The organism is Aeromonas australiensis (assembly GCF_000819725.1).
Taxonomy (GTDB): Bacteria; Pseudomonadota; Gammaproteobacteria; order Enterobacterales; family Aeromonadaceae; genus Aeromonas; species Aeromonas australiensis.
In genome coordinates this window covers 1-114,042 of record NZ_CDDH01000045.1, presented here as the reverse complement: position 1 = coordinate 114,042, position 114,042 = coordinate 1, and the positions used below count along the sequence as shown (strand labels likewise).

General features: G+C 59.4%; 99 protein-coding genes, 5 tRNA genes and 2 riboswitches. Of the genes, 50 read left to right on the top strand and 54 right to left on the bottom strand.

Annotated features, from left to right (window positions below; all coding sequences use genetic code 11):
- The first annotated feature begins 82 nt into the window (after window positions 1-82).
- Window positions 83-484 carry a VOC family protein gene (locus BN1117_RS06100; protein ID WP_040095723.1) on the top strand — a complete coding sequence of 134 codons (402 nt, stop codon included), beginning with the start codon at window positions 83-85 and terminating at the stop codon, window positions 482-484.
- 668 nt (window positions 485-1,152) lie between these two features.
- Here BN1117_RS06100 and BN1117_RS06095 read toward each other — a convergent pair.
- Window positions 1,153-2,010, bottom strand: coding sequence for a Tim44 domain-containing protein (locus tag BN1117_RS06095; protein WP_040095722.1), 858 nt, complete (start codon window positions 2,008-2,010; stop codon window positions 1,153-1,155).
- A gap of 136 nt (window positions 2,011-2,146) precedes the next feature.
- On the opposite strand from BN1117_RS06095, the gene BN1117_RS19380 reads away from it, so the two are divergent.
- The 4 genes from BN1117_RS19380 to BN1117_RS06075 all read left to right on the top strand — a co-directional run bounded on the left by BN1117_RS19380 (window position 2,147) and on the right by BN1117_RS06075 (window position 5,452).
- Complete coding sequence (locus BN1117_RS19380; protein ID WP_156129892.1) at window positions 2,147-2,296, top strand: hypothetical protein; 150 nt, start codon at window positions 2,147-2,149, stop codon at window positions 2,294-2,296.
- 77 nt (window positions 2,297-2,373) lie between these two features.
- The gene (gene dnaB / locus BN1117_RS06085; protein ID WP_040095718.1) at window positions 2,374-3,768 is read left to right on the top strand and encodes a replicative DNA helicase; all 1,395 of its coding nucleotides are present in this window, start codon (window positions 2,374-2,376) and stop codon (window positions 3,766-3,768) included.
- Between the two features lie 191 nt (window positions 3,769-3,959).
- The gene (alr, locus tag BN1117_RS06080; protein ID WP_040095716.1) at window positions 3,960-5,033 is read left to right on the top strand and encodes an alanine racemase; all 1,074 of its coding nucleotides are present in this window, start codon (window positions 3,960-3,962) and stop codon (window positions 5,031-5,033) included.
- Window positions 5,033-5,452 (top strand): secondary thiamine-phosphate synthase enzyme YjbQ, encoded by a 420-nt coding sequence (locus BN1117_RS06075; protein ID WP_005335267.1) that lies wholly within the window; start codon window positions 5,033-5,035, stop codon window positions 5,450-5,452. The genes alr and BN1117_RS06075 overlap by 1 nt, the downstream gene beginning before the upstream one ends.
- Before the next feature lie 120 nt (window positions 5,453-5,572).
- Here the strand turns inward: BN1117_RS06075 and pepE are convergent, their stop codons facing one another.
- From pepE to BN1117_RS06050, 5 genes are all read right to left on the bottom strand, one after another.
- On the bottom strand, window positions 5,573-6,310 hold the full coding sequence (gene pepE / locus BN1117_RS06070) for a dipeptidase PepE (RefSeq protein WP_040095714.1): 738 nt from the start codon (window positions 6,308-6,310) through the stop codon (window positions 5,573-5,575).
- 462 nt (window positions 6,311-6,772) lie between these two features.
- Window positions 6,773-8,134 carry an endonuclease/exonuclease/phosphatase family protein gene (locus BN1117_RS06065; protein ID WP_040095713.1) on the bottom strand — a complete coding sequence of 454 codons (1,362 nt, stop codon included), beginning with the start codon at window positions 8,132-8,134 and terminating at the stop codon, window positions 6,773-6,775.
- 204 nt (window positions 8,135-8,338) lie between these two features.
- A complete protein-coding gene (locus tag BN1117_RS06060) occupies window positions 8,339-9,163 on the bottom strand; it encodes a heme ABC transporter ATP-binding protein (protein WP_040095711.1) in 825 nt (274 codons plus the stop codon).
- Window positions 9,164-9,174: 11 nt separating this feature from the next.
- Window positions 9,175-10,206, bottom strand: a complete 1,032-nt coding sequence (locus tag BN1117_RS06055) for a FecCD family ABC transporter permease (RefSeq protein ID WP_040095709.1) — start codon at window positions 10,204-10,206, stop codon at window positions 9,175-9,177.
- On the bottom strand, window positions 10,203-11,054 hold the full coding sequence (locus tag BN1117_RS06050) for a heme/hemin ABC transporter substrate-binding protein (RefSeq protein ID WP_040095707.1): 852 nt from the start codon (window positions 11,052-11,054) through the stop codon (window positions 10,203-10,205). The genes BN1117_RS06055 and BN1117_RS06050 overlap by 4 nt, the downstream gene beginning before the upstream one ends.
- A gap of 170 nt (window positions 11,055-11,224) precedes the next feature.
- Here BN1117_RS06050 and hutX point away from each other — a divergent pair, with 170 nt between their 5' ends.
- Both hutX and hutZ read left to right on the top strand, forming a co-directional pair.
- Entirely contained in the window at window positions 11,225-11,737 is a 513-nt protein-coding gene (gene hutX, locus BN1117_RS06045) for a heme utilization cystosolic carrier protein HutX (protein ID WP_040095705.1), read from the top strand.
- Window positions 11,734-12,291, top strand: coding sequence for a heme utilization protein HutZ (gene hutZ / locus BN1117_RS06040; RefSeq protein ID WP_040095703.1), 558 nt, complete (start codon window positions 11,734-11,736; stop codon window positions 12,289-12,291). Before hutX ends, hutZ begins: the two co-directional genes overlap by 4 nt.
- An 87-nt stretch (window positions 12,292-12,378) precedes the next feature.
- Here hutZ and BN1117_RS06035 read toward each other — a convergent pair whose 3' ends face one another.
- The 3 genes from BN1117_RS06035 to BN1117_RS06025 are packed head-to-tail and all read right to left on the bottom strand — an operon-like array spanning window position 12,379 to window position 14,351.
- Window positions 12,379-12,762, bottom strand: coding sequence for a hypothetical protein (locus BN1117_RS06035; RefSeq protein WP_040095702.1), 384 nt, complete (start codon window positions 12,760-12,762; stop codon window positions 12,379-12,381).
- A gap of 37 nt (window positions 12,763-12,799) precedes the next feature.
- Window positions 12,800-13,354, bottom strand: coding sequence for a cysteine hydrolase family protein (locus tag BN1117_RS06030; protein WP_040095700.1), 555 nt, complete (start codon window positions 13,352-13,354; stop codon window positions 12,800-12,802).
- Between the two features lie 25 nt (window positions 13,355-13,379).
- Window positions 13,380-14,351 carry a ChaN family lipoprotein gene (locus BN1117_RS06025; protein WP_040095698.1) on the bottom strand — a complete coding sequence of 324 codons (972 nt, stop codon included), beginning with the start codon at window positions 14,349-14,351 and terminating at the stop codon, window positions 13,380-13,382.
- A 193-nt stretch (window positions 14,352-14,544) separates the two neighbouring features.
- Here BN1117_RS06025 and BN1117_RS06020 point away from each other — a divergent pair, with 193 nt between their 5' ends.
- The 9 genes from BN1117_RS06020 (at window position 14,545) to BN1117_RS05980 (ending at window position 26,182) form a co-directional block, all read left to right on the top strand.
- The gene (locus BN1117_RS06020) at window positions 14,545-16,650 is read left to right on the top strand and encodes a TonB-dependent hemoglobin/transferrin/lactoferrin family receptor (protein ID WP_040095696.1); all 2,106 of its coding nucleotides are present in this window, start codon (window positions 14,545-14,547) and stop codon (window positions 16,648-16,650) included.
- Window positions 16,651-16,939: 289 nt separating this feature from the next.
- Window positions 16,940-18,076, top strand: coding sequence for a 3-phenylpropionate MFS transporter (locus BN1117_RS06015; RefSeq protein ID WP_040095694.1), 1,137 nt, complete (start codon window positions 16,940-16,942; stop codon window positions 18,074-18,076).
- Window positions 18,077-18,198: 122 nt separating this feature from the next.
- On the top strand, window positions 18,199-21,654 hold the full coding sequence (locus tag BN1117_RS06010) for a hybrid sensor histidine kinase/response regulator (RefSeq protein WP_040095692.1): 3,456 nt from the start codon (window positions 18,199-18,201) through the stop codon (window positions 21,652-21,654).
- Between the two features lie 234 nt (window positions 21,655-21,888).
- Window positions 21,889-21,976, top strand: a riboswitch (cyclic di-GMP riboswitch).
- Between the two features lie 102 nt (window positions 21,977-22,078).
- The gene (locus tag BN1117_RS06005; RefSeq protein WP_040095690.1) at window positions 22,079-24,682 is read left to right on the top strand and encodes a glycosyl hydrolase family 18 protein; all 2,604 of its coding nucleotides are present in this window, start codon (window positions 22,079-22,081) and stop codon (window positions 24,680-24,682) included.
- A gap of 931 nt (window positions 24,683-25,613) precedes the next feature.
- Window positions 25,614-25,689 (top strand) — tRNA-Ala (locus BN1117_RS06000).
- 28 nt (window positions 25,690-25,717) lie between these two features.
- Window positions 25,718-25,793 (top strand) — tRNA-Ala (locus BN1117_RS05995).
- A 65-nt stretch (window positions 25,794-25,858) separates the two neighbouring features.
- Window positions 25,859-25,934: transfer RNA gene (locus BN1117_RS05990), tRNA-Ala, on the top strand.
- Window positions 25,935-25,982: 48 nt separating this feature from the next.
- Window positions 25,983-26,058: transfer RNA gene (locus BN1117_RS05985), tRNA-Ala, on the top strand.
- A 48-nt stretch (window positions 26,059-26,106) separates the two neighbouring features.
- Window positions 26,107-26,182: transfer RNA gene (locus BN1117_RS05980), tRNA-Ala, on the top strand.
- A 166-nt stretch (window positions 26,183-26,348) separates the two neighbouring features.
- Here the strand turns inward: BN1117_RS05980 and BN1117_RS05975 are convergent.
- Window positions 26,349-28,535, bottom strand: a complete 2,187-nt coding sequence (locus BN1117_RS05975) for an ExeM/NucH family extracellular endonuclease (RefSeq protein WP_040095688.1) — start codon at window positions 28,533-28,535, stop codon at window positions 26,349-26,351.
- Window positions 28,536-28,829: 294 nt separating this feature from the next.
- Window positions 28,830-28,915, top strand: a riboswitch (cyclic di-GMP riboswitch).
- Between the two features lie 115 nt (window positions 28,916-29,030).
- Here BN1117_RS05975 and BN1117_RS05970 point away from each other — a divergent pair.
- Complete coding sequence (locus BN1117_RS05970) at window positions 29,031-32,081, top strand: glycosyl hydrolase family 18 protein (protein ID WP_052441436.1); 3,051 nt, start codon at window positions 29,031-29,033, stop codon at window positions 32,079-32,081.
- A gap of 139 nt (window positions 32,082-32,220) precedes the next feature.
- Window positions 32,221-33,165, top strand: coding sequence for a chemotaxis protein CheV (locus tag BN1117_RS05965; protein ID WP_040095687.1), 945 nt, complete (start codon window positions 32,221-32,223; stop codon window positions 33,163-33,165).
- Between the two features lie 196 nt (window positions 33,166-33,361).
- Here BN1117_RS05965 and BN1117_RS05960 read toward each other — a convergent pair whose 3' ends face one another.
- Window positions 33,362-33,973: an arylesterase gene (locus tag BN1117_RS05960; RefSeq protein WP_040095685.1), complete on the bottom strand. Its 612-nt coding sequence runs from the start codon at window positions 33,971-33,973 to the stop codon at window positions 33,362-33,364.
- Between the two features lie 56 nt (window positions 33,974-34,029).
- Between BN1117_RS05960 and BN1117_RS05955 the strand changes: the two genes are divergently transcribed.
- Together BN1117_RS05955 and BN1117_RS05950 are read left to right on the top strand one after the other, a co-directional pair.
- Window positions 34,030-34,725 (top strand): ABC transporter ATP-binding protein, encoded by a 696-nt coding sequence (locus tag BN1117_RS05955; protein WP_040095683.1) that lies wholly within the window; start codon window positions 34,030-34,032, stop codon window positions 34,723-34,725.
- Window positions 34,726-34,761: 36 nt separating this feature from the next.
- The gene (locus tag BN1117_RS05950) at window positions 34,762-37,209 is read left to right on the top strand and encodes an ABC transporter permease (RefSeq protein ID WP_040095681.1); all 2,448 of its coding nucleotides are present in this window, start codon (window positions 34,762-34,764) and stop codon (window positions 37,207-37,209) included.
- 128 nt (window positions 37,210-37,337) lie between these two features.
- Here the strand turns inward: BN1117_RS05950 and BN1117_RS05945 are convergent, their stop codons facing one another.
- A complete protein-coding gene (locus BN1117_RS05945; RefSeq protein WP_040095680.1) occupies window positions 37,338-38,243 on the bottom strand; it encodes a TIGR01777 family oxidoreductase in 906 nt (301 codons plus the stop codon).
- Window positions 38,244-38,495: 252 nt separating this feature from the next.
- On the opposite strand from BN1117_RS05945, the gene BN1117_RS05940 reads away from it, so the two are divergent.
- Entirely contained in the window at window positions 38,496-40,025 is a 1,530-nt protein-coding gene (locus BN1117_RS05940) for an EAL domain-containing protein (protein WP_040095678.1), read from the top strand.
- 74 nt (window positions 40,026-40,099) lie between these two features.
- Here BN1117_RS05940 and BN1117_RS05935 read toward each other — a convergent pair whose 3' ends face one another.
- Window positions 40,100-41,281 (bottom strand): aminotransferase-like domain-containing protein, encoded by a 1,182-nt coding sequence (locus BN1117_RS05935; protein WP_040095676.1) that lies wholly within the window; start codon window positions 41,279-41,281, stop codon window positions 40,100-40,102.
- 349 nt (window positions 41,282-41,630) lie between these two features.
- On the opposite strand from BN1117_RS05935, the gene trmB reads away from it, so the two are divergent.
- The 7 genes from trmB to BN1117_RS05900 all read left to right on the top strand — a co-directional run bounded on the left by trmB (window position 41,631) and on the right by BN1117_RS05900 (window position 47,296).
- On the top strand, window positions 41,631-42,344 hold the full coding sequence (gene trmB, locus BN1117_RS05930) for a tRNA (guanosine(46)-N7)-methyltransferase TrmB (RefSeq protein ID WP_040095674.1): 714 nt from the start codon (window positions 41,631-41,633) through the stop codon (window positions 42,342-42,344).
- Between the two features lie 48 nt (window positions 42,345-42,392).
- Window positions 42,393-42,725 carry a YggL family protein gene (locus BN1117_RS05925; protein ID WP_040095673.1) on the top strand — a complete coding sequence of 111 codons (333 nt, stop codon included), beginning with the start codon at window positions 42,393-42,395 and terminating at the stop codon, window positions 42,723-42,725.
- A 122-nt stretch (window positions 42,726-42,847) separates the two neighbouring features.
- On the top strand, window positions 42,848-43,768 hold the full coding sequence (gene glsB, locus BN1117_RS05920) for a glutaminase B (RefSeq protein WP_040095671.1): 921 nt from the start codon (window positions 42,848-42,850) through the stop codon (window positions 43,766-43,768).
- A 29-nt stretch (window positions 43,769-43,797) separates the two neighbouring features.
- On the top strand, window positions 43,798-45,093 hold the full coding sequence (locus BN1117_RS05915; RefSeq protein WP_040095669.1) for a sulfurtransferase: 1,296 nt from the start codon (window positions 43,798-43,800) through the stop codon (window positions 45,091-45,093).
- A gap of 126 nt (window positions 45,094-45,219) precedes the next feature.
- A complete protein-coding gene (locus BN1117_RS05910; RefSeq protein ID WP_040095667.1) occupies window positions 45,220-46,398 on the top strand; it encodes a S8 family peptidase in 1,179 nt (392 codons plus the stop codon).
- A gap of 114 nt (window positions 46,399-46,512) precedes the next feature.
- Window positions 46,513-46,722 carry a YgdI/YgdR family lipoprotein gene (locus BN1117_RS05905; protein ID WP_040095665.1) on the top strand — a complete coding sequence of 70 codons (210 nt, stop codon included), beginning with the start codon at window positions 46,513-46,515 and terminating at the stop codon, window positions 46,720-46,722.
- Window positions 46,723-46,894: 172 nt separating this feature from the next.
- Window positions 46,895-47,296, top strand: coding sequence for a DUF2541 family protein (locus BN1117_RS05900; RefSeq protein ID WP_040095663.1), 402 nt, complete (start codon window positions 46,895-46,897; stop codon window positions 47,294-47,296).
- Between the two features lie 82 nt (window positions 47,297-47,378).
- Here the strand turns inward: BN1117_RS05900 and mog are convergent, their stop codons facing one another.
- The gene (gene mog, locus BN1117_RS05895; RefSeq protein WP_040095662.1) at window positions 47,379-47,909 is read right to left on the bottom strand and encodes a molybdopterin adenylyltransferase; all 531 of its coding nucleotides are present in this window, start codon (window positions 47,907-47,909) and stop codon (window positions 47,379-47,381) included.
- Between the two features lie 393 nt (window positions 47,910-48,302).
- On the opposite strand from mog, the gene BN1117_RS05890 reads away from it, so the two are divergent.
- The 4 genes from BN1117_RS05890 (at window position 48,303) to folA (ending at window position 50,644) form a co-directional block, all read left to right on the top strand.
- Window positions 48,303-48,638, top strand: coding sequence for a DUF3135 domain-containing protein (locus tag BN1117_RS05890; protein WP_040095660.1), 336 nt, complete (start codon window positions 48,303-48,305; stop codon window positions 48,636-48,638).
- A gap of 234 nt (window positions 48,639-48,872) precedes the next feature.
- Window positions 48,873-49,670 (top strand): threonine/serine exporter family protein, encoded by a 798-nt coding sequence (locus BN1117_RS05885; RefSeq protein WP_052441434.1) that lies wholly within the window; start codon window positions 48,873-48,875, stop codon window positions 49,668-49,670.
- Window positions 49,667-50,134, top strand: coding sequence for a threonine/serine exporter family protein (locus BN1117_RS05880; RefSeq protein WP_040095656.1), 468 nt, complete (start codon window positions 49,667-49,669; stop codon window positions 50,132-50,134). The genes BN1117_RS05885 and BN1117_RS05880 overlap by 4 nt, the downstream gene beginning before the upstream one ends.
- An 18-nt stretch (window positions 50,135-50,152) precedes the next feature.
- The gene (folA, locus tag BN1117_RS05875; protein ID WP_040095654.1) at window positions 50,153-50,644 is read left to right on the top strand and encodes a type 3 dihydrofolate reductase; all 492 of its coding nucleotides are present in this window, start codon (window positions 50,153-50,155) and stop codon (window positions 50,642-50,644) included.
- Between the two features lie 79 nt (window positions 50,645-50,723).
- Here folA and BN1117_RS05870 read toward each other — a convergent pair whose 3' ends face one another.
- The 5 genes from BN1117_RS05870 to prfB form a co-directional block, all read right to left on the bottom strand.
- Window positions 50,724-51,506 (bottom strand): phosphoadenylyl-sulfate reductase, encoded by a 783-nt coding sequence (locus BN1117_RS05870; RefSeq protein WP_040095653.1) that lies wholly within the window; start codon window positions 51,504-51,506, stop codon window positions 50,724-50,726.
- Entirely contained in the window at window positions 51,496-53,220 is a 1,725-nt protein-coding gene (gene cysI, locus BN1117_RS05865) for an assimilatory sulfite reductase (NADPH) hemoprotein subunit (protein WP_040095651.1), read from the bottom strand. The genes BN1117_RS05870 and cysI overlap by 11 nt, the downstream gene beginning before the upstream one ends.
- Window positions 53,220-55,010 (bottom strand): assimilatory sulfite reductase (NADPH) flavoprotein subunit, encoded by a 1,791-nt coding sequence (locus tag BN1117_RS05860; RefSeq protein ID WP_040095650.1) that lies wholly within the window; start codon window positions 55,008-55,010, stop codon window positions 53,220-53,222. The genes cysI and BN1117_RS05860 overlap by 1 nt, the downstream gene beginning before the upstream one ends.
- 226 nt (window positions 55,011-55,236) lie before the next feature.
- Window positions 55,237-56,772, bottom strand: coding sequence for a lysine--tRNA ligase (gene lysS, locus BN1117_RS05855; protein ID WP_040095648.1), 1,536 nt, complete (start codon window positions 56,770-56,772; stop codon window positions 55,237-55,239).
- Between the two features lie 16 nt (window positions 56,773-56,788).
- Window positions 56,789-57,887 (bottom strand): peptide chain release factor 2 gene (gene prfB, locus BN1117_RS05850; protein WP_156129890.1). Its coding sequence is split into 2 segments (ribosomal slippage): window positions 56,789-57,811 and window positions 57,813-57,887, totalling 1,098 coding nucleotides; the frame shifts between segments, so codons are not numbered across the junction.
- A 256-nt stretch (window positions 57,888-58,143) separates the two neighbouring features.
- On the opposite strand from prfB, the gene BN1117_RS05845 reads away from it, so the two are divergent.
- Window positions 58,144-60,015, top strand: a complete 1,872-nt coding sequence (locus BN1117_RS05845; protein WP_040095646.1) for a methyl-accepting chemotaxis protein — start codon at window positions 58,144-58,146, stop codon at window positions 60,013-60,015.
- 237 nt (window positions 60,016-60,252) lie between these two features.
- Here the strand turns inward: BN1117_RS05845 and gltS are convergent, their stop codons facing one another.
- On the bottom strand, window positions 60,253-61,452 hold the full coding sequence (gltS, locus tag BN1117_RS05840) for a sodium/glutamate symporter (RefSeq protein ID WP_040095644.1): 1,200 nt from the start codon (window positions 61,450-61,452) through the stop codon (window positions 60,253-60,255).
- Between the two features lie 447 nt (window positions 61,453-61,899).
- Between gltS and ansA the strand changes: the two genes are divergently transcribed.
- Window positions 61,900-62,907, top strand: coding sequence for an asparaginase (ansA, locus tag BN1117_RS05835; RefSeq protein WP_005297986.1), 1,008 nt, complete (start codon window positions 61,900-61,902; stop codon window positions 62,905-62,907).
- A gap of 283 nt (window positions 62,908-63,190) precedes the next feature.
- Here ansA and BN1117_RS05830 read toward each other — a convergent pair whose 3' ends face one another.
- Together BN1117_RS05830 and BN1117_RS05825 are read right to left on the bottom strand one after the other, a co-directional pair.
- A complete protein-coding gene (locus BN1117_RS05830) occupies window positions 63,191-63,499 on the bottom strand; it encodes a YeaC family protein (protein ID WP_040095642.1) in 309 nt (102 codons plus the stop codon).
- A gap of 40 nt (window positions 63,500-63,539) precedes the next feature.
- On the bottom strand, window positions 63,540-64,973 hold the full coding sequence (locus BN1117_RS05825; RefSeq protein ID WP_040095641.1) for a glyceraldehyde-3-phosphate dehydrogenase: 1,434 nt from the start codon (window positions 64,971-64,973) through the stop codon (window positions 63,540-63,542).
- Window positions 64,974-65,172: 199 nt separating this feature from the next.
- Between BN1117_RS05825 and BN1117_RS05820 the strand changes: the two genes are divergently transcribed.
- The gene (locus BN1117_RS05820; protein WP_040095639.1) at window positions 65,173-65,973 is read left to right on the top strand and encodes a DUF2989 domain-containing protein; all 801 of its coding nucleotides are present in this window, start codon (window positions 65,173-65,175) and stop codon (window positions 65,971-65,973) included.
- A gap of 7 nt (window positions 65,974-65,980) precedes the next feature.
- Window positions 65,981-66,544, top strand: coding sequence for an NUDIX domain-containing protein (locus BN1117_RS05815; protein ID WP_040095638.1), 564 nt, complete (start codon window positions 65,981-65,983; stop codon window positions 66,542-66,544).
- Between the two features lie 105 nt (window positions 66,545-66,649).
- Here the strand turns inward: BN1117_RS05815 and lipA are convergent, their stop codons facing one another.
- The 14 genes from lipA to leuS form a co-directional block, all read right to left on the bottom strand.
- Complete coding sequence (gene lipA / locus BN1117_RS05810; RefSeq protein ID WP_040095636.1) at window positions 66,650-67,615, bottom strand: lipoyl synthase; 966 nt, start codon at window positions 67,613-67,615, stop codon at window positions 66,650-66,652.
- An 85-nt stretch (window positions 67,616-67,700) separates the two neighbouring features.
- Window positions 67,701-68,378 (bottom strand): lipoyl(octanoyl) transferase LipB, encoded by a 678-nt coding sequence (lipB, locus tag BN1117_RS05805; protein ID WP_040095634.1) that lies wholly within the window; start codon window positions 68,376-68,378, stop codon window positions 67,701-67,703.
- 62 nt (window positions 68,379-68,440) lie between these two features.
- On the bottom strand, window positions 68,441-68,704 hold the full coding sequence (ybeD, locus tag BN1117_RS05800) for a DUF493 family protein YbeD (RefSeq protein WP_005335178.1): 264 nt from the start codon (window positions 68,702-68,704) through the stop codon (window positions 68,441-68,443).
- A 292-nt stretch (window positions 68,705-68,996) separates the two neighbouring features.
- A complete protein-coding gene (locus tag BN1117_RS05795) occupies window positions 68,997-70,187 on the bottom strand; it encodes a D-alanyl-D-alanine carboxypeptidase family protein (protein WP_040095632.1) in 1,191 nt (396 codons plus the stop codon).
- Window positions 70,188-70,373: 186 nt separating this feature from the next.
- Window positions 70,374-71,336, bottom strand: coding sequence for a septal ring lytic transglycosylase RlpA family protein (locus BN1117_RS05790; RefSeq protein WP_040095630.1), 963 nt, complete (start codon window positions 71,334-71,336; stop codon window positions 70,374-70,376).
- Window positions 71,278-72,276 (bottom strand): lytic murein transglycosylase B, encoded by a 999-nt coding sequence (gene mltB, locus BN1117_RS05785; RefSeq protein WP_040095628.1) that lies wholly within the window; start codon window positions 72,274-72,276, stop codon window positions 71,278-71,280. The genes BN1117_RS05790 and mltB overlap by 59 nt, the downstream gene beginning before the upstream one ends.
- A complete protein-coding gene (gene rodA / locus BN1117_RS05780; protein WP_040095625.1) occupies window positions 72,276-73,379 on the bottom strand; it encodes a rod shape-determining protein RodA in 1,104 nt (367 codons plus the stop codon). Before rodA ends, mltB begins: the two co-directional genes overlap by 1 nt.
- A complete protein-coding gene (gene mrdA, locus BN1117_RS05775; protein WP_040095624.1) occupies window positions 73,372-75,288 on the bottom strand; it encodes a penicillin-binding protein 2 in 1,917 nt (638 codons plus the stop codon). The genes rodA and mrdA overlap by 8 nt, the downstream gene beginning before the upstream one ends.
- Window positions 75,289-75,341: 53 nt before the next feature.
- A complete protein-coding gene (gene rlmH, locus BN1117_RS05770; protein WP_005335166.1) occupies window positions 75,342-75,809 on the bottom strand; it encodes a 23S rRNA (pseudouridine(1915)-N(3))-methyltransferase RlmH in 468 nt (155 codons plus the stop codon).
- A 19-nt stretch (window positions 75,810-75,828) separates the two neighbouring features.
- Window positions 75,829-76,170: a ribosome silencing factor gene (gene rsfS / locus BN1117_RS05765; RefSeq protein ID WP_040095622.1), complete on the bottom strand. Its 342-nt coding sequence runs from the start codon at window positions 76,168-76,170 to the stop codon at window positions 75,829-75,831.
- Window positions 76,171-76,274: 104 nt separating this feature from the next.
- Entirely contained in the window at window positions 76,275-76,943 is a 669-nt protein-coding gene (gene nadD / locus BN1117_RS05760; RefSeq protein WP_425283254.1) for a nicotinate-nucleotide adenylyltransferase, read from the bottom strand.
- Window positions 76,940-77,977 carry a DNA polymerase III subunit delta gene (gene holA, locus BN1117_RS05755; RefSeq protein ID WP_040095618.1) on the bottom strand — a complete coding sequence of 346 codons (1,038 nt, stop codon included), beginning with the start codon at window positions 77,975-77,977 and terminating at the stop codon, window positions 76,940-76,942. The genes nadD and holA overlap by 4 nt, the downstream gene beginning before the upstream one ends.
- Before the next feature lie 13 nt (window positions 77,978-77,990).
- Window positions 77,991-78,473: an LPS-assembly lipoprotein LptE gene (locus BN1117_RS05750; protein ID WP_040095616.1), complete on the bottom strand. Its 483-nt coding sequence runs from the start codon at window positions 78,471-78,473 to the stop codon at window positions 77,991-77,993.
- 205 nt (window positions 78,474-78,678) lie between these two features.
- The gene (gene leuS / locus BN1117_RS05745) at window positions 78,679-81,255 is read right to left on the bottom strand and encodes a leucine--tRNA ligase (protein ID WP_040095614.1); all 2,577 of its coding nucleotides are present in this window, start codon (window positions 81,253-81,255) and stop codon (window positions 78,679-78,681) included.
- 145 nt (window positions 81,256-81,400) lie between these two features.
- Here leuS and BN1117_RS05740 point away from each other — a divergent pair, with 145 nt between their 5' ends.
- Window positions 81,401-81,889 (top strand): zinc ribbon-containing protein, encoded by a 489-nt coding sequence (locus tag BN1117_RS05740; RefSeq protein ID WP_040095612.1) that lies wholly within the window; start codon window positions 81,401-81,403, stop codon window positions 81,887-81,889.
- An 84-nt stretch (window positions 81,890-81,973) separates the two neighbouring features.
- Here the strand turns inward: BN1117_RS05740 and BN1117_RS05735 are convergent, their stop codons facing one another.
- The 3 genes from BN1117_RS05735 to fldB all read right to left on the bottom strand — a co-directional run bounded on the left by BN1117_RS05735 (window position 81,974) and on the right by fldB (window position 85,435).
- On the bottom strand, window positions 81,974-83,314 hold the full coding sequence (locus tag BN1117_RS05735; RefSeq protein WP_040095611.1) for a TldD/PmbA family protein: 1,341 nt from the start codon (window positions 83,312-83,314) through the stop codon (window positions 81,974-81,976).
- The gene (locus BN1117_RS05730; RefSeq protein WP_040095609.1) at window positions 83,314-84,714 is read right to left on the bottom strand and encodes a TldD/PmbA family protein; all 1,401 of its coding nucleotides are present in this window, start codon (window positions 84,712-84,714) and stop codon (window positions 83,314-83,316) included. The genes BN1117_RS05735 and BN1117_RS05730 overlap by 1 nt, the downstream gene beginning before the upstream one ends.
- Before the next feature lie 202 nt (window positions 84,715-84,916).
- Complete coding sequence (gene fldB / locus BN1117_RS05725) at window positions 84,917-85,435, bottom strand: flavodoxin FldB (protein ID WP_040095607.1); 519 nt, start codon at window positions 85,433-85,435, stop codon at window positions 84,917-84,919.
- A 159-nt stretch (window positions 85,436-85,594) separates the two neighbouring features.
- On the opposite strand from fldB, the gene xerD reads away from it, so the two are divergent.
- Window positions 85,595-86,494, top strand: coding sequence for a site-specific tyrosine recombinase XerD (gene xerD / locus BN1117_RS05720; RefSeq protein ID WP_040095605.1), 900 nt, complete (start codon window positions 85,595-85,597; stop codon window positions 86,492-86,494).
- A 72-nt stretch (window positions 86,495-86,566) separates the two neighbouring features.
- Here xerD and mscL read toward each other — a convergent pair whose 3' ends face one another.
- Window positions 86,567-86,977, bottom strand: a complete 411-nt coding sequence (gene mscL / locus BN1117_RS05715; RefSeq protein ID WP_040095603.1) for a large-conductance mechanosensitive channel protein MscL — start codon at window positions 86,975-86,977, stop codon at window positions 86,567-86,569.
- 318 nt (window positions 86,978-87,295) lie between these two features.
- Here mscL and BN1117_RS05710 point away from each other — a divergent pair, with 318 nt between their 5' ends.
- Together BN1117_RS05710 and recJ are read left to right on the top strand one after the other, a co-directional pair.
- Window positions 87,296-87,943, top strand: a complete 648-nt coding sequence (locus BN1117_RS05710; protein WP_052441432.1) for a disulfide isomerase DsbC N-terminal domain-containing protein — start codon at window positions 87,296-87,298, stop codon at window positions 87,941-87,943.
- Window positions 87,909-89,639: a single-stranded-DNA-specific exonuclease RecJ gene (gene recJ, locus BN1117_RS05705; RefSeq protein ID WP_040095598.1), complete on the top strand. Its 1,731-nt coding sequence runs from the start codon at window positions 87,909-87,911 to the stop codon at window positions 89,637-89,639. The genes BN1117_RS05710 and recJ overlap by 35 nt, the downstream gene beginning before the upstream one ends.
- Before the next feature lie 75 nt (window positions 89,640-89,714).
- On the opposite strand, the gene lnt is transcribed toward recJ, so the two are convergent.
- From lnt to miaB, 5 genes are all read right to left on the bottom strand, one after another.
- Window positions 89,715-91,259 (bottom strand): apolipoprotein N-acyltransferase, encoded by a 1,545-nt coding sequence (lnt, locus tag BN1117_RS05700; RefSeq protein WP_040095597.1) that lies wholly within the window; start codon window positions 91,257-91,259, stop codon window positions 89,715-89,717.
- 148 nt (window positions 91,260-91,407) lie between these two features.
- The gene (corC, locus tag BN1117_RS05695; RefSeq protein ID WP_040095595.1) at window positions 91,408-92,292 is read right to left on the bottom strand and encodes a CNNM family magnesium/cobalt transport protein CorC; all 885 of its coding nucleotides are present in this window, start codon (window positions 92,290-92,292) and stop codon (window positions 91,408-91,410) included.
- A gap of 93 nt (window positions 92,293-92,385) precedes the next feature.
- Window positions 92,386-92,850 carry an rRNA maturation RNase YbeY gene (ybeY, locus tag BN1117_RS05690; protein ID WP_040095594.1) on the bottom strand — a complete coding sequence of 155 codons (465 nt, stop codon included), beginning with the start codon at window positions 92,848-92,850 and terminating at the stop codon, window positions 92,386-92,388.
- A complete protein-coding gene (locus tag BN1117_RS05685) occupies window positions 92,847-93,935 on the bottom strand; it encodes a PhoH family protein (protein ID WP_040095592.1) in 1,089 nt (362 codons plus the stop codon). The genes ybeY and BN1117_RS05685 overlap by 4 nt, the downstream gene beginning before the upstream one ends.
- Before the next feature lie 54 nt (window positions 93,936-93,989).
- Window positions 93,990-95,423, bottom strand: coding sequence for a tRNA (N6-isopentenyl adenosine(37)-C2)-methylthiotransferase MiaB (gene miaB / locus BN1117_RS05680; RefSeq protein ID WP_040095590.1), 1,434 nt, complete (start codon window positions 95,421-95,423; stop codon window positions 93,990-93,992).
- Between the two features lie 266 nt (window positions 95,424-95,689).
- Here miaB and BN1117_RS05675 point away from each other — a divergent pair, with 266 nt between their 5' ends.
- Both BN1117_RS05675 and BN1117_RS05670 read left to right on the top strand, forming a co-directional pair.
- The gene (locus BN1117_RS05675) at window positions 95,690-96,853 is read left to right on the top strand and encodes an FAD-dependent oxidoreductase (protein ID WP_040095588.1); all 1,164 of its coding nucleotides are present in this window, start codon (window positions 95,690-95,692) and stop codon (window positions 96,851-96,853) included.
- Between the two features lie 49 nt (window positions 96,854-96,902).
- Entirely contained in the window at window positions 96,903-97,469 is a 567-nt protein-coding gene (locus tag BN1117_RS05670) for a cysteine hydrolase family protein (protein WP_040095587.1), read from the top strand.
- 73 nt (window positions 97,470-97,542) lie between these two features.
- Here the strand turns inward: BN1117_RS05670 and BN1117_RS05665 are convergent, their stop codons facing one another.
- The gene (locus tag BN1117_RS05665; RefSeq protein WP_040095585.1) at window positions 97,543-98,145 is read right to left on the bottom strand and encodes a nitroreductase family protein; all 603 of its coding nucleotides are present in this window, start codon (window positions 98,143-98,145) and stop codon (window positions 97,543-97,545) included.
- Window positions 98,146-98,416: 271 nt separating this feature from the next.
- Here BN1117_RS05665 and BN1117_RS05660 point away from each other — a divergent pair, with 271 nt between their 5' ends.
- Window positions 98,417-99,943 (top strand): sensor domain-containing diguanylate cyclase, encoded by a 1,527-nt coding sequence (locus tag BN1117_RS05660; RefSeq protein ID WP_040095583.1) that lies wholly within the window; start codon window positions 98,417-98,419, stop codon window positions 99,941-99,943.
- Between the two features lie 247 nt (window positions 99,944-100,190).
- On the top strand, window positions 100,191-100,673 hold the full coding sequence (locus BN1117_RS05655) for a YMGG-like glycine zipper-containing protein (protein ID WP_040095582.1): 483 nt from the start codon (window positions 100,191-100,193) through the stop codon (window positions 100,671-100,673).
- Window positions 100,674-100,753: 80 nt separating this feature from the next.
- On the opposite strand, the gene BN1117_RS05650 is transcribed toward BN1117_RS05655, so the two are convergent.
- The 5 genes from BN1117_RS05650 to BN1117_RS05630 form a co-directional block, all read right to left on the bottom strand.
- Window positions 100,754-101,710 (bottom strand): D-2-hydroxyacid dehydrogenase, encoded by a 957-nt coding sequence (locus tag BN1117_RS05650; RefSeq protein WP_040095580.1) that lies wholly within the window; start codon window positions 101,708-101,710, stop codon window positions 100,754-100,756.
- A gap of 145 nt (window positions 101,711-101,855) precedes the next feature.
- A complete protein-coding gene (locus tag BN1117_RS05645; protein WP_040095579.1) occupies window positions 101,856-102,608 on the bottom strand; it encodes a DUF3530 family protein in 753 nt (250 codons plus the stop codon).
- 127 nt (window positions 102,609-102,735) lie between these two features.
- Complete coding sequence (locus tag BN1117_RS05640; RefSeq protein WP_040095577.1) at window positions 102,736-103,485, bottom strand: phosphotransferase; 750 nt, start codon at window positions 103,483-103,485, stop codon at window positions 102,736-102,738.
- 11 nt (window positions 103,486-103,496) lie between these two features.
- A complete protein-coding gene (locus tag BN1117_RS05635) occupies window positions 103,497-104,012 on the bottom strand; it encodes a P-loop NTPase family protein (protein WP_040095575.1) in 516 nt (171 codons plus the stop codon).
- Between the two features lie 579 nt (window positions 104,013-104,591).
- Window positions 104,592-105,629: a Mal regulon transcriptional regulator MalI gene (locus BN1117_RS05630; protein ID WP_040095574.1), complete on the bottom strand. Its 1,038-nt coding sequence runs from the start codon at window positions 105,627-105,629 to the stop codon at window positions 104,592-104,594.
- A gap of 278 nt (window positions 105,630-105,907) precedes the next feature.
- On the opposite strand from BN1117_RS05630, the gene malX reads away from it, so the two are divergent.
- Together malX and BN1117_RS05620 are read left to right on the top strand one after the other, a co-directional pair.
- On the top strand, window positions 105,908-107,479 hold the full coding sequence (gene malX, locus BN1117_RS05625) for a maltose/glucose-specific PTS transporter subunit IIBC (protein WP_040095572.1): 1,572 nt from the start codon (window positions 105,908-105,910) through the stop codon (window positions 107,477-107,479).
- 87 nt (window positions 107,480-107,566) lie between these two features.
- Window positions 107,567-108,760, top strand: a complete 1,194-nt coding sequence (locus BN1117_RS05620; RefSeq protein WP_040095570.1) for a MalY/PatB family protein — start codon at window positions 107,567-107,569, stop codon at window positions 108,758-108,760.
- Between the two features lie 72 nt (window positions 108,761-108,832).
- On the opposite strand, the gene efp is transcribed toward BN1117_RS05620, so the two are convergent.
- The 3 genes from efp to BN1117_RS05605 all read right to left on the bottom strand — a co-directional run bounded on the left by efp (window position 108,833) and on the right by BN1117_RS05605 (window position 111,809).
- Window positions 108,833-109,399, bottom strand: a complete 567-nt coding sequence (gene efp, locus BN1117_RS05615) for an elongation factor P (RefSeq protein WP_040095569.1) — start codon at window positions 109,397-109,399, stop codon at window positions 108,833-108,835.
- 45 nt (window positions 109,400-109,444) lie between these two features.
- Complete coding sequence (earP, locus tag BN1117_RS05610; RefSeq protein WP_040095567.1) at window positions 109,445-110,668, bottom strand: elongation factor P maturation arginine rhamnosyltransferase EarP; 1,224 nt, start codon at window positions 110,666-110,668, stop codon at window positions 109,445-109,447.
- Between the two features lie 97 nt (window positions 110,669-110,765).
- Window positions 110,766-111,809 carry a GMP reductase gene (locus BN1117_RS05605; protein ID WP_040095565.1) on the bottom strand — a complete coding sequence of 348 codons (1,044 nt, stop codon included), beginning with the start codon at window positions 111,807-111,809 and terminating at the stop codon, window positions 110,766-110,768.
- A 381-nt stretch (window positions 111,810-112,190) separates the two neighbouring features.
- Between BN1117_RS05605 and rloA3 the strand changes: the two genes are divergently transcribed.
- The 4 genes from rloA3 to BN1117_RS05590 all read left to right on the top strand — a co-directional run.
- On the top strand, window positions 112,191-112,685 hold the full coding sequence (gene rloA3 / locus BN1117_RS05600) for a retropepsin-like aspartic peptidase RloA3 (RefSeq protein ID WP_082032553.1): 495 nt from the start codon (window positions 112,191-112,193) through the stop codon (window positions 112,683-112,685).
- A gap of 87 nt (window positions 112,686-112,772) precedes the next feature.
- Entirely contained in the window at window positions 112,773-113,111 is a 339-nt protein-coding gene (locus BN1117_RS19825) for a CesT family type III secretion system chaperone (RefSeq protein ID WP_244463517.1), read from the top strand.
- Window positions 113,112-113,127: 16 nt separating this feature from the next.
- The gene (locus BN1117_RS19820) at window positions 113,128-113,304 is read left to right on the top strand and encodes a hypothetical protein (protein WP_244463516.1); all 177 of its coding nucleotides are present in this window, start codon (window positions 113,128-113,130) and stop codon (window positions 113,302-113,304) included.
- A gap of 346 nt (window positions 113,305-113,650) precedes the next feature.
- The coding region (locus BN1117_RS05590) for a transposase (protein ID WP_040095563.1) at window positions 113,651-114,042 on the top strand (392 nt) is incomplete at its 3' end.

Below are 114,042 nucleotides of genomic sequence, written 5' to 3'. Positions count from 1 at the left end.
TCGAACAGGGCACGCAACTGTGAGAAGGTGGGGAGCTGTCTACCCAGCCGTTCACTATTCGTTCACCATTGAGGAGTGCTCCATGCCAGGCCCCGCTCGCGCAGGTGCCCTGATCTATGCCAAGGATCTGGGCCTGCTGACCCACTTTTACCGAACCCTGCTGCAGATGGCGATCTGTAGTCAGGATGAGCAGTTGGTGGTGCTGGAAAACAGCGATATCCAGCTGCTGATCCACGCCATTCCAGAGCCCTATGTTGGGCAAGTTGTTATCAAGCGGCCGCCGGAACTGCGGGAAGAGGGGGCCATCAAGCTGTTCTTCACCGTATCCAGCCTCGCCAGGGCGGAAGCGAAGGCGGCGGATCTCGGTGGCGGCCTGCTGCCACAGCAGTGGACGGGGCCCGGTTTTGTGGTACGCAACGCCTTCGACCCTGAGGGCAATATCCTGCAACTGCGCGAGCTGCTGGGGTCACCTGACCCGCTCTGAATCCGCTATGTGGGGATTATCGCGTTAGCTACTTCACTCTGTATCAGTGACCAGAACCTTGATGGTTAAGAGCTCTTGCCTGGTTGCGTCAACGTTTGTGCTGGGAAGATGATGCGCAAGCCACCACTGAAAGCGTGACTTTTTCCCGGGATCATGTTGTTACGGTGCCGCAATTGTAGCCTTGCTCTCGCCCCATTGTTTCTTGTGTGCCATAGCAGGCCGTCAAGCCAGACGGGAAGAGGGCATCATGGTGTTCGATGGAATGTTCTTCCTCTCGTCGTTCAAGGGGGAACAGTGACTACCGTGTCTGCAATGTCATCGCGGTTTTGCCGCCACAGGTGTCACAGAGGATGCCAGTTTCAGCAAAGTGCAGGGTGGGGGCTCATTGGGCTTCAATTGTTAGTGCGAAGAGGTGGGCGCTTACCACATCCAGCATATGAGCGAGTATCGCCATCGGTTGAATGCCTGGATAGAAGCGCGGTTTCATGGCTACCTGGAGAGCGACCAGGGTTGGCGCAGGATGCAGAAGCGTTACGGAAAGGGGGCGCATGTTACATGAGGTGCTCGGGCGCCTCATGTAACAGGGTATTGGGGTATAGACAAAAATATAGCCAGACAGGTTTGACTGACTGGCTATTGTGGGGTGACAAACTGATTGGCGTAATGCCTTACAGCTGCTCGATACCAACGATATGCCAAGGGGCATTGTCTTTCGCTAGATCTCGCTCGAGGTGCCATACCTCTTGGATATCCTCTTCTACCTGCTCCTGACGGTCCATGTAGCGGCCACTGAAGCGCACGCTCACCTGGGCCCAGTCACTGCCGTAGTCGGCGCGTACCAGCTGGGTATCGACGTACATCACTTCGGTATGCTGTTCGCCAGTCAGGTCGGCGCGGTCGGCCTTGAGTTGCTCAAACAGCTCCGGGCTGACGTATTCACGGATCTTCTCCAGATCGTTCTTGTTCCACGCCTCTTGCAGGGTGCGATAGTGGTCGCGGGCTCCGGCCAGGAAACCGTTCATATCGAAGCCCGGTGGCAGGCGGAACGGCACATCGCTGTCAGCAAAGCCAGTGGCTTGCGGTGCGCTGTTGCTCTGCTCGAACTGCTGGGGGGCAGCTTGTGGCGCCTGATAGCCCGCATACGCAGTCTGCTGCTGTTGCGGCGCCGCCACCTTGCCTTTGCGCAGGGCGCGGATCAGGAATACGGCCCCCAGAGCCAACAATGCGATCAGCAGGAAGTCCATACCCTGCAGACCCTCAAAGGCACCGCTGCCCAGCAGGTAGGCAAACAGGCCACCAGCCAGCAGGCCGCCAAGCAGGCCACCCATCATGCCACTCTTTTTCGGCGGGGTTTGGGCGTTCAGGGTCGGGTTTTTGTTGTCGACCGGTTTGGCCGCAGGCTGGGCCGGCGCAGTTTTGTAACTTTTACCAAAGGATTTGCCGCCGCCCATTTTTTTGGCTTCGGCGTGAGGTGCCCCCAGGCCAATGGCCAGGATCATGGCAAACAGGGTCAGCATCTTTTTCATTTTGACTCTTTTCACTCTCGTCTGTTATTGGGGCATGCTCTGCTTTGGCAAGCTCAGCAGGGCGCATGGCAGGCTGCCAATCCCTGATTGTGTCGCAGCTTGTATTAATCAATATCACCTCTGGCATGAATTATTCATGAACGAGATTGCCGCGATGCGGCGTCAAACGAGAGGAGAAAACCAGATGAAAAGCAGAAGATTGAGTCGCAAGGAGCGCAAAATGCGAAGCAAAATCAAAATGGTCAAGGTAGAGCAGACTCTGGTATGGCCTTTTATGATGGTCTGAGCCGCCAGATAGGGCTCGCCGTGGTTGGCTTTCTTTTGTAAAATTCCCGTCCCCTTCCCGCTGCGGTTTTTATGTGTATGGCAGAGCAAGTGACGGCGAAAAAAGACGCCAAGACACAACAGCTGAAAGTTCCTCCCCACTCTTTTGAGGCCGAACAGTCCGTACTGGGCGGCCTTATGCTGGATAACGATGCCTGGGATCGGGTTGCCGAACGGGTGATCGATCAGGATTTCTACAGCCGTCCGCACCGGTTGATCTTCCAGGCCATGACCCGCCTCTCCAATGCGGGCAACCCCATCGACCTCATCACCCTGCAGGAGGAGCTGGAACGCTCCGAACAGCTGGAAGAGTCCGGTGGCTTCGCCTATCTGGTGGAGATCGCCAAGAACACCCCGAGTGCCGCCAACATCAACGCCTACGCCGAAATCGTGCGCGAGCGGGCGGTGGTACGGGAGATGATCTCGGTCGCCAACGAGATAGTCGAAGCGGGCTACGAGCCACAGGGTCGTACCTCAGGCGACTTGCTTGATCTTGCCGAGAGCAAGGTATTCAAGATTGCCGAGCAGCGCACCAGCGCCAACGAGGGGCCCCAGCCGCTTAAGCTGATCCTCGAGCAGACCGTCGACAAGATTGAAGAGCTGTTCAAGACCCCGCACAACGGGGTGACCGGGGTATCGAGCGGCTACAACGATCTGGACAAGATGACCGCCGGTCTGCAGCGTTCGGACTTGATCATCGTGGCGGCCCGTCCCTCCATGGGCAAGACCACCTTTGCCATGAACCTGTGCGAGCATGCGGCCCTCACTGCCGACAAGCCGGTGCTTATCTTCTCGCTGGAGATGCCCTCCGAGCAGATCATCATGCGTATGCTCGCCTCGGTCGGTCGCATCGACCAGACCAAGGTGCGTACCGGTCAGCTCGATGACGAGGATTGGGCCCGCCTCTCCTCCACCATGGGATTGCTGCTCGAGAAGGGCAAGATGTATATCGATGACGCCTCCGGCCTCACCCCGACCGATGTACGCTCCCGTGCCCGTCGGGTGGCACGCGAGCACGGTGGCCTATCCATGATCATGGTGGACTACCTGCAGCTGATGCGGGTGCCGGCGCTCTCTGACAACCGTACCCTGGAGATCGGCGAGATATCCCGCTCCCTCAAGGCCTTGGCGAAAGAGCTGCAGTGCCCGGTGGTGGCGCTCTCCCAGCTCAACCGAAGTCTGGAACAGCGGGCCGACAAGCGCCCGGTCAACTCGGATCTTCGTGAATCGGGCTCCATCGAGCAGGATGCGGATTTGATCATGTTTATCTATCGTGATGAGGTTTATCACGATGACAGCCCTGACAAGGGGATTGCCGAGATTATTATCGGCAAGCAGCGTAACGGCCCTATCGGAAGAGTGCGCCTCACCTTCCAGGGTCAGTTCTCCCGGTTCGATAACTATGCCGGCCCTGCGTTTGACGACGATTATTGATGTAAACCCAAGGTGATGGCGGTTTCGCCATTACCACGACTGCCCTGATCGATTGCCAGGCATTGGCTGCCGTTCAGGGCCTGTTTTCCCGGTTCGACAATTATGCCGGTCCGGCCTTCGACGACGATAAGTGAGTGGCGGTCTTCGGCCCGATGAGGGGGAGACTATTTGTGCCCTCGTAAGGGAAAACCATGAAAGCGGCTACTGCCCAAATCAACACTGCGGCTTTGCGCCATAACCTCGCCGTGGTCAAGCGCCACGCTCCTGCTTGCAAGATCATCGCCGTGGTCAAGGCCAACGCCTATGGCCATGGCCTGCTGCCGGTCGCCCGCACCCTGGTGGATGCGGATGCCTATGCGGTGGCCCGTATCGAAGAGGCGCTGATGCTGCGCTCCTGCGCCGTGGTCAAGCCCATCGTGCTGCTGGAGGGATTCTTCTGTGCCGACGATCTGCCGGTGCTGGCGGCCAACAATCTGCAAACGGCGGTTCACACCTGGGAGCAGCTCGAGGCGCTGGAGCAGGTCGAGCTGCCAGCCCCCGTGGTGGCCTGGCTCAAGCTCGACACCGGCATGCACCGGCTCGGGGTGCGTGCCGACGAGATGCCCGCCTTTATCGAGCGCCTCGCCAAGTGCAAGAACGTGGTGCAGCCGTTCAATATCATGACCCACTTCAGCCGCTCCGATGAGTTGGATCAGCCCACTACCCGCGAGCAGATCGACTTGTTCAGCAAGTTGACCGCGCCGCTCCTGGGCGAGCGGGCCATGGCCAACTCGGCGGGTATTCTGGCCTGGCCGGACTCCCACTGCGACTGGGTGCGCCCCGGCGTCATCCTCTATGGCGTGTCGCCCTTCCCCAATACAGTGGCGGCCGATTACGACCTGCAGCCGGTGATGACCTTGAAGACCCAGCTGATTGCGGTGCGGGATCACAAGGCGGGCGAGCCGGTGGGCTATGGTGCCAACTGGGTGTCAGATCGCGATACCCGACTCGGGGTGATCGCCATCGGCTACGGTGACGGCTATCCGCGCATGGCGCCCAACGGCACGCCAGTCTTGGTCAACGGCCGCATCGTGCCGCTGGTGGGGCGTGTCTCCATGGATATGAGCACGGTGGATCTGGGGCCGGGCGCCACCGACAAGCCCGGCGACGAGGCGGTGCTGTGGGGCGAGGGGCTGCCGGTGGAGCGGGTGGCTGACGAGATTGGCACCATCCCCTACGAGCTCATCACCAAGCTCACCTCTCGCGTCTTTATGGAGTACGTCTGATGTGGCAGCAGTGCCTGCTGACTCTTAAGCCCCGTTCGCGGGGCTTTCATCTGGTGACGGACGAGCTGGTGGCCAAGCTGCCGATGCTGGCGGATTACCGGGTCGGCATGGCGCATCTGCTGCTGCAACACACCTCCGCCTCGCTCACCCTCAACGAGAATTGCGACCCCAGCGTGCGCAGCGATATGGAGGCCCATCTCCACCGGCTGGCGCCGGAAGATGCCCCCTACTATCGCCACACCTATGAGGGGGCGGATGACATGCCCGCCCATATCAAATCTTCCCTGCTCGGGGTAAGCCTGTTGCTGCCCATCCGTGATGGTCAGTTGGCGCTCGGCACCTGGCAGGGGATCTGGCTCGGCGAGCATCGCGTCGATGGCGGCGCCCGCAAGGTACTGGTAACCCTGCAGGGGGAGTAGTCAGGCTACAACCGGCTAACAGGCAAGGAGAAAAAAGAGGGATGGCATTGAGCCATCCCTCTTTTGTTTCTACGTTGCTTTGAGCCATCTGCCTGCCAGTGGTTCGGCGCTCTTCGTGGCTTAGCCGACCTTGAAGGGGGTCAGCTCGGCCAGCGGGGCGGCGTCCATAAAGGCTTGCGGCTCCTGGTTATGTTTGAAGATCTTGAAGTCCTGATCGCGGGCGCTCCAGTACTCTAGATGTTCGCTGCCGTTTTCTCCGGTGATTTGCAGCAGACTTGCTTCGCGCAGGGCCACCACATATTCGCTCGGGTTGATGGCGCAGAACTCGGCCAGACGCTCGTCGCGGGTCTCGCCCATGTGGCCGCTGATGCTGGCATCCAGATAGTGCGGGTTGATCTGCAGCGGGAACAGACCCAGCGCCGGCAGCACGGCGGCGTTGCAGACCGGCATGTCGTTGGTGGTGCGGATGCTGTGGGTCGCCACGTTGCAACCGGCGCTCCAGCCTACATAGGGGACACCCCGCTCGCGCACGGCACGCTGGATCGGCACGATCAGACCGTTTTCGTGCAGCAGCTGGTTGAGGCGCCAGGTGTTGCCGCCGCTGATAAAGATGGCGTCGGCCTGATTGATGGCCTCGACCGGATCATCGAAGTGGTGAATGCTGATGGTCTCGATCCCGAGGCTCTCGGTAAGTTCGTTGGCGCGGGCATCCCAGTCGCTGCGGATCACCGCGTAGGGGATGAGCAGAATGCGCTTGACCTGTTTGCGCGCCAGCAGGCTTTGAACCCGCTCTCGGGCCCAGCCGAGCAGACCCGGACATTCGTTGGCTTTACCATTGCTAAGCAGAAGCAGTTCCATCAAATGGTTCCTCAAAAAGTGAAAGCGGAGGAGGGAGGGCCACCGGATCCGCCGTGCGGCCGGATGGCAAGAGGAGGCATGCTACCACCATTGGCGAGGAGGTTCTGTGATCGCGAGGCCCATTCAACGGCCATTGAGGAGTTATGGATTGATAACCCAATGCCAGGGCGGTGGATTAATAAGCCGAGGTCAACTCGATGCCCATCGCCAATAAAAGACCCCGCCGTAGCGGCAATGCTGTTCACTTAAGAGAATTTGAGTTCCAGTCCACGTAGTATCAGGGCTAAAAAATGAGGGAGGCATAATGCCTCCCTCTTTCTATTGCAAGCCACGCTGGATAAAGGCTGAAGGAAGAGCGACTGGAAACAGCCTTGCTCCCCCAATTCAAGTCGCATTTATGAATAATCAGTCAAAAATGTGCTTATCTGAACAGCATTGCGCCGTAGCGGGGTCATGGCAGAGTTAGTCGAGTTTGAGATCGACCCAGACCAGACGGTGATCCGAGCTGACCCCCTTGGCGATACCGAGTTTTGCATCATAGACCAGGTGATAACCGGCTTCGAAGCTGGCCGGCCAGAAGACGCCGCTCTTGACCGCGTTGAGATTGGCGGAGGGGATGAGGTGATCCAGCTGCAAACCACTGCTGCTGGTGATCCGCTCCGGATGTGGGCGAGAGTTGTTACGTTTGCAATCGGTCCCCTTGCTCAGACACTCCGGGCCCCCTTCGCTGATCGGGATCAGGGTGCCATTGGTGATGGCCTGATTCATCAGGGCGTTGTCCAACAGCGCCTGAATGGCGGTCAGATCGCCATCACCGGTGAGCGGGTCGGCGTTAAGATCCCCGGCGATCACAAACTTGGCGTTTTTGGCCAGCCCGCCTTTGGCGCCCTTGTCATCGGTCATATAGCCAAGACCCTTGACGTAGTCATTCCAGAAAGCAACCTCGGCGCGATTGTGCTTGACGTTGTGACGTGCCGCGTTGCCGAAGATGGGGGGCGTCGGGTGGGAGATCAGGAAGTGAATCACCTCCTCCCCTTTGTCGGTCTTCACGCGCACCGGCACATCGGCGTGGTTCTTGGAGGAGAGCGGGAACTGCTGCCAGGCGGCATCATCGTACCAGGCATCGCCACACTGGCGGCTGGCCGGGATCTTGGCCTTGGGATTGTTGCAGTCGTCGATGATGGGGTTCTGCTCGCCCGGCATATCCTTCCATTTGAACTTCTGGAAGGTGCGGATCTGCTGGGTGTCGATAGGATATTTTGACATTACCGCCATGGCGTATTGGCCGTGGTAGTTGCCAAAGCCCCAGGCATCGTCGGGGCCGCTGTTGACCTTGCCATCCAGATTGAGGTCATAACCGCTCATCAGGCCGGTGTTGGTGGCCAAGTTCTGCAGTACCGGATAGCTGATAGCCGTCACCTCTGCGTGCTGGGCGTGGGCCAGATAGTTGTCGTTGAAGGCTTTCAGATCGGCGGTGCTCTCGCCCTTGCCGTCGTTGTCGAACTCGTTGAGCAGGAACACATCCGGGCGGGTGCGCTGGATGATCTCCGCCACGTTGCGGATCTGCTGCACGTTCTTGGCTTTGGTTTCCGCGGCGCCGCTCAGGCTCCCTTCGGCGAGGCGAGCCAGCAGGGCATCCTGCTCGGTGCGGGTCAGCGCCAGCTCACCGGTCAGCATACCGGCGGCAGAGCGGTCAAAAGAGAGGTTGAAGGTGGCAAAACGAACCATGGGATCAGCTGCCTTTGAGTCGTTGTCGCTGTTGCAGCCAGCCAGCATCCCGAGGGAGATAGCGGCAGCCAGTAGGGTTTTGTTGATTTTTTTCATTTTAATTGTCCCGTAGCATCAATGAGTTATGCCTTCTGTGAGGCGGCGCCATTATAAGTAGGCGGCGATGCTGCTGGGATTTTGCCTAAGCGAAGTGTGAGGATATTCACACCCCATATCTGGCGATGATGAATTTTAATCCAGTTTGGCGAGGCTAACGGAGGCAAATGAAAACGTTTATGGCCATAGCTGGCCATCCCGTTGTCACACCACCATCGGCAGGCCGCTCTCGGGGTGGTGGATCACCTGGGCCGGATAGTCATAGAGACGGGCAATCAGCTCGGGGGTCAGCACCTCGGCAGGTGTGCCATCGGCCATCAGTTTGCCCCGCTCCAGCATCACCAGCCGATCGGCATAGCGCGCCGCCAGATTAAGATCGTGCAGGACCACCAGCACAGCAGTATTGCGGCTGGCCAGGGCGCGCGCCATGGCCAGCAGCTGATGCTGGTATTTCAGATCCAGCGCCGAGGTGGGCTCGTCGAGCAGCAGCAAGCGAGGTTGCTCGGCCTGCTCGGTCGGGGAGGGGGCCTGCCAGATCTGCGCCAGCACCCGGGCAAACTGCACCCGCTGCCGCTCGCCGCCGGAGAGCCCGGGATAGAGCCGCTTGGCCAGATGCTCGACTCCGGCATGGGTCATGGCCGCCGCCACAATCTCGTCACGCCGCGCCGCCGGTTCACTGTGGGGCAAGCGCCCCATGGCGACCACTTCCTCGCAGAGAAAGGGGAAGTTGAGGGAGGAGCTTTGCGGCAATACCCCGAGCCGGTGGGCCAGCTGGCTGCTGTTCCACCCTTGGCGATCCGCGCCAAACAGGGTGATGGAACCCTCATATTCCAGCTCGCCGGTCAGGCACTTGAGCAGCGAGCTCTTGCCCGCCCCGTTGGGGCCGAGCAGCGCGGTGAGGGTGCCGCTCTCGAGGTCGAGATTGAGCCCATCCAGGATCTGGCGCTGGCCACGGCGCAGGCTCAGGCGGGTGCAGCTCAACAGGGGGGAGGAGAGTGAGGATGAGAGTGCGGATGAGAGTGGTTGCATAACAGTCCGTATCACAGGGCGCGGCGCCCTTTTACCAGCAGCCAGATGAAGAAGGGGGCACCGAGCAGGGCGGTGATGATGCCTACCGGCAACTCGGCCGGGGCTAGCAGGGTGCGTGCCAGCATATCGGCCGCCAGCAGCAGGGCGGCGCCAAGCAGGGCCGAGAGCGGCAGCAACCTGACATGGTTGGGGCCCGCCAGCAGGCGTACCAGATGGGGCACTACCAGCCCGACGAAGCCGATCATTCCCGATACCGCCACCGCCACCCCGACGCCCGCGGCGGTGAGCAGAATGAGGCGACGTTTGAGGGATTGCACATTGACCCCCAGATGACGGGCCTCCCCTTCACCCAGCAGCAGGGCGTTGAGGGGATTGGCATCGCGCATAAAGAGCCACAGCAGGGCCGCCAGGGTGAGCAGGGCCAGCGCCACATCGGCCGGTTTGCCTGCCGCCAGCGTCCCCATCTGCCACAGGCTCAGGTTGCGCAGCATCTGATCGTCCGCCAGATAGGTGAGCAGGCCGATCACCGCGCCGGAGAGCGCCGTGATGGCGACCCCGGCCAGCAGCATGACAGTGACCGAGGTGCCCCCCTCACGGGTACCGAGCAGATAGACCAGAGTGGTGGTCAGCGCGCCGCCGAGAAAGGCGAGCAGTGGCAGCAGGCCAACCCCTATGGTGGCTTGCAACTGCTGGCTGAGGGGAGTGAGCAGGACAATAGCGAGCGCCGCGCCGAGCGCCGCACCGCCGGAGACCCCTATGATGCCGGGGTCAGCCAGTGGGTTGCGAAACAGCCCCTGCATCACGGCGCCACAGAGCCCGAGGATCCCCCCCACTGCGATGCAGAGCAGGGTGCGAGGCAGGCGAATTTCCTGCACGATCAGCAGCTTGTGCGACTCAATCCCGCTCTCCTGCCCGGCAAACAGCGCCCGCAGACTCTCGCCCAGAGTGAGGGTCATGGGACCGGTTGCCAGCGAACCGAGCAGCAACAGCGCCAGTGCGGCTGTGGTAAAGGCCAGCAGCCAGGAGAGGGGCAAGCGCATCATGACCCCTGCTTGATCCACTGGGCGATCTGGTTCGCCTGCTGCAGGGAGTTGAGGCTCAGGCCCCCTTGCAGGGCGTGGCCGTCGATGGCGTGAATGGCGTTACGCTTGCCAGCCGGGGTGGCGGCCAGGGCGGGCACCTCTGCCAACACCTTGGCCGGATCGGCATATTGTTGCCAGTCACGACCGCTGACCAGCACCAGGTCGGGCTGCATCTCTATGAGGGATTCGGCGGATACCGGCTTGTAGTTGCGCAATTCGGCGACCGGATTGATGCCGCCCGCCAGCGAGATCAGCGCGCTGGCGGTGGTGTCCCCCCCGGCGATGCTGGTGGGTTGCCCCTTGTGCAGCAGCAGGAAGGCGACCTTGAGTGGTTTGCTCTGTTTGGCTTGCGCCGCCAGCTGAGCGGTCTGGCTCTGGATCTCCGCCTTCAGGCGATCGCCAGCGGCTTTGTCACCCAGCAGATTGGAGAGGGTGTCGATGCGTTGGTTGAGGTTGGCCAGCGTCGGCGCGGTATCCAGCACCTCCACCTTGACCCCGGCCCGGCGTAGCTGATCCAGGGTTGGGGCCGGGCCCATCTCATCGCTGCCCACCAGTCGGGTGGGGGAGAGGCTCAGGATCCCTTCGGCGGCCAGCGCCCGGTGATAGCCCACCTTGGGCAACTCTTTTGGCAAGGGGCTGCTGACATCGGTGGCGATCAGGCTCGATTCACCACCAAGGGCCAGAATGAGCTCTGTGGTGGCGGGGCCGATGCTGACGATGCGCTCTTTCTGGCCGTCGGCGGCAACGGCAGAGAAGGGGGGCAGTGAACTGCAGAGCAGGGTGATGGCGAGGGCAAGACGACGGCCCATGCTAACCTCCGAAGGGGTGAATGAAACGGGTGTGCCGCCGAGAATATCAAGGCTTTGAAAAAAATGCACTGATAATGATAGCAATTATCAATTGCATTGATTTCGGTGCTTTATTAGAGTAGCCGCCATGATAAACAGCGGGACGATCTGGTCTCGCAAAGGGAGAAAACATGAGCATTGCACAACGCATTCACGAGATGCTGGAGCAGGATCCCAGCGCTCATCCGTCCACCCTGGCGGCCCAGCTCTCGGTCAGCGAATGGGAGGTGGTTCGCCATCTGCCCGCCGAGTTGGTGACCCTGCTGCCTGCCGAGCGTGCCCAAAGCCTGCTGGAAGATCTGGCTGACTGGGGCCCGGTGACCACCATCGTCGAATCTGAAGGCTCTATCTTTGAGGTCAAAGCCCCCTTCCCGAAAGGCAAGGATGCCCGCGGTTACTACAACCTGATGGGCCGTGACGGCGAAATGCATGGCCACCTCAAGCTCGACAACGTGGCGGGCATTGCCCTGGTCAGCAAGCTGTTTATGGGCAAGGAGGGGCACTCCTTCCAGTTCTTCGGTCACTCCGGCCGCTGCATTTTCAAGGTCTATCTGGGTCGTGACGAGAAGCGCCAGTTGCTGGCCGACCAGGTTACCCGTTTCATGGCCTTGCGCCACCCGATTCAAGAGGAAGTCAAAGCATGAGTGAACGTCAGGAACGTCTGCAAAACCGTCTGCAACCGGAGATCCGCGAGTTTCGCGATAGCTGCCGTACCCTGCAGCTTGCCACTGTCGATGGCGAAGGCAATCCCAACGCCAGCTATGCCCCGTTCGTGCTGCAGGAAGATGGCTACTACGTGCTGATCTCCGAGATCGCCCGCCATGCCCGTAACCTGCAGCAGGTGCCCAAGGTCTCCTTGATGTTGATCGAGGACGAGACCGGTGCCCGCGAGCTGTTTGCCCGCAAGCGGCTGACCTTTGATGCGACCGCTGAAGTGGTGGTCCGCGATGATGCCCGTTGGGACAAGGCCATTGTTGCGCTGGAAGGACGTTTTGGCGAGATCATCAAGGGCCTCTCCAACCTCAAGGATTTTAAACTGTTCCGCTTCAAGCCGGAGCAGGGGCTGTTCGTCAAGGGCTTCGGGCAGGCTTTTGCGGTCTCCGGCGACGAGCTGGTGGATTTCGTCCATCTGGTTGAGGGGCACAAGCGCATCGACAACGGTGCCGAGCTCACCAGCCCGGCCGATGCGCCGGTCTGATAATCCCTGTCAACTACGACAGCCGTCATAACAAAACGGGCAGCCACTGGGCTGCCCGTTTTTATTGCGTTATCTCATCCGACCGGTTCAATCCTGCCAGGAGGCCTGGTTGGGAAAAGCGCGACGATCGGCGTCGGTGGCCGTTTCGTTGCACTCTCCCCGCACCTTCCAGGAGCTCTGGCTCAGCACTATGTACCCCTGACGGCAATACTGCTTGGTCGCCAGGGTCTTGGTCAGCAGACTCTCCTGCAGCGCCTCCCGCCGTTCCAGCAGCCGCTGGCTCTGGGCGGCCGAGAGGCCGCGTGGCAAGGTGTCGTTGGGCGTAGCTTCAAAGGTGAACCGCTTGCTCCCCTCCTCGTTGATATGGGTCAGAAACAGAGGTTGTGGCCCGTCATCCTTCTGTCCGGGCAAGCTGGAGCAGGCCGACAGCAGGGGAACAATCAACAACAGGGTGGCAGACAACAGACGCACGACAGACTCCAGTGAGAAACGAGGCGAGGCTGGCAGATTAGCACGGCTGCAGGGCGGGTGTTACTGCCAGCAGCTCGTCGGTGGTGAGCAGGGTCACACTGCGCCCCTCCGGCAGGTCGAGATTGCGCCATATCCAGTTGTGATGCTCGATGATCTGGGGGGCGCCAAGGTGAGGGCGATTGGCGGTGGAGTGAGCATCGCTCAATACGAACACCTCGAAGCCATGAGAGGCTGCGCTGCGCACCGTGGTATCGACGCAGAAATCGGTGTTGCTGCCGCAGAGGATAAGCCTGTCGACCGGCTGTTCTGCCAGCAGAAACGAGAGCTCGGTGTCGAGGAAGCTGTCACAGGCTGTCTTGCGCACCCGGCTATCGCTCTTGGCTGGCTGCAGCGCACTGTGCAACTGCCAACCCGGGGTGCCGGGTTCCAGTTCGCCACCCGCCAGATCATCATGCTGGATATAGATGACTCGCCCCTGTTGTTGCCTGACATGGGCCGCAGCCCGGTTGATATTGGCCAGCACTTGCTGTTGCTGATGATGGGTCTCCTTCATGACCCCTTGCTGCACATCGATGATCAGTAACACATCCATATTGTACCCGCCGTTTCCTTGATGATTAGGGTTGCAGCCACTGGCTGCAGTCACGGCTGCGGGATTGATGCAGCGCGCCCATATCTTGCTTCATCTCGGCACTGTTTTGCCAGCGCTTAGGCAGCGGCATGATGGTTACCTGCACATCGGCTGCGGGATCTGCAACAGAGGTCTCATCTGTGCGGGGGACGACCAGCGCCACCTTGAGTGCCGGATTGCGGCTGGCGATGCGACTGGCGAGCCCAAGCCCCCCCTCGACGTGGAAATTGCCGGCGATATGCATGATCTGCTGGCCCGGGTGCTTGGCGAGATAATCCACCATGCTCTCGGCCATGGTGTCATCCCAGCTGGTCTGGGCCGCAAAGCGGCGAGTGTTGCTGTCGGCATCGCCGTGGTGCATGGAGGCCATAAATTTCTGGCGATAGGGGTCATCCCCCAGGGTCAGTTGGCGGGCCAGCTGACTGCGACGTGCGGCTGGCAGTTTGTCGAGCCACTCAGCCCCTTCCTGACCGACACAGCTCACCAGCGGTTTGGGGGCGTTGGCGGCGATCACTGGCATCTGGTGCGCCTTGGCAAACTCCACCAGCGGGCGGTAGTCGCTTGGATAGTTGGGCCAGGCGTTGCCTGCGCGGATCAAGGCCGCTTCACCAATCCGGTTCGCCAGATAGGCATCCAGCGTCTGCTGATCGGCGCGGCTGAACTGCTCCATGGAGAGGGCCAATGGCCGCCCGTGTTGCTGGCCGGCAGTGTAGAGCCCGCTCAGCAACTGCGATTGCAGCAGATGCACGGCGGGATGGCTGTGCAGCTCACCCACCAGAATGATATCGGCATCGGCAATGCGCGCGATTGCCTGCTCCAGCGTCAAGTCAGTTGTTGCTGTATCGCTCAAGCGGTAGTCATAGAGCGTTTTCAGCTGTGATGACACGCTCGGTTGGGTAGGGGTGGCACAGGCTGCCAGCAGCAGCGGCAGGGCGAGTAGGGGGAGTCGTCTCATCATGGGATCTCACGGCTGATATGTCCGGATGCTGATGCATCTCGGGGGCTAACACAGAATAGGGGCAATGTTTGGCGACAGTGTAAAAGCAATTTGGTTCAAAACAAAATGAGAATGATTTCGTTTATTGTTGATCTTTGTCGAGAGCTGGGTAATATGCGGGCTGTTTGATAACAGTTCTCAATAAGGATTCGCTGTGACCCATCATAACGCACTCTCTCTGGTTGCCCTCGCAGTGGCGGCCGGTCTCTCCTCCCAGGTCTTTGCTGCCCCTCAGAAGGCGGATGAAGTCGTGGTCGTCAGCGGCTCACGGATGGAGCAAAAGCTGGAAGATGTCTCCGGCCCTATCTCGGTGATCACCGCCAAGCAGATTGAAGAGCAGGTCGTCACCAATGTTGCCGATCTGTTCCGTTACGAGCCGGGTGTCAAGGCCCTGGGGGGGGAAGGGGATGCCCAGACCTTCGTTATCCGCGGTATGGGTGAGAACCGGGTCAAGGTGGTGCGTGACGGCGTGCGCCAGAACGATGCCTATAGCAAGGGTGGCATCGGCCAGAGCTACTTTGACACCGACATGATCAAGCAGGTGGAAGTGGCCAAGGGGCCGGCGTCTGCCGCCTACGGCTCCGATGCGTTGGGTGGCGTGATTGCCATCACCACCAAGGATGCCAGTGACTTCCTCAAGGGCAAGGATAGTTATCTGGACGTGACCAGCGGTTATGCCTCCAGCAGTCACCAGAAGATGGCGGGCTTTACCGGTGCACTGCGCACTGGCGAAGTGGAGAACCTGCTGCGCTACACCTGGCGCGATGGCGGCGTGACTCAGAATTTCGCCTCCACCAAGAACGACTTCGATATCGGTACCCATGCCCTGCTGCTCAAGAGCAAGTGGAATCTCTCTGATGAGCAGTTCCTCAAACTGACTGTTGACTACCTGACCGATGGCGAGGATCCGGATGCGGTCAAGCTCAACAAGGTGGGTAGCCGGATGGCGCAGGTCTTCGAGCAACCCATCACCGACAAGCAGACTGACAACCTCTCGCTGGTGCTGGATCACGGCATCGCGCTCAATCAAGGCTGGGCCGATCGGATGGATAGCAAGGTCTATTTCGCCCGCACCAAGCAGACGCTGGATCAATACGCATCTTCCAAATATCCGGTCAGCCCCAGCAACCCCTATGTGACCAAAAACTCGCTGGATCACAATGTGTTCGATCAAAAGAACATCGGCGCCCAGCTGCAGTTCCACAAGGCGGCGGCCAACCACCGTCTGGCCTGGGGGGCTGAGTACGAGCACACCGACAACGAACGTACCCGTTACAAGGGGCCGACAACACCCGGTGATTTTGTCGGTTACAACGAGCTGAGTTTCCCGGCTACCACCAGCGAGCGTGGCGCCCTGTGGGCCTTTGACGAGATCAAGTTTGGCGAGCGCTGGGTGCTGACCCCGGGTGCCCGTTATGACTACTACCGGATGACCCCGGACAACGATCCCGCCTACACAGGCGACAAGCTGCACAAGTTCTCCGAAGGGGAGTTGTCACCCAAGCTGGGTCTGGTGTTCAAGGCCCACGAGGCGGCTAACCTGTTCGCCCAATACAGCCACGGTTTCAAGGCCCCCATGTATGACAGCGCCTTCTCCACCCTGAACCACCAGGCTTACGGCTATCGCATAGAGCCCAACCCGAACCTCAATCCGGAGAGCAGTGACGGTATTGATGTGGGTGTACGTGGCAGCCATAACGGCTTCAGCTATGAAGTTGCCAGCTTCTACAACAAGTTCGACGACTTCATCGAGCTGGTTGAGGTGGGTAAAGAGGGGCGTACCGCCGTCTACCAGTACCAGAATCTCAGCAAGGCGACCACCAAGGGTGTCGAAGCCAAGGCTGATTACTGGCTCAACGATATCGTCAATGTCTGGGGTAACCTCGCCTACATCGAAGGCAAGGATGGGGATGGTAACTACCTCAACAGCCTGAGCCCGTTCAACGGTTCGGTCGGTGTGCGTCTGGAACAGGCCAGCTGGAACTTCAACACCGCGCTGCGCTTTGCCGACGATATGGACAAAGTCCGTAAAGACAGCAAAGGCAATGAGTATGTGAAGAGTGCCGGTTGGGGTGTGGTGGATATGTACGCCCAGTTCAATCCGATGACCGATCTGCAGCTTAACGTCGGGGTCTTCAACCTGTTTGACAAGGAGTACACCAGCTACGAGCGTATTGCCGGCCGTGATGCCAGCTCGGATAACAGCATGATGACAGAGCCGGGCCGCAACCTGAGTGCACGGGTCAAATACGTATTCTAAAAAGCAAGCAATAGACGCAGATAAACTAAGGGGCTTCGGCCCCTTTTTTGCGGCCGCTATATGGTGACAATGGCGCAGGGCGGATGTTTGCCTAAAAAAGAAACCCGCCATGGGCGGGTGGAAGGATTGCAACACTAACCAGGAGGAGGTGTTACCCGATAGACCCCACCTCTTCGGTAATAGTTCAATTTTATTGAAGTTTTTTCGTTTTCTTGGCGGGGTTTCCACCGGGATCTGTGGGGGCGGATGGGTTATCATTCTGCTCCCATCATCCGGTTGCAGAGGATCTATGCCCGCGTTCTCCTGGTTAGCGCTCTTTTTCGGCGCCTTCTATTTTGTCTACGGTGCTTATTTGCCGTTCTGGTCGCTCTGGCTGGAGGGGGTGGGCGTCAGCGCCGAGATGATAGGTCTGCTGCTGGGGGCGGGGATGGCGATCCGCTTTGCCGGCAACCTGATGGTGATGGGGCAGATCAAGGGAGCGGGCCATCTGTTGCCGGTTACCCGATTGCTCTCCCTGCTTAGTCTGCTGGCCTTTCTCGGCTTCTATCTCAGTCATAACCTCTGGTGGCTGGTGGGCTTGACCCTGCTGGCGAACTTTATCTATCCGACCCTGATGCCGGTGGGTGAGGCGCTGGCGACCCGCATGGTGGTACAGGCTCACCTCGATTACGGCAAGGTGCGGCTGTGCGGTTCGTTTGCCTTTATCGTCGCCTCGACCCTGGTGGGGGCGCTGGTGGGCAATTTCGGTAGTGAGTGGATTTTGCACACCATGGTGGCGGGGCTGGTGCTTATGCTACTGCTCAGCTGCTTGCCACTTAATCCCACGCCACAGGATGTGCAGGGGGAGCGCGCCAAGGCCTCTTTACTGGCAACCCTGCGCAGCCCATTGGTGCGCCGTTTCTTGTTGCTGACCGCGCTACTGCAGGGGAGCCATGCCGCCTATTACGGTTTCAGCGCCATCTACTGGAAGGCGCAAGGGTATAGCGGCACCATCATCGGCTATCTCTGGGCGCTCGGGGTGGTGGCGGAGATCTGTATGTTCGCCGCCGACAAACGCTTCCTGCAACGCTTTGCTGCCCAGAGCCTCTTTATCGCCGGTGCCATCGGTTGTGTGGTGCGCTGGGTATTGCTCGGGGCCTCGACCGAGTTGTGGATACTGGTGGTGGGGCAACTGCTGCACGCGGTCACGTTCGGGGTCAGCCATCTGGGGGCGGTGCGTTTTATGACCCGTCAGCTACCGGCCGAGCAGTTGATCCCGACCCAGGCGCTCTATGCGGCCCTTGGCCTCGGCATGACGGTGGCGGCCCTGATGGCTGTCTGCGGCGTGCTGTTCGAGCCCCTCGGTGGTGGCATCTTCTTCCTGATGGCATTGGTGGTGTTGCCGGTGTTCTTCCTGCGGCTGCGGCAGACGACTGTCGGGACGTGAGAAGGGGTTAAACGGTGCAAGCGGGGCAAGGAGTGCTCCTCTTGCTACATGACTTTTGCTGCCAGCCTCTCTAGACTGGCCAAACTTTCCTACAAATTATCAACACGGACAAGGGGTTGCAGATGCACCAGGGATGGTTGCTGATCGGTTTGTCGCTCGCGTATCTGGGCCTGCTGTTTCTGATTGCCTTTGTGGCTGACAAGCAGAAGCGTCCCCGTCTCAAGGGGCAGCCGCTGCTCTACAGCCTGTCGCTGGCGGTCTACTGCACCTCCTGGACCTTCTTCGGCACCGTGGGGCAGGCGAGCGAATCCCCCTGGTCGCCGGTCCCCATCTACCTTGGCCCCATGCTGGTCTTTCTGTTTGGCTGGCGGCTGCTGGCCCGCCTTATTCTGGTGGCCAAGCGGGAACACATCACCTCCATCGCCGACTTTATCGCCGCCCGTTACGGTAAATCCCAGCGCCTCGCCATGGTGATCGCCCTCATCGCCATCATGGGGATCCTCCCCTATCTGGTGTTGCAGCTTAAAGCGATTGTCACCGGACTGGACCTGCTGATGGTCAGTAGTGCCGGTGCCAGCCTGACCAGCAATACGGCGGAGCTGGCCCTCGGGGTGACCCTGCTGCTCGCGCTGTTCAGCATCTTGTTCGGCACCCGCCATCTCGATGCCACCGAGCACCACAGGGGGATGGTGGTGGCGATTGCTTTTGAATCGGTGGTGAAACTGCTGGCCTTTATCGCAGTGGGAGGCTTTGCCCTGTGGCTGATCCTCAACAGTCCCGCCGTCGCGGGTGAGCCGGTAACCCGCGACTTCTTTGCGGCCGTGGTCTCCATCACACCTGGCAATCTGCTGGAGCTGGCCATCTATACGGTGTTGGCGATGTGCGCGGTTATCTGCCTGCCGCGCCAGTTTCACGTGACTGTGGTGGAGAACAATCAGGGGCAGGATCTCCACTGGGCACGCTGGATCTTCCCGCTCTACCTGTTCGTGATGGGGCTCTTTATCTGGCCGTTGGCGCTGGCGGGCAAACTCTGGGTCGGGGCTGAGGTTCCCTCGGATACTTATGTGATCAGTCTGCCGATGGCCCTGGGGTTTGATGGCATGGCGATGCTGGCCTTCCTTGGCGGCACCTCGGCGGCGACCGGCATGGTGATTGTCTCGACCATCGCGCTGGCCATCATGGTAAGCAACGATCTGGTGCTGCCGGTGCTATTGCGCCGTTTCTGGCGCCAGGGGCGGGACGAGCGGCTGGTTCGGCTGCTGTTGCAGGTGCGTCGCAGCGCCATCGTATTGATTTTATTGGCTGCCTGGGGCTTGTATCTGTGGCTTGGCGATCTCGCCAGCTTGTCGCGCATCGGCTATCTCTCATTTGGAGCTATCGCCCAGTTTTCGCCGGCTCTACTGCTCGGCCTCTATTGGCGTCATGGTAACCGCAAGGGGGTCTATCTCGGGTTGGCGCTGGGGGTGAGCCTGTGGCTGGTCACCCTGATGGTGGAGAGTGGCCTGCTGGCCGGTTCACCGCTGGCGTCACTGCTGGCACCGCCCGACTGGCCCGCCTTTCGCGAACTCAGCCTGGGTGCCTGGTGCATATTTCTCAGCCTGCTCTTCAACTTGTTCGGTTATGTGGTGGGGTCGCTGCTGTCCCAGGCGGCAGTCAGCGAGCGATTACAGGCGGCCAGCTTTGTCGGCAAACAGAGCCGTGATACCACGGCGCTCTATCAGGCGCGGGTGTCGGTCAAGGAGCTGGAGATGCTGGCAGCCCGCTTTGTCGGCTCAAGCCGGGTCAAGCGTGCTTTTGGGCGTTTTGCTGGCGAGCATGGCGGCACCTTGGCTCCCCAGATGCAGGCCTCGGCCGAGTTGATTGCCCACACCGAACGGCTGCTGGCTGGGGTGTTTGGTACCTCATCTGCACGACTGGTGCTCGCCTCTGCCTTGCAGGGGCGCAATATGCAGCTCGAGGAGATCGCCACCATAGTGGATGAGGCCTCCGACGTATTTCGCTTCAACCGCGGCCTGCTGCAGGGGGCGATCGAGCATATCGGGCAGGGGATCTCGGTGGTGGACCGGGAGCTCAAGCTGGTGGCCTGGAACCGGCGTTACATCGAGTTGTTCAACTACCCCCGCGGGCTTATTCAGGCCGGCCGCTCCATTGAGGAGATCATCCGCTACAACGCCGAGCAGGGGCTTTGCGGTCCCGGTGATATCGAGGATCACGTTGCACGGCGGGTTGCTTTTATGAAACGGGGCAGTGCCCATATCTCGGCGCGGGAGCGCCCGGATGGGCGGGTGATCGAGATGCAGGGCAACCCCATGCCCGCCGGTGGCTTTGTTATGACCTTTACCGACATCACCCCGTTTCGCGATGCCGAACGGGTGCTGCGCGAAGCGAACGAACATCTGGAAGCGCGGGTTGCCGAGCGCACCCGCGAGCTCTCCGAGCTCAACCGCCAGCTCTTGCTGGTCAATCAGCAGGTGGAGCGGGCCAATCACTCCAAGAGCCGCTTCCTGGCGGCGGTCAGTCACGACCTGACCCAGCCCCTCAATGCCGCCAAGCTGTTTACCTCCTCCCTGCTGGAGATGCTGCCAGCAGAGGAGGAGCCTGCCCGCATCGCCCGTCATATCGACGATGCGCTGGGGGCGACCGAGGATCTGATCAGCGATCTGCTCGATATCTCCCGGCTGGAGGCGGGCAAGTTCAAGGCCAAAAAACTCGACTTTGCTCTGCATGAACTGTTCGACAACCTCAAGGCCGAGTTTGGTGTGCTGGCACAGGCGGGAGGGATCCACTTCTCGGTGGTCGAGAGCCGGCTGGCGGTGCACAGCGATGTGCGGTTGCTGCGCAGGGTGCTGCAGAACTTTCTTACCAATGCGTTTCGCTACAACCCCGGTGGTCGGGTGCTGCTTGGTTGCCGCAGGTCGGGCAACAAGATCCGCATCGAGGTGTGGGACAACGGCCCCGGTATTCCGACCGACAAGCAGGAGACCATCTTCGATGAGTTCTCTCGCCTGGACCACTCGCGCACCGCGCGCGAGCAGGGGTTGGGGCTGGGCCTTGCCATCGCCCGCGGCATCTCGCTGGTATTGGGTCATCAGCTCACGTTGCAGAGCTGGCCAGGCAAGGGGTCGGTCTTTGCGGTGACTCTCAATCTGGCGACTCAACCGGTTGCCGCTCTTCAGCAGGTGGCGCCAGTGGTACGTGACAGCCAACTGGAAGGGGTCAAGGTGCTTTGTATCGACAATGAGCAAGATATATTGGCCGCAATGCAGCTGTTGCTCGGTCGCTGGGGCTGCGAGGTGCGCGGTGCCGTTGATCTGGTCGAAGCGCAGGGGCTGGTGGCAGAAGGTTTTGTGCCAAGGTTGGTGCTCTCCGATTATCACCTTGATGATGGTAAAACCGGGTTGGCGGCGCTGGCGTCACTGCAGCTGGTGTGTGGTGCCGAGATGAAAGGCATCATCATCAGCGCCGATCGCAAGAGTGAGTTGCAGACGCAGATCCGTGAACAGGGTTATGGCTACATCAGCAAACCGGTCAAACCGCTCAAACTGCGGGCCCTGATGAACAGCCTGCTGCTGCGCTAGCCGCATCCGGGGCGGCAAGCCGTGAAGTGGTTCACAAAACCGCACAATGATCCCGTGGTACCTGCTCATGGATAAATGCCGAAAACAGGTGTTTATTGGCGAAATTCTCTTCATCTTGCTGCGTAATGGCCGCCAGTTACTGCATTGGCTTGCTACTGTCGGTGAATGCCGACAGTGGCAGACCGGATTGCCTCACTCTATAGTCGGGATGCGATTTTTTTCATCGCGAATGAAGTGACTAAAGGGCAAACCGATCGCGAGGTCGGGACGCAAAGCTTCCGGTCCAGGGATGAGCCGTACCTGAGATAGCGGGGCCACCACAGGTTGTTGTGCACCTTTGCCAAGAGGCCGCACTGCTGTCTGCGTTACCTGTCAGGGCGTAGCCCTTTTCGTTGCCAACATAACGAAATAGGGAAATATAAAAATGCTAAGTCCAAAACCTACCATGCTGGCCCTTGCGGTCGGTCTGTGCTGCGCCTCGTCCGCTTATGCTGCGGCGCCCGGCAAGCCGACCATCGGATGGGGCCCCACCAAGTTTTCCATCGTTGAAGTCGATCAGGCGGCCACTGCCTACAACAATCTGGTCAAGGTGAAGGATGCCGCCGATGTGGAGGTGAACTGGAACCTCTGGAGCGGCGATCTGGGCCAGAGCGCCAAGGTGCTGCTCGATGGCAAGGAGGTGTGGTCTGGCCCCTCGGTTGCGGCGGGCAGCGCCACATTCAAGGTGAAGAAAGGGGGGCGCTATCAGATGCAGGTGGCGCTGTGTAACGCCGATGGCTGCACCCTCTCTGATGCCAAGGAGATAGTGGTTGCCGATACCGATGGCAGCCACCTCAAGCCGCTCAAAGCGCCGCTGCAGGAGAATAACAAGCCCTACACCAACAAGTCCGGCAAGGTGGTGGGCACCTACTATGTGGAGTGGGGCGTCTATGGCCGCAAGTTTACGGTCGACAAGATCCCGGCCCAGAACCTGACCCATATCCTCTATGGTTTCACCCCCATCTGCGGCGGGGATGGTCTCAACGATAGTCTCAAAGAGATCGAGGGGAGCTTCCAGGCACTGCAGCGGGCCTGTGCCGGCCGTGCCGACTTCAAAGTGGCCATCCACGATCCCTGGGCTGCCGTCCAGATGCCACAAAGCGGCCTGACCGCTCACGATGAAGCCTATAAGGGCAACTTCGGCGCCCTGATGGCGCTCAAGCAGGCTTATCCGGACCTGAAGATCCTCCCCTCCGTCGGTGGCTGGACCCTCTCGGACCCCTTCTTCTTTATGCATGACAAGGCCAAGCGTGACGTGTTCGTCGCCTCGGTCAAGGAGTTCCTGCAGACCTGGAAGTTCTTCGACGGTGTCGATATCGACTGGGAGTACCCGGGCGGACAGGGGGCCAACCCGAAACTGGGTAGCCCGAGTGATGGTGCTACCTATGTGGCCCTGATGAAGGAGCTGCGGGCCATGCTCGACGAGCTGGAGGCCGAGACCGGTCGCCAGTATGAGCTCACCTCGGCCATTGGTGCGGGGGGCGACAAGATCCAGGATGTGGACTACAAGGCGGCCCAGCCCTACATGGACCACATCTTCGTGATGACCTACGACTACAACGGTGCCTGGAGCAACACTGAGCTGGGTCACCAGACCAACCTCTATGCGGCGAGCTGGGATCCCGCTACCAAGTACACCACCGACAAGGCGGTCAATCAGCTGCTGGCGCAGGGGGTTGACCCCGGCAAGCTGGTGGTCGGTGCCGCCATGTATGGCCGTGGCTGGACCGGGGTGAGCGGTTATCAGGGCAACAACCCCTTCACCGGCAAGGCGACCGGCAAGGTGAAAGGCACCTGGGAGGACGGGGTGGTGGATTACCGCGACATCGTCAACAACCGGATGGGGGCGGGCTGGGAGAAGGGGTATGATGAAGTGGCCGAGGCGCCCTATCTGTTCAAGGCGGCGACCGGCGATCTCATCACCTATGACAACGATCGCTCGGTCAAGGCCAAGGGGCAGTATGTGCTGGCCAACAAGCTGGGTGGTCTCTTCTCCTGGGAGATCGACGCCGACAACGGCGACATCCTCAACGCCATGCATGAAGGTCTCGGTCACGGTGAAGGGGTTACCCCGCCAGCCAACAAGCCGCCAGTGGCCAACGCGGGCAGCGATCTGAGTGTCACTGGCCCGACCGAGGTGACGCTGAACGGCTCTGCGTCACACGATCCGGAAAATGGCGCTCTCACCTATAGCTGGAGGCAAGTCTCCGGCCCGCAAGCCACCCTGCATGATGCGACTCAGGCCAAGGCCCGTGTAGTACTGGATGCCGTGGCAACCGACATCAATCTGGTGTTCGAGCTGACGGTGACCGATGACCATCAACTGACCGCCAGGGATCAGGTGGTGGTGACCAACAAGGCGCCGCAACCCAACCTGCCTCCGGTGGTCACTCTGCCCGCCAGCGTCAAGGTGGAAGCGGGCAAGCAGGTGAGCATCACCGCCAAGGCATCCGACCCCAACGACGACGAGCTGATCTATCAATGGCAAGTGCCTGCCGGTATCACGGCGACCGGTCAGAACAGTGCCACCCTGGTGGTCACCGGCCCGGCGGTGGATGTCGAAACCGGTTATGACCTCTCAGTGACTGTCTCTGATGGCGCACTCGACGCCAGCGCGGCCACCCGTCTTACCGTCACGCCAGTCAACGAAGGCGGTGAGGGGGGCTCTTGCAACACCACAGATCCGGAAGCGGCCAACGTCCCGGCATGGCAGGCCAGCAAGGTCTATAACGGCGGTGACAAGGTGAGCCATAACCAGCTGGTATGGCAGGCTAAATACTGGACCCAGGGCAACGAGCCGAGCCGCGCCGCCGATCAGTGGGCGCTGGTGAGCCAGGTTGATCTGGGCTGGAACGCGGCCGTTGCCTACAACGGCGGGGATCTCACCAACCACAACGGCCGTCAGTGGAAGGCGCAATACTGGACCAAGGGCAATGAGCCCGGCAAACACGATGTCTGGCTGGATGTGGGGGTCGCCAGCTGCCGATAAACCGAGCTCACCACTATGGTGGCGGGGTCTGATAAGACCCCGTTTTTCCTACTGACCATCTTGGTTACAGCGCAACGACAATGAATAGCATTGACGAAAAGATATCGACGCTCAGGTACAGCCAGTGCTTATGGGCCCGGTAGAGGGCAGTGGCGCTATGCTTGGACCAATATGCCTGGACCAAACAGTGTTCCGGCAATGAGCCGATGCAATAAAAGATGGGGCCTGCGGGCCCCATTGTTGTTTGGTGGAGTTCAGGTTTGGCCGTGGAACATCTGGCCCGGACAGGACAGCACCTCGAGAGGGCTGTGTGATGATGTGTGTTGTATTTTTATTACGTTTTCCGTGAAAGGCTTTCAGCAATTACTTGCCGTAGCGGAAGTAGTATTCACGGGTGGAGGGGGCATAGGCATCTTTCTCTACAATGCCGCTCTTGGTGGTTGCGCCCTTAAGGCGGAACAGGACAGCCAGATTCTCAAACATGGTTTACCTCATCGCTCTGTCATTTCTGGTTATGGTGTGTGACCTGGGTCACGATTTGATCCTATGGTCATCTGTGAGCCAGATCAACTTTTTGTGTTGTAAATTTACAAAAATCATGGAAAGGGTTTTCAAATGCAATGCCCTTTATGGAAAGGCTTTCCCGAGGTGACGGGGGAGAAGTTGATTACCAGCTAGCAAAAGAGCCCCGAGAGCAGGAGCATTGCACCGGGAAAGAGGCTTGCTAAACGGCCTCTCCTGTATAGGTACTTGAGCCGATTTTTGACATAAAACAGAGGGATAGCGTGCTCCTTGCTGGTAAAAACAGCGAACTGCTGCAATTTTGACTAAACGAATCAGTCGCGGTTATTTTAGGGTTGACAGCAAAGCGGGTGATGCCTATCATGCGCCTCCGTTGCCGGAGATAACTTCGTCAGCGCCGAGGTGAGTTGGGGTTATAGCTCAGCTGGGAGAGCGCTTGCATGGCATGCAAGAGGTCCGCGGTTCGATCCCGCGTAGCTCCACCAAATTCTCCTCGAACAATCTGGAATCCAAGGGGTTATAGCTCAGCTGGGAGAGCGCTTGCATGGCATGCAAGAGGTCCGCGGTTCGATCCCGCGTAGCTCCACCAGATTCTTGATTGTTGTATTGAATACCCAGGGCATTGTGGTGTGTATCACCCAGGCCGACCTTTGTGGGGTTATAGCTCAGCTGGGAGAGCGCTTGCATGGCATGCAAGAGGTCCGCGGTTCGATCCCGCGTAGCTCCACCATTATTTAGGATGAATGGCCGCCAGAACCATTCATTCAGTACCGAATTTGGGGTTATAGCTCAGCTGGGAGAGCGCTTGCATGGCATGCAAGAGGTCCGCGGTTCGATCCCGCGTAGCTCCACCATTATTTAAGATGAATGGCCGCCAGAACCATTCATTTAGTACCGAATTTGGGGTTATAGCTCAGCTGGGAGAGCGCTTGCATGGCATGCAAGAGGTCCGCGGTTCGATCCCGCGTAGCTCCACCATCTTTCGTAAAGAAAGTAGAAAAGGCCACCGCATTGCGGTGGCCTTTTTGTTTTTGCGATATCTGGTTTCCCGCATTTCCCCAATTGCATGGGTAAAACCCTTGATATGGACAAAAAAGCCCGCGACTCTCGCGGGCTTTGCTTGCACTATTCAAACGCGCCGTGGTTAACGGCGACGTCGCCAGGCCAGCGGCAACAGGGCCAGCAGGCCGAGCCCCAGTGCACCACCCCCGGAGGAGTTCTCCGGTTTGCTTGCATCACCACTGAGTGTCAGATCGATGATGATGGGGTCGTGGTCGGAGGCGCTGAAGGGGTTATCGGACTTGAGCAGGTTGCCGGTGTACTGGCTGCCATACTCGAACAGATTGCTCTCGAACGAGTTGATGTGCCAGTCGGCCACGCCTGCCACCTTGCTGGCCAGTACCGGGTTGGCGAGGGCGTAGTCCAGGGTACCCAGCTCACCATCATAGCTGTAGGAGATGGCCTTCTCCTTGTTGAATCTAACATTGAGGTCGACAAGGCCGTAGCTTCTGGTTACTTCTCGCCCCATCTGCTCGTAAGGCTGTTCACCGATAAAGGTGTGAGAGGCCGAGAGGATCTTGCGTTCACTGGTAGCCGGGTTGTAGTCGGTCAGCACCCGGATCGGGTCCTCCTTGGCATAGGAGTTTAAGTCGCCAACCAGCAGTACTTGTCCCGGCAATTTGCTGACCGCTTCACCCAGCACCTTGGCGGCGGAGACCCGGAACTCGGTGCACTTGCCCTGCAGGTCAGCCGGTTCTGTCTTGCCATCGCCATTTTCGTAGCAGCCTGACCCTTTGGATTTGAGGTGGTTGACCACCAGTGTCAGCGGCTCCTGGCTCTTGTCTACGGTGAAGGTCTGAACCAGTGAGTCGCGCTGACCGGCTCTCTTGGCCACCCCACCGGTGGTATAGCGCTGCTCCGGCAGCTTGATAACGGTGGCATCGCTTGCCGGGGTCAGTTTGGCGGGGCGATAGATCATGGCCACCATGATGGCATCGCCACCGAAGAATTTTTCACCGGTGAGCAAGGTTGAAGGGACGCGGACATAGGAATAGTGCTTGTTCGCATCTCTTTGTTGCTCATTGAGGCGTGACACCAGATTGCTGATGGCCGAGTTGCTACCAAAACCGTTGTTTTCCATCTCCATCAGGCCAAGCAGGTCAGCATCCATATCAGTGATGGCGTTAACTATCTTGGTACGCTGTTTCTCGAACTCGGCCTGGCTCTTGGCGCCGCGGTTACACCCTTTTTTAGGGTTATCGGCATCCGCCTGATCCTTGCACAGGACGTTGAGGTCGCCGCCAATGCTGGAGTGGCTGGTGAAGTAGTTGAGTACGTTGAAGCTGCCGATCCGCAGATCGGTGCCTGCTGCCCGCACCGGAGCCGTTTGCCGGTCATCTTCGGGGGTGCGCAGCAGGGCTCCCGCTGTCAGGGTGACATCCCGTGGTACCACCAGACGGTAGGCATCCTTGTTATAGATGATCACTCCCTCCAGTCCATTCAGCTGATCACCAATGCGCAGATAGCCCTGATCAGCATCCCAGCCCGGGAACCAGGGCAGTACGCCATCCGGCGCTTTGAAATCTGACTCGACCACCAGGCGGCTGCTGGCGTTTTTGCTGGCTAGCGCGACCGCATCCTTACTATTGGCAATATGGAGTTGGGTGGGCTTTACCAGTGCTGCTTTGTGGGCTAGCTCCAGGTTATTGCGATAGACCTTGTAGTCGAAGCTGAAGTTGCGAGTCAGATGCAGGTCACTGCTGCTGTCGAGGCGTACCCGCATTCCTTCGTGGCGACTCAGTGCCTGGGTGAGGGTCTCTCCTTCATTTATCTGCAGCACGCTGGTCGGGACATTCAGCCCCTGGGTGGTGACTTGCAGACGGGCCTTGCCGGATTCGAAGGTGGGTTTGAGCTGGGTGCCACCGTAAAACTCCTCAACTTTGGCTTCGAGGCAGAGCTCGGCTCCCGGCTTGATGTCTGGATATTTGGTCGCGAAGTCCTTGTCGTTCAGATAGACAAAGATACCGTCAGAGGTAGCAGGGTTGCCATCGCCCACCGGATCGGTCAGATAGAAACCCTTGGTCAGACTTTGGCCCAATGCCGTCACTACGCCGCGCACCTTGAAGGTGCCGGGGCTGATTTTGCCGGTCACATTGCCATTCTTGTCGGTCACTGTCTCGGTTGCCAGCGCGCTGGCGGAGTCTGTGCCCTGAATGGTCGGGATAGAGGTGAGTTGAGCCGGGTCGGACGGGCAGACAAATGCCGCATGGGCGCCTGAGGATGCAAGCGCCAGCCCCACGGCCAGCGACAGCAGAGTACGAGTACCTTTCATCGGTGTTCCTTTTTTATTTTGCCAGTGATTCCATAGCCTTGGCTCGTTGACCAAGGGCGCGCATTGTCACATTTCTGGCATGTCATACCAGTGAGCCAGCGCACATTACCGGGATACAAATGGGTGGGCATTGATTTTTTTGAACTGACTAACACGATGAAATTAATGATAAAAAAATCATTTTCTTGATGTGTTGAATGTGAAACTACCACGGAGGAATACATATTTTTCTTCGAGAATGAAGATTGAGACTCAGTGGGCGGCTTCCTATACTCGGCTTGTTCCTCACGGAACCCAGGTAAAGGGCAAACCGGTCGAAATACCGGGACGCAATGCCTCCGGTCTCCCGATCCAGTGATCCAGATAGCGGGGCTTCTCAGGGTGAATGTCGTGTTTGTGGCAGGTCCATTGCCAGTTGTCTGCACCCTTCACACAGGTTGCGCTTGTTCTTTGCCTTGGTAACCAATGCCAAGACAAAACAAGGAAGATAACAATATGCAACAGCTCTTCAGACCCAGCAGGCTTGCCATGCTGGTCGCCCTTGCGGCTGCGCCGCTCTGGGTACAGGCAGCCTATCCCGTCTATCAGGCCGGTACTGCCTACAAGGCCGGCGACATCGTCAGCAACGTCGGCAGCCTCTACGAGTGCAAGGAATTCCCCTATTCAGGCTGGTGCGGCGCCTCGCCCTATCATTACGCCCCCGGTGTCGGTGTGGTCTGGACGGATGCCTGGAAGCCCTATGGCGGCGAGGTGCCGCCACCGGCGCTCGGTGTAGCCGTCAGCTCGCCGGCTGCTGGTGCCAGCTTCAACGAAGGAGCCAGCATGGCGCTGGCGGTTACCCTGAGCGGCCCGGCCACGGCACTGGCTCGGGTGGAATACCTTGTCGACGGCAAGTTGGTCGCCACGGCGAGTGCTTCGCCCTGGAGTGGCAGCTGGACTGCCGCCGGCGCGGGGGCCCATACCCTCAAGGCTCGCGCGCTGGATAAAGATGGCAAGTTGCTTGCCGAGGCGGATTCGAGCTTCAGCGTCGCCGCCGTGGTGGCGCCAGAGGCACCCAAAGCGAGCATCAGCAGCCCGGCCAATGGCGCCAAGGTGACCCTGGGGCGCAGTGTGGCGGTGAGCGGCAATGTCACCGATGCCAACAACGATGTGGCCAAGGTCGAGCTGTTCGTCGATGGCAAGAAAGTGGGCGAAGACACCAGTGCCCCCTGGCAGGTGAACTGGACCCCGGACACCAAAGGCAGTGCCGCCCTCAAGCTGGTGGCCACTGACAAGAGCAATCTGAGCGGTGAGTCGGCAGTGGTTACCGTCAATGTCGAGGAGGCCGCACTGCCGCCCACCGGTGGCAACCTCTCCTGCGATATCCGCCAGATCTACCGCCCGGATGGCTACGAGTGCATGGGGGATGATCACGCCCGCCGGGTCATCGGCTACTTTACCTCCTGGCGTACCGGCAAGAACGGTCTGCCCGCCTATCTGGTGAATGATATTCCCTGGGACAAGCTGACACACATCAACTATGCCTTCGCGGCAGTGGATGAGCAGAGCCACACCATCAAGGTGGATGACTCGGCGACCAGGATGACCTGGGACGGGGTGCCGGGGGCCGAGATGGACCCCGAGTTTGCGTATCAGGGGCACTTCAACCTGCTGTCGAAATACAAGAAGCAGTACCCGGACGTGAAGACCCTCATCTCGGTGGGGGGGTGGGCCGATACCCGCGGCTTCTACACCGCCACCACCAAAGGGGGCTGCTCGGTCAACATCGCCGGCATCAACGCCTTCGCCGACTCGGCGGTGAGCTTTATCCGCCAGTACGGCTTTGACGGCGTGGATGTGGACTACGAGTATCCCACCTCTATGAAGGATGCGGGCAACCCCAACGACTTCCCGCTCTCCAACCAGTGTCGTGGCAAGCTGTTTGCCAACTACGAGGTGCTGATGAAGACCTTGCGCGAGCGGCTCGACAGTGCCGGCAACGAGGATGGTCGCAAGTACATGCTGACCATCGCCTCACCGGCTTCCGCCTACCTGCTGCGCGGCATGGAGAACTTCCAGGTCACCCGGTATCTCGATTTCGTCAACCTGATGACCTATGACTTCCACGGTGCCTGGAACCACTTCGTGGGTCACAACGCAGCCCTGTTCGACAACAATGCAGACCCCGAGCTGGCGCACTGGGGCGTCTATAGCCAGGCCCAGTTTGGTGGCATCGGCTATCTCAACGCCGCCTGGGCGGCCCACTACTTCCGCGGCGCGATGGCTGCCGGCAAGATCAACGTGGGCGTACCCTATTACACCCGGGGCTGGCAGGGGGTAAGCGGTGGCACCCACGGGCTGGGGGGCAAGGCCGCGCTGCCGAGCCAGAGCGATTGTCAGCCAGGCACAGGTGGCAGCACCATTCCGTGCGGCAACGGGGCGGTCGGTATCGACAACATCTGGCACGATCTCGACAGCAACGGCAAGGAGATAGGCGGTGGCGCCGTGCCCATGTGGCACGCCAAGAACCTGGAACACGCCGCCAGCCTTGGTATCACCACGCTGCCGAGCTACGGTACCGCCTGGGGTCTGGATCCCAACAACCCGGCCCATGTGATGCAGGGCAAGTATGTGCGTTACTACGATGACAAGGCCCAGGCCCCCTGGCTGTGGAACGAAGAGAAGAAGGTGTTCCTCTCCACCGAAGATGAAGAGTCCATGGGCAAGAAGCTCGACTACATCGTCAAGCGTGGTCTGGGCGGGGTCATGTTCTGGGAGATGGCGGGTGACTACGCCTTCGACCCGGTGAAGAACGAGTACGGCATGGGCAATACGCTCACCACCCTCGCCTACGAGACGTTTGCCAAGGCGACGCCCTATCACACCCAGCAGAATGACCTGCCGGCACCGAGCGCCCAGCTCGATATCCAGGTCAGCCTGACCGGTTTCAAGGAGGGGGATTCCAACTACCCGATCAACCCGACACTCAAGCTGGTCAACCAGTCGACCCAGACCATTCCGGGCGGCGCTCGCATCGAGTTTCTGGTGCCTACGTCCACCTCTGACACCATCACGGATCAGAGTGGTATGGGGCTGAAAGTGGTCCAGAGCGGCGGCAACGACAACTCGGAAGGTATTGCCAACGAGCAGGACTTCCACAAGGTGGCGCTGACGCTGCCGGCCTGGAAGGCCTGGACCCCGGGCACTGACGTGGAGGTGGCCATGACTTACTATCTGCCGGCCGCCGGTGTGCCGAGCGGCATGCGTATCATTAGCGGCAGCCAGACCATAGGGCTCAAGGCAGAGTTTCCGACCCTGCCGGAAGCGGTCGTGGGCACCGGGGACGGCGAGAATCCGGGTGGCGCCACCTGCAGCAGTCAGAACGTCAATCCGGCGGCCTATAACAGTTATCCCAACTGGCCGCAAACCAGCTGGGATGGCAAACCCAGCCATGCTAATACCGGGGATCGCATGACCCATAACAAGGTGGTATGGCAAGCCAACTGGTGGACCAGTAGTGAGCCCAAGGCGGGTGATGGCAGCTGGAGAACGGTGTGCAGCTATTAATTTGAAAATCAATGATATAAGTGAGGCTTCGGCCTCACTTTTTTTCTCTGAATGGTCGCTCTGGTTGAAAATGCGCCTGCCTTTCCTTGCGGGCTGCCTCTATAATAGAGTCGATTAATAATCAGATGGATGTAAGCATATGGCGAGCATATTGGATTCCGTTGATCAACGAACTCAACTGGTGGGGGAAAACCGCCTCGAGTTGTTGATGTTTCGTCTCGGCACCCGCCAGATGTTCGCCATTAACGTCTTCAAGGTGCGGGAAGTGGTCAAGTTGCCCCATCTGAGCAAGATGCCGGGTTCCCATCACAATATCAGCGGGGTAGCCAATATCCGCGGCACCTCGATCCCGGTGATCAACCTGCGTAGCGCTATCGGTATGCGCCCCATGCCTATCGACAGTGAATCCAACCTCATTATCACCGAATACAACCGTTCCATTCAGGGCTTTCTGGTGGGGCAGGTGGCCAATATTGTTAATATGACCTGGAAGGACATCCTGCCGCCGCCCCGCTCTGCCGGACGGGCCAACTACCTCACTGCCATCACCCGCATTCCCGAAGATGGAGTGGATCAGATCGTCGAGATCATCGATGTGGAGAAGGTGCTGGCAGAGATCATCACCTATGATATTCGCATCTCTGAAGAGGTGCTGGATCGTGAGATCCTGCCCGAGATGCATGGCCGCAAGGTATTGATCGTTGATGATTCCAGCACCGCCCGTAACCTGGTGCGTGAGACGCTCAATCAGCTGGGTCTCGAGATCATCGAATGTCAGGATGGTTTGCAGGCTCTGACCTTGCTCAAGGGGTGGTGCGATGCAGGCAAGAAGGTGACGGACGAAATTTTGCTGATGATCACGGATGCCGAGATGCCGGAGATGGATGGTTACCGCCTGACCCACGAGGTGCGTAGCGATCCACGGATGTCCGGTCTCTTTATCACCCTTAACACCTCCCTGAGCGGCAACTTCAACGAAGCCATGGTCAAGAAGGTGGGGTGCGACCGCTTTATCTCCAAATTTCAGCCTGACCTGCTGGTGGGGGTGGCTCAGGAGCGGCTACGTCAGGTGTTGGAAAACTGAGAGGCTGCCTCTGCCGGTTATGCTCAATCAATAAAACATCCCGCTTCGGCGGGATGTTTTGTTATTGGTTATTGGTTATTGGTTATTGGCGCTGGACTGGTTGAATCAAGGTGTCATGCAGAGAGCGTCGACAGCTCAAAACATCGGATTTTGGCGGGATGTTTGGTTATGAGATATTGACGATAGAGCCGCGGACTTATTGGCTGAGCAGCGGCTCCATAAAGCGGGCAACTTTATCGCGGATTTTGGGCTGGGCCGCCGGGGTTGGATGAATACCATCGTTCATCATAAGTTCAGGGCTCAGCGCAATATCATCCATAAAGAAGGGCAGCAGCGGCAGATCGTTGATCTCTGCCAGTTCCGGGAAGATCTGCTCGAACTGGCGCAGATAGCGGGCACCGTAGTTGCGGGGCAGCTGGATCTGGGTCAACACCACGCGGGTCTGCTGCTCCTTGGCGAGCGCGATCATGCTGGCCAGATTCTGGCGGGTAATGGTCGGTGCGAAGCCGCGCAGGCCGTCGTTGCCTCCCAGTTCGATCAGCAGCCAGTCCGGTTTGTGCTCCTTCAGCAGAGCGGGCAGACGGGCCAGCGCCCCTTGGGTCGTTTCACCGCTGATACTGGCATTGAGCAGGGTGTGTTTGCCCCCCTCTTCCTGCCATTTCTGGTTGAGCAGGGCAGGCCAGCTCTGCTCAACCTGCATCTGATACCCGGCACTCAGGCTATCTCCCAGCACCAGCAGGGTCTGGGCCTGAACCGACGAGAGCAGGCTGCCAAGGCCCACCAAAAAGGCAAACAGAATACGCACCATCAATTCAACTCCCGCTATGGATTCTCATCAAGGGATTGGAACAAAGGATATAGAGCATGAGTTCAACCCCCATTATTGTCGTCAAGGGCCTCGGCAAATCGGTTCGCCTCGGCCAGGAAAGCCTCACCATCCTTGAAGGGATCGATCTGCAAGTCAATAGCGGCGAGACAGTGGCGCTGGTTGGCGCCTCCGGCTCAGGCAAGTCCACCCTGCTGGGATTGCTGGCCGGGCTCGATCTGCCAAGCCAAGGAGATATCGAGATCCTCGGCAAATCCCTTGGCGAGCTGGATGAGGAGGGGCGGGCCCGATTGCGCGCCGAGCAGATCGGTTTTGTGTTCCAGTCGTTCCTGCTGCTCCCGACCATGACGGCGCTGGAGAATGTGATGCTGCCTGCCGAGTTGCGTGGCGAGCGCCACTGCGAACCAAGAGCCCGCGAGCTGCTGGCCGCGGTCGGCCTTGGTGAGCGGTTGCACCATCTGCCGCCACGGCTCTCTGGTGGTGAGCAGCAGCGGGTGGCTATCGCCCGCGCCTTTATGACCCGTCCCAGCCTGTTGCTGGCGGATGAGCCGACCGGCAACCTCGACAGCAAGACCGGCGAGAAGGTGATCGAGTTGCTGTTTGAACTCAATCGCAAGCACGGCACCACCCTGTTGGTGGTTACCCATGACCATCAGCTGGCCGAGCGTTGCCAGCGGCAAGTGGTCATGACGGCGGGCAGACTGGATCGCGAGGTGGCCCATGATGTGGTGTAACGGGGTGAATGGTAGATCAGGCTGGAGATGCAAGGGATGATGCAGTGGCGATTGGGATGGCGACTGCTGCGCCGGGAAGGGTTCAGCGGCGAGCTACGCTGGTTTGTGCTGGCGCTGGCCCTGAGCGTGGCGTGCGTCTTGAGTGTTGCGCTGGTAGCGGATCGGCTCGATGCCGGGCTCAAGGCGTCGGGCCGCGACTTTATCGGGGCGGATCGGGTGTTGCGCACTGCCGCCGCCCTGCCGGATGGTTGGCTGACTCGGGCGAAACAGGATGGTCTGATGGTGCAGACCACCGTCAGCTTCAACAGCATGCTGTTTCACGGTGATGTGTTGCAGCTCGCCTCCATTCGGGCTGTGCCCGATGGTTTCCCCTTTTACGGCAAGCTGGAGCTGGAACCGGCCCGTGCCCCGGCTCCCGGCGAGATCTGGCTCTCTACCCGGGTGATGCAACTGCTGCAGGCCAAAACAGGGGATGAGCTGGAAGTGGGCAATACGGTGCTCAAGGTAGCCGGGCTGCTTGGCAAGGAGCCGGATCAGGGGTTCAGCCCCTTCCTGTTGGCGCCGCGGGCGCTGATCCACAGTGCCGATATCGAGGCGACCGGTGCTCTGCTCCCCGGCAGCCGCCAGCAGTGGCGCTATCTGTTCAAGGGGCCGCAAGAGTCGCTGGCCCGTTACGAGCAATGGCTGCTGCCGCAATTGCAGGCTGGACAGAAGTGGATCAAACCGGATGATAGCGAATCAGAGGTGGGCCGCTCGCTGGCCAATGCCGAACGTTTCTTTCGGCTTGCCTCGCTAAGTGGGGTATTGCTGGGGGCGTTGGCGATGGGTATCGCGGTGCGCCACTTTGCCGAGCGCCAGACCAATATGGTGGCGCTGCTCAAGACCTTGGGGGCATCCCGTCGCTCGCTCTGGCAACTGATGGGAACCCTGCTGCTGTCGCTAACGCTGGTTGGCGCGCTGCTGGGACTGGTGGCGGGCACTGCCATGCAGTGGATCACCTTGCAGCTGCTGGGGAGTCTGCTACCGCCGGATCTGCCGCCCCCCTCCTGGCGCCCCTTTGCGCTGGGCGTGGCAGTGGCGCTCTTTATCACCCTGCTACTCGCCTTTGTGCCCTTCCTGCGGCTGCTGAAAGTGCCGCCACTGCGGGTATTGCGCCGGGAGCTGGAGGCGGGCATTCCCCCCTGGCTGGCCCTGCCGGTCGCTCTGCTCGGGCTGTTTACGCTGGTCTGGGGTTTTACCGCCGATGTGCGGCTGGCGCTGGGGCTGGTCGGCGGTATGGGCTTGCTGATGGGGCTGTTGGCCCTGCTGGCAGCGCTGATGTTGCGGCTGGGGGCAAGAGTGAGCGGGCCTCATGCCTTGCGGTTGGCGCTGGCCCACCTGTCGCGCGAGCGCAGCAGTGGCCTGTTTCAGCTGGCGGGCTTTGCGCTGGCATTGATGCTGTTTGGCCTGCTCTGGGCGGCCCGGGTCGATCTGTTGGATGAGTTTTCGGCTCGCCTGCCTGCCGATGCGCCCAACCGTTTTCTGGTCAATGTGGCCGAGAACGAGCGGGAGGGGATCCTGAGCGAGCTGGCGGCAGCCGGGGCCACCACCTCCGATTTCTATCCCATGGTGCGTGGCAGGCTGACCCATATCGCCGGTGAGGTGGTGGGCGAGGGGGCCAGCAGTGGTCGCGAGGGGGTCGATCGGGAGCTCAACTTCACCACCACAGCCACCCTGCCAACCGACAACAAGCTGGTGGTAGGGAAATGGCTCTCCGGGCCCGGCGAGGTGTCGGTCGACAGCGAGCTGGCCAAGCGGCTCGATATCAAGCTGGGGGATATGCTCGCCTTTACCATTGAGGGGCGCAGCTTCGGCGCCAGGGTGACCAGTCTGCGCAGCATCAAGTGGGACAATATGCGCCCCAACTTCTACATGATCTTCTCTGAGGATCTGCTCTCCCCCTTCTCTAGCACCTGGCTTGGTAGCTACCGGCTGCCCGAGGCGGGGCGCACTGCCGAGGTGGAGTTGATCCGCCGCCACCCCACGGTGAGTCTTATCGATGTGGATGACCTGATTGCGCGGCTCACTCAGGTATCGGAGCAGGTGAGTAGGGCGCTGGCCCTGATGCTGGGGCTGGTGACGGTAGCGGCGCTACTGGTGCTGCTGACCCAGACCCAGGCAAGTATGGCCCAGCGTCGGCGCGAGCTGTTGCTGATGCGCACCCTGGGTGCCAGCAGTGACCTGCTGAAAAAGATGCTGCGCTGGGAGCTGGTGGCCAGTGGTGCGCTGGCGGGGCTCTGTGCCGCCATGGTGGTGGAGCTCTGCTCCTTTGGCCTGCAGTGGTGGTGGTTCGAGGGGCAGTGGCAGTTCCACTGGGCCATCTGGCTCGGCCTGCCGACGCTGGGGGCCTTGCTGGTGACGCTGGCGGGGCAGGGGATGCAGCGCCAGCTGCTGGCTGGCACCCTGAGCGATCGGCTGCGGGGGTTGGGTCAGGGACTGTTGTAATCCCGCCAGTGCGAGCCGATGCCACAAGGTACAATGTTGAGCATCCGCATTAGACAGGCAGCCCGGCCATTGGCCGGGCTGCTTGTTATGCGAGGCGCTGACGAGCGGGCGCAGCGAGCAGATGTGAGTTAGCGGGGCTCACGCAGCAGATTGCTGAGGGCACTCGGCAGCTCGGGATAGCTGAAGTGAAAACCGGCCTGTTGCAGCCGCGCTGGTATCACCTTTTGTCCGGTCAGCAGCAGATCTGCCGCCTCCCCCATCACCAGTTGCAACAGCGGCGCCGGGACGAAAAAGAGGTGCGGGCGGTGCAGGGTGGTGGCCAGGGTCTGGCTGAACTCCTGGTTGCTGACCGGATGGGGCGCAGTGCCGTTGAAGATGCCGCTGCACTCCTCGTGCTCCAGTAAAAACAGCATGGCGCGCACCAGATCCTGCACATGGATCCAGCTCATGATCTGGCTACCCGACCCCATGGGGCCACCGAGCCCGAGTCGGTAGGGGGGGAGCATTTTGGGCAGGGCGCCGCCATCCATGCCAAGCACCAGCCCGATCCGCACGATACAGACCCGGGTTTGGCGGCTCTGGGCCTCCTGCGCCAGGGTCTCCCACTGCTGGCAGAGCTGGTGGGTAAACTCGTCGTTGGGAGAGCGGCACTGCTCATCGAGGGTTTCGGTACCCTGTCTGCCATACCAACCGATGGCGGAGGCGTTGATCAGCACCTTGGGCGGTGTGCTGGATAGCTTGATGAGATCTACCAGCTGCTCGGTCAGCAGCCAGCGACTGTCGCAGAGCAGCTGTTTGCGCGACTCGCTCCAGCGTCCGGCGGCGATGGGTTCGCCGGCCAGATTGATCACCGCATCCACCTCATTGAGGTCATCAAGCCGGTCGAGGTTATCCAATACCTTGATATCGTGGCCGAGCAGGGAGTAAGCGCGGCTCCCCTGTCTGCTCAAGACCACGACCTCGTGATTGACCTTGAGATGGGCAACCAGCTTGCGGCCGATAAAGCCGGTCCCTCCGGTAATAAGAATCTTCATCGCTGCATGCTCCTGCTGCCGTTTGCTCAACTTTAATGGCGTAGCACCGCTTCAACAAGTGAGACGTGCTTCGGGAGTTTTCTGTTTGATGTTTGTTAACTCTATCCTCTTCTTACGACATATTGTTGAACAATAGTCTGAATTGATTGATTTTTATTGGGTGGACATTTGTTGAACACTCGCTATTATTGCGACCCTTTTCGCCTGTCCACCGAGGCTGTCACCCATTATCCGAGTATCAAAGAGGTCGCCATGCCATTTCGTCGTTTGAAACGTCGCCAGCTTTACTCGAGGATTCTGGTGGCGCTGCTGATGGGGGGCGGGATCCTGCTGCTGGGGGTTATTGCCGTTATCTGGCAGACGGTGACGGAGATAGAGCGTGATGCCGAATCACGGTTGCAGCATGCCCGGATGATGTTTGATCGCTCCATCGGCCATGCCCGACAAGCGGCCATCAATGTGGAGGGAATGCTTGGTCACCCCTGCAAGGAGGCGGCACAACTGCTGCGCGAGCAGGTGGCTACGATCCCTGATGTGCGGTCCGCCAATCTGGCTGTCGGCAGTCGTATCTACTGCACCTCGCTCTATGGCGACTACGATGGCCCTTTCAATCCAGACAACTTCGTGGCTGGCAGGTTGCAACTGCTGCCTGGTAATGAGGTCACACCGGATCGCCCCTTGATTGTGCTGCGTCAAGCAACGGACAAGGGGAGTGTGCTGATCGGTGTAGATGGCTACTACCTGCGCAATACTCTGGAGATCTCCAGCAAGAACTCCCCGATAGCCCTGGTAGTGGGGCAGAGGGCGCTGTTTGGTTCAGGTCAGGTAGATACGGCGCCCTCTCCAGCAGAAGAGGGGTATATGGTGCTATCTTCGGCCGCTTTCCCCTATCAGGTCGTCACCTGGGTGACGGTGCATGACTACTTGAGTCATGCATGGCGCTACTCCAGAGATACCTTAACCCTCTTTCCGCTGCTGGCGCTGCTGATTGGATTCGGCACCTTCAGGCTGATGGGGCGTAGCAGCTCGCCAGCGGAGGAGCTCAAGCGGGCGTTGATCGAAGAGGAGTTTATCCCCTACCTGCAGCCGGTGGTCTCTGGCGATGACGAGCAGTGGCGTGGCTGTGAGGTGCTGATGCGCTGGCAGCATCCCAGGCAGGGGATGATCTCGCCGGATCGCTTTATTCCGCTGGCGGAAGATAGCGGCCTGATCGTGCCCATGACCAGCCTGTTGATGGCCCAGGTGCGCGACTACTTCTCTCCTCAAGCGCACAAGTTGCCAATCAAATTTCATTTTTGTTTCAATATCAGTGCCAAGCACTTTCAGGACATTGGCTTGTTGGCTGACTGCAAGGCCTTTCTCGACGCGTTTAAGGACAATCCCGTTGATTTGGGGCTGGAGCTGACTGAGCGGGAGCTGCTGGTGGCTGATGAGACAACCGCTCAGATGTTTGCCGAATTGCGTAAACTGGGCGTGTTGATCTCTATCGATGACTTTGGCACCGGTCACTCCAGTCTCACCTATCTGCAACAGTTTCAGGTCGATGCACTCAAGATTGACCGAAGCTTTGTGGAGATGATCGGCACGGATGCCCTCTCCAGCCATATCGTTGAAAACGTGATTGATCTGGCGACGCGACTTGACTTGATCCTGATCGCGGAGGGGGTCGAGAAGCAGTCGCAGGCGGACTACTTGCGGGCGCGCCAGGTGGACTATCTGCAAGGGTATCGTTATAGCCGCCCCATCCCGATGAAGCAGTTTTGCAAGACCCTGTTTGGCTGAACGGTTGAATAGGGAGCATAAAAAACCAGCGATCGCTCGCTGGTTTTTTTGTTGATACGGTTTGGCTTGGGCGATCAGAGCATCCGCTGGAGGGCGCGGGCCAAGCGTTGGACCCCCTCTTCAATGGTCGCTTCATCGACGCAGGAGAAGCTCAGGCGCAGGGTGTTCTGGATCTCGGGGCGCACGTAGAAGGGGGCGCCGGGTACGAAGGCTACCTTCTCCTTGATCGCCTCGTCAAACAGCGCCATGGCACTGATGTGGGCTGGCAGAGTCAGCCAGAGGAACATCCCCCCTTCCGGTCGGGTGTAGCTGACGCCGGGCGGGCAGTGACGGGCCAGTGCAGCCTCCATGGCGGCGCGCTGGCGGCCATAGACCTCCTTGATCTTCTCCAAGTGAGCGTCGAGGGAGTTGTCGGTCAGGAAGCGGTGCAGTACCTGCTGGCTGAAGGCGTTGCTGTGCAGGTCGGTGGCCTGCTTGGCGATGGTCACCTTCTTGCGCAGCCACTCCGGCATCACCATCCAGCCCAAGCGGAATGCAGGGACGACAGTCTTGGAGAAGGAGCCGAGCAGCACGGTATTGTTTGGCGCCAGCTTGGCAATGGGGGGCAGATGCTCCCCTTCGAAGCGCAGCTCGCCGTAGGGGTCATCTTCCACCATCAACAGCTCGTGGCTGATCAGTCGCTCCGCCAGTGCCTCGCGGTTGGCACGGCTGTAGGAGACGCCACTCGGGTTCTGGAAATTGGGCACGCCGTAGAGCAGCTTGGCATTGGATCCGCTGGCCAGCAGCGCATCCAGCGCCGCCAGATCCAGCCCCTCTTCTTCAAGGGTGATCGGCTTGAAGGTAGGCTGGTAGACAGAAAAAGCCTGAATGGCGCCAAGGTAACCCGGCTCTTCGATGATGAGATCCTGACCTTCGTCGATCAGCACCTTGCCCAGCAGATCCAGCGCCTGTTGGGAGCCGCTGGTGATCAGGATGTTGTCCGGATTGACCTGCATGCCGTGGCGGGCCAGATAGCGGTCGGCAATATAGTGGCGCAGCGGGGCGAAGCCCTCGGTCGCCGCATATTGCAGGGCGGCAGCCCCTTGCTCGCGCAGTACATCCTGACAGGCCTGATCGATCCCCTTGACCGGAAACAGGTGGGGATTGGGCAGGCCACCGGCGAAGGAGATGATCTCCGGATTGGCGGCAACTTTGAGGATTTCACGGATAAAGGAAGGTTCAACCTTCTCGAAGCGCTGGGCAAAAAACGGCTGCATAGACAATTCTCTCGGCATGTGGGCGGTCGCTCCATTCGACCGCCAGGTTATCCGTTTGTATCAGATTTCAAAAATGAGGCAATGGTTGTCACAAAAATCGGCAAAAAAGGGCTGGAACGACTCTGCTGCGGATTATATTGGACGGTTAGTCGGAGTGGTGATGCCAGTGAGGGGGCAGGGAAGTGGATGGCCGGAATATTTGTTGCGCGAAACACTTGCGCCTTGGGCCTATCTTGGGATAATTCGCTCCCCTGTTTGCGCGGGTCGATGAAATGCCGAGCCGCGAGCGGTCCCGCTCGGGATCGGACACCAGATGTATTACCCGGATTGATGAAATAACGAGACCATTATGCCTGTGACCCAAGATGTATTTAACGAAGACGGCCAGTTCATGCGCAAGATCCGCAGCTTTGTCCGTCGCGAAGGCCGCCTGACCAAAGGGCAGGAGAAGGCCCTGGAAGAGCTCTGGCCGGTCATGGGCATCGATTTCGAGCCAAAGCAGCTCGATCTGGTCGCACTGTTTGGCCGCGAGGCACCTGTGGTGCTGGAGATCGGCTTTGGCATGGGCGCTTCGCTGGTAGAGATGGCCAAGAATGCTCCCGAGAAGAACTTTATCGGCATCGAAGTGCACTCCCCGGGCGTGGGCGCCTGTCTGGGCAGCGCTCAGGAAGCGGGTGTCACCAATCTGAAGGTGATCTGCCACGATGCGGTCGAGGTGCTGGAGCACATGATCCCGAACGGTTCACTCTCCTGCCTGCAGCTCTTCTTCCCGGATCCCTGGCACAAGAGCCGTCACCACAAGCGTCGCATCGTACAGCCTGCGTTTGCCCAGGATATTCGCCAGAAGCTGGCCATCGGTGGCGTATTCCACATGGCGACCGACTGGGAAAACTATGCCGAGCACATGCTGGAGGTGATGAGCGCCGCCGAGGGTTACCAGAATACCTCTGCCACCGGCAACTGGGTGCCCCGTCCGGACTGGCGTCCGTTGACCAAATTTGAACAACGTGGCCACCGTCTCGGCCACGGGGTTTGGGATCTGATTTTCAAGCGTGTCAGCTAAGCTGGCACGTCAACACACCTAGCGTATCAACTAACTTGAGGAGCTATCATGGCCAATCGTAGCCGCCGCCTGCGCAAGAAACTGCGCGTCGATGAATTCCAGGAAATGGGTTTCGACATCAGTTTCAACTTCCCGGTCGGCACTGCCGAAGAGACCATCGATGCGGTAGTCGATGCGATGATCGATGAGGTTGTTGAACCTCGTAAACTGGCTTTTGCCGGCTCCGGTCACCTGGCCTGGGAAGGGATGATCTGCACCCAGCAACTGGGCAAGTGCAGCGAAGAAGACCGCGCGGCCGTCAAATCCTGGCTGGAAGGCAAGGGGATGGAAGCCGTGGTCGTTACCGAGCTGTTCGACCTCTGGTACGGTGAACCGGCCTGATACAAGGCTGCCGCATCTGGCGCCTTGTTGTGGGTAACTGAAAAATCCCGCCGCTGGCGGGATTTTTGTCAGTGGGGATGGGATCTCCACCGCTGTTTTAGTCATGGAATCGCTTATTGCTTATGGTGTTGTCATCCGAATTACTGGCCAGCATCCTTGAAGAGGTGCGCCCGTTGCTGGGACAAGGCAAGGTGGCCGATTACATTCCGGCACTGGCTCAGGTACCGGCCGATCGGCTCGGTATCGCAGTCTGTACCGTCGAAGGGGAGCTGTTCACCGCCGGTGACGCTTTTGAACCCTTCTCCATCCAGAGTATCTCCAAGGCCCTGAGCCTGACCCTGGCACTCACCCTCTATCAGGAGGAGGAGATCTGGGCCCGGGTTGGCAAGGAGCCCTCCGGCCAGCCCTTCAACTCGCTGGTGCAGCTCGAGTTCGAGCAGGGGATCCCCCGCAACCCCTTTATCAATGCCGGGGCGCTGGTGGTGAGCGATCTGCTGGAGACCCGCCTCACTGCGCCGCGTCAGCGCACCCTCGAGCTGGCTCGCCGCCTTTCCGGCAATCCGGCCATTATGGCGGATCAGGTGGTCGCCCGCTCCGAATATCAGCACTCTGCCCGCAACGCCGCCATCGCCTATCTGATGAAGGCCTATGGCAACTTCGAAAACGAAGTGGACAAGGTGCTGCAAAGCTACTTCAATGCCTGCGCCATCCGCATGAGTTGTGTCGATTTGGCGCGCGCCTTCATCTATCTGGCCAATCGCGGGGTACCGCTGGGCGAGAGCGTGCCGCTGTTGCCCGCTCGCACCACCAAGCAGGTTAACGCCCTGCTCGCCACCTGCGGCCTCTATGATGAGGCGGGCGATTTTGCCTATCGGGTCGGCATGCCGGGCAAATCAGGGGTCGGCGGCGGTATCATCGCCCTGATCCCGGGTGAACTCTGCATCTGTGTCTGGTCGCCCGAGCTCAACAAAGCCGGCAACTCGCTGGCGGGCACGGCGGCGCTGGAGCTGCTGGCCGAGCGGCTGGGTCGCTCCATTTTTTAACCTTGTTCACTATGAATCGAGAGATCACCATGAAACGATATCTTCGCTTCCTGCAGGCCGCGCTGGCGACCTTACTGCTCTGGTGTGCCCTGCCCGCCGTGGCTGGGGAGTTGCCACCGCTCTCGCTGGCCGATGCCAAGGCCAAGCAGGCTGTCATCCTGGATACCCGCGCCAGCCAGTTCTATCAGGGGTGGCCGATGGAAGGGGAGAAGCAGGGCGGTCATGTGGCGGGCGCCGAGAACCTCTCTGCCGAGTGGAAATACAGCGATGAAGAGTGGCCAAAGGCCCTCGAGATCAAGGGGCTGAAGGCCGATCGTCCGGTTGCCCTCTACGGTGCGCCCCGCGAAGTGGCCGAGGTGGCCCGTCTGCTGCGCAAGCAGGGGATCAAGCAGCTGTTCGAGTTGCAAGGGTGGCAAGCCGCGCCGCGCGAGCATCTGGCCCGCTGGCAGCAGCTGGTCTATCCGCGTTGGTTGGCGGATCTGCAAGAGGGCAAGCCGGTTGCCGCGGCGCCCAAGGGGGACTGGAAGCTGTTTGAAGTGGATTGGGGTTCACCCAAGGCATACCTCATCAGCCACATCCCGGGGGCCGGTTATATCGATACCAACAGCCTCGAAGAGGAGCCGCTGTGGAATAAAGTTTCTGACGAGGCGCTCAAGAAGCTGCTGCTGGAGAACGGCATCCGTCACGACACCACTGTGATCCTTTACGGTCGCAACACCATGGCTGCCGCCCGTGCTGCACATCTGATGATGTATGCGGGGGTGGAAGATGTACGCCTGCTGGATGGTGGTCTGGATGCCTGGTTCGTGCAACACCTGCGCACCGAAACCGGCCTGCCCAACAAATATGAGCCGGTGAAGGAGTTTGGCGTGGCTATTCCCGCTCACCCCGAGTACTACACCACGCTAGGTCAGGCGAAAGCGCTGCTCAATCAGCCCGATAGCGCACTGGTCAGCGTACGCACCTGGGACGAGTTTGTCGGCAACACTTCAGGTTACAGCTACATCAAGCCGAAGGGCGATATCCCGGGGGCCAAGTGGGGTCACGGCGGCGTCGATGCCAACAGCATGAGTGATTTCCACAACCCGGACGGCACCATGAAGCCGGCCCGCGAGATCCTCGCCATGTGGGACCAGTGGAACATCGAGCCGACCCAGCAGGCGGCGTTCTATTGTGGTACCGGTTGGCGCGCCTCCGAGGCCTTCTTCTACGCCTGGCTGATGGACTGGAAACAGATCAGCGTCTACGACGGCGGCTGGTATGAATGGAGCATGGATCCCAAGAACCCGACCGTGACCGGTGAGCGCCAGCCCGCCAAGTCATGATTGCGTGCTTGCGCTGAAAAGAAGAGGCCGGACAGAGATGTCCGGCCTTTTGGTATCCGCTCGGGCCAGTGTCAGTCTGCTACTACACTTTGTTGGTGGTGATCAGATCGATGTAAGGAGTGACTGATGAGACTGATATGGACAGGTCTGCTGGTGGCAGGTGTACTGGCACAGGGGGTGGTGGCTGCCGAACGGGCTCGCTATCTGGTGCAGCTGAAGCCGGGAGCTGAGGGGGTGGTGCTGGCCCAGAGCAAAGGGATGGGCGGTGAGCTGGCTCTGCGATTGTCAGAACAAAATGCCTTAGCGCTCTGGTTGCCAGCTGCTGCAGCGACAGCGTTGGCACGCAATCCTAATGTGCTGTGGGTGGAGCCGGATGCCAAACGCTATACCAGTGCCGAGACCCTGCCCTATGGCATCCCCATGGTGCAGGCGCCGCAGCTGAGTGATGGTACGGCCGGAGAGGTCCTGGTGTGCATCATTGACTCTGGCTACAGTGGCAACCACCCGGATCTGCCCCATGGCGCTCAGGTGCAGGGTAGTGATGATGCTGGCACCGGCAGCTGGAGCAGTGATGAAAACGGTCACGGCACCCATGTGGCAGGTACCATAGCTGCCGTGGGGGGGAATGGCATGGGGGTGGTCGGAGTATTACCGAATCAAAGCATTCCGCTGCACATCATCAAGGTGTTCGGTGCCAGCGGCTGGGCCTATAGCTCCAATCTGGTGGGAGCCCTCAATGGCTGCAACCAGGCGATGAGCAACCGGGGGTTTACCCGCATGGTCATCAATATGAGCCTGGGAGGAAGTGTGTCCAGCAAGACAGAAGAGCGGGCGTTCAATCAGGCCTACAGCCAGAATGTGCTGAGCGTGGCGGCTGCAGGCAATGCTGGCAACACCAGCAAGTCCTATCCAGCCTCTTACAGTAGCGTGGTGAGCGTAGCTGCAATCGATAGCAACAAGCAGCTGGCATCTTTTTCCCAACGCAACGATCAAGTGGAGCTGGCTGGGCCCGGCGTGGCGGTGCTCTCTACTGTGCCAAAGGGTTATGCCTATTACAGTGGCACCTCGATGGCAACGCCACATGTGGCAGGCGTTGCGGCACTGGTTTGGTCGCAGCGGTTGGAGTGTAGCAACGATCAGTTGCGCCAGACCCTGCGTAGTAGTGCACAGGATTTGGGGGCGTTGGGACGGGACAACAGTTATGGCTATGGTCTGGTACAGGCCCGGGCCGCGGCAGATCGGTTAGCACTTGGCTGTGGTTCTGGTACCGGTGGTGGAGGTGGAAAACCGGGTGGCCGCAAGTAGCTGATCTTTGATGGTGATCTCACTTTGTTGTGCAATTTTCCGGCAGCCTGCCGGATTGGAGTAGGCTGGATATGACACCCTCGTGGTGAGGGTGATAAGGAGAAGAGTGCGCCTATGAAAAAACTGATGATGATCCTGGTGTGCGCCCTGGGGCTGGTGGCATGCAGCTCCCAATACATCATGAGCACCAAGGATGGCAAGATGATCACCACCGAGAGCAAACCCAAGCTGGACGAGAGCACCGGTATGTATCGCTATTACGATCACGAAGGGCGTGAAGTGATGATTAAAAAGGATGACGTGACCCAGATCCTTGAGCGTTGAGCATTCAATATGATGCCGTCAGGGCCGCAAAATGCGGCCCTTCTTATTTTTACCCTCTAATCACCCAATTCTAAAGGGAGATTGCCCCTATTTCGCCGCAAATACGCGTTCGGGTACAGCTTCCGTTATGGTTTGGCTCGTATCATTGCCCTCCGTTTTTATTGGAGGTGTTATGTCCCTGATGTCTATCTGGAGTTCCCGTTTTTCTGCACGCAGCTTGCTGGGTGGTGTCTTGCTGGTGGTGGCGTCAGCCTGCCATGCTGGTGATGATCAGTTTACGCTGGGGCGGACAATCCTGCTGGGGGCCGGTGATCATGGTGCGACAATTCCTTTGGTAATTTGCCGTCAGACCAAATATATCAAGGTGAAGGCGGAGCGTGATTTGACCCTGGATCGGGTGGTGGTGACCTATGGCGGTGATCGTACCAAGACCATTCGTTTCGATCGGGAAATGAGCAGTGATAAAGAGACCGAGTGGAAATCACTGGGCTCGCGCCGTTGTGTGAAAAAAATCGAAGTGTATGGTAATTCAGAGCGCAGCAAAGCGGGCGTAAAAGTATTCGGCCGTAAATAATTGATGCTGCGTGTCTGCGCAAAAAAGTGAGTTAAAAATAATGGCGAGCCGCGGCTCGCCATTATTTTTATGGTCGGGTTCGCTATTTTTTCGGCCGAAATGGCTTGATGACGGCCTCATCACACTCGAGATACGGCCCCTCCATCAAATCGATGCAGTAGGGTATAGCGGGGAAGACCGCATCCAGACACTCGCGGATTGATTTGGGCTTGCCCGGCAGATTGACGATCAGGGTGTCATCACGCAGGCCGGCCGTCTGGCGCGACAGAATGGCGGTGGGGACAAACTTGAGGGATTCGGTCCGCATCAGCTCGCCAAAGCCTGGCATCATACGGTCACACACCGCTTCGGTCGCTTCCGGCGTGACATCCCGCTTGGCCGGGCCGGTGCCGCCTGTGGTGACGATAAGACAACATTGTTCCTCATCCGCCAGCCGGATCAGGGTTGCTTCAATCTGATCCTGCTCATCGGGGATCACCTGATAGACAGGTTCCCACTGTGAGGTCAGATAGGCGTTCAGTGTGTCGATAATGGCCTTGCCGGAGAGGTCTTCATAGATGCCAGCACTGGCGCGATCGCTGACGGTGATGATACCGATTTTTGCCTTGCTCATGGTCTGCTCTTGGATGTCTGATAAAAGTTACAATTAAAATAACATAATCAGTGAGATGTGTTAAATCGTCAGGGTGTGACACGGCTCGGCAAGGGATAAATAAAGTTTCGAATGAAGCAAATCAAGGTCGTCCAGACATTTATTTTCAATAAAAAACACAAAATTACAACCTAAAACGTATAAGCGTTTTATCTCGCCTGAATTAAAAATAATCGCTTGTTTCCAAACACAATTAAAATAGATAGGCACCCTCGTTGTGACCATTGTCCGGTTCAGCTGTTAGTAGATGGATTGAACCATTTTTAGCCGCGTCGTATATACAGGTTTATATGACTGGGGCGTGATGGGGTGGTACCGCATTGTGTTGCCAGCAATAGTCGCCAAGGAGGGCATATGGAGTTGCCTGATTTTGACACCCTGAAGGAGTTGGCTGCGAGTGAGCCCTCCCGGCTGGATGCGATTCTGGAGCAGCAGATCGACCAGTTGATGGCTCGTGCGAGCCCTGATCAGCAGCGCCGGCTGCGCGGATTGCAGTTCAAAATTGATGGTCAGCGCCGTCTGGCGAAAAACAATCTCGATAGCTGTATCCGGATTGCCAACATGATGCGGGAATCCTTTTATCTGATGCGCAACGAAATGATCCAGTTCAGAGAAGAGGGGGACCTTTCACCTGAAAACGATGGCAGTGGTAAAATAATCCATCTGGTGGACTACCAACATCGTAAATAATCTGACATAAACCACTTTGCTGATATTTAGGGGCGCTGAGGGAAGCCAAAATAAAGAGAGTGGATGGTGAGATAATTGTTATGGCTTTTAATGTCAGTGGTGATTTATTTGTAATGCAGCCCCTTTTTATTTCATGTAGTCACTCATCAACCAAGTTGTGATAGGGGTGGATGAATAATAGTAAAAGTTAGGCTAATATGGCCGACACTTTTATGACTACGACTCGAAGGGATTATGAGAAGTATCACACCAAGACGGATATTGTCGCGGGAGCAACAGACAGAGATCACCCGCATTATCGTCAAGGTGGGTCAGATGTTGGCCCAGTTTGGAGCAGAGAGCCGGATCATCGAGCAGACCACGGTGCGGTTGGGGCTGGCCTTGGGATTGGAGAGTGTCGAAATGGCCATCTCTTCAAGCGCCATCGTGCTCACCAGCCTTTATCAGGGCAGCTGTGTCACCACTACCAGACGGGTGCGCGAGCACGGCATCAATATGCAGGTGGTGTGCGAGATCCAGCGGATCTGCATCATGGCGGAGAAAGAGCTGATCGGCGCCCGTGAAGTGCGCCAGCGCCTCGAAGCCATCGTCCCCTTTCATTATCATCCCTGGCTGGTGGTGCCTATGGTGGGGCTCTCCTGTGGTGCCTTCAGTCTGCTATTTGGCGGTGACTGGCCCATCTTTCTGGTGACCTGCTTCTCGTCTGCCGTGGCAATGCGGGTACGCCAATTACTTGCTCGCCATCATCACAGTCCGCTTATCAACTTTGCCGTGACCGGTTTTATCGCCACCTTGCTATCTTCCAGCGCCACCTTCTTCAACTGGGGGGCCCAGCCCTATCTCGCCATGGCAGCCAGCGTGCTCTTGCTGGTGCCGGGCTTTCCGCTGATCAATGCGGTTTCAGATATGGTTAAGGGCTACTTCAACATGGGGTTGGCCCGCTGGGGCACGGCGACCCTGCTGACCATCAGCGCCGCCATAGGTATCATTTTGGCCATGTCGGTGACCGGGATCTGGGGGTGGAAAGTATGATGGAGTTGCTCTGGCTACTGGCCAAGGATGCCTTCTGGTCCTCCATCCCGGCGGTGGGGTTTGCCATGCTGTTCAACGTGCCACCACGGATGCTGAAGTATTGCGCCATGGGCGGGGCGCTGGCTCACAGCCTGCGCACCCTACTCATTCACTACGGCATGCCCATCGAGTGGGCGACGCTGGCGGCGGCAACCACGGTTGGGTTTGTCTGTGTCTACTGGTCGCGTCGTCTGCTGGCACCGCGTCCGGTGTTTAGTGTGGCCTCCATTATCCCGATGATCCCGGGCAGTTATGCCTTCAAGACCATGATTGCGGTGGTGGATCTCAATATCTCCGGGGTGACCATGGAACTGCTGCAGAGTGCGGTGGAAAATGGCCTCAAGGCGCTCTTTATCGTTGGTGCCCTCAGTTTCGGTTTGGCGATCCCCTCTCTGGTCGTGTACCGTAACCGCCCCATAATCTGACAGACGGTGAGAGGCCCCATGAAGATTTCCATGATTGCCGCCATGGCCCACGACAGGGTGATCGGCAAGGACAACCAGATGCCCTGGCATCTGCCTGCCGATCTGGCCCACTTCAAGCGTGTCACTCTCGGTAAACCGGTATTGATGGGGCGCAAGACCTTTGAATCCATCGGTCGACCGCTACCCGGACGGCGCAATCTGGTGCTTAGCCGCAATTCAGACTATCGCGTGGACGGGGTGGAGATGATCTCCTCACTGGAAGAGGTCATCTCCCGTTTGCAGGGGGAGGGCGTCGAAGAGCTGATGGTGATTGGGGGCGGTTATCTATATGAGCAGCTGCTGCCAAAGGCGGATTGCCTCTATCTGACCCGCATCGATCTGGTGGTTGAGGGGGATACCCGCTTCCCCGCTTTTGACGATGGTCAGTGGCAACGCATTGCGTGTGAGAGCCACCCTGCCGATGAGAAGAACCCGCACCCCTATAGCTTTGAGACCTGGCAGCGCCGCTGACGGACGAATGCTAAAGGGCAAAGAACAACAAGGGCATCTTCGGATGCCCTTGTTGTTCTGTTGGGTTTTCAAGAGGGGATTAGATGCCTGAGCCGTCGTTTTCGCCATTTTCCTCGTGCAAACCGCACTCGCGCTTGAGGCCGAAGAAGCGGGTCTGCTCCTCGCTCATGCCCGGCTCCCACTTGGCGGTGGTGTGGACATCGCCGACCGAGAGGTAGCCCTGCTCCCACAGCGGGTGGTAGGGCAGATCAAACTCCTTGAAGTAGTAGAAGACGTCCTTGTTGCTCCAGTCGATCACCGGCAGGAACTTGAAGCGGCCGCGCTGGATGGCCAGCACCGGCAGCTTGCCACGGCTGCCGGACTGCTCCCGGCGCAGGCCGGAGAACCAGGTCTGGGCCCCCAGTTCGCGCAGGGCGCGGTCCATTGGCTCCACCTTGTTGAGCTGGTTGTAGCGGGTGATCCCCTCTACCCCCTGATCCCACAGGAGGCCAAATCGCGCCTCCTGCCAAGCCGGGCTGAGTTCGGCCCGGTAGATCTTGAGGTTGAGGGCGAGACGCTCGGTCAGCTCGTCGATAAAGCGGTAGGTCTCCGGGAACAGATAACCGGTATCGGTCAGCACTACCGGCACATCGGCGCGCTCGCGGCTGACCAGATGGAGCATCAGTGCCGCCTGGATGCCGAAGCTCGATGAGAGCACATGCTCCCCCGGCAGATTGGCCAGAGCCCAGCGCACCCGCTCGGGGGCGCTCATGGTATCCAGCTCCCGGTTGAGGGGGGCCAGCGCCTCGGCCTGCTCCTCACGGCCGAGGGCCAGCAGCGCCTGCAGGTCAAGGCGGCCATCTTCAGTGACATTAAGCGGCATAGAAGTCCCTCGCGGAGTCGATAACGGGCGCAATCACCCCAACCCGGATCACGAAGTCGCCGAAGCACTCGTCCGCGTTGCGCTCGCTGGCCCAGCGGCCGATCAGGGCGTCCAGTTCTGCCAGGATCTGCGGCTCGGTGATGTTCTCCTGATAGAGGCGCGGAATGCGGGTCCCCTCCAGGTTGCCCCCCAGATGGAGGTTGTAGCGGCCGGGCGCCTTGCCCACCAGACCTACTTCCGCCAGCATGGCACGGCCGCAACCGTTGGGGCAGCCGGTGACCCGGAAGATGATGGCGTCATCCGCCAGCCCATATTTGGCCAGCAGTCCTTCGATGTCGGTGACGAAGGCTGGCAGCATGCGCTCCGCCTCGGCCATCGCCAGCGGGCAGGTGGGCAGCGCCACGCAGGCCATGGACTGCTTGCGTTGCTCGCTTACGCCGTCATCCAGCAGGCCGTATTGGCGTGCCAGCCCTTCGATGCGGGCCTTCTCGCTGGCAGGCACCCCTGCGATGATCAGGTTCTGGTTGGCGGTCAGGCGAAAATCCCCCTGATGCACCTTGGCGATCTCCAGCATGCCGGTTTTGAGCGGCTTGCCCGGGAAGTCCAGCAGGCGGCCATTCTCGATAAACAGGGTGAGGTGGTGCTTGCCGTCGATCCCCTCGACCCAACCGAAGCGATCGCCACGGCTGGTGAACTCATAGGGGCGAACCTCACCAAACTGGATGCCGGCGCGGTTTTCCACCTCGGCCTTGAAGGCTTCGACACCGACGCGCTCGAGGGTGTACTTGGTCTTGGCGTTCTTGCGGTTGACCCGGTTGCCCCAGTCCCGCTGGGTGCTGACTACGGCGGCCGCCACCTCCAGCACGTGGGAGAGCGGAATAAAGCCAAAGTCGCTCGCCTTGCGCGGGTAGGTGCTGGTGTCGCCGTGGGTCATGGCGAGCCCACCGCCCACCAGCACGTTGAAGCCCACCAGCTTGCCACCTTCGGCAATGGCCACGAAGTTGAGATCGTTGGCGTGGATATCCACGTCGTTGTGGGGCGGGATCACCACGGTCGTCTTGAATTTGCGTGGCAGATAGTTGGAACCCAGGATCGGTTCCTCATCTTCCCCCAGCTTCTCGCCATCGAGCCAGATCTCCACGTAGGCGCGGGTCTTGGGCAGCAGGTGCTCGGAGATCTTCTTGGCCCACTCGTAGGCCTCCTGATGCAGCTCGGACTCCACCGGGTTGCTGGTGCAGAGCACGTTGCGGTTCACATCGCCGGCGGTGGCGATGGAATCGATGCCGGTGCTGTTGAGGGTCTGATGCATCAGCTTGATGTCGCGCTTCAATACCCCGTGGAACTGGAAGGTCTGACGGGTGGTCAGACGGATGCTGCCGTAGAGGCTGTGCTCTTCGGCGAACTTGTCGATGATCTGCCACTGGGCCGGGGTGATGATCCCCCCCGGCAGGCGGGCACGCAGCATGACGTTGTGCAGCGGCTCCAGCTTCTGGGCGGCGCGCTCCGGGCGGATGTCGCGGTCATCCTGCTGGTACATGCCGTGAAAGCGGATCAGCTGGAAGTTGTCGCCGTTGAAGCCGCCGGTGAGCGGGTCCTGCAGATCTTGCTCTATGGTGCCGCGCAGGAAGTTGCTCTCGCGCTTGAGGCGTTCGTTGTCGGCCAGCGGCCCTTCGACCGGTCCCGCTTTTGGGTGAGAAAGAGGTTGTTTGCTCATCAATAGACATCCCTTTGATAACGTTTGGCACGACGCAATTCGCTCAAATACTCTTCTGCTTCCTCACGGCTCTTGTGGCCATGTTCGGCAATCACATCCAGCAGGGCCTCCTGCACATCCTTGGCCATCTTGTTGGCGTCGCCACAGACATAGAAGTGAGCGCCTGCTTCCAGCCACTGGTAGAGCTCAAGCCCTGCCTCGCGCAGGCGGTCCTGCACATAAATCTTGTTGGCCTGATCCCGGCTGAAGGCCAGGGAGATCTTCGACAGCAGCCCCGATTTCACATAACGCTGCCACTCCACCTGATAGAGGAAATCCTGGGTAAAGTGGGGGTTGCCGAAGAAGAGCCAGTTCTTGCCATCGGCACCTTGGGCTTCCCGCTCCTGCATAAAGGCGCGGAACGGGGCGATGCCGGTGCCAGGGCCCACCATGATGACGGGGGTGTCGGGATTGGCGGGCAGGCGGAAGTTGTCGTTGTGCTCGACAAATACCCGCACCTCGCCATCCTCAATGAGCCGATCCGCCAGATAGGAGGAGGCTGCGCCAGAGCGCACCGTGCCATCTTCCTGTGGATAGCGCACCACCCCGACGGTCAGGTGTACCTCCTCTTCCACCTCGCTCTGGGCAGAGGCGATGGAGTAGAGGCGCGGGGTGAGGGGGCGCAGCAGGCCAACCAGCTGTTCGGCTGTGAGGGCGGTCGGGAAGCGTTTCAGTACATCCACAATCTGGGCTGAGGCAACCTGTGCATTGACCTGGGCCTTGTCACCGGCCAAGTCTTTCAGCGCCGGGTTGTCCGATATATCAGCGAGCCCTGTGATAAAGCCGCCATGCAGCCGGGTCAGTTCGAAGTGACCGGTCAGTGCGGTGCGCAAGGTGCCGTGGGCCGTGGCTTCATCACCAGAGAGGCCGGTCAGGGCCAGCACTTCCCCCACCAGGTCGGCGTCGTTGTCGAACCAGACGCCGAGGGCATCCCCCGGCTGATAGGCGAGTCCAGAGGACTCGAGGCTGATCTCGATATGGCGGATGTCCTTGGTGGAATCCCGGCCGGTGATCTTCTGATTGACCGACAGGCGGGCAGGGAAGGGGTTCTCCTTGTTGTACTGGCTGTGGCCAACCGCCTGCTGCACCGCGCTGGCCACGCTGCTGCTGGCCGCACCGGTAGAGAGGGTCGCGGCAATGGCGTTAAGTGCCTGTTCGCCCCACGCCTTGGCTGCATCCTGATAATCCACATCGAGGCTGGCGAGTTCATAAATCCGCTCGGCCCCCGCTTTAGCGAGGAAGTCGTCAAAATCTTTGCCGGTCTGGCAGAAAAATTCGTAGGAGCTGTCACCCAGCCCCAGCACGGCGAATTTGAGCCCGTCCAGCTTGCCGATCTTGCCTTTTTTAAGCTGCTCGAACAGGTCGACGGCGCTCTCCGGCGGTTCACCCTCCCCGTAAGTGCTCACTACTACCAGCAGATGGCTCTCTTTCTTGAGCTGCTTGGGTTTGTAGTCGGCCATCGACGCTAGGGTGACGGGGAGGCCACGGGCCTCGGCCTGCACTTTGATGGCAGTGGCGACCCCTTTGGCGTTGCCGGTCTGGGAGCCGTAGAGAATGGTCAGGCTGCCGCTGGGCGCAGCCACGGCGGCGCTGGTAGGAACGCTTTGCTGACCGCTCTGGGAGAGGCCGTAGAGATATCCGCTCACCCAGGCCAGTTGTTGGGTATTGAGGGTCGAGAGTGCCTGGCCCAGCTGACGTTGCTGCTCGTCAGAGAGGGGGGAGAGGTTGAATGGGGAATCCTTCAATTGCATCACACGCGTCTTCCATGGTCTGATTTTTGGCCAGATTAAAGGGCGTGTTGGCTAACAACAAAGAATAAAAATATCTTCTTTATTCCATTATTGAATTTATAAAGTGATTTGGCGGTAAAGGAGATAGAAAAACGCCCCGCGGTTGCGGGGCGTTTTTATTGGCTATCACGCTCGGGATTGACCCAAGGGATGTAGCTGACTTCTGTGAGCCTTATTTCTGCGGATCTTACTTTTGTGGACGTAAGGCCGGGAACAGAATGACGTCGCGGATGGTGTGGCTGTTGGTGAACAGCATCACCAGACGGTCGATACCGATACCCTGACCGGCAGTCGGCGGCAGGCCGTGCTCCAGCGCGGTGACGAAGTCGGCGTCGTAGAACATGGCTTCGTCGTCGCCTGCGGCTTTCTGGTCAACCTGAGCCTGGAAGCGCTCGGCCTGATCTTCCGCATCGTTCAGCTCGGAGAAGCCGTTGGCCAGCTCGCGGCCACCGATGAAGAATTCGAAGCGGTCGGTTACATCCGGGTTCTGGTCGTTGCGACGGGCCAGCGGCGAGACGGCAGCCGGGTATTCGGTGATGAAGGTCGGTTGCAGCAGCATGTGTTCAACGGTCTCTTCGAAGATCGCGGTGATCACATGGCCCAGTTCCCAGCTCTTCATCAGCTCGATCTTCAGGCGCTTGGCGACGGCAGTCGCCTGCTCCAGGGTAGCCAGATCGTCGCGGGTCACATCCGGGTTGTACTTCAGGATGGAATCGACCATGGAGAGGCGCTGGAACGGCTGACCGAAATCGATGGTCAGGCCCTCTTCGCCCTCTTTGGCGTAGCGGATCTTGGTGTCACCCAGGATGTCCTGCGCCAGGGTGCGCAGCATCTCTTCGGTGAGATCCATCAGGTCGATGTAGTCGGCGTAGGCCATATAGAACTCGAGCATGGTGAACTCGGGGTTATGGCGAACCGAGATACCCTCGTTACGGAAGTTACGGTTGATCTCGTAGACACGTTCGAAACCACCGACCACCAGACGCTTCAGATAGAGCTCCGGGGCGATACGCAGGTACATGTCGATGTCCAGCGCATTGTGGTGGGTGATGAACGGACGAGCAGAGGCGCCACCCGGGATCACCTGCATCATGGGGGTTTCCACTTCCATGAAACGCTTGTCGTTCAGGAACTTGCGGATACCGGCAACCACTTTGGTGCGGGTTATGAAGGTCTTGCGGGACTCTTCGTTGGCGATCAGATCCAGGTAGCGCTGACGGCAGCGCGCTTCCTGGTCGGTCAGGCCTTTGTGCTTCTCGGGCAGCGGACGCAGCGCCTTGGTCAACAGGCGGATATCGGAAACGTGAACGGAGAGCTCACCGGTCTGGGTCTTGAACAGGGTACCTTCGACACCCACGATGTCGCCCAGATCCCACTTCTTGAACTGCTCGTTGTAGAAACCTTCCGGCAGGTCGTCACGGGTGACGTAGACCTGGATCTTGCCGGCCATGTCCTGCAGGGTGGCGAAAGAAGCCTTGCCCATGATCCGGCGGGTCATGATGCGACCGGCAATCTTCACCCGTTTACCCAGGCTCGTCAGCTCCTCGGCGCTCTTGTCGCCAAACTCTGCCTGCAGATCGCCGGAGAGGCTGTCACGACGGAAGTCGTTGGGGAAAGGATTGCCCTGGGCGCGCAGGGCGGCCAGCTTGGAACGACGCTCAGTCATCTCGTTGTTGAGTTCGAGTGAATGGTCGACTTCCGGAGTGATGGTTTGTTCAGACATGGTGATTCCTGCTTGTTTACAGACCTGATTTCAGGCTGGCTTCGATAAACTTGTCCAAGTCACCGTCGAGCACCGATTGAGTATTACGGGTTTCGACGCCGGTGCGCAGATCCTTGATACGGGAGTCATCCAGCACATAGGAACGGATCTGGCTGCCCCAACCGATATCAGACTTGGTCTCTTCCAGGGCTTGTTTCTCAGCGTTTTGCTTCTGCATTTCCAGCTCGTAGAGCTTGGCTTTCAGCTGCTTCATACACTGATCTTTGTTTTTGTGCTGGGAACGGTCGTTCTGGCACTGTACCACGACACCGGTCGGGACGTGGGTAATACGTACCGCGGATTCAGTACGGTTAACGTGCTGACCACCGGCACCGGAGGCGCGGTAGACGTCGATCCGCAAGTCCGCCGGGTTGATATCGATTTCGATATCGTCGTCGATCTCGGGGTAGACAAACACAGAACAGAAGGAGGTGTGACGGCGGCCACCGGAATCGAACGGCGATTTGCGAACCAGACGGTGCACGCCGGTTTCGGTGCGCAGCCAGCCGAACGCATATTCGCCGGTGAACTTGATGGTGGCGGATTTGATGCCAGCTACGTCGCCTTCGGAGCATTCAATCAGCTCGGGCTTGTAACCATGTGCATCGCCCCAGCGCAGGTACATGCGCAGTACCATGTTGGCCCAATCCTGGGCTTCGGTACCACCGGAGCCGGACTGGATGTCGATATAGCAGTCGGAGCCGTCGTGCTGACCGGAGAACATGCGGCGGAACTCGAGATCCACCAGCTTGGCTTCCAGCTGTTCGGATTCGGCGATGGCTTCGTTGAAGGTCTCTTCGTCTTCCCCTTCCACCGCCAGGCTCACTAGCATCTCGACGTCATCCACGCCCTGGGTCAGGGTGTCGATGGTGCCGACCACGTTTTCCAGCGCGACGCGCTCTTTGCCCAGCGCCTGTGCGCGCTCGGGTTCATTCCATACATCCGGCTGTTCCAGCTCGGCGTTGACCTCTTCTAGACGCTCTTTCTTGGCGTCATAGTCAAAGGTACCCCCTAAGAAGCTCGGTCCGCTCAGACAGCTCCTTAAGTTTATTTAATACGGGATTAACTTCGAACATCGTGAAAACTCTCAGGGTCGATGTGACTTGAAAACGGGATATTCTAGCCAATTGTGGAAGGAATAAACAGGGTTGCCTTGGTTTGCGCGCCCTGTGTGGTCAATTTATTGTGTACTTTTTCCTGCCCCGATAGAAAATATCGCCCGCAGACTCATTTTCAGGTTCAGTTTTGGGCATTCGGGTCGCTAATGACTACGTGTAGTGTTGTGCAATTTAGGGAAAAACCCGCTCCTCACCTCAATAAGAAGAACCCATGATGAAAAACCTGTCACTCAAGCAGAAGATACTGTTGTCAGTGGTGATCGCCCTTTCGTTGGTGATTTTGTTGCTCTCCTGGCAGAGCTATAGCAGCCAGAAGTCCATGTTGCTGCAAGGCAGCCAGGAGCAGTTGCAACGGCTGGGTACCCAGCAGGCCGAGCGTGTCAGCGATTGGCTCGCAGCCCGTCGCGACGTCATTCAGGCGCTCGGCAACAAGGCCGGTGCCGAGCCCCTCGACGCCCTGCAGCAGGCCCAGGTTTCCGGCCGTTTCCAGCTCACCTATTTCGGTGAGAGCAGCGGCAAGATGCACGACTCGGATCCCTCCATCAACCGCACTGGTTATGATCCGCGTTCCCGTGGCTGGTATCAGGAGGCGATGGGCAAGGGGGGGCTTATCGTGACCAAACCCTATCTTGATGTCGCCTACAACATCATGGTGGTGACCCTGGCCCAGCCGGTTTCTGGCGGGGTAGTCGGTGGTGACCTCTCCATCGCCTCGCTGGTGGAAGACGTCACCAAGATGAAACTGCCGGCTGACGGCTTCGCCATCATGATGCACAAGGATGGCACCGTCATCGCCTACAAGGATGCCGCCAAGGCGATGAAGCCGGCCACCGAGATCGACAACGATCTGACCAATGCCCTGATCGATCAGAGCAAGGCAAGCCAGGGGCTGGTGCCGATCTACTTCGATAATGAAGGGCGTGACAAGCTGTTGTGGGCGGTAGATGTACCCAATACCGATTGGGAATTGTTGCTGGTACTCGACAAGGATGCTCTCAACGCTCCGCTCTCCTCCCTGTTAATGACCCAGTTGGGGATTGCAGTGCTGGTGCTGGTGGGCAGCATTCTCGCTATCTCCTGGCTGGTCAGCATGCTGCTTGGCCCGCTAACCAAGGTCTCCCAGGCACTGGCCCGCATTGCCGATGGTAACGGCGATCTGACCCAGCGCATCAAGATCGACGCCAACGACGAAGTGGGCCAGCTTGCTCGCAGCTTTAACCGTTTTGTTGGCAGTCAGCATCAGTTGATTGGCAATATCCGTCAGCTGGCCAATGAGTTGAATGCTGATGCCGAGCGCAGTCTGGTGACCAACCAGGCCGCGGTAGACGAGCTGCAGCGTCAGCAGCAAGAGGTGACCATGGTCGCCACTGCGGTCACCGAGATGGCGAGCGCTACCATGGAGATCGCCGGCAACGCCGAGAACACTGCGGCCGCCGCCCAGCAATCTGCCCAGAGCAGTGAGCAGGGCAAGATGCTGGTCAACAAGACCCGTCAGTCCATTAATGGTCTGGCTGAAGAGGTAGGCCAGGCGACCGAAGTGATCGGCGAGCTGAGCCGCCACGCGCAGGCCATCACCAGCATCCTCTCCACCATTCAGGGGATTGCCGAGCAGACCAACCTGCTGGCGCTGAACGCAGCCATTGAAGCGGCCCGTGCCGGTGAGCAGGGGCGTGGTTTTGCGGTGGTGGCCGATGAGGTGCGGGTACTGTCGCGCCGTACCCAGGACTCTACCCAGCAGATCCAGTCCACTATCGAGACCCTGCAGCAGACCACTGCCCGTGCGGTGAGCCTGATGCAGACCAGTCAGGGGCTGGCGGACAACAGCGTGCAGGATGCGGATCAGGCAGTGCGCGCACTGGAAGAGATCACCAGCGCCATCTCCCTCATCTCCGACATGGCGGGCCAGATCGCCACCGCCGCTGAGGAGCAGACCCAGGTGACCGGCGAAATCACCCAAAACACCACAGCCATCAAGGATGTGAGTGACGAGATCACCGCCGCCGCCATGCGCGATCTGGATCAGGCCCACAGCCTCAAAGGGCGTGCTGCTGACCTGAACCAGCAGGTGTCGACCTTTATCCTGTAAGGTGCAACTCACGGCCTGTTCGGGCTGACATAAACAAGCCCCGCCCTCTGTCGAGCGCGGGGCTTTTTGTTGTTCGGGGAAATGCGGGCTTGGTGATTTCGGGCTGTCTAGGTTGCTCGCGGGTCACCTTGATGGCGGATACGAGCCCGGCTCTGCCTGCGTCAGCTGGCGAGTCGATAACAAACAAAGAGCCCACCGAAAGGTGGGCTCTGATCATATACGTCTGACGGAAGGGAATTAGAGGAACGGCATTGCCATAAACAGCTTGATCACCATGGCGTTGATAATGTCGATAAAGAAGGCACCCACCATGGGCACCACCAGAAACGCCAGGTGGGAGGGGCCAAAGCGCTGGGTGATGGCCTGCATATTGGCAATCGCCGTGGGGGTTGCGCCAAGGCCAAAGCCGCAGTGTCCCGCAGCCAGCACGGCGGCGTCATAGTTTTTCCCCATGACCCGGAAGGTGACCAGCACGGCGTAGAGCGCCATGGCAAGCGTCTGGGCGGCCAGCAAGATGAAGATGGGCAGCGCCAGACTGGCCAGATCCCAGAGTTTCAGGCTCATCAGTGCCATTGCGAGGAACAGCGACAGACTGACGTTGCCGAGCAGGGCCACTTCGCGATCGCTCACCTCGTGCCAGTCGAGCAGGGTCAGCAGGTTGCGCAGCAGTACGCCGACAAACAGCACGCAGACAAAGACGGGCAGTTCCAGGGCACTGCCCTTCAGGTAGGCAGAGAGCATCTCCCCCCCCTTGAGACTGATGGCGATCAGCGCCAGTGTCTCAATCAGGCTGAACGGTGTGAGTGGGCGCTCCATATCGGGCATCTCGAAGCCTTGGGGGGCATCATCCCGGTTGTGTTCTTCACCGGGCACCTGCACCTTCTTCACGAGATAGCGGGCTACCGGTCCCCCGATCAATCCCCCCAGCACCAGGCCGAAGGTGGCGCAGGCGATGGCCAGCTCGGCCGCCGATTGCACCCCGTATTTTTCCGAGAAGATGCTGCTCCAGGCCGCACCGGTACCGTGGCCGCCGGAGAGGGTGATGGAGCCAGCCAGCAGCCCCATGTGGGGATCCAGACCGAGCAGGGTCGCCAGACCGACACCCAGACTGTTCTGCACCAGCAGCAGGCCGGTGACCACCATCAGGAAGGTAACCACCGCCTTGCCGCCGCGTTTGAGGCTGCCCAGATCGGCAGAGAGGCCGATGGAGGCGAAGAAAGCCAGCATCAGTGGGGTTTGCAGCGTGGTATCAAACTGTAGTTCGACCTGCATGGTGGAGCGTAACAGCAGCAGGATTAGGGCTACCACCAGACCGCCAGCGACCGGCTTGGGGATGTTGAAGGTACGCAGCAGCCCGACCCGGGTGACCAGCACCCGGCCAAGCAGCAATACCAGAGTGGCAGCGACCAGCGTTGCGTAGGAATCAAGTTGTAACATTCAGTACTCCCATGTTGATTGGCTGTGTCTTCTGTTGATGAAGACTCACAGATTCAGCCGGGATAAAAACCAGGGTGGCTAATGCGCCAACAAAGAAGGGGAAGCCTTTCCCCGCCCCAGGAAAAATGGGGCTTGTGCGGGCCTGAAATGCTCAGGTATCCAGATGAGATTTACGAAAAATCGGGCGGATTGTAGCAAAAAGCATCGTTAAATGCCAACTTTGTCGTATTAATGCTTGTTTTATTATCCTGTTGTGAAATTTAACACCATGATAGTGGGGGGTGGAAAAGTCAAAAAGAGGATAGGGAACGGCTGTCATTTAGGACGCTAGTCTCTATAATCCGCCGGTTTCCGCTGCATGCAGAGGCGCTGGCGGGTGTTGACATTGTGGTACCCCGAGTTGGCTCATTTGTTCCAGTGGCGTTCACTTCATCAAGAGGAGAGGGTGTGAAGAAGTCTATCTACATCGCCTACACAGGCGGCACCATAGGGATGCAACGTTCCGATCACGGCTATGTGCCGATGGCGGGCTTTATGGAAGACTGTCTGGCGCGGATGCCCGAGTTCCATCGTCCCGAGATGCCGGACTACCATATCCACGAATATGCGCCCCTCATCGACTCCTCCGACATGACCCCGGCGGATTGGCAGCGCATCGCCGAAGATATTCGCGACAACTACGAGAAATATGATGGCTTTGTGATCCTGCACGGCACTGACACCATGTCGTTCACCGCCTCGGCACTCTCTTTCATGCTCGAAGATCTGCACAAGCCGGTGATCATCACCGGCTCCCAGATCCCGCTCGCCGAGCTGCGCTCGGACGGTCAGCAGAACCTGCTCAATGCTCTCTATATCGCGGCCAACTACCCGATCCACGAGGTGACGCTGTTCTTCAACAACCAGCTCTATCGCGGTAACCGCAGCAAGAAGGTACACGCCGACGGCTTCCATGCCTTCGATTCCCCCAACTATCCGCCGCTGCTCAATGCCGGGATCGCCATCTCGCTGGAAGCGGGTGAGCTGGGTGTGCCCTCCGAGCGACCGCTGGTGCTGCACGACATCACCCCCCAGCCCATCGGCGTGGTGACCCTCTACCCGGGGATTTCGGCGGAGGTGATAGCGAACATCCTGCAGCAGCCGGTACGGGCGCTGATCCTGCTCTCGTTCGGGGTGGGCAACGCGCCACAGAATCCGGCCATGCTGGCGCTGCTCTCCGAGGCATCCGCCCGTGGCGTTATCATCGTCAATCTGAGCCAGTGCCTGCACGGCAAGGTCAACATGGGAGGCTATGCCACCGGCAATGCGCTCTCCCGTGCGGGCGTCATCTCGGGCTTTGACATGACCGCCGAGGCAGCGCTCACCAAGCTACACTTCCTGCTGAGTCAGGATCTGCCGGCGCCGCGCATCCGCGAACTGATGCAGCAGTCGCTGCGTGGTGAGTTGACCCCCTGAGCGTTACGGCCCTCATCCTAACCCTCTCTCAGCGGGAGAGGGGATAGATCGAGGTGCTGTGGGCCCTGATGCTTGCCATGAAAATCGTCGGCAGGTGGCCCGCTTACTGTTCGCCGCTGCGAGCCTGCCCCCTTCTACCCTGGCGGGAGAAGGGTTGGTGATGAGGGGGATGCTTTACCCGGTAGAGAGAGCAAAAGAGGGGAGCCATCATGGCTCCCCTCTTTGCAATTTATTGTGCTATTGCTGTGCGATTGGCCGCCGTGAGACGGGATGGCGAGAGGTCTCAGTGGTTGAGATTGACTCGCACTATCTCTTCCTCCACCGGCAGACTCTCATCGCGAAACAGCCGCTTGAGCTCGCTCTTGCTCTTCATCACGATCTCGCCGTCACGGCCGATGTTCATGTGCTCGGGGTTCTCGAGGTGCATCGCCTGCCAGGCCATCACGGCTTGCAGGGAGGTGGCCTTCTGCTCCTCGGTGAGGGGCTTGCCATCGGGCCACTTGCCCAGCTCGACCGCGGTCTTGAGCCGCTCGTACACTTCTTTGGGCATCAGTCTGATGGCCTGTTGAAACTCACCCTGTTGAAACGGCATCCGGCCTTCTCCTTGAACTATTGAGCAATAAACTTCGGGGTCAGCCCGGCAGATCCTGGCGGACTACGCCAGCCATCTGCTCCATTACCCGTACTACCTGACAACTGTACCCGAACTCGTTGTCATACCATACGTAGAGCACGCAGTGATCCCCCTCGGCGATGGTCGCCTGGGAGTCGACGATGCCTGCATAACGGGAACCCACCATGTCGGAGGAGACCAGCTCGGTGCTGGCACTGAAGTCGATCTGGCGATGGAGGGCCGAGCTCAGCGCCATCTGCTGCAGATAGGCGTTGAGGCTCTCCCGATCGGTGGCCTGCTCCAGCGACAGGTTGAGAATCGCCAGCGACACGTTGGGGGTCGGCACCCGAATGGCGTTGCCGGTCAGCTTGCCCTTGAGCTCGGGCAGTGCTTTGGCCACCGCCTTGGCGGCGCCGGTGCTGGTCATCACCATGTTGAGGGCTGCGCTGCGACCGCGCCGCTCGCCCTTGTGGTAATTGTCGATGAGGTTCTGGTCGTTGGTGTAGGAGTGGACGGTTTCGACGTGGCCGTGGCGGATGCCGTATTTCTCCTGCATCACCTTGAGCACCGGGGTGATGGCATTGGTGGTGCAGGAGGCAGCGGAGACTATCTTGTCATCCGGGCCTATCACCTCATGGTTGACCCCGAACACAACGTTTTTCATCTCCCCCTTGCCCGGGGCGGTCAGCAATACCTTGCCGGTACCACGCGCTTTCAGGTGCTCGGAGAGACCTGCTTCGTCGCGCCAGACGCCGGTGTTGTCAACGATCAGGGCATCGTGAATGCCGTAGGCGGTGTAGTCAATGTCGGCCGGGCTGTTGGCGTAGATCACCTGAATGAAGGTGCCGTTGGCGATGATGGCACTACGATCCACATCCACCTCGATGGATCCGTTGAAGGGGCCATGCACCGAGTCGCGGCGCAGCAGGCTGGCGCGTTTTTCCAGATCGCCTTCGCGACCGCCGCGTACCACGATGGCACGCAGCCGCAGCGGATTGGCGGCGCCGGTGCGCTCGATCAGCAGGCGGGCCAGCAGGCGGCCGATACGGCCAAAGCCGTAGAGCACCACGTCGGTTGGCTGTGGCATCTGGCTGCGGCCCAAAGCCGGTGCCAGTCTGGCTTGCAGGTAGTCCTCGATCCCCGCCTCATCCTGATGGTCCTGCCAGTAGCTGACGGCCAGCTTGCCAAGGTCAATCTCGGCGGCGGTGGGTTTGAGGGCAACAATAGCTTGCAGCAGGGAGAAGCTCTGCTGAATGGGTAGGGGGGCGCCCTGGTGGCGGCGGACGACCCGGTGGGCTTTCAGGATATCGATGGTAGAGGCGTTTTGCAGCGGACGTCCGAAGAGGGTGATCTCGATCCCTTGTTGTCGGTAGAGGCGACCTATCAAGGGCTGCATGGCTTCGGCGAGCGCCTGGCTCTCCTGCCACGCCTGCAAGTAGTGCTCGTGGGTCATTGACCAGATCCTTTATTTCACGTTGTTGGGGCAAACATCGAAATTCGTCGAATGCAGATCAGTGTAGGGGTCTATATTTCGTTATATTATTCTGCAATCGCGACCTTATATGGCGCGCGCATTGTAATGGATATGTAGCTTGCTTGCTAGCCGGTGGTGGTTGCAAGGGGTATTGGTTGTTATCAACAAGATGTAAATTATGACTCTTTTGCCACTGCGTACCTTACTGTTCATGCTTCCCTGCGGCTTCATGCTGACTGCTTGCAACGATGACAGGCTTCTCAACATTTGTGCCAATAGCCCGGCTCTCTGTCAGGATCTGGTGGACGATGGCTGGTGTCGTTATGAGCGTACCGATGTGATCCGCAGCCGTTTCTATTTGCAGGAAGAGGGGACGGACAGACGCAAGTTTGAATTGATACGCAATCTGGAACACTATCTAAAGTGTGCCGAGCGTTCCACCAGCATAGAGTACAAGAGGGCCAACGAGCGTAAAAACCCCAGAGTGGAAGGCATGATGGCGGCTAGCGAGCAGTTGGCCCAGCTTGGTGCGGCGACCCGTAACTCTCAAGATCCTTACTTGCTGCTCTGGCACTGGACCAACAACACCAATGAAGCTGCCCGTCAGCAGTTCCTGGCGCTGGAAGGGCAGCCGGTACTCGATGAGCCCGAGCTGCAGCTGGCGCTCGGCGGCATGTATGCCAAGAGCGATCCTGAAAAAGCCATCTCTATCCTGCAGCACGGACTTGCTCTGTATCGTAAAGGGGAGAAGATCAACAGCCGTATATTCACCTCCCTCAGCACCCTCTATATGGGCCAGAAGCAGTACGGTCAGGCCTATCTGTGGGGCAAGGTGAGCGAGTCGTTTCAGGATGCACCTGAGGTTTCTGCCAAGCGTTTTGGTATCTATCACTCCCTGAGCAAGACCGAGCAGGATGGCTACGATGTGAGGGCGGCCGAGATTGTCGCTCAGCTCAAACGCGGCAACTACCGGCCCTGATACCGTGATGATGACGCTTGCCCCGGCCAGCTGTTGGCCTAATCCTTTCGATCTCTCTTTCGTTCATGGTGAGGTGCTCACTGATGGCCGCACTCTGGAGCGGCTCACTGTGCGTGCCGTGGTCCCCCGTGGCGACGAGTTGTTGCTGGTTCACTCCCGGGTTAACGGCGATCTGATGTTCCCCGGTGGCGGCATTGAAGCGGGGGAGAGCCACTATGCGGCACTGGCGCGCGAGCTGCTGGAGGAGTGCGGTGCCGAGCTGCGGGAATTACAGTGCCTGCTTGGCGAAACCCGCGAATATCGAGCCGCTCGCGAGCCGGGGTTTGATGCCTACTGCATCCGCTCCCTCTACTATCTGTGCCGGATTGGTGATCAGCTGGTGGCGCCGCAGCCGCAGCCCTACGAGGTCCGCCTCGGCTTCGTGCCCGGCTGGTTTGCCCTCGACGAAGCGCTGCAGACCAACAAGACCCAGTTGGCGGGGCCTTGTCCCCAGTGGACGGCGCGAGAGACCCGGGTGTTGGCCCAGCTGCAACGCTGGCATCAGCAGGGGATCTTCGACAGCGATTGTTGAGCACACTCAAACGGAAACGGTCAGTGACACCAACAAAAAGAGCGCCAATAGGCGCTCTTTTTCATTGCGAAGGTGGCGGTTACTTGGCCACTCTGTCGTGCGAGATCATTTGACCTCTTCGCCCTTGGCTTGCAGGTCCGCATGGTAGGAGGAGCGGACAAAAGGACCGCAGGCGGCGTGGCTGAAGCCCAGCTCCATGGCCACCTCTTTCAGCTCGTCAAACTCTGCAGGCGGCACGTAGCGCTTCACCGGCAGGTGGTGGCGGCTTGGCTGCAGATACTGACCCAGGGTCAGCATGTTGACGCCGTGGGCGCGCAGATCCTTAAGCACCTCGACGATCTCTTCGTTGGTTTCGCCAAGGCCCATCATCAGACCTGATTTGGTCGGTACATGGGGGTGCATCTCCTTGATGCGGCGCAGCAGCTCCAGCGACCACTTGTAGTCGGCACCGGGGCGGGCGACACGATACATGCGCGGCGCGGTTTCCAGGTTGTGGTTGAAGACGTCCGGCGGGGTCTCGCGGAATACCTCCAGCGCCTGCTCCATCCGGCCACGGAAGTCCGGGGTCAGGATCTCGATGCGGGTCTGCGGGCTGTGCTCGCGGATCTCGCGAATGCAGTCGGCGAAGTGCTGGGCACCGCCATCGCGCAGGTCATCACGGTCCACCGAGGTGATCACCACGTACTTGAGGTTCATCTCCTTGATGGTCAGTGCCAGCTTCTTCGGCTCTTCCGGATCGAGTGCCAGCGGGCGGCCGTGGGCCACATCGCAGAAGGGGCAGCGGCGGGTGCAGATGGCGCCCATGATCATAAAGGTGGCGGTGCCGTGGTTGAAGCACTCTGCCAGGTTGGGGCAGGAGGCCTCTTCACAGACCGAGTGCAGCTTGTTTTTGCGCAAGGTGCTCTTGATGTGTTCGATCTTCTGGCTGGAGGGAGGGAGTTTGATCCGCATCCAGTCCGGCTTGCGAAGGAGTTCTTCGTTGGGATCCGGCATGAATTTCACCGGGATCAGGGCCATCTTGTCGCCATCGCGCAGCTTGACGCCCGGCTCCATACGAACGGGTTTGCTCATGATTCACTCTCGGTGTTTGTTATTGTCTGATGGATAGTCACCAGGGGCGCTTCGGCGCCCTCATGGTTGCACGACATGGGCTTGCTCATGTGGCTTCTTCGGTATTGATGATCGTTTGGTAGCCAATCAGGCTGGCCAGTTCGGCCACCAGAATGGCTTGCGCCTCGGTCACGCTTTGCGGGCCGCCCAGGGCGCTGGTCTGGGTCATGGCCATGCCGGCATAACCGCACGGATTGATGTGCAGGAAGGGGGTCATGTCCATGTTGATATTGAGGGCCAGCCCGTGGAACGAGCACCCCTTGCGGATGCGCAGACCCAGCGAGGCCAGTTTTGCCTCCATGCCAAGGTCATTCTTCACATAGACCCCGGGGGCATCGGCCTTGGCATAGGCCAGGATATCCCTTTTGGCGAGGGTGTTGATGATGGCGGTCTCCAGCGCGGTCACCAGCTCGCGCACCGAGAATTTGCAGCGGCGGACATCCACCAGTACGTAGAGCACCAGCTGGCCCGGACCGTGATAGGTCACCTGACCACCGCGATCGCTCTGTACCACCGGGATATTGCCCGGATTGAGCAGGTGTTCGGCCTTGCCGGCCTGCCCCTGGGTATAGACGGGATCGTGCTCGACTACCCAGAACTCGTCCGGGGTATCGCTGGTGCGGTTGTCGGTGAAGGCTTTCATGGCGTCCCATACCGGCTGGTAGGGGCGGCGCCCCAGTTGCCTGACAATCAGGCTGGACTGGGCGGGGATCTGGGATGACATGGCGTCCTCGTGGCGTGCTGCGGCCAAAAACAGTCGCCCCGCAGAACGGGGCGAGAGAGAAATTACAGTACGTATTTCACCAGCTCGATCTTGCCAAGGGCATGGTACATCGCTTCGATGTGTTCTTTGCTCTGGGCAGTTACGGTCACGCGGACCGAGTGGTAGTTGCCCTTGGAGCTGGGCTGGACAGTCGGGCTGTAGGTGCCGGGGGCGTGCTGCTGCAGCACTTCAACCACCATTTCCGGCAGTGCCGGGTCGGCAACGCCGAGCACCTTGAACGGGAATTTACAGGGAAACTCCAGCAGTTCATCAAACTTGGTATTCATTTACTCACCTTTTGCGTCATCACCGGGATGACTTCATCTTGGATGGCTAGTGGCCGATGGCCCGTGGAGGCCGCCATATCAAGTCTATATGGGCACGGCTCATAACTATATGGGCGCAGCCCGGACCGGGATCAAGGCCGGGATCGGTCAGACAAGAATGGAAGTGCTGCTTTTTACCACAAATCAGGGTAAGGCGGAACCTGCAGTTTACAGGGTTATTCACTGCCTTTGCCGCTCACAGACAGCAGCGGCGCCTGTTGGCGCCGCTGTTTGGTGAGGATTGTGCGTTGGATTACTTGAACCAGCTGGTGACCAGCAGTACCAGATAGTCCCACAGACGGCCCATCAAGCCACCTTCCTGCACCTCTTCCAGGGCGACCAGTGGCACCTGCTTGATCTCTTTGTCACCCTGTTTCAGGAACACGGTGCCGACACGCTGTCCCTTGGCCAGCGGCGCTTTCAGCTCGCTGTCGAGCTGGAAGTCTGCCTTCAGGTTATTGCCCTGACCACGGGTCACCAATACGGAGACATCTTTGTCGACGCCCAGTTTCACTTCAGACTTGTCGCCCATCCAGATCTTCTGGGTCACCAGCTCGGTGCCCGCCTTGTAGGGGGTCAGGCTTTGGAAGAAGCGGAAGCCATAGGTGAGCAGCTTCTTGCTTTCATCTGCCCGGCTCCGCTCACTGCTGGCGCCCAGCACCACGGCGATCAGGCGCATGCCTTCGTTATTGGTGGCAGAAGAGACCAGGTTATAACCAACCTGGCTGACGTGGCCGGTCTTGATGCCATCCACCTGCAGTGATTGATCCCACAACAGACGATTACGGTTGTGTTGCGTGATGCCGTTGAACACGAAGGACTTCTGGGCGTAGATCTTGTACTCCTCGGGCTGATCATGGATCAGTGCCTGACCCAGGCGAGCCATGTCGCGGGCGGTACTGTAGTGACCCTCTTCATCCAGACCGTGGGGGTTTTTGAACTGGGTGTCCTTCATGCCGAGCTTGGCAGCCCAGGCGTTCATCAGGCTGGCGAAGGAGTCGGTGCTACCCGCCAGATGCTCAGCCATGGCGACACAGGCGTCGTTGCCGGACTGAATGATGATGCCCTTATTGAGATCATCAACGGAGACCTGCTTGCCTACCTCGATAAACATCTTGGAGGAGTCGGAGTAGTTCTTGGACCAGGCGTTCTGACTGATGGTCACCATATCGGTGCCCTTGATGTTTCCCTTGAGCAGTTCATCGCCAATGATGTAGGAAGTCATCATCTTGGTCAGACTGGCAGGAGGCAGGCGCTCGTCAGCATTCTGCTCGGCCAGTACCTGACCAGAGTAGTAGTCGATCAGGATATGGGCCTTGGCGGAGATCTCCGGCGCCGCAGGCACCACCATGGGGGTGGCATTGGGGGTCGGGATCGGAGTATTGGCCTGGGCGGTTAGGCTGATCAGTGAGGCCAGAAGAACTGAACGGGCAAATTTGGACATCTTGAAATTCCTGCGAGCCAGATGGGGATAAAATGCGGGCCTAACTATACCAGATGCGCCCGCAGGTGATAGCCCGAGATGGCGATCAGAACTGGTTTTTTATCCATCACTCCCTGTCATCACGCCATAAAACGACGGGATGACAGTGAGTAAGCGGTTAGTCACATCCGCGGCAAAAGGGGGCGATCAGGGCACGATAAAGGCCTGTTCCAGCCCGCCCTGACGTACTTTTTCCAGCACACTTGCCTGCTGGGCGGCGGCGACCGGGCCAATTAGCACCCGGAAAATGGCGCCATGAGCATCGATTCGGTAGGGCACGCCGTAACGCTGGGTCATCACCTTGCCCATCGCCTCGGCCCGATCCCGGGAGCCGCTGGCCAGCACCTGGATCATCTTGCCATCACCACTGCTGGCAGGCGCTGCAGCCTTGGCCGGTGCCGCATTCGCGGGCTTGCTTGCAGGTGCTTTGACGGGAGCTGGCTCGGCGGCTGGGGTGGCCATCGCCAGCGCGGTCGGTTCACCCAGGAAGCCATCCTGCGACATCGGTTGCGCTGCTGCCGGGGAGGTTGGGGTCATCTCGATGGGCTTCATCGGCTCCATGATCACCATCTGATCCGGAGTGTCGCTGATCAGCTCCAGCCGTACTCGGGCCTCACCGCTATCGACCATCTCCAGCTGCCTGGCCGCTGCGTAGGAGAGGTCGATCAGGCGCGGGCTGTTGAACGGACCGCGATCGTTGACCCGCACTATGGTCTCCAGCCCGTTGTCCAGATTGGTGACCCGCACATAGCTAGGGATAGGCAGGTTGCGGTGAGCGGCACTGAACAGCTTGCTGTCCAGCACATCGCCGTTGGCGGTCTGCTGGCCGTCCAGATCCGGCGACAGCCAGCTGGCGGTGCCCTCTTCGCTGTAGTGTTTGATGTCGCGCCACACCTCGTGCTTCTGTTTGCCGATCCAGTAGTCTCGATTGCCGCTGGCACTCAGGGGTTCGGGGCGCGGGATGGCACCGGTGGCTTGCGGGATCTCGATAACGGGAGGTTTGTTGACCGGTGCTTGCGGCTCGACGGGGGCAGTCTGTTCCGGTTGGCTGCTACAGGCGGCCAGCAACAAGCTCAGGCTGAGGGGGAGGAGTTTGTGACGAAGATGCATACGCTTCCTGAATGGCTTGGCTAAGTTGATACACCGCCATCGCATAGAGTGGGCTGCGATTGTACCGGGTGATCACATAAAAGTTATGCCGTGCGACCCAGTATTCCGGTCCATCGGCTTGGGCAAACGCCAGCAACTTGACCGGCGTCTGTGGGGCCAGTGGCGTGGCGAGCTCAATCCCTGCCGCCGCCAGTTCTGACCACTGTTGGGTTAACTCAGGCTCAGGCCGGAGTAGCGGCTCGACCGCCATCAGCCCGACCTGGGCCGGTTCCACCACGGATTCCCCCCAGCGCCACTGGTGGCTGGCAAAATAGTTGGCTACGCTGCCGATGGCATCGACCGGGTTGGCAAACAGGTCCCGCTTGCCATCCCCGTCAAAATCGACGGCGTAGTGGCGATAGCTGGAGGGCATAAATTGCCCCATCCCCATGGCGCCGGCATAGGAGCCCTTGAGGCGCTCCAGGTGCCAACCCTCTTCCCTTGCCAGCAACACCAGCTGGGCAAACTCTTTGGCAAAGAAGGCACTTCGCTCGGGATAGTGAAATCCCAGGGTGTAGAGGCTATCGAGCACCGGATGACGGCCCATCTGGCGACCATAGAAGGTCTCGACTCCGATGATGGCAACGATGAGCGACGCGGGTACCCGATAGATCTGCTCCGCGCGGGCTAGCGTCTCGGCATGCTGCTGCCAGAACTGCTGGCCGTCACGGATCCGATCCGGGGTAACGAACAGTGGCCGATAGCGATGCCAGGGTTTGGCTTCCCACGGTTTACTGATGGCATCAAGCACCTCCTGGCGCAGCTGGGCGCGGGCGACGGCAGCCTGCAGCTCCACCAGTGGCACCTGCTGTTGCTCGGCGAGCTGTGCCAGTCGTTCCGGTGGCACGGCGGCAGTGGCCATCGAGGTTGCACACGAGAGCAACAATGCGATGGCTCTCATCAGGCGAGCAGCCTTCTGTGAGTCTGGATCGACATCAGGATGCCAAAGCCCGCCATCAGGGTCACCATGGAGGTGCCGCCATAACTCACCAGTGGCAGAGGCACCCCCACCACAGGCAGAATGCCGCTTACCATGCCCATGTTGACGAACACATAGACAAAGAAGGTGAGAGTGATGGCACCGCCCAGCAACCGTTCGAAGCTGCTCTGGGCCTGCATCGAGATAAACAGGCAGCGACTGATGATGTAGAGGTAGAGCACCAGTAGCAGGGCAACCCCCACCAGACCGAACTCCTCGCTAAATACCGCGAAGATAAAGTCGGTGTGACGCTCCGGCAGAAACTCCAGCTGGGACTGAGTGCCCTGTAGCCAACCCTTGCCAAACACGCCGCCTGATCCGATAGCGATCTTGGACTGGATGATGTGATAGCCACGACCAAGCGGGTCTTTCTCCGGGTCGATGAGCATCATCACCCGCTGTCGTTGGTAGTCGTGCATCAAAAAGAACCAGAGTACCGGCATAAAAGCCAGGATCAGCATGACTGCAAGGCCTATCAGCCACCAGCTGAGCCCTGCCAGGAAGATGACGAAGAAGCCGGAGGCGGCCACCAGAATCGAGGTGCCAAGGTCTGGCTGGGCGGCGATCAGCAGGGTGGGCAGCAGCACCATGATGAGGGCGATCACCACATGGCTGAACTTGGGAGGCAGCGAGTGGCGACTGAGCCAGGCCGCCACCATGATCGGCATGGAGAGCTTCATCACCTCTGAGGGCTGGAACTTCATAAAGCCGAGATCGAGCCAGCGTTGCGCCCCCTTGCCGATATGACCGAATACATCTACCGCGATGAGCAGCAGTACCACCACGGCGAACAGCGGCACCGACCAGCGGGCATAGAGGGAGGGCGGCAGCTGCGCCATCCCCAGCATCAAGGCAAACGCGAGCCCGCCACGCACCAGTTGGCGCACAATGGATTCCATATCCTGGCCGGATGCCGAGTAGAGCACCACCAGCGAGAGGGTCATCACGGTCAGTAGCCCCAGCAACAGGGGCAAGTCGATATGCAGCTTGTACCAGATACTCTGCTGGCGGGCAGAATTACTCATGAGGAACCACCTCTTCAGACTGGGGCTTCTTGGCCGGTGCGGGCGGAAGCTGGGGTTCGGGAGGCAGCAGATAGGCATCCAGCATGGCACGGGCGACCGGGGCAGCATTTTTACCGCCGCCACCGGCATTTTCCAGTACCAGTGCTACCACTGCTTTTGGCGCCTCAAAGGGGGCGTAAGCAATAAACAGGGCATTATCCCGGTGTTCAACCTTGATTTTGTTGGCATCGTACACTTGGTTTTCTTTCAGTCCTACCACCTGTGCGGTTCCTGACTTGCCAGCCGAGGCATAAGCGGTATGAGCAAAGGCGTGGCGACCACTGCCCTCATTACCGTGGTTAACACGCCACATGGCATCTTGCGCTACTTTCCAGGTGTTTTCATTTTTGACTTTGAGAGCCATTTCCCGATTTACCGGGGCCTCTTCATTGCCCCGGGTTGAGACGAAGCGTTTGAGCATGTGAGGTGTTACATCATGGCCATTTTGGGTCAGGATACTGGTGGCTCTTGCCAGCTGAATGGGGGTTGCGCTCCAGTATCCCTGGCCTATACCGACGGAAATCGTGTCTCCCTGATACCAGGGTTGGCGCCAGCGAGCCATCTTCCATTCTCTTGATGGCATGACTCCCTTGGTCTCCTCATAGATATCGACTCCACTGTACTGACCAAAGCCAAATTTGGTCATGTAGTTATGCATTTTGTCGATACCGACCCGATAGGCCAGGTCGTAGAAATAGGTGTCCGCAGAGACTTCAACAGCACGGTAGACATCTAGCCAGCCATGGCCCCAACGGCGCCAGTCACGAAATTTTTTGGTGGTGCCCGGAATAGAGAAAGAAGGGCCACCAAAAAAGCGATAATTGGGGGTGATGGCCCCTTCATTGAGTCCCATGACGGCCAGCATGGGTTTGACGGTGGAGGCTGGGGCATAGATCCCCTGAGTGGTACGGTTCACCAGTGGCCGGGCCGGATCATTAAGCAGTGCCGAGTAGTTGGCACTGGAGATACCAGTCACAAACAGATTGGGGTCGTAGCTTGGGCTCGACTCCATGGCAATAATGGCTCCGGTCTTGGGGTCCATCATCACAATGGCACCGCGCTGCCCTCCCAGCAGTTGCTGGGCCTTGAGCTGCATCCGGATGTCGATATTGAGATAGATATCCTTGCCCGGGATCGGAGCTTGGAACTTGAGGGTGCGGACGATCCGGCCGCGGTTATTGACCTCGACCTCTTGATAGCCGGCCACACCGTGCAGCTCATCCTCGTAATACTTCTCTACACCCTGCTTGCCGATATCCTTGGTGGCTGCGTAGTTGGCGAGTTTCTCTTCCTTCTCGAGGCGCTCCACGTCACGGGTGTTGATCTTGGCCACATAGCCCAAAGCGTGGGTGAGGGTGTCACCAAAGGGGTAATAGCGCTTGAGGTAGGCCTCGATGCTGGCGCCCGGGTAGTTATGCTGGTTGACCGAGAAGAGGGCCACCTGATATTCGGTCAGCTTCTCGTAGAGGGGGACCGGCTTGAAGCGGCGTTGGCGCTTCACTTCGGCGAGAAACTTCTCTTTGGTCCCTTCTGGCAGCTTCAGCAGGGTGATCAGCTGATCTGCGGTTTGTTCGAGATCAGTGGTCTCTTCCGGCACGATTTCCAGACTGTAGACCGGGCGGTTTTCTGCCAGCAGTACCCCGTTGGTGTCATAGATGAGACCCCGTGGCGGCGCCACCGGGACGACACGAATGCGGTTGGAGTTTGAGCGAGTCTGGTAGGTGTCGTAGGACTCCACCTGCAGGTAATAGAGATTGCCCAGCAGCACCAGCATCAGCACGACGATGCCGATGTAGGCTACCAGGGTGCGCCGGAAGAACAGATTGCCCTCGGCACTGTGATCGCGCATCTCGATGCGTTGTTTCAGCATGCCTTTACCTCAAGACCCTTGGGGGCAATAACAGCAGGAACGGACTGCATTGTTCACTCTCTGTGATAAGGGTGATTGGTGGTAATACTCCAGGCCCGATAGAGGCTCTCGGCCACCAGTACCCGCACCAGCGGATGGGGCAGGGTGAGCGGTGACAGTGACCAGCTCTGCTCGGCCGCGGCCTTGCACTCGGGGGAGAGACCTTCCGGTCCACCGACCAGCAGGGCCACATCACGGCCATCGAGTTTCCACGCTTCCAGCTGGGTTGCCAACTGCTCGGTGGTCCAGGGCTTGCCGGGAATATCGAGGGTGACGATGCGCGAGCGCCCCGCGGCCGCCAGCATGGCTTCCCCTTCTTTTTGCAGGATGCGGGGAATGTCGGCATTCTTGCCCCGTTTGCCAGCGCCGATCTCGACGAGTTCAAACGGCATATCTTTGGGGAAACGGCGACGATACTCTTCGAAGCCATGCTCTACCCAGGCGGGCATCTTGGTGCCCACCGCAATCAACTGGATCTTCATGGTCGTTACACTTGTGCTCTTATTGCGTATTCATTTGAGCGGTACCGCTCCACAGCTTTTCCAGTTGGTAGAAGTCACGGTGTTCATCCTGCATCACATGCACGATCACCGAACCCATATCTACCAGCACCCATTCACCGCTCAGCTGCCCCTCCACGCTCAGCAGGTCGAGCCCGGCATGGCGGGCCTCGCTGGCCAGATGGTGGGCAATGGCGCTGACGTGACGACTGGAGTTGCCGGAACAGACGATCATGGTATCAGTAATGCTGGATTTGCCGCGTACATCGAGGGTGATGATGTCGCGGCCTTTCATGTCATCGATCTTGTCGATGATAAAGGCATGCAGTTCTTGGCCTTGCAATGAGTCTCTCCTCTGTTCCGTCGCGCGGTGACTTGCGTCAGGGCGGCGGATTATATCATGGTCACTCCCGTTTCCCATCGGGCGGGGCGGGATTACGACAGGGGCTAGCGGCGGTTGGCGCGGTAGAGCCCCTGTTGTTCAATATAGTGCGCAACCGACTCGGGCAAGAGGTAGCGGGTATCTTGTCCCGCATCCAGCAAGGCTCGCAGTCGGGTGGCTGACAGTTCGATGGGCTGGTTGTCCGCCAGCCAGATATGGCCAGCCAGACGCTGATGCAGCGCGCTGGCCTCAGTGGTGTGATGGCGCGCCAGCAGCTGCGCCACTCCGGCCGGATAATCCGGTTGCCAGCCCGGCCGCACGCTCACCACCAGATGGGCATAGTCGAGCAGTTCCTGCCAGCGGTGCCAGCTTGACAGGCCGAGCAGGGAATCCATCCCCATCAGAAAACAGAGCGGGGTATCGGGCAGTTCATGACGCAGCTCGATCAGGGTATCTATGGTGTAAGAGGGTTTGTTTCGTTGCAGCTCCCGCTCATCCACCACAAAGTTGCGGTTCTCCGCCGCCGCCAGTTTGACCATGGCGAGGCGCTGTTCGCTTGAGCAGAACGGATTGGCGCGGTGGGGCGGGATATGGTTCGGGATCAGCCGCATCTCGGCCAGTCCGAGGGCATCGCGCGCCTCGATGGCGGGGCGCAGATGGCCGATATGGATGGGGTCGAAGGTGCCGCCCAGCAAACCGACAGGGGCCTTCAGCTGGTTGGCTGGCGTTTTCAGCACGGACTGCTCTCCATCACCAGCGGCAGCGGGGTGCCATCACGAAAGCCCAGGGCAATGGTCTGCAACATCAGCCAGGCCTGTTCGGTATCGAAGCGGCGCTGGGCATCGTCCAGCTGGGCCATCAGTTGCCACAGCTGCTGCAATTTGGTGAACGGCAGTCGGGTCAGCGCTTGCTGAATGAGCTGCTGGCGGCTCTGCCAGATGCGCAGGCGGCTGAAGTGCTCCCCCAGTGGCTGGCCGTTACGCATCGCCAGCGACAGCTCGGTCAGCTGCTCCAGCTCGCGGCAGAGGGTCCATGCCAGCATCCCCGGCTCGCTCCCTTCGGCCCGCAGGGCGGCCAGAATGCGCTGGGCCCGGTTCACCTTGCCCTCCAGCAGGGTATCGACCAGCTGGAACGGGGTGAAGTGGGCGTGGCGGATAATGGTCTCTTGCAGATAGGTGACGCTGATGGGCTGGGGCGGCGAGAGCAGGGTCAGCTTCTCGATCTCCTGGCTGGCGGCCAGCAGGTTGCCCTCATAAGCGTGGCACATGAAGTTGATGGCATCTGGCAGCGCCTTGAGGCCGAAACGCGCAAAGCGCGTGCTCATCCAGCGCGGGAAGAACCTGGGCTCCGGATGGTTGACCGGTACATAAGTGCCAATCTGGTAGAGCTTGTCGAACCAGGCCGCCTTCATCTGGGTCTGGTTGAGGCGGCCGCCACTCAGCACCAGCAGCAGGTCGGGATGAAGCTGTTTGCCGATTTCGCTGATGCGGGCGGCCAGATCCTTGTCCACCTTGGCGGGCAGCTCCAGCTCGATGATCTGGCGGGCGGAGAAGAGGCTCATGGCCTGACAGGCATCGTAGACCTGATTCCAGTCCAGCCCCTGTTCCACCACGAAGGTGTGGCGTTCATCGAAACCCTGCTTGCGGGCGACCTGACGGATGGCGTCGATGGCCTCCAGTCGCAGCAGGGGCTCGTCGCCAAAAACGAGATAGCAGGGCCGAAGCCCTGCTTTGAGGTGGTCACCAAATTGTTCCGGGTAGACTCTCATCCAAAGACTCGCATCAGAAGCTGACCTGACTCAACTGGCGGATCACCTGATTGGCCGCCTGCTCCTGCATTTCGCGGTTGAGCTGCTCCTGCTCACGGGAGGAGGCGAGCGCTGCATCCGGCTTGTTGAGGAAGCTGCGGTTGAAGTTGATGGGGAAGACCTGAGTCGGCTTGCCCGGCACCGAGATGGTGAACTGGGTACCAAAGCCCAGCACATACTCGGTATCGACCCCGAGGGCGTTGACCGAGGCGACCTGGCTGGTGCTGCCTACGCGGCCCAGAGTGAGCACCGGAATGCCCTCCTTGTCGGCCAGGGTCACGCCAGAGGCCTTCAGACGGGTAGTAACCATCCGGTAGAAGTCACTCTTGTTGTCGCCCACGACCTTCATGGTCATCAGCTCGCTCGGAATGCCGTTGCCGCGCAGGTGAAAGCCGCAGCCTTGCAGCAGCAGACCAGCCAGCACGATGGCCATCCAGCGGGTGAAGATGGTGCCCATAGAAAATCCTCTTTGCATTAAGGGAAAGCGGCGGGCGCAGGGCCCGCCGTTATCATCCGTTTGCTGTCACAGATTGGCAATGATCAGTTGGCAGCCAATTAGTTAGCGACAATGTTGAGCTGTCATGGGCCGGTATGTCGTTACCCATGAGTGGCCACACAGTCAGCCAAGGTCGCCAAATGGTATGACATCAGTTGGCAACCGATCAGTTAGCGACAATATTGAGCAGCTTGCCAGGTACATAGATCACCTTGCGCACGGTCAGACCGTCGGTGAACTTCTGCACGGAGGCATCAGCCATCGCCAGCTTCTCGACGTCGGCCTGGCTGATCTCGGCCGGCACGGTCAGCTTGCCGCGCATCTTGCCGTTGATCTGCACCACCACCAGCTTCTCGGTCTCGACCATGGCCGCTTCATCGGCCACCGGCCAGGCTGCGTGATCGATGTCGTCGCCCTTGCCCAGCATCTTCCACAGCTCGAAGCCGATGTGCGGAGTGATGGGGTAGAGCATGACCACCACAGCTTCCAGCGCTTCCTGCATCAGGGCGCGGTCCTGCTCGTCGTTGCCCAGCTTGGCCAGATTGTTCATCAGCTCCATGATGGCGGCGATGGCGGTGTTGAAGGTCTGACGGCGACCCACGTCATCACTCACCTTGGCGATGGTCTTGTGCAGTTCACGGCGTACCGCTTTCTGCTCGTTGGTGAGAGCAGCTACATCGAGTGCGGCAACGGCGCCACCGGAGACGTGTTCGAAGGTGACGCGCCACAGGCGACGCAGGAAGCGCTGGGCACCCTCTACGCCGGAGTCGGACCACTCCAGGGTCATCTCGGCCGGAGAGGCGAACATCATGAACAGACGGACGGTATCGGCGCCGTAACGCTCGACCATCAGCTGCGGGTCGATGCCGTTATTCTTGGACTTGGACATCTTGGTCATGCCGGAGTGGAGCACTTCACGGCCTTCGTTGTCGATGGCCTTGGTGATGCGACCCTTCTCGTCACGCTCTACCTTGACGTCGGTCGGGCTGACCCAGACGTTGCCGCCCTTCTCGTCTTTGTAGTAGAAGGCGTCGGCCAGCACCATGCCCTGGCAGAGCAGGCGCTTGAACGGCTCGTCGCTGTTGACCAGACCCGCGTCACGCAGCAGCTTGTGGAAGAAGCGGGCGTAGAGCAGGTGCATACAGGCGTGCTCGATACCGCCGATGTACTGATCCACCGGCAGCCAGTGGTTGGCAGCAGCCGGATCCAGCATGCCCTTGTCGTAGTCCGGAGAGCAGTAGCGCGCGTAGTACCAGGAGGACTCCATAAAGGTGTCGAAGGTATCGGTCTCGCGGAATGCTTCCTGACCCTTGTAAGTGGTCTTGGCCCACTCGGCATCGGCTTTGATCGGGCTCTGGATACCATCCATCACCACATCTTCCGGCAGCAGCACCGGCAGCTGGTCTTCCGGCGTCGGCACCACGGAGCCGTCAGCCAGAGTCAGCATCGGGATGGGGGCACCCCAGTAGCGCTGACGGGAGACACCCCAGTCGCGAAGACGGTAGTTGACGGTGCGCTTGCCTTTGCCCAGCCCTTCCAGCTTGCTGGCGATGGCATCGAAGGCACCCTGGAAGTCGAGACCGTCGAACTCGCCGGAGTTGAACAGCACACCTTTCTCGGTGTAAGCCGCTTCGCTCACGTCGACGTCGCCATCAACCGGCTTGATCACCGCCTTGATGTCGAGGCCATATTTGGTGGCGAATTCGAAGTCACGCTGGTCGTGGGCCGGAACCGCCATCACGGCGCCGGTGCCGTAGTTCATCAGCACGAAGTTGGCGACCCAGACCGGTACCTTGCGGCCATCCAGCGGGTGAATGGCATAGAGGCCGGTGGCCATGCCCTTCTTCTCCATGGTGGCCAGCTCGGCTTCGGCTACCTTGGTGTTCTTGCACTCTTCGATAAAGGCGGCCAGCTCCGGATTGTTCTGGGCCGCTTGCAGTGCCAGCGGGTGACCGGCGGCGATACCGACATAGGTGACGCCCATGAAGGTGTCCGGACGGGTGGTATAGACCTCCAGCTGCTCAGCCTGACCTTCGATGGCGAAGCTGATGTTGACCCCTTCGGAGCGGCCAATCCAGTTGCGCTGCATGGTCTTGACCATTTCCGGCCAGCCTTCCAGATTGTCGATGTCGCTGAGCAGCTCTTCGGCGTAGTCGGTGATCTTGATGAACCATTGGGGGATCTCTTTCTGTTCCACCGGGGTGTCACAGCGCCAGCAGCAGTTGTCGACCACCTGTTCGTTGGCCAGCACTGTCATGTCGTTCGGGCACCAGTTGACGGAGGAGGTCTTCTTGTAGACCAGACCCTTCTCGTAGAGCTTGGTGAAGAACCACTGTTCCCAGCGGTAGTAATCCGGTTTGCAGGTGGCGACTTCACGATCCCAGTCATAACCCAGACCCAACATCTTCAGCTGGTTCTTCATGTATTCGATGTTTTCGTAGGTCCAGGGCGCCGGCGCGGTATTGTTTTTGATCGCGGCGTTCTCGGCAGGCAGACCGAATGCGTCCCAACCTATGGGTTGCAGCACGTTCTTGCCATTGAGGCGTTGATAACGGGAGATCACATCACCTATGGTGTAGTTACGAACGTGCCCCATGTGTAGTCGACCAGACGGATAGGGGAACATGGACAGGCAGTAGAACTTCTCCTTGTCTATCTTCTCCACGGCCTTGAAGGTTTTCTTGGCATCCCAGTGCTTTTGCACTGCTGGTTCGATTGATTGGGGAACGTATTGCTCTTGCATTGGTGACATCCGGATCTGTGAAATGAATAGATAAATCAGCTGGGAAATCGCAATAGAATACCCATATCCTGCGGCGGCAACAACCGCCAGCGTCCCTTGGGCCTTAAGCCGGGCCAGATCAGGGTTTAGTAGAGGAGTAATAGCCATGGACAAACGTCAAAAAGGGTACGAAGCCTTCATTGCCGAGCTGCAAAAGCAGTGGCAAGAGACTGAAGAGTTCCAGGGGGAGCGCCTCAACCGGATGATTGCCAAGGTGCAGGCCTATCTGGAGGCGGCCAGCGACCTGACCCAAGACGAATTGGCGCTCATCGCCGAGTATGTGAAGCGGGATCTTGGCAATTACGACGAAGGGCGCAGTGACGAACAGATAGAAGAGTCCGCCTTTATGTTGGCCCTCAAAGACACCGCCTGGTCCTGGCTGGCGGATGTGACCGACCGCGCCCAGGTGGAGTGGCGCGAGCTGGCCGACGAGCTGGAGCACAAAGGCGCCTATGAGGCGGGCGACTGGGTAGGGCTTGGCATCATGGTGTGCGACCAGTGTGGCTGGCGTCATACCGTGTTGCACCCTCAGCAGCTCGATACCTGCCCCGAATGCGGTTGCGCCGAATATCACCGCGAGCCGCTTGCGCCCTGAGTCATGCCAGCAATGCGGACGAGATAACGAGCAAAAAGGCGCCATCAGGCGCCTTTTTCTTACTTGCAGGTTTCGTCGGGGCGTTTACTTGCCCGCGACAGAGAGCCCGCCAAAACGGATCAGCGGGGCGTAGAAGCCCTTGCCATCGTTGTGGTGCAAGGTATCGCCGACCGCTTCCAGCTCACCCAGCAGGCGGTAGAAGTTGCCCGCTACCGTAATGCCGCGCACCGGCTGCAGTCGAACGCCATCGCGGCAGAGGAACCCTGACGCGCCAAAGGAGAAGTCCCCGCTCACTGCATCGGCCCCGGAGTGCAGGCCATCGAGCTTGACCAGCTCCAGATAGTCGCCGCTTTGCACCTCGTGCTCATTGTGGGGGCCTGCGCCAAATACCAGATGGCGGGCGGTCACATCCAGCGCGCTGCGGGCACCGCGAGCGGCCGAGCCGTTGCTGGCGACACCAAAGTGGCGGGCGGTGGCGCTGTTGTGGAGCAGGGTTTTCAGCTCCCCTTCACCAATCAGCAGCAGATCCGAGGTGGGGGCCCCCTCGCCGTCAAAGGCCTTGATGTTCATGCCGCCGGGCATGTAGGCGCGACTCTCCAGGGTGAGCCAACGTGACGCTACGCTTTGGCCCACCTTGCTGCGCCAGGGGTTGATCCCTTGTTGGGCCCACTTGCCCGACAGCACACCCTGGAAGCAGCCAAACAGGCTGGCAAAGCAGTTGGTGCTGAAGATAACGCTGTAGCGGCCGCTTGGCACCGCTTCGCCGGGCAGCAGTCCTTCGGCAATGGCGTAAACCTGCTCGATCAGCTGGTGGTGATCGAGTTCATCGAAGCGGCGGCCATAGAGTCCCTGATAGTGCATGGATTGGCGACCGTCACGTTCAACCAGTGCCGAGGTGTGGCAACCGAGGCTGAATTCGCCGTGCTGGCAGAAGGTACCTGTGCTGTTGGCGAGCCAGAGCTGGCTCTCACCTTCAAAGAAGCCGTTGTAGGGGGCTCCGGTGACGGCCGGCAATGCCAGCATCTGCGCTTCGAGACGCAGGGTCAGAGCGATCTTCTCCTCCACCGGCGTGGTATCGGGCTGGTTGATCTCGGCGCAATCTGTGGTGATCCGGCTATTGGCCACCGAGATGTGCTGATCTGCGTCTACCTTGGCAAAGCGGCTGGCATCGAGGGCATCCTGCAGCATGGCATCCAGCGCCAGCTCATCGAGGGATTCCGAGTAGGCGATGCCGACCCGACCCTCTTTTATCAGGCGAATGCCGAGTTGCTGGCTGCTGGTGACCTTGTATTCACCCAGCTCGCCCTTGTCTGCCTTGAGGGAGAAGGCTCTCTCCTGATTGGCGATGATGTCCGCCTCGGCACCCAGATCAGAGACCTTCTCCAGCAGGCGGGTGAGCAGGTTGTTCATATCGAGTGCGCTCATCAGGCGTTCCCTCCTACCAGGATTTTGTCAACTTTCAAGGCGGGTTGGCCGACAGACGTGGGTACCGAGCCCGAGACAGAGCCGCACATACCGGCCGCTAGTGCCAGATTGCTGCCCACCATGGAGATCTCTTTGAGCACCTGCGGGCCGGTGCCGATCAGGGTGGCCGACTTGAGCGGTTTGGTGATCTTGCCGTGCTCGATGAGGTAGGCCTCCTGCACGTTGAAGTTGAACTCGCCGGTGCCGGGCTGTACCGAGCCGCCCCCCATCTTCTTGGCGTAGATGCCGTGTTCCACCGTGGCCAGCATATCGTCGAGGCTATGGTTGCCCGGTTCGATATAGGTGTTGCGCATGCGCGAGGTGGGGGCGTACTTGTAGGATTCGCGCCGACCCGAGCCGGTGCGGGCGTAACCTGTCTTCAGCGCCCCCATTCTGTCCACCAGAAAACCGGTCAGCACGCCGTCCTTGATGAGCTGGGTATGCTGGGTCGCCATCCCCTCGTCATCGACGTTGATAGAGCCCCAGGCGTTGCTCTGCAAGCCTTCATCCACCGCATTGACCACCGGATTGGCGATGAGCTGGCCCATCTTGTCGTGGAACACAGACGCCTTCTTGGCCACCGAGGTGGTCTCCAGCAGATGGCCGCACGCTTCGTGGAAGATGACGCCGCCAAAGCCGTTCTCCATGATGACCGGCAGGGTGCCGCTCGGGCAGGGAGCCGCGCCCAGTTTCACCAGTGCCTGACGGGTGGCGGTGAGGGCCAGCTCGCGCGGATCGATGCGATCGGCATGCTCCCAGCCCATCAAGGCACCCGGGGCCTCGTAACCGACGCTCTGCTCGCTCCCTTCCATGGCGATAGTCTGGGCCATGATACGGTTGTAGTGGCGGCGATCGGCCACTTGCAGCCCTTCGCTGTTGAAGATTTCCACCTCCTGCTCCCAGCCCAGCACGTTGCCGGAGAACTGGCTCACCTTGTCACTCTCGGCGCGGGCCGCTGCGTCCATGGCATGCAGGTAGGCGATCTTTTGCTCCAGCAGCTTGTCGGCCGACAGCGGTCGCGCCACCGGGTTGCGATCGCTCAGGTGGGTAAAATCGAAGGCGGTGGCGGTGACCACGGGGTCGCGGCGGTCTTTGGCTGCCAGCAGGGTGACGATACGCAGCAGTTCGTCGCGGCTAGCCAGATTGGTGTAGCCGTAGAGCACCTTGTGGCCGTAACAGAGGCGCACGCCGATGCCGAAATCGAGGCCGCTGCTGATGTTTTCTATCTGGCTGGAGAGCAGGCTGAGCTGGCTGCGACGCTTGCGCTCGACAAACAGCTCGGCGAAATCGGCACCCAGCGCCAGCGCGTGGTCGAGCACGTCACGGGCGATGGCGGGGGCCAACAGGGAGAATGGCGTCATAAAATTTCCTTTTCTGGTCTGTCCGTTTGCTTCCGACATCCGGCTCTGCTTGTGATGGGATGTCGAGTCTATTGTTGCAGAACAGTGCAAAAAAGTCGCTATAGCATCACGCTGTGATACCGATTGAGAAAATTGGTACGATAACTGCGCCCGGCGGCCAGGGCCAGGCGCTCAGGGTCGTTTTGCCAAAACGTGGGAAAGATCAGAGCAGGGCGTGGATTTCGCTCAGGATCTGCTCGACCCACTGCTCGATGCGCGGATCGGTCTGGTCATATTGGTTGGCATCATCGAGGGCCAGCCCGACGAAGTGACGACCATCGTCGATCAGTGCCTTGGAGGCATCGAATTCGTACCCTTCGTTGGGCCAGTAGCCCACCAGCTTGACCCCTTTTGGCACCAGCTGATCGTGCAGCATGCCGAGGGCGTCCTGGAACCATTCACCATAACCGAGCTGATCGCCAAGGCCAAACAGGGCCACGATACGCCCCTCCAGATGCAGATCGGCGATGTCTTGCCAGCTGGACTCCCAATCCTCCTGCAGTTCGCCGAAATCCCAGGTAGAGATGCCGAGGATTAACATATCGTAATCCTCCATCAGGTGCAGGGAGACATCTTTGATATTGTGGATATCTACCAGTTCAGGGCCGATAAGGGCACGGATCTTTTCGGCAGCCATCTCGGTGTAGCAGGTGGTAGAACCGTAAAACAGACCAATCTTCATCGTACTTCTCTTGCTGGCGCTAGGGCAGGTTGCAGGGAGGGGCCAGTCTAGCAGATTGGAAGCTCACCTTCATCGCCAGAGAGTGCAAGGAGAAGCGACTTGTACCTCGGGCAAGGTGAGACGTTACAATGACCTATCGTTTTTTGATAGCAGCGCACCATGAGCAAACCCGACCCCCATCCCCTGATTGAACCCTTCCTCGACGCCCTCTGGCTGGAGCGGGGATTGTCTGACAATACGGTCAGCTCCTATCGCACGGATCTGGAGAAGTTCTCCCTCTGGCTCGATGAGCAAGGGAGCTCCCTGCTGTTAGTCGGGATGGACGAGATCCAGCACTACCTCGCCTGGCGGGTCGATCAGCAGTTTGCGGCGAGCAGTACCGCCCGCTTCTTGTCGGCCCTGCGCCGTTTTTACCAGTATCTCAACCGCGAGAAGCTGCGCAGCGACGACCCCACCGTACTGTTGGAGGGGCCCAAGTTGCCCAAGAAGCTGCCAGCCGATCTGAGTGAAGCCGAAGTGGACGCGCTCTTGCGTGCACCGCTGGTGGATGATCCGCTGGAGCTGCGGGACAAGGCGATGCTGGAGCTGCTCTACGCCACCGGGCTGCGGGTCTCCGAGCTGGTGGGGCTCACTGCCGAGCATGTCAGCTTGCGTCAAGGCTTGGTGCGGGTGGTGGGCAAGGGCAACAAGGAGCGGCTGGTGCCGATGGGCGAGGAGGCGATGCACTGGCTGGAGCGCTACTACCGGGAGGGGCGCCCCCTGTTGTTAGGTGGTACTAGCTCGGATGTGGTGTTCCCCTCCAAGCGGGCGCAGATGATGACCCGTCAGACCTTCTGGCATCGCATCAAGTTATACGCCCTGCGTGCGGGGATTAACGGTGAACTCTCCCCTCACACCTTGCGGCACGCCTTCGCTACCCATCTGCTCAATCATGGTGCCGACCTGCGAGTGGTGCAGATGCTGCTGGGCCATGCGGATCTCTCCACCACCCAGATCTATACCCATGTGGCCAACGAGCGACTCAAGGCGTTGCACGGTGAGCACCACCCCAGAGCCTGAGTGGCTGGCCTCCCAAAAACAAAAAACCGCCAGCTGGCGGTTTTTTTATCTCTACACGACAGGAGATGGCACTTATTTCCCTTGCTGGGATTTCAGCAGATCACGGATCTCGGTCAGCAGCTCCTGATCTTTGGTCGGGCCTGCCGGGGCGGCAGCTTCCTCTTCCTGTTTCTTCTTCAGGGTGTTGATGGCCTTCAATCCCATAAAGATAGCAAATGCGATGATCAGAAAGTCGATGATGGTCTGGATAAACTTGCCATAGGCAATGACCACGGCGGGGGTGGTACCTTCGGCAGCTTTGAGGGTGACAGCCAGATCACTGAAGTCGACGCCGCCCAGGATCAGGCCGATGGGGGGCATGATCACGTCACCGACAAAAGAGGAGACAATTTTGCCGAAGGCGGCACCAATGATGATACCGACCGCCATGTCGATGACGTTGCCGCGGGCGGCAAAAGCTTTGAACTCTTGAATCAGACTCATTATTTCCTCCGAAATTAAACAAGATAGCGCGTTGATTACCCTTGCCAAAGGGCGAACTCTTGTCAGGAAAAACAGAGGCTAAGCCGCGTTGTTCCTGTCGTCCTGACTAGCTTGCGGGCGTTATGAGTCCTTGGCAATCGGGAGGCGTCATTTTTCTTGGATGCAACCAGGTATTAATTTTTTGGTTAATAGTAGATTGAATGGCGAGCTCCGCTGCTGTAATTTGCCGATGCGATTCATTCATACCACGTGAGTAAACAAGTGAAGTATTTACTACTGGGCATGATGCTTTTGTGCACATTTGCTGCCAGAGCGGGGATGGATACCCAAGTCTTGAAACAGACCATATCGGCCCGGCTAGGGGTGCCTATCTATCTGGTGGAAAAGACCCCGATCGCGGGGTTGTATATGCTGGGCACCTCACAGGGGGTGCTCTACAGCGATGCCAAAGGGGATTATGTGGTGCAGGGGGTCATGCTGGATATGACCCGCGACATGAAGAACCTGACCATCTCGGGCATTCGCGAGCAGCGTCGACTTGGGCTGGCACAGGTGACCCATGCTCCCGTAGTGCTCAAGGCCCATAATGAACGGCACCGGGTGGCACTGTTTCTCGGCGAGCGAGACGCAGCACGCCATAAGCTTTCTACTGCGTTGAAACGGCTGCAGGCATCCGGGGTGAGCGTAGAACTCTATCCGGTGATTGATCACGCCGAACGGGCCACAGACTGGTGTAGCGATCCCCTGCTGCAAAATGATCCGTTAAAAGCCTATTTGCCTCAAACGGCATGTAGTGAGACCCTTATCCAAAATATTGGCCTGAGCCAATGGTTGGGGGTCAAGGTACTGCCGGCCTGGGTCTCCTCCGACGGGGATCTGGTGCGCGGGTATCAGAGCCCCGAACAGCTGCTCAAGATACTGGATAATTTTGATGCCTCTGCACATTCGTCGTCGTCCGCGAGTTGATGATTCTCATCTGCCTGCCACCTTGCATCCCCTGCTTCGCCAAATCTTCGCCAGCCGTGGCGTAGCCGATCCTGCCCTGCTGGAGCGCAGCGCCAGCCAGCTGTTGCCGCCCCAGCGCCTCCATGGCATGGAGCAGGCGGTACTGCTGCTGGCGGATGCCCTGACTGCCCAGAAACGGATCCTGATTGTCGGTGACTTCGACTGCGACGGCGCCACTAGTTCGGCGCTGTGCGTGCTGGCCCTGCGCGCCATGGGCGGTCGCCACATCGATTTTCTGGTGCCCAACCGCTTCGAGTTCGGTTATGGCCTCACCCCCGAGATCGTTGAATTAGCGGTGGCCCGTGGCGCCGAGTTCCTGATCACGGTGGACAACGGCATCTCCAGCATCGCCGGGGTGGCGGCGGCCAAGGCGGCCGGCATGCAGGTACTGGTTACCGATCACCATTTGCCGGGCCTGGAACTGCCTGACGCCGACGCGATAGTGAACCCCAACCAGCATGGCTGCGACTTCCCCTCCAAGTCGCTGGCCGGGGTCGGGGTCGCCTTCTATCTGATGGCGGCCCTCAACACCCATCTGCGCCAGAGCGGCTGGTATGAACGTCAGGGGCTGCGCGCCCCCAACGTGGCTGATTACCTCGATCTGGTGGCCCTCGGCACCGTGGCCGACGTGGTGGCCCTCGATGGCAACAACCGCATTCTGGTCCATCAGGGCTTGCAGCGGATCCGGGCCGGCCGTTGCCGCCCCGGCATCCAGGCGCTGGTGGACGTGTCGGGCCGCGACGGTCGTCGTCTGTGCGCCGCCGATCTCGGCTTTGCGCTGGGGCCGCGCCTCAATGCGGTGGGCCGGCTCGACGACATGTCGCTCGGGGTCGCCTGCCTGCTCTGCGACGACATCAACCTGGCGCGCCAGCTCGCGGCCGAGATGGACAGCCTTAACCAGGAGCGCAAGGAGATCGAGCAGGGGATGCAGCAGGAGGCGCTCGCCACCCTGGAGCAGATCCGTTTTCGCGACGGCGAGGTGCCCTCCGGCATCGTGCTGCACCGGGACGAGTGGCATCAGGGGGTGGTGGGGCTGGTGGCCTCAAAAGTGAAAGAGCAGTACTACCGCCCGGTTATTGCCTTTGCCGAAAGCAGCGAGACCGAGCTCAAGGGCTCCGGCCGCTCCATCCCGGGGGTGCACTTGCGCGATGCACTCGAACTGCTCGACACCCGCCATCCGGGCCTGATGGGCAAGTTTGGCGGTCACGCCATGGCGGCCGGGCTGACCCTGCCCAAGGCTAATATCGAGGCGTTCGGTCGGGCATTTGAGGCAGTTATTAGTGAGCTGGTGACGCCGGAGCTGTTGACCGGGGTGCTGCTCACCGATGGCGAGCTGCTGCCCGATGAACTGAGTCTGGAGCTGGCAGAGCTGATCCGCGCGTCCGGCCCCTGGGGTCAGGCCTTCCCCGAGCCACTGTTTGACGGCGAATTCGTGCTGGTGCAGCAGCGGCTGGTGGGGGAGAAGCACCTCAAGATGATGCTGACCACGGATTCCGGCCACGCGGTGGATGCCATCGCCTTCGGGGTTGATCTCAAGCGCTGGCCCGATGCCTCGGTAAAACGGGTGCGGCTGGTCTACCGGCTCGACGTCAACGAGTGGCGCGGCAACCGCAGCGTGCAGCTGCTGGTGGAGCATCTGGAAGCCGCTGGTGGTTAAGCCAGTTTCCTGTACATGATAAACATCGAGGCGCCTGTGGGCGCCTCGATGTTTATCGTGGATGGCAGATGGCTGTTACAGCTCGCGGGCCCAGGGGTGAGCCTTTGGGCGCAGCGCCAGCGCCAGTCCCAGCAGCAGAGCAGTCAGGCCGTAGAGAGGCCAGTTGCCAAAGCGCAGGTAGGGGGTTGCGCCGTGGGCTGGACGTACTTCGCTGCGCAGCACACCCGCTTCAAACTGCGGGATCTGGCCTATGATGCTGCCATCGATCTCGGTGGCCACCGTGATGCCGGTGTTGGTCGCCCGCAGCAGCGGACGGGCCAGCTCCAGCGCGCGCATCCGTGCTATCTCCATATGTTGCCAGGGGCCGATGCTGGTGCCAAACCAGGCGTCGTTGGAGACGGTCAGCAGGAAGTCGGTATCGGCATTGACGTTGCGGCGCACTTCCTCCGGGAAGATGATCTCGTAACAGATGGCGGCCGCAAACTTGAGCCCCCTGGCGATCAGGTTGGGCTGAATTTCATCGCCCCGGCTGAAGGAGGACATCGGCAGGTTGAAGAAGGGGGCGATGGGGCGCAGCAGATCTTCAAACGGCACGAACTCGCCGATGGGCAGCAGGTGGTATTTGTTGTAGCGGTTTGGGTGGTTGTAGAAGTAGGACTCCTTGCCATCTGCATCCTGCACCCCCATGCCGAGCACGGTATTGTAGAAGCGCTGTTGCTGCTCGTCGTAGTGGATGATCCCCGCCAGCAGGCCGGTGTCGTTCACCTTCATCGCCTTGTCGAGGTTTTCCAGATAGGGACCCATGGTCTTCTCGAGCGCCGGGATCGCTGACTCCGGCCAGACGATGATATCGGCATCCTGATTCTCGCGGCTCAAGTCCTGATAAGCGCGCACCGTGGGGGCCAACACCTCCGGATCCCACTTGAGGGACTGGGCGATATTGCCCTGCACCAGCGCCACCTTGACCGGCTCGCCACGGGTCACCCAGTTGAGCTGCATCAGACCGTGGGCACCCGCCACCAGTAGGGCTGGCACCGCCAGCCAGAGCGGGGAGCGGGACTTCCACACCAGCCAGATAGCGGAAGCACAGAACAGCAGAGCAAGGGTGATGCCCTGCACCCCGAGAATGGGGGCAAAGCCCTTGAGGGGGCCGTCGATCTGGCTGTAGCCAAACCAGAGCCAGGGGAAGCCGGTCATCACCCAGCCACGCAGCCAGTCAGCAACCAACCAGAGGGCCGGAAAAGCGAGCAGCCAGCGGCTCCAGTGCCGGCTGCTAAAAAAGCGGGCAAAGGCCCAGCAGGCGAGCGTCGGGTAGAGCGCCAGATAGGCGGAGAGCCCGGTCAGCAGCACAAAGGCGACCGGTAGCGGGATGCCACCAAACTCGGTCATGCTGACATGGATCCACCACAGTCCCGGCAAAAAGAGTCCCATGGCATAGCCAAAACCGCGCCAAGCAGCCTGTTTCGGCGTAGCTTTGTCCAGCAGGGCGTAGAGGCCAAGCAGGGAGGGGATCACCAGCGGCCAGTAGCCGAAGGGGGAGAAGGCCAGCACAGCGATGGCGCCACAGGCCAGCGCACTGAGGCTCAACAGGATTCTTGATGTAACGGGAGATGATTTCACGGGCGATTGTGCTCGTCTTGGGGTGCAACTGGGGTCGAATGGCCGGTATCTTAACCTGTAAGTGGGGCAACGGCGAGCCTCGATGCCGGTTGCAGATAGCACAACGCCCCGAGGTCGGGGCGTTGTTTCATATATAGAGCGAATTTGTTTACTGCGGCTCGGATTGCGCTGCCGTGTGCTGCTCGGGGATCTTCACCTGCAACTGTTGCAGGCGACGCTTGTCAGCGTGCATCACCTTGAACAGGTAGCCATCCAGCTCAATCTCTTCGCCCTTCTTGGGCAGGTGGCTAAAGGCGTGCATCACCAGGCCGCCGACGGTATCCACCTCTTCATCGCTGAATTTCGTGCCGAAGAAGTCGTTGAAATCCTCGATCTCGGTGAGTGCGCTCACCGAGAAGACCCGCTTGCTGAGGCGGCGGATTTCGTCCGGCTCATCCTCGATGTCGTCAAACTCATCGTCAATCTCGCCAACGATCAGTTCCAGTATGTCTTCGATGGTCACCAGACCGGAGACGCCACCAAATTCATCCACAACGATGGCCATGTGGTAGCGCTCTTCACGAAACTCCTTGAGCAGGCGGTCAACCCGCTTGCTTTCGGGGACGATCACCGTGGGGCGCAGGATCTTCTCAAGCTGTAGCGGCTCGCTGGCATGGTGGCCGCCAAACCCGAAGGGGAGCAGGTCCTTGGCGAGCAGAATGCCCTCTACATGGTCCTTGTCCTCGTTGATCACCGGGAAGCGGGAGTGGCCCGACTCGATGATCAGCGGCAGGATTGCATCTACCGGTTGGGATTTCTCGATGGTGACCATCTGGGAGCGGGGGATCATGATATCGCGTACCCGAAGATCGGCGATCTCCAGTACTCCCTCGATCATGTCCTTGGTGTCCTGATCGATAAGGTCGCGTTCTTCCGCATCGGCTATCACATCGACCAAATCATTGCGGTCTTTTGGCTCGCCCTGGAAAAGTTGGCTGAGTTTGTCGAGCCAGGTTTTCTTCGGCGAGCCGGTACTAGGGTGATCGTCGGCCATTTTCTCTCTTGGTTACTCGCGTGGATACACTTGAAGTTGTTAGGTATATAAGGATGAGCACAGCCTGTTTCAAGGCGATGACCATCCCGCGGTTTACTCTTCGTCGTCCAGATAAGGGTCGGCAAAGCCCAGTTCTTGCATGATGTCGCGCTCAAGGGCTTCCATCTCTTCGGCTTCCTCATCCTCGATATGGTCATAACCTAGCAGATGCAGACTGCCGTGCACAACCATGTGGGCCCAGTGGGCCATGAGGGGCTTGCCCTGCTCTTGTGCTTCCCGTTCCACCACCTGGCGGCAGATCACCAGATCGCCGAGCAGTGGCAGCTCCAGACCGGGCGGCGCCTCGAACGGGAAGGAGAGCACGTTGGTGGGCTTGTCCTTGCCGCGATAGGTGAGGTTGAGTTCGTTGCTCTCCGCCTCGTCGACGATGCGCACCGTCACTTCAGCCTCTTGCTGGAAGCCGAGAAGGGTGCCGTCGAGCCAGCCTTGCAGTTGGGCTTCGGTGGGCAGGCCGTCAGTGCTGGCGCTGGCCAGCTGCAGATCCAGGGTGACGCTCATTGCTCGCTCTCTTTGCTGGTACTTTCGTTGTCGATGACCTGTTTGCCGGTGCTCTCTTTGCCAGAATGGTGGGCGGCTTTAGCAGCGGCCTGTTGGGCATCGAATGCCTCGTAAGCCTGCACGATGCGGGCCACCACCGGGTGGCGCACCACGTCTTTGGATTCGAAGAAGTTGAACGACAGACCATCGACCCCTGGCAGCACTTCCAGCGCGTGGCGCAGGCCGGATTTGGCGTTGCGCGGCAGGTCTACCTGGGTGATGTCACCGGTGACCACCGCCTTGGAGTTGAAGCCGATGCGGGTCAGGAACATCTTCATCTGCTCGGTGGTGGTGTTCTGGGCCTCATCGAGAATGATAAAGGCGTCATTGAGGGTTCTTCCGCGCATATAGGCGAGCGGCGCCACCTCGATGATGTTGCGTTCCATCAGCTTCTCGACCCGCTCAAAGCCCAGCATCTCGAACAGGGCGTCGTAGAGCGGGCGCAGGTAAGGATCCACCTTCTGGGAGAGATCACCAGGCAGGAAGCCCAGCTTTTCTCCCGCTTCCACCGCCGGACGGGTCAGCAGAATGCGGCGGATCTCCTGACGCTCAAGCGCATCCACCGCCGCCGCCACCGCAAGATAGGTCTTGCCGGTACCGGCCGGGCCGATGCCGAAGCAGATGTCGTGGCGCACGATATTGGCGATGTACTGGGCCTGATTTGGGCTGCGTGGCTTGATGAGACCGCGCTTGGTCTTGACCGTCACCTCCTTGCCATAGGGGATGCTCGGTGCCGGTTCGTCATCCTGCTCCAGCACCCGCGACTCCGAAATGGCCAGATGGACCATGTCGGGGGTGATGTCAGTCACCTTGCCACCCTTGAGGGGCTGGGTTTCCACATAGAGGTGCTTGAGGATGACGGCGGCGGCATCCAGCTGGGCCGGTTTGCCCACCAGCTGGAAGTGGCTGTCACGGTAGCTGATCTCGACGCCGAGGCGGCGCTCCAGCTGCTTGATGTTGTCATCGAAGGGGCCACACAGGCTGGCAAGGCGCTGGTTGTCGGCGGGCTCCAGATGCAGATTCAGGGTCGAGATGTGTCGGCTCAAAATATCCTCGTCTCAAGGCGCTCCCCATCCGCCGGGCGAATGGGGAGGAGGGGATTAATGGGGGGTAAAGGCGGCAACGCCCAGCTCATCCGGCACGTTGTCCGGACGACGGGCCAGAATGTCGCTCGGGGCAGTGGCCACCCGCAGGTTCATCTCGCTCTCGCCGCGGAGGAAGGTGCCGCGCAATGAGTTGGGACGCACCTCGGTGATCTCCACGTCGGCAAAACCACCGATCAGGGTATGCGGGCCTTCGAAGTTGACCACCCGGTTGTTCTCGGTGCGGCCACACAGCTGCATCGGGTCAAGCTTGGAGGGCCCTTCCACCAGAATGCGTTGGGTGGTGCCCAGCATGGCGCGACCAATCTGCATCGCATGGTTGTTGATGGCGTGTTGCAGGCGGGCCAGACGGGCTTTTTTCACTTCCATGTCGACATCGTCAGGCATGTCGGCGGCCGGTGTTCCGGGGCGTGGGCTGTAGATGAAGCTGAAGCTCATGTCGAAACCCACATCCTCGATCAGCTTCATGGTGGCCTCGAAATCCTCATCGGTTTCATTCGGGAAGCCAACGATAAAGTCGGAGCTGATGGTGATGTCGGGGCGCGCTGCACGCAGACGACGTAACTTGGATTTGTACTCCAGCACGGTATGGGGGCGCTTCATCATGGTCAGGATACGGTCGGAGCCACTTTGCACCGGCAAGTGCAGGAAACTGACCACTTCCGGGGTGTCCTTGTAGACCTCGATGATGTCATCGGTGAACTCGATGGGGTGGCTGGTGGTGTAACGAATTCGGTCGATGCCATCGATGGCGGCCACCAGTCGTAGCAGTTCAGCAAAGCTGCTGGTGCCGCCATCAAAGGTGGCTCCCCGCCAGGCGTTGACGTTCTGGCCGAGCAGGTTGACTTCGCGCACACCTTGCTGGGCGAGCTGGGCGATTTCGTAGAGTACATCGTCCAGCGGTCGGCTCACCTCTTCACCACGGGTATAAGGCACTACGCAGAAGGAGCAGTATTTGGAGCAGCCTTCCATGATGGAGACGAACGCAGTGGCCCCTTCGGCACGGGGTTCGGGCAGGCGGTCAAATTTTTCGATTTCGGGGAAGCTGACGTCAACCTGAGCGCCACGACCTTCCTGCACCTGCTTGATCATGGTAGGCAGGCGATGCAGGGTCTGCGGGCCGAACACGATATCCACATAGGGGGCACGTTGACGAATGGCATCCCCCTCCTGGGAGGCCACGCAGCCACCCACACCGATCACCAGATCAGGTTTGTTGGCCTTGAGCTTTTTCCAGCGGCCCAGCTGGTGAAACACCTTTTCCTGTGCCTTTTCGCGGATGGAGCAGGTATTGAGCAGCAGTACGTCTGCCTCTTCCGGCTCTTCGGTAAGGGTGTAGCCATTGCTGGCATCCAGCAGGTCGGCCATTTTGGACGAGTCATACTCGTTCATCTGGCAGCCCCAGGTTTTAATGTGAAGTTTCTTGCTCATTGCTACTCTTGACTGGTTTTGAATTTGGCATGGGTCAAAGGACCGGGCATTTTACTCCGCAATCTTGATACTGCCTAGCTAATATCCAGCTGGCAATGGTGCTCACCTGATACCTGTTGCCAGCAAGCTCAATAAGCTTTCTCCTTGATTTGACGCAGCAATTCCCCATTTGCCTCACTGTTTATCAGGCGCCCTTGCGCTATCATGCAGCCATCCGGTTCAGGTCCGGGCACTGTCGCCGGACGCACCCTTTCAGGAATAAATGTATGGAACAGTGTGATATCGCCATCGTCGGCGCCGGCATGGTGGGCGCCGCCACCGCCTGTCTGCTGGCGGCCCAGGGCCTCTCGGTGCGGGTTATCGAGACCCAACTGCCGGAGCAATACGCGCCGGAGCAGCCGCTGGATCTGCGGGTCTCCGCCATCAGTCAGGCCTCGGTGGCACTGCTGGAGCAGGCCGGTGCCTGGCACCATCTGCAGCAGATGCGACTCTGCCCCTATCGCCGGCTGGAGACCTGGGAGCTGGATGGCTTTGCTACCCGCTTTAACGCCGCCGACCTCGGCCTGCCCCAGCTTGGCTACATCATCGAGAACCGGTTGGTGCAGCTCGCCCTGCTCAAGCGGATGGAGGATTTTCCCACCATCCAGACCCACACCCCGGCGGCGGTGACCAGCCTGCGCCAGAGTGCGGATGAAGCTGTGCTGACTCTGGATGACGGCACTGAACTGGCCGCGCGCTGGGTGCTGGCCTGCGACGGTGCCGAATCCCACACCCGCAAGCTGGCGGGTATCGGCGTATCGCGCTTCGAGTACCGCCAGCACTGCATGTTGATCAATATCGACACCGACTTTGCGCAGGAAGATATCACCTGGCAGCAGTTCACCCCGAGCGGCCCGCGCGCCTTCCTGCCACTACCAGGCCAGCACGGCTCTCTGGTGTGGTATGACAGCCCGGCCCGGATCCGCGCGCTGGCTGCCATGAGCAACGAAGGGCTTGCCGCCGAAGTGCGCCGCCACTTCCCGAGTCGGCTCGGCGGCTTTACCGTCACCGGCAAGGGGAGCTTCCCGCTGGTGCGCCGCCACGCCAACGACTATCACGCCGGTCGGGTGGTGCTGCTTGGCGATGCTGCCCACACCATCAACCCGCTGGCGGGGCAGGGGGTCAACCTCGGTTTCAAGGATGTGGCCTGCTGGGCTGATCTGCTGCAAGGCGCTGGCGCCGACTGGCATCAGCTGGCGTTGGCCGAGCGTTACGAGCGGCGCCGTCGTCCTGACAACCTGCTGATGCAGTCGGGGATGGATCTCTTCTATGGGGTGTTCAGCAACGAGATTGGCCCCCTCAAGTTGGCCCGCAATCTGGCCCTCAATCTGGCGGACAAAGCAGGCCCGCTCAAGGAGATGGCGCTGCGCTATGCACTGGGGCTGGTTTGACAGGCAGGCACCAGATAGCGCGGGCTGAATGCGCGAAGGAGCAAAGGTGATGAACAAGGCACTGCTGGTGATCGATTTTATCAACGATATCGCCCATCCCGACGGGCGTATCGCCGCCTCTGCAGCCCATGTGCTGGAGCAGGATGCCATTGGGCACGCCAATCAGGCGCTGGCCCATGCCCGCGCCAACGGCTGGCTGGTGGTGCTGATCAAGGTCGGCTTCGACAGCCGTTATCAACTGCAACCCAAGGGTTCTCCCATGTTTGGCAGGGCCCATCAGCTGGGCGCCCTCTCACTTTGCGACAGCGGCACCGATTTTCATGCAGACCTCGATGTGCAGCCCGGTGATCTGGTGCTGGCCAAGCCCAGGGTCAGCCCCTTCTATGGCACTGCGCTGGAGCCTGCGCTGCGAGCCAACCATATCGATCACCTCTATCTGTGCGGGGTGAGCACCAGCTGGGCCATTCAGGCGGCAGCGCGAGATGGTCACGATCGGGACTACGCCATCACCATTCTGGAGGATGCCTGCGCCGCCGCAGATGCCACCGAGCATCACACCTCGCTGCGGATGCTGGGTCGCATCGCCGAGATCATCAAGGTCTCCCAGTTGACATGAGCCATCGCCATCAACACTGTATGTCGCAATAAAAACGCCCCCGAAATGCGGGGGCGTTTTGCTTTCTCAACAGTTATTTGAAAACGCGGAAACGGGTAGCGTCGTCGATAAAGGTCTTGTCACCGGCCGGTTGCTTGATGCTGCCAAAGGGCATCTGGGCGCGCAGCAGCCAGCTGGCGGGCAGGTTCCACTCCTTGCGTACCGCCTCGTCGATCAGCGGATTGTAGTGCTGCAGGGAGGCGCCGATCTTCTCCTGGGCCAGGGTGGTCCAGACCGCAAACTGGGCGATGCCGGTGGCATGTTCCGACCAGATGGGGAAGTTGTCGGCATAGAGGGCGAATTTTTGCTGCAGATCCTTGATGACGTCGGTCTCTTCGAAGAAGAGTACGGTGCCAAAGCCCGCGCGGAAGCTGCCATCCACCTTGGCTTCGCTCTGGGCGAAGGCCTCCGGCGGCACTATCTTTTTCAGCTCGGCTTTGACGATATCCCACAGCTTGTGGTGCTGGGCGCCAAACAGGATGACGGCACGGGAGCTCTGGGAGTTGAAGGAGGAGGGGCTGTGCTTGATGGCATCCTGAATGAGGGCGGTCAGCTGCTCCGGGGTATGGGAAACCTGGTCACCCAGGGCATAGATGGTACGACGTGCTTTGATCTGTTCGATAAACGGACTGCTCATAACATCTCCTTGTTCTGCTTGGCGTTGCGGTCGCTGAGGGGCAGTTTGTCCAGCACCTGCCGAATCAGGTATAGACTATAACACCCGCAATGTAGCGCGGGGCTAACCCGGGGAACGCGCTGTCAGCTGCCGATTGGTTTCCGTTTGAGGGTCCCTCTCTTTTCTTAGTGTTGTAAATGTTATTTAAGCTGTGTTGAACTGATATTAATCAACGATTTATTGCCCTTTATCTCCCACAATCCCGTTATGTATCCCTCTGTTCGGATGTCCTGTGAGCCGCCCGCATCTCAACAAACGTTACTATGTGCTGGCCCCCCTCTCTGCACTGCTTGGTTTGCTGGTCCTGATCGTGACGATCACCATGGCCATTGCCAGCTATCTGCGGGATATCGATATGACGGTATCCGGTTTTGGTCACATGGCCTCCTCCGTAGAGGCGTCCCTGATCCACGAGATGGTGAAGGTTAATGAGCGGCAACTGGCGGTGCTGGAGGCCTCCCTCGACAAGGATAAGATCGTCCGCGGCGAGCCAGCCGACTCCCCCATCTGGGCCATTGCGCACAAGTTCAAACCAGGCAACCACTACATCTACTTTTACAACCTGAAAACGGATCGTATCGACAGCTACCCGGACTGGCTAGCGCCCCCCGGTTATCAGGCGTCGCTGCGCCCCTGGTATCAGGTGACCACCATGCCGGGCGACGAACCCGTCTGGTTTGGCCCCTACCCTGAATACAATACTCAGGAGCTGATTCTCAGCCTGATCAAACGGGTGAGGGACGAGCAGGGGCAGTTGCTGGGTCTGTTGATGGTCGACATGTCATTCGACTCGCTGCAGCAGGCGCTGCAGCGCACGGTCGGTAGTAATCAGGCGGCACTCTATCTGACCTTGCGCGACAGTGATCAACTGGTGGTGGGCAGCAATATGGATCTGCTGGCTACCCATACTATCAAGCAGGATCAGAGTCAGCAGTGGCTCGGCCTGGATGTGCTGTGGCATGGCACTTATATCAAGCGCGAGCTGACGGATATTGGCTGGGATCTCAACATCTATCTGCCGCCCGTGCTGTTTCGTGACAGCCTCTATGAGGCGTTGCAGATGGTGGTTCTTCCGCTGCTCTTACTGTTTGCCATTTGGTGTTGCAGTCTGATTCTGCTGGTGCGGATCTTCCGCCAGGAGCAGGCGCTGGTGTCGGTATCATTGACCGATATCGTGTGCGATCTGGAGTGTTCATCCCCTATCAGCGAGTCCAAGACCTGGTTCGTGCGGCGTAGCCTGAACGAGATCGATCAGGTGAGGGCCAGTTTTCTCAAGGGGCAGGATGCGCTGTTGCGGGATCCCCTGACAGGTATCATGAACCGGCGTGCCTTCGAGCAGCACAAGGCGGCGCTGGAGCAGAGGGGGGAGCACTTCTGGCTGCTGCTGTTTGATGTCGATAACTTCAAGGGGGTCAACGACAGTCAGGGCCACGCTTTTGGCGATCAGGTGTTGTGCCGGATGGCTAACTGCCTTGCCGATATGCTTGGGGTGAGCAAGGTTTACCGGATCGGTGGCGATGAGTTTGCCGCGTTGCTACCACAGCCACAGGATGAGTTGGCGGAGAGGCTCAGTTGTCTGCTTGAAATGGTGCGTCAGCAACAGTGGCGCGAACTGCATGGTCCTATCACCCTGAGTGTCGGCGGCGCCTGTTATGCTCCTGCCGCCGGCCCTATCTTCGAGCGTGCTGATGCGGCCCTTTACCGCAGCAAGGAGGCTGGCCGGAACTGCTGGCATCTGGCGGATGAGGCTGCTGACTGACAGCTTTTGTCCCAGCGCGGCGGGTCTGTGCCGGGACACGACAACCAGATTGTGGGTCACCCTGCAGTAATAGTTTGGCTTTTTGGTGATTTTAATCTTTAAATTCAATCGCTTGATTTTACTCTTCCATTTTGGGCGGTGGCCGTACGGCCACTGACTGTCGCATCCCTCATTTCTGCTGGCTGGCGAACCTCGTGGTGCTTTGTATAGTGCCGCTGAATATTAATCAGGTTTGACAGGAGTACCCATGGAGATGAATTCGCGTGCTCTTCGCGCACTGGCACTGCTGGGCGCCTTGCTGGCTGGTAGCACGACCGTGCACGCCTCCGAGACCCTCAATACCATTTTGGGTGGCGGCGCAGGTGGTGTGGCGGGCACCATGATCGGCAAGGAGCTGGGTGGCGATACCGGTGCGCTGGTGGGGGCTGCGTTGGGCGGTGCTGCCGGTGGGGCTGCGACGGCCAACAAGGGCAACAAGAATGAAGCGGCCCTTGGCGGCGCGGTGGGGGCGCTGGGCGGTGCCGCTATCGGCAAGAGTGTTGGTGGCGATACCGGTCAGCTGATCGGCGCCGGGGTCGGCGGGGCGAGCGGTTCGGCCATCGGTGCCAAGACCGGCGATGGTCATAAGAGCCAGGATCGCTATTACGATGATGACGACTATCATCACCATCACAAGCACCACAAGAAGTACAAAAAGCATAAAAAGCACAGATGGCACGACGACGATTGATGTGCGCGCAATGAGTGCGAAAGATGCAAAACGGGGCCTGTTGGCCCCGTTTTGCATTGTGTGGTGACTCGCTCGTGCGGTTACACCAGCCGGTGCTGGCGGCGACCGGCGGCAAAGGCGTTGATGTTGTCGATCAGCTGGTCGGCCAGTCGCTGCATCGACTCCTCGCTGGCCCAGGCCACATGGGGGGTCAGAATGAAGTGAGGGTATTTCAGCGCCCGCATCAGGGGGTGGTCGGGAGGCGGCGGTTCGACGCTCGCCACATCGAAACCGGCACCGCCGAGGCGGCCATTGGCCAGCGCTTGCAGCAGCGCCTCCTCATCCACCAGGCCACCGCGGCCGACGTTGATCAGCAGGGCGCCCGGTTTCATCAGATCCAGCTCTCGCTCGCCAATCAGGTTGCGGGTGTAGGGGGTGAGTGGGCAGTGCAGGCTGATCACATCCGAACTTTGCAGCAACTCGTCGAGGGGCAAGCGATCCTCGTCGTGACTGGCGCCGACCTGACTCTGGGCGTAACGCACTGTCATTCCCATCCCTTGAGCTCGCTCGCCGAGCGCCAGTCCTAGCGTCCCCTTGCCGATGATACCCAGCTGCTTGCCGTGCAGATCCATGATGTTGTGGTCGAAGAAGCAGAATTGGCCGCTCTGTTGCCAGCGCCCCTCCAGCAGTGACTGGCGCCAGCAGAAGAGGTTGCGCGACAGGGCCAGCATCAGCGCCATGGCGTGCTCCGGCACCGAGGGGCCCGAGTAGTTGCGGATATTGCACACCCCGACGTTGGCGGTGCGGCACGCCTCCAGATCCACGTTGTCGCTGCCGGTAGCGGCCAGGGCGATGAGTTTGAGCTCCGGCAGTTGAGCCAGTTCGGCGGCGCCGATGTGCACCTTGTTGATGATGGCGATGCTGGCATCTTTCAGGCGCTCCACCACCTGTTCCGGGGCGGTACGCGGATAGCTCTGCCAGTGATGGGGGAAGTCGGGGTGATGCAGGGTGATGCCCGCATCCAGGGTATCGCTGTCGAGAAATACGATTTGCTGCATGGACCTTCCTGCCATTGTTCAGGTTCGAGCAGTCATGATGCCAAAGAGGATGCAGGCAGGGCCAGCCCGCAGCGCTAATTGGCCGGGGCTTTATCAGGCAGATGTGAGCTGGCGCGCGCTTTGTTGTGCCACGGTGGTGGCCGGTTTAGAGCCAGCCCAGATGGTTGAGCCAGCCCTGAATGCGGGTGGGTGTCTCCTCCAGCTCCATCAGGGCGTAGGGACGGTAGTTAAGTTTGTGGCTGCGGCGCGTTTCGCTCCTGCGCGCTTCGGCGGCCAGCAGTGGCCAGCGACCGCCATCCTCTTGATAGAGGTCGAGGGTCGGAATGGCCGCCTGAGCCAGCTGTTTGGCCAGGGTCTGGTTGCTCTGCTGGTTGGGGAAGAAGCCGTCCAGCAGCACCAGTGCATCGGGAGCGGGCAACTGTTCACTGGCAATCAGATCTGTGGTCCAGGCGGCGCCGGTGCCCTGCGCCAGGATCAGCTTGAAGCCGCCCTCTTGTAGCTTGGCATCCGCCAGCTTGCTGATCCGCTCGGCAAACTGCTTGCGAAACTCATCGCTGTTTTTCGCTTTTTTCTCGGCGGCGGGGTCCAATTCGGTCTGTTGGGGGGAGGGGAGCAGCAGCAGGGTATCAAAACCCAGCTGGCCAAGGGCGCGGGTCAGTTGCCAGAGTTGGCCGCTGCGCTGCCAGTCGGGCAGTAAAATGGCGAGCCCCAGATAGTTTTCACTCTCGTGTTTGGCGAACAGCACCGTCTGCTTGTCGATCTGGGTGGCATCGGGTAGCCCTTTCCAGTCGCTCGCTTGCCAATAATCGAGGGGAGGGGGTGGCGCGACCTCGATGGCCTGCACACTCGCACTGGTCAGTGTGCCCAGTAATAGCAGTGATAAGGATAATCTGGCCATAGTATGCTCCCCCGGTTAACAGGGTTAGCGGCGGCGGCGGCATTTTCTGAAGGGGGATGATGCGACGCTCTGAATACACAGTTGCACGCTAACCTGCGGGTTACACCCAGTGTGCCACCGACCCCAGTCAGCGGGGGAGTTGTTGCCGATACCACTCCAGATATTGCTGTGCCTGCGGCTTCTCCCTTCTGGTCAGCAGATTGGTGACCTCAATAATCAGCCAGCACTTGGCCATGACGAGATGGCGCAGCAACCGGTCGCCAGAGAGCAGCGAACTGTGGCGCAGATAACGTTCAATGATGGCTTCATACTCCGCCAGTGAACCCATCTGCGGCACCAGCGGGGCCAAGTCGATGGCCGGACTGCCATAACCAAATCGCTCCCAGTCAAACAACACCAGCTCACCATTGTCACGGATTCCCCAGTTGCCCTCATTGCTATCTCCCGAAATCAGGCATGACTGCTCGAATAGTTCGTAACCAAGTTGCTGGATATGACGGATCTGCTCGTTTGCCGCTTCCGGCAGGCAGAGTATGGCGAGCGCCTCGTCGGTGTCGGCGAGCGACCAGCCGTGAGTTTTCACCGCAAAGTCGGGCTGATAGTTGGCGTTATGCAGGCTGGCCAGCTGAGCAAAGGTCTGTTCGTTGCGGTGCAGCTGCGTGAGTGTGACCGGATGAGGGATCTGCTCAAGGAACAGGGTCTCCCCTTCGACCTTGAGCAGGGCAGGAGTGTTGAGCCCGCTCAAATGCAGTGCGGCGCGTTGGTAGAAATGGCACTCGACAGGCGATGCGCCGCTTTTTCTGATACAGGGCTTGCCATCCAGCAGCTGGATATTGACCGAAGCGCCCCCCATTTTCGCCAGCTCCTGTTGCGTCATCCTCTACCCCGTTAGCGATGGGTGGTCAGGTGCGTGAGATAGCTATTTACCTCTGCCCGAGTCGTGAAACGGTGCTTGTCGTTTGGGAATCGATCAAACAGCTCGTGATGGAATTGGCGGGCGCTTTTGCCGGCTCGCTGCCCATATTCCGATGCCCACACCAGCAGTTGTTGAAAGCTCTCTTCGGCTGCTACGGCATCCCGTTGCCTGGCACTTTGTGATCCACGCGATAGCAGTGAATCACGGCATATTGACCAGTCGAGATCCAGAAAGAGCAGGGTATCAGCGGCATCAAGCAGTTGCTCGGCCAGAGCACCAAATACCCCTTCGACCACCCATGAGGGCGCTTGAGCAAGTGTTTGAATGGCATGATCAATCTCATGCTGGGGCCGTTTTTGGTTAAAGCCGCCCGGCTGCCAGACCATGGGGTCCAGATTGACCTCGCGGATAGTTAACTGCTCAGCCAATCGAGCCGCCAACCAGCTCTTGCCCGATCCCGAGTTGCCAATAATCAGAATTCGCTTCATCAGCGAGAATCCTCGTTTGGTCGGCGTAACATCATCTCGTATGTTGGGCCAAACATCGTAGGTTGGAGCTGAACGAAGTGAAGCCCAACGTTTACCGCGACAAAATCCTGATTGCTTACATCGACTTCAATCGCTCTTGGAAATGGCGGTCAATATCATCGTTATTTTCTCCATCCACATTCTGGCTGGAGAACATAAGCGGGGTGACGCCTGGTGCCAGAACTGTAGGTTCGATTAGCTCCGCGTAATCGGACGTTCGCGATGTTTTTCAATCTCTCGCTTGTTGGGCTTCGCTACGCTCTGCACCAACCTACAAACACCACGCTACCGCCCGTGGATTACAGCCTCCAGCCTGCTGCTGTTTTCCGGCGATGTGGTGGATGGCGAAACGGCTGCACAGGGTTATCTCTGCAAGAGTGGTTGCCAAGTGGAGCATATTAGTCGAGAGAGCCGCTGGGTAAAACCGCCGTACAGTAAAAACCTGCCAAAGATCAATAAATTACTTATTAAGCGGCTGCTATTCGCCCGCTTGGGACAGTGACCGCAGGTAGAGCGTTGCCCCTACCTGTGCGCCACAACTCAAGCCGACTCCCGCTTTTGCAGGTTGGGGGTGATGATATGGCGGTTGGGGGCGAGTTCGGGTTGCTGCATCCGGGTCAGCAGGCGCCTTGCCGCCTGACGGCCGATTTCGCGGGCCGGTGAGCTGACAAAGGTAAGGGCGGGGGAGGTGAGTTCGGCCTCCGCCACATCGTCAAAGCCGAGCAGGGCCACCTGCTGGCCGATGTAGTTGTCCTTGCCCACGGTGCGGCCGCTCGCCTCGACGCCATAGATGGCGCCGAGGGCCACCTCGGGGTAGTGGCAGAGCACGGCAGTCACCTTGGGGTGCAGGTGCAGCAGCTGGGCGATGGTGTCGGCAGCGCTGCGCTGGGTGCGCTCGCACTCCAGTACCCACTCCGGTTTGAAGGGCAGGCCATATTGCAGCAGGCTGGCGCAGTAGCCGCCGATGCGCTCGGCGCGGGTGAGGGAGTCGGCCCGCCCGCCGACGTAGGCGATATGGCGGTGGCCCTGCTCGATAAGGTAGGTGGTGGCCTGCTTGGCGGCGTGGGTGTTGTCGGGGCCGATAAAGTCGACGTCATCCCGATAGTAGGAGCGGGCGGCGCACACCACCGGCAGTTCGGAGTCGATCAGGGTCTCCAGGGTTTTGGCCGCCGCGCCGCGCACCGGATTGAAGATGATCCCCGCCACCCCTTGCCGTGACAGGGAGTGGATGCTCTGCTGCAGCCGCTCCGGACTGTGGCCGCACTGGGTCAGAAACAGCAGATAGCCCTGCTGCTCCAGCACCTCGCTCACCCCGGCAGTCACCTCGGTATAGAAGGGGTCGGTGATGTCGCGCAGGATCAGCCCCACCAGATTGGACTGCTGGCTGCGCAGGTTGGCAGCGGCGCTGTTGGGCACATAGTCGAGCTCTTTTATCGCCTGCTGCACCCGCTCGGCGGTGGCCGGGGAGATGCGCCCCTTGCCGTTGAGCACCATGGAGACGGTGGTGACCGACACTCCCGCCCGCTGGGCGACATCGGTGATCTTGGTGGCTTTGGCAGAGAGGGATTTGGGCGACATAGGGCGAACGGACGACGGACAGTTGAGAGCGATGCCCCAGCATACCTGCTCAGATGCTCAAGTGAAACGTTACATCACCATTGGGCCGATCCGGCTCACAAATTTGGAACCTGCTGCCAGCCAGCCCCCTGATTCTGTGATCCTGTCGGCACTTGCAAGCTGATAAAACGATTTATCATCCAGCAAAACCTGATGCTGACCCGCGCCTTTACTTCGAGATTGCCTCGAGCGGGGAGGGCAGCCGCAGACATTGCTGTCTATTCACAAGGAGCCGTTTCATGGCCAAGCCTCAAGCCAAATCCACCATCTGGGAGTTCCTGCAGAGCCTCGGCAAGACCTTTATGTTGCCGGTCGCCCTGCTGGCCTTCTCGGGCATTTTGCTCGGTGTCGGCAGCTCGCTCACCAGCGATGCGGTCAAGCAGAGCATGCCCTTCCTCGACAATACCGTGCTGCAACTGCTGTTCCTCTGGATGACCAAGGTGGGGCTGGTGGCCTTTATCTACCTGCCGGTGATGTTTGCGGTGGCTATTCCGCTGGGGCTGGCACGAGAAGAGAAGGGGGTCGCGGCCTTTGCCGGTTTCGTCGGCTATGCGGCGCTCAACCTCTCCATCAACTTCTACCTGACCGTGGCCAACGTCATCGGGGACGCGGCGGCCGAGAAGGCCTACGGGGTGAAATCGATCCTCGGGATCAGCTCCATCGACACCGGTATTCTGGGGGCCATCATCGTCGGGGTGATCGTCGCGAAGCTCCACGCCCGTTTCTACACCTACAAGATGCCCGATGCGCTCGCCTTCTTCGGCGGTGCCCGCTTCGTGCCCATCATCACAGTGCTGGTACTGGGTGTAGTCGGTCTGGTCGTGCCGTTCGCCTGGCCCTGGTTTGCCGCCGGCATTAACGGTATCGGGGCGCTCATCTCTCACGCCGGTCCTTTCGGCCCCTTCCTGTTTGGTACCGGTGAGCGTCTGCTGCTGCCGCTCGGTCTGCACCACATTCTGGTGGCGCTTATTCGCTTTACCGAAGCGGGCGGCACCCAGCTGGTGTGTGGCAACGAGGTGAGCGGCGCCCTCAATATCTTCTATTCCGAGCTCGCCTGTGCCGACACCAGCGGTTTCTCGGTCTCTGCCACTTCGTTCCTTTCTCAGGGCAAGATGCCCGCCTTCCTCGGCGGCCTGCCGGGTGCGGCGCTCGCCATGTATCACTGCGCTCGCCCGGAAAATCGCGGCAAGATCAAGGCGTTGCTGGTCTCCGGCGTGGTGGCCTGCGTCATCGGTGGCATCACTGAGCCGCTGGAGTTCCTGTTCCTGTTCGTGGCGCCGGTGCTCTACGTTATGCACGCCATCCTGACGGGACTCGGCTTTATGACCATGGGGCTGCTCGGCGTCACCATCGGCAATACCGACGGCAACCTCATCGATTTTCTGGTGTTCGGTGTGCTGCAGGGCACCGCCACCAAGTGGTATCTGGTACCGGTCGTTGCTGCCATCTGGTTTGCCGTCTACTACAGCGTGTTCCGCTTCGCCATCGTGCGCTTTAACCTGAAAACCCCCGGTCGTGAAATCGAGACCAGCGAGGCTGCCCAGCCCGCTGGCAAGAAGGCCGGCAACAGCGGTTACAACGGTGAAATCATCCTCAACGCCCTGGGCGGCGCCGATAACATCCTCGCGCTCGATAACTGCATCACCCGCCTGCGGATGTCGGTGCAGGACATGAGCCGGGTCGATGACAAGGTATTGAAGGCAAACGGCGCCATCGGGGTGATCAAGCTCGACGAGCACAACCTGCAGGTGGTGATCGGCCCGCAGGTGCATCTGGTGAAAAACCAGCTGCAGAGCCTGATGGGGGCCTGAACCGGCCAATAAAATCCGAACGGGGGGCGCAAGCCCCCCTTGTTTGCCTCTCCCAATATGTCTCCTGTTTATGGAGGGAGAAACTTCATGCACGATATTTATGACTTCGACCACATGGTCGACCGCCACGGCACCTACTGCACCCAATGGGACTATGTGGCCGACCGTTTTGGCCACGCAGACCTGCTCCCCTTTACCATTTCCGACATGGATTTCGCGACCGCCCCCAGTATTCGCCAGACCTTGGCCACTCGCCTCGAGCACGGGGTCTTTGGCTACAGCCGCTGGAATCACGACGACTTCAAGGGGGCGGTGAGCAACTGGTTTGCCCGCCGCTACGGGGCGAGCCTCGACCCCGAGACCCTGGTCTACGGCCCCTCGGTCATCTATGTGATTGCCCAGCTGGTGAGCCTCTGGTCGGCGCCGGGGGAGGGGGTGCTGGTGCATACCCCCGCCTACGACGCCTTCGGCAATATGTTGGCTGCCAACGACAGGGTGCTGCTGCCTTGTCCGCTCAAAAAAGAGCAGGGGAGTTACCAGATCGACTGGCAATGTTTCGAGCAACAAGCCGCTCGTCCCGATTGCCGGATTTTGCTGCTCTGCAGCCCCCACAACCCCACCGGCCGGGTCTGGACGCGGGATGAACTGGGCCGGATGGCCGCCATCTGCCAGCGCCACAGGGTCAAGGTCATCTCGGACGACATCCATATGGATGTGAGCTTTGCCCGCTACCTGCCGTGGAGCGAGGTGGCACCGGACGATCACTGGGCGCTGGTGAGCTCGGGCTCAAAATCCTTCAATATTCCCGCCCTTGGCGGCGCCTACGCCTTTATTGCCAACGCGGATGCTCGGGCCGCCTATCTGCAGCGGCTCAAGGCGGCCCATGGCCTCTCATCGCCGCCGATTCTCGGCGTGCTGGCCCATATCAGCGCTTATCGCGATGGCGCTGCCTGGCTCGATGCCCTGAAAAACTATCTGTACGGCAACCTCGTCCATGTAGCGGCGCGGCTCAACGCCGCCTTCCCCGTCATCGACTATCGGGTGCCCGAGGGCACCTATCTTGCCTGGATTGACTTGAGCGGTCTTGGCATCGATTCCACCGAACGGATGGATGCGCTGCAAACCTTGCTGGTGGAGAAATACCGGGTCGCCATCATGCGCGGCGACACCTACGGCCCGGAAGGCACAGGCTATATCCGCCTCAACGTCGGCTGCCCGCGCTCGAAGGTAGACCAAGGGCTCGACGCTCTGATCGGCGCGCTGGGAAAGATGGCAGGGTGATGTCATGGGCCGGTAGGTAATAAAAAAGCGAGCCATTGGCTCGCTTTTTTGTAATCAATTCAACGCGGTCAATTAGTTAACGCGACGCTTGAACTCACCGGTACGGGTGTCGATCTCGATCTTGTCACCGATCTCTACGAAAGCAGCAACAGACAGCTCGTAGGTGGTGCCTTTCAGACGGGCCGGCTTGGTCACTTTACCGGAGGTGTCGCCACGGGCAGCCGGCTCGGTGTACTCAACTTCACGCACGATGGTGGTCGGCAGTTCTACGGAGATGGCTTTCTCGTTGTAGAAAGTCACTTCGCAGATGTCTTCCATGCCGTCTACCAGGTAGTTCAGCACGTCACCCAGGTTGTCTTTCTCGACGTCGTACTGGTTGTACTCGGTGTCCATAAAGACATACAGGGGATCGGAGAAGTAGGAGTAGGTGCACTCTTTACGCTCCAGTTGAACAACTTCCAGCTTGTCGTCGGCCTTGAAGACGGTCTCGGTAGCGCTGCCGTTCAGCAGGCCCTTCAGCTTCATTTTGACCACGGCGGAGTTACGGCCGGATTTGTTGAATTCAGTCTTCTGGACCACCATCGGCTCGGTGCCGATCATGACTACGTTACCAGCGCGGATTTCCTGAGCGGTTTTCATGTAAAAAATTCCTGTTCGTGAAACGGACGGATAAAAACTGCCAGATTATATACGGCTTTCCAGAAATTTCACCAACCGCGTGACGAGATCCCCATCCCGGAGCAGCTTCTGTGACCAGTGTCGCCCGTGCTGCTGCCAAATGGCGCTATATCGGGGCCATTGGGCCCAAAGTTCGCGGCAATCTTCACCACGGTTGAGAGCCAGATTGAAGCGGCGCAGCCATTGGGCGCAATCGGCAGGCAGATCGGATAGATAGTGGTCGAGGAACTGCTCCAGCTTGACCAGATGGGCCTCATCTTCTTGCTGGTAGATGTGCCAGAGGAAAGGGCGAGCCGCCCACTGGGCCCGCACGAAGGAGTCCTCCCCGCGTACCAGATTGAGATCGCAGCTCCACAGCAGTCGATCGTAACCGGCCTGATCGGTCATCGGCAGCAGCTTGATGGTGAGGTTACCCGAGTGCAGCAGATCCCCCGCGTTGGCCGCAGGGATGGCATCAGTCAGACCGGCCCCGGTGAGCACATCGTTGAGAGAGCGCCCCAGCGGCAGCAGCAGGGTGACGGGCGTGGTGCTTTGGCACCAGCTCTCGACCAGACTTTTCAGCGCATCGCTCTCGTAGGTAAAGAGGCTGATCCGCAGCTCGTGCTCTTGTTTTGGCGGCAAACCGAGGCTTGCCCAGTAGGCTGCCAGTCCCGCATCATCTTGCTGCCACAGCTCCCGTTCGGCGATGAGGCCTCGCTCGCACAAAAGACCGCCGGTTTGAGCGGTAAAGCCCGGGAAGAAGAAGTATTTGTCGAGGCTCTGGTTGCCGAGGCTCTGGTTACCGAGACGTTGCGGCGAGGCGAGGCCGTGGCAATCCTCGACCCAACTCTCCGCCGAGAGGTACTCCAGATTGATCCAGCAGGGGGGCCTGGGTTGGCTCGCCATTTGTTCGGCCATTCGTTTAATAAAGGGGGCGGGCAGCTCGCAGGCAAAGGCCTCGATCACTACCTTGGCCGGGGTCATGTCGGTCGGCAGGGTCTCATGCCAGTGCTGGATATAGATGCCATCGACCCACTGGCCATCCTGCGCCGGATCCAGCTCCGGGCAGATGCGGGCGAAACTTGCCAGATCGTCTACCCAGAGCCGCACCTGGACTTCATCGCCATATGCTGCAATATTCCCCTCCCGTTTTAGCTGGCGGGCGAGTCGCCAGGTGACGCCGATGTCGCCGAAGTTGTCGACGACGCAGCAGAAGATATCCCAGTCAAACGGGGGCAGGGGAGTGATCATGGCTCGGGGTTCCAGATGCAAAAAAAACCGGTGCGCAGGGTAGCACACCGGTTGACTGGCTTCTAACCGTCAGCGCGTGACGGCGGTCTGTGGCAGGTTACTCTTTGCCGTAGACGTTGTTCTCCTGCTCGTGCACCCGGATAAAGGTGGTGCGCTTGGTCAGCTCTTTCAGCTGGCTGGCGCCGACGTAGGTGCAGGTGGAGCGCACGCCGCCCAAAATGTCGCGCACTGTGTTCTCGACCGGGCCACGGTAGGGCAGCAGCACGGTTTTGCCCTCTGAGGCGCGGTATTCGGCAACGCCACCGGCGTGCTTGTCCATGGCGCTGGAGGAGCTCATGCCGTAGAACTTCATGAAGGGTTCGCCGTCTACATCAACGATCTCACCACCGCACTCCTCGTGGGCTGCCAGCATGCCGCCCAGCATGACGAAGTCGGCGCCGCCGCCGAAGGCTTTGGCGACGTCGCCTGGGCAGGTACAGCCGCCGTCACCGACGATCTGGCCGCCGAGGCCGTGGGCCGCATCGGCACACTCGATGATGGCGGAGAGTTGCGGATAGCCGACGCCGGTCTTGACGCGAGTGGTGCAGACCGAGCCCGGGCCGATGCCGACCTTGACGATGTCGGCGCCGGAGAGGATCAGCTCTTCGACCATCTCGCCGGTCACCACGTTGCCCGCCAAGATGACGTGGTTGGGGCAGGCTTCACGAATTTTGCGCACGAAGGCAACGAAGTGTTCGGAGTAGCCGTTGGCCACGTCGACACAGATGAAGCGCAGCGCTTCGGACATGGCGAGGATCTGGCGGGTCTTGGCGAAATCTTCAGCCGAGGTGCCGGTGGAGACCATTACATGGCCCAGCAGCGCCGGGTCAGTCTCGTTGACGAAAGCTTGCCACTGCTCAAGGCTGTAGTGCTTGTGTACCGCGGTCATCATCTCGAAACCGGCCAGCGTGCGCGCCATGGCGAAGCTGCCGACGGTATCCATGTTGGCGGCGATAACGGGTACGCCTTGCCATTGGGTCTGAGTGTGTTTGAAGGTGAACTGACGGGTCAGGCTGACTTGGGAACGGCTCTTGAGAGTAGAGCGCTTGGGGCGGAACAGGACATCCTTGAAACCGAGCTTCAAGTCTTCTTCGATACGCATTACAAATTCCTTATTGAGCCTTGTTGAAAGTCACTTTTGCAGTGGCAAATTTTCGGCAGGCGCAAAAAAACCGGTGGTTTTCAGGCCCTCCGGTTTACAACAGTGTAGGCAAAAATCCCTTCAGAACAAGACTGATAATTTGCAAATCCTTGTGGTAGTCTTTGGCGTCACAACCTGAGGTTAACCACCAGCTTCATCCAGCACCATCCCTTGTCTTGCTCTCCTGCGATATTCCCGCTCGCTTCGGCCGCCGTTCGGCCACTCTTTGTCGTCTCTCTCCTGACCCGCCGGATATTATCCAAGTCACTGAAATAAATCGGATTGACCCACAATGGTACTGTGGTAGATCTGGGCGCAGGATTGACAAGGCAGGGCAGTAAAATGGGCAAGATGATGGTGGGGATCACCCTGATGCTGGCACTGTGTGGCAGTGCGCTGGCAGAGACCCCGACCAGCTATGGCTGGATCGAGAAGGGACTTATTTTGCCCACCGGCGTGGCGGTGAAGATGAAACTCGACACCGGTGCGCTCACCTCTTCCCTCGATGCACGTGCCATAACCAGATTCAAACGGGATGGAAATCCCTGGGTGCGTTTTATGCTGGTGGTGACTGATGTCGATAGCGGCCAGCGGGTCAAGCAGCAGTTCGAGAGGCGGGTCGAGCGCAGCGTGACGGTGCGCGGGGCGGGTGGTATGGAGCAGCGGCCGACCGTCACTATGTCCATCTGTCTGGGGGACAAGGTATATGAGGAGTGGTTCACCCTGCGGGATCGCAGCAAGATGATCTATCCGGTGCTGCTGGGCCGCCGCCTGCTGGCGGAGCTGGGCCCAGTGGACTCCAGTCGAACCTTTACTGTGCAACCCGCCTGCCGTTAGGGGCAATTTCGGCGTGAATCTAAAAAACGCCGTTTTACAGCTAAATCACTGTGCCGCTGCCAGAGGTAGCATCTCCAGCATACCCTGATGCGTGCGAGCTCGTTCGCCAGCAAGGGCTTGAGCGTGGAGTGCATCATAGTGAAACCCTATCAACAAATCGTATCTGAATGGCTATTACTCGCGGGCGAACAGCAGGGCGTAGCCTTGCGTCTGGGTAGCGATGGCCACTGCTGTGTGCCATTCGGTCTGGATGGCGAGTGCCTGGTCGAAGTGCCCGATAACGATGATCTGCAGGCATGCTACCTCTATATCCCCTTGCTGCGTCTGCCTGACGATACGGCCAGTCAGTTGCAGCTGACCCGCTCGGCACTTGAGCTGAACATGTTTGGTTTGGCCACGGGGGGGGAGCCAGATCAGTCTGGATAGTCGCAGCAACCATCTGGTGCTGACCTTTTCCTCTCTCATCGAGATGCTCGATAAGACCCTGTTTATGCAGACTCTGGGCGAGTTTCTTGATCTCGGCGTCACCTTGCAGGCGCAGTTGCTGGCGTTGAGTGCCCGGCAGGAGCTGCCAAAATCTGCAAAATCTGGGACACCCACCAATTTGACAGCAGCGTAGCATGCTGCTTCGCTTGATGGGTAGCCAGTCGAGGAGTGTGCCATGACCATCGCTCGTTCACGCCAGATCAGCTTGCAAGATACACCCTATTACCATGTTGGGAAATCTGGGACACCCACCAATTGGGGAAATCTGGGAGGACAATGGGAATAAAATCTGGGACACCCACCAATTTGACAGCGACAAGCGCGGCGCATTGTGGCCAGCGACGATGTCACCAACCTTCACTTTGTAAAAAATCTGGGACACCCACCAATTTGACTGTAAAAAATCTAGGACACCCACCAATTTGACAGCAGCGTAGCATGCTGCTTCGCTTGATGGGTAGCCAGTCGAGGAGTGTGCCATGACCATCGCTCGTTCACGCCAGATCAGCTTGCAAGATACACCCTATTACCATGTGGTCAGCCGTTGTGTGCGGCGGGCCTTCTTGTGTGGACAAGATACGCATTCTGGCAATAGCTATGAGCACCGGCGCCAGTGGGTTGTCGACAGGCTTGGTCAGCTGTCACGGCAGTTTGCCATCGGGGTGTGCGCCTATGCGGTGATGAGCAACCACTATCATCTGGTCCTCAAAGTCGATGTCGAAACCGCCGCTAGGTGGAGTGATCGAGAAGTAGCCGAGCGTTGGGCGGCGCTGTTTCAGTGGCCGCTGTTGGTGCGGCGTTGGTACCAACATGAATCCCTGATTGACCCCGAGCTTGAAGTAGTCCGGGCATTTATCGCTACGTGGCGTGA

What these genes read in the sequence shown, in the direction of transcription:
- BN1117_RS06100 (WP_040095723.1), top strand. Translation starts at nt 83, where the DNA reads ATGCCAGGCCCCGCTCGCGCAGGTGCCCTGATCTATGCCAAGGATCTG.
- BN1117_RS06095 (WP_040095722.1), bottom strand. Translation starts at nt 2,010, where the DNA reads ATGAAAAAGATGCTGACCCTGTTTGCCATGATCCTGGCCATTGGCCTG.
- BN1117_RS19380 (WP_156129892.1), top strand. Translation starts at nt 2,147, where the DNA reads ATGAACGAGATTGCCGCGATGCGGCGTCAAACGAGAGGAGAAAACCAG.
- dnaB (WP_040095718.1), top strand. Translation starts at nt 2,374, where the DNA reads ATGGCAGAGCAAGTGACGGCGAAAAAAGACGCCAAGACACAACAGCTG.
- alr (WP_040095716.1), top strand. Translation starts at nt 3,960, where the DNA reads ATGAAAGCGGCTACTGCCCAAATCAACACTGCGGCTTTGCGCCATAAC.
- BN1117_RS06075 (WP_005335267.1), top strand. Translation starts at nt 5,033, where the DNA reads ATGTGGCAGCAGTGCCTGCTGACTCTTAAGCCCCGTTCGCGGGGCTTT.
- pepE (WP_040095714.1), bottom strand. Translation starts at nt 6,310, where the DNA reads ATGGAACTGCTTCTGCTTAGCAATGGTAAAGCCAACGAATGTCCGGGT.
- BN1117_RS06065 (WP_040095713.1), bottom strand. Translation starts at nt 8,134, where the DNA reads ATGAAAAAAATCAACAAAACCCTACTGGCTGCCGCTATCTCCCTCGGG.
- BN1117_RS06060 (WP_040095711.1), bottom strand. Translation starts at nt 9,163, where the DNA reads ATGCAACCACTCTCATCCGCACTCTCATCCTCACTCTCCTCCCCCCTG.
- BN1117_RS06055 (WP_040095709.1), bottom strand. Translation starts at nt 10,206, where the DNA reads ATGATGCGCTTGCCCCTCTCCTGGCTGCTGGCCTTTACCACAGCCGCA.
- BN1117_RS06050 (WP_040095707.1), bottom strand. Translation starts at nt 11,054, where the DNA reads ATGGGCCGTCGTCTTGCCCTCGCCATCACCCTGCTCTGCAGTTCACTG.
- hutX (WP_040095705.1), top strand. Translation starts at nt 11,225, where the DNA reads ATGAGCATTGCACAACGCATTCACGAGATGCTGGAGCAGGATCCCAGC.
- hutZ (WP_040095703.1), top strand. Translation starts at nt 11,734, where the DNA reads ATGAGTGAACGTCAGGAACGTCTGCAAAACCGTCTGCAACCGGAGATC.
- BN1117_RS06030 (WP_040095700.1), bottom strand. Translation starts at nt 13,354, where the DNA reads ATGGATGTGTTACTGATCATCGATGTGCAGCAAGGGGTCATGAAGGAG.
- BN1117_RS06025 (WP_040095698.1), bottom strand. Translation starts at nt 14,351, where the DNA reads ATGATGAGACGACTCCCCCTACTCGCCCTGCCGCTGCTGCTGGCAGCC.
- BN1117_RS06015 (WP_040095694.1), top strand. Translation starts at nt 16,940, where the DNA reads ATGCCCGCGTTCTCCTGGTTAGCGCTCTTTTTCGGCGCCTTCTATTTT.
- BN1117_RS06010 (WP_040095692.1), top strand. Translation starts at nt 18,199, where the DNA reads ATGCACCAGGGATGGTTGCTGATCGGTTTGTCGCTCGCGTATCTGGGC.
- BN1117_RS06005 (WP_040095690.1), top strand. Translation starts at nt 22,079, where the DNA reads ATGCTAAGTCCAAAACCTACCATGCTGGCCCTTGCGGTCGGTCTGTGC.
- BN1117_RS05975 (WP_040095688.1), bottom strand. Translation starts at nt 28,535, where the DNA reads ATGAAAGGTACTCGTACTCTGCTGTCGCTGGCCGTGGGGCTGGCGCTT.
- BN1117_RS05970 (WP_052441436.1), top strand. Translation starts at nt 29,031, where the DNA reads ATGCAACAGCTCTTCAGACCCAGCAGGCTTGCCATGCTGGTCGCCCTT.
- BN1117_RS05965 (WP_040095687.1), top strand. Translation starts at nt 32,221, where the DNA reads ATGGCGAGCATATTGGATTCCGTTGATCAACGAACTCAACTGGTGGGG.
- BN1117_RS05960 (WP_040095685.1), bottom strand. Translation starts at nt 33,973, where the DNA reads ATGGTGCGTATTCTGTTTGCCTTTTTGGTGGGCCTTGGCAGCCTGCTC.
- BN1117_RS05955 (WP_040095683.1), top strand. Translation starts at nt 34,030, where the DNA reads ATGAGTTCAACCCCCATTATTGTCGTCAAGGGCCTCGGCAAATCGGTT.
- BN1117_RS05950 (WP_040095681.1), top strand. Translation starts at nt 34,762, where the DNA reads ATGATGCAGTGGCGATTGGGATGGCGACTGCTGCGCCGGGAAGGGTTC.
- BN1117_RS05945 (WP_040095680.1), bottom strand. Translation starts at nt 38,243, where the DNA reads ATGAAGATTCTTATTACCGGAGGGACCGGCTTTATCGGCCGCAAGCTG.
- BN1117_RS05940 (WP_040095678.1), top strand. Translation starts at nt 38,496, where the DNA reads ATGCCATTTCGTCGTTTGAAACGTCGCCAGCTTTACTCGAGGATTCTG.
- BN1117_RS05935 (WP_040095676.1), bottom strand. Translation starts at nt 41,281, where the DNA reads ATGCAGCCGTTTTTTGCCCAGCGCTTCGAGAAGGTTGAACCTTCCTTT.
- trmB (WP_040095674.1), top strand. Translation starts at nt 41,631, where the DNA reads ATGCCTGTGACCCAAGATGTATTTAACGAAGACGGCCAGTTCATGCGC.
- BN1117_RS05925 (WP_040095673.1), top strand. Translation starts at nt 42,393, where the DNA reads ATGGCCAATCGTAGCCGCCGCCTGCGCAAGAAACTGCGCGTCGATGAA.
- glsB (WP_040095671.1), top strand. Translation starts at nt 42,848, where the DNA reads ATGGTGTTGTCATCCGAATTACTGGCCAGCATCCTTGAAGAGGTGCGC.
- BN1117_RS05915 (WP_040095669.1), top strand. Translation starts at nt 43,798, where the DNA reads ATGAAACGATATCTTCGCTTCCTGCAGGCCGCGCTGGCGACCTTACTG.
- BN1117_RS05910 (WP_040095667.1), top strand. Translation starts at nt 45,220, where the DNA reads ATGAGACTGATATGGACAGGTCTGCTGGTGGCAGGTGTACTGGCACAG.
- BN1117_RS05905 (WP_040095665.1), top strand. Translation starts at nt 46,513, where the DNA reads ATGAAAAAACTGATGATGATCCTGGTGTGCGCCCTGGGGCTGGTGGCA.
- BN1117_RS05900 (WP_040095663.1), top strand. Translation starts at nt 46,895, where the DNA reads ATGTCCCTGATGTCTATCTGGAGTTCCCGTTTTTCTGCACGCAGCTTG.
- mog (WP_040095662.1), bottom strand. Translation starts at nt 47,909, where the DNA reads ATGAGCAAGGCAAAAATCGGTATCATCACCGTCAGCGATCGCGCCAGT.
- BN1117_RS05890 (WP_040095660.1), top strand. Translation starts at nt 48,303, where the DNA reads ATGGAGTTGCCTGATTTTGACACCCTGAAGGAGTTGGCTGCGAGTGAG.
- BN1117_RS05885 (WP_052441434.1), top strand. Translation starts at nt 48,873, where the DNA reads ATGAGAAGTATCACACCAAGACGGATATTGTCGCGGGAGCAACAGACA.
- BN1117_RS05880 (WP_040095656.1), top strand. Translation starts at nt 49,667, where the DNA reads ATGATGGAGTTGCTCTGGCTACTGGCCAAGGATGCCTTCTGGTCCTCC.
- folA (WP_040095654.1), top strand. Translation starts at nt 50,153, where the DNA reads ATGAAGATTTCCATGATTGCCGCCATGGCCCACGACAGGGTGATCGGC.
- BN1117_RS05870 (WP_040095653.1), bottom strand. Translation starts at nt 51,506, where the DNA reads ATGCCGCTTAATGTCACTGAAGATGGCCGCCTTGACCTGCAGGCGCTG.
- cysI (WP_040095651.1), bottom strand. Translation starts at nt 53,220, where the DNA reads ATGAGCAAACAACCTCTTTCTCACCCAAAAGCGGGACCGGTCGAAGGG.
- BN1117_RS05860 (WP_040095650.1), bottom strand. Translation starts at nt 55,010, where the DNA reads ATGCAATTGAAGGATTCCCCATTCAACCTCTCCCCCCTCTCTGACGAG.
- lysS (WP_040095648.1), bottom strand. Translation starts at nt 56,772, where the DNA reads ATGTCTGAACAAACCATCACTCCGGAAGTCGACCATTCACTCGAACTC.
- BN1117_RS05845 (WP_040095646.1), top strand. Translation starts at nt 58,144, where the DNA reads ATGAAAAACCTGTCACTCAAGCAGAAGATACTGTTGTCAGTGGTGATC.
- gltS (WP_040095644.1), bottom strand. Translation starts at nt 61,452, where the DNA reads ATGTTACAACTTGATTCCTACGCAACGCTGGTCGCTGCCACTCTGGTA.
- BN1117_RS05830 (WP_040095642.1), bottom strand. Translation starts at nt 63,499, where the DNA reads ATGCCGTTTCAACAGGGTGAGTTTCAACAGGCCATCAGACTGATGCCC.
- BN1117_RS05825 (WP_040095641.1), bottom strand. Translation starts at nt 64,973, where the DNA reads ATGACCCACGAGCACTACTTGCAGGCGTGGCAGGAGAGCCAGGCGCTC.
- BN1117_RS05820 (WP_040095639.1), top strand. Translation starts at nt 65,173, where the DNA reads ATGACTCTTTTGCCACTGCGTACCTTACTGTTCATGCTTCCCTGCGGC.
- BN1117_RS05815 (WP_040095638.1), top strand. Translation starts at nt 65,981, where the DNA reads ATGATGACGCTTGCCCCGGCCAGCTGTTGGCCTAATCCTTTCGATCTC.
- lipA (WP_040095636.1), bottom strand. Translation starts at nt 67,615, where the DNA reads ATGAGCAAACCCGTTCGTATGGAGCCGGGCGTCAAGCTGCGCGATGGC.
- lipB (WP_040095634.1), bottom strand. Translation starts at nt 68,378, where the DNA reads ATGTCATCCCAGATCCCCGCCCAGTCCAGCCTGATTGTCAGGCAACTG.
- ybeD (WP_005335178.1), bottom strand. Translation starts at nt 68,704, where the DNA reads ATGAATACCAAGTTTGATGAACTGCTGGAGTTTCCCTGTAAATTCCCG.
- BN1117_RS05795 (WP_040095632.1), bottom strand. Translation starts at nt 70,187, where the DNA reads ATGTCCAAATTTGCCCGTTCAGTTCTTCTGGCCTCACTGATCAGCCTA.
- BN1117_RS05790 (WP_040095630.1), bottom strand. Translation starts at nt 71,336, where the DNA reads ATGCATCTTCGTCACAAACTCCTCCCCCTCAGCCTGAGCTTGTTGCTG.
- mltB (WP_040095628.1), bottom strand. Translation starts at nt 72,276, where the DNA reads ATGAGAGCCATCGCATTGTTGCTCTCGTGTGCAACCTCGATGGCCACT.
- rodA (WP_040095625.1), bottom strand. Translation starts at nt 73,379, where the DNA reads ATGAGTAATTCTGCCCGCCAGCAGAGTATCTGGTACAAGCTGCATATC.
- mrdA (WP_040095624.1), bottom strand. Translation starts at nt 75,288, where the DNA reads ATGCTGAAACAACGCATCGAGATGCGCGATCACAGTGCCGAGGGCAAT.
- rlmH (WP_005335166.1), bottom strand. Translation starts at nt 75,809, where the DNA reads ATGAAGATCCAGTTGATTGCGGTGGGCACCAAGATGCCCGCCTGGGTA.
- holA (WP_040095618.1), bottom strand. Translation starts at nt 77,977, where the DNA reads ATGAGAGTCTACCCGGAACAATTTGGTGACCACCTCAAAGCAGGGCTT.
- BN1117_RS05750 (WP_040095616.1), bottom strand. Translation starts at nt 78,473, where the DNA reads ATGGGCACCATCTTCACCCGCTGGATGGCCATCGTGCTGGCTGGTCTG.
- leuS (WP_040095614.1), bottom strand. Translation starts at nt 81,255, where the DNA reads ATGCAAGAGCAATACGTTCCCCAATCAATCGAACCAGCAGTGCAAAAG.
- BN1117_RS05740 (WP_040095612.1), top strand. Translation starts at nt 81,401, where the DNA reads ATGGACAAACGTCAAAAAGGGTACGAAGCCTTCATTGCCGAGCTGCAA.
- BN1117_RS05735 (WP_040095611.1), bottom strand. Translation starts at nt 83,314, where the DNA reads ATGAGCGCACTCGATATGAACAACCTGCTCACCCGCCTGCTGGAGAAG.
- BN1117_RS05730 (WP_040095609.1), bottom strand. Translation starts at nt 84,714, where the DNA reads ATGACGCCATTCTCCCTGTTGGCCCCCGCCATCGCCCGTGACGTGCTC.
- fldB (WP_040095607.1), bottom strand. Translation starts at nt 85,435, where the DNA reads ATGAAGATTGGTCTGTTTTACGGTTCTACCACCTGCTACACCGAGATG.
- xerD (WP_040095605.1), top strand. Translation starts at nt 85,595, where the DNA reads ATGAGCAAACCCGACCCCCATCCCCTGATTGAACCCTTCCTCGACGCC.
- mscL (WP_040095603.1), bottom strand. Translation starts at nt 86,977, where the DNA reads ATGAGTCTGATTCAAGAGTTCAAAGCTTTTGCCGCCCGCGGCAACGTC.
- BN1117_RS05710 (WP_052441432.1), top strand. Translation starts at nt 87,296, where the DNA reads ATGGATACCCAAGTCTTGAAACAGACCATATCGGCCCGGCTAGGGGTG.
- recJ (WP_040095598.1), top strand. Translation starts at nt 87,909, where the DNA reads ATGCCTCTGCACATTCGTCGTCGTCCGCGAGTTGATGATTCTCATCTG.
- corC (WP_040095595.1), bottom strand. Translation starts at nt 92,292, where the DNA reads ATGGCCGACGATCACCCTAGTACCGGCTCGCCGAAGAAAACCTGGCTC.
- ybeY (WP_040095594.1), bottom strand. Translation starts at nt 92,850, where the DNA reads ATGAGCGTCACCCTGGATCTGCAGCTGGCCAGCGCCAGCACTGACGGC.
- miaB (WP_040095590.1), bottom strand. Translation starts at nt 95,423, where the DNA reads ATGAGCAAGAAACTTCACATTAAAACCTGGGGCTGCCAGATGAACGAG.
- BN1117_RS05675 (WP_040095588.1), top strand. Translation starts at nt 95,690, where the DNA reads ATGGAACAGTGTGATATCGCCATCGTCGGCGCCGGCATGGTGGGCGCC.
- BN1117_RS05670 (WP_040095587.1), top strand. Translation starts at nt 96,903, where the DNA reads ATGAACAAGGCACTGCTGGTGATCGATTTTATCAACGATATCGCCCAT.
- BN1117_RS05665 (WP_040095585.1), bottom strand. Translation starts at nt 98,145, where the DNA reads ATGAGCAGTCCGTTTATCGAACAGATCAAAGCACGTCGTACCATCTAT.
- BN1117_RS05655 (WP_040095582.1), top strand. Translation starts at nt 100,191, where the DNA reads ATGGAGATGAATTCGCGTGCTCTTCGCGCACTGGCACTGCTGGGCGCC.
- BN1117_RS05650 (WP_040095580.1), bottom strand. Translation starts at nt 101,710, where the DNA reads ATGCAGCAAATCGTATTTCTCGACAGCGATACCCTGGATGCGGGCATC.
- BN1117_RS05645 (WP_040095579.1), bottom strand. Translation starts at nt 102,608, where the DNA reads ATGGCCAGATTATCCTTATCACTGCTATTACTGGGCACACTGACCAGT.
- BN1117_RS05640 (WP_040095577.1), bottom strand. Translation starts at nt 103,485, where the DNA reads ATGACGCAACAGGAGCTGGCGAAAATGGGGGGCGCTTCGGTCAATATC.
- BN1117_RS05635 (WP_040095575.1), bottom strand. Translation starts at nt 104,012, where the DNA reads ATGAAGCGAATTCTGATTATTGGCAACTCGGGATCGGGCAAGAGCTGG.
- BN1117_RS05630 (WP_040095574.1), bottom strand. Translation starts at nt 105,629, where the DNA reads ATGTCGCCCAAATCCCTCTCTGCCAAAGCCACCAAGATCACCGATGTC.
- malX (WP_040095572.1), top strand. Translation starts at nt 105,908, where the DNA reads ATGGCCAAGCCTCAAGCCAAATCCACCATCTGGGAGTTCCTGCAGAGC.
- BN1117_RS05620 (WP_040095570.1), top strand. Translation starts at nt 107,567, where the DNA reads ATGCACGATATTTATGACTTCGACCACATGGTCGACCGCCACGGCACC.
- efp (WP_040095569.1), bottom strand. Translation starts at nt 109,399, where the DNA reads ATGAAAACCGCTCAGGAAATCCGCGCTGGTAACGTAGTCATGATCGGC.
- earP (WP_040095567.1), bottom strand. Translation starts at nt 110,668, where the DNA reads ATGATCACTCCCCTGCCCCCGTTTGACTGGGATATCTTCTGCTGCGTC.
- BN1117_RS05605 (WP_040095565.1), bottom strand. Translation starts at nt 111,809, where the DNA reads ATGCGTATCGAAGAAGACTTGAAGCTCGGTTTCAAGGATGTCCTGTTC.
- rloA3 (WP_082032553.1), top strand. Translation starts at nt 112,191, where the DNA reads ATGGGCAAGATGATGGTGGGGATCACCCTGATGCTGGCACTGTGTGGC.
- BN1117_RS19825 (WP_244463517.1), top strand. Translation starts at nt 112,773, where the DNA reads ATGCGTGCGAGCTCGTTCGCCAGCAAGGGCTTGAGCGTGGAGTGCATC.